The 108,780-nt window shown below is 70.8% G+C and carries 119 protein-coding genes, 2 tRNA genes and 1 pseudogene; 70 read left to right on the top strand and 52 right to left on the bottom strand.

Translation table 11 applies throughout. From position 1 onward, the window contains the following. Positions 1-475: 475 nt before the first annotated feature. The 3 genes from ABZ444_RS21080 to ABZ444_RS21070 form a co-directional block, all read right to left on the bottom strand. Positions 476-1,042 carry a guanylate kinase gene (locus tag ABZ444_RS21080; protein ID WP_357999282.1) on the bottom strand — a complete coding sequence of 189 codons (567 nt, stop codon included), beginning with the start codon at positions 1,040-1,042 and terminating at the stop codon, positions 476-478. Further along, the gene (locus ABZ444_RS21075; RefSeq protein ID WP_357999279.1) at positions 1,039-2,067 is read right to left on the bottom strand and encodes an AAA family ATPase; all 1,029 of its coding nucleotides are present in this window, start codon (positions 2,065-2,067) and stop codon (positions 1,039-1,041) included. The genes ABZ444_RS21080 and ABZ444_RS21075 overlap by 4 nt, the downstream gene beginning before the upstream one ends. Positions 2,068-2,314: 247 nt before the next feature. Continuing rightward, positions 2,315-2,680 carry a winged helix-turn-helix domain-containing protein gene (locus ABZ444_RS21070; protein WP_357999276.1) on the bottom strand — a complete coding sequence of 122 codons (366 nt, stop codon included), beginning with the start codon at positions 2,678-2,680 and terminating at the stop codon, positions 2,315-2,317. Positions 2,681-2,832: 152 nt separating this feature from the next. Here ABZ444_RS21070 and ABZ444_RS21065 point away from each other — a divergent pair, with 152 nt between their 5' ends. The 8 genes from ABZ444_RS21065 (at position 2,833) to ABZ444_RS21030 (ending at position 8,823) form a co-directional block, all read left to right on the top strand. Next, positions 2,833-3,162, top strand: a complete 330-nt coding sequence (locus tag ABZ444_RS21065; RefSeq protein WP_357696286.1) for a hypothetical protein — start codon at positions 2,833-2,835, stop codon at positions 3,160-3,162. After that, entirely contained in the window at positions 3,155-4,489 is a 1,335-nt protein-coding gene (locus ABZ444_RS21060) for an FtsK/SpoIIIE domain-containing protein (protein WP_357999273.1), read from the top strand. Before ABZ444_RS21065 ends, ABZ444_RS21060 begins: the two co-directional genes overlap by 8 nt. Before the next feature lie 22 nt (positions 4,490-4,511). After that, entirely contained in the window at positions 4,512-5,189 is a 678-nt protein-coding gene (locus ABZ444_RS21055; RefSeq protein WP_357999270.1) for a DUF2637 domain-containing protein, read from the top strand. Positions 5,190-5,199: 10 nt separating this feature from the next. Continuing rightward, positions 5,200-5,538: a hypothetical protein gene (locus ABZ444_RS21050; protein WP_357999267.1), complete on the top strand. Its 339-nt coding sequence runs from the start codon at positions 5,200-5,202 to the stop codon at positions 5,536-5,538. Between the two features lie 2 nt (positions 5,539-5,540). Then, entirely contained in the window at positions 5,541-5,702 is a 162-nt protein-coding gene (locus ABZ444_RS21045; protein WP_357696279.1) for a hypothetical protein, read from the top strand. Positions 5,703-5,943: 241 nt separating this feature from the next. Then, positions 5,944-7,278 carry a replication initiator gene (locus tag ABZ444_RS21040; protein WP_357999264.1) on the top strand — a complete coding sequence of 445 codons (1,335 nt, stop codon included), beginning with the start codon at positions 5,944-5,946 and terminating at the stop codon, positions 7,276-7,278. Beyond that, positions 7,271-7,462 (top strand): helix-turn-helix domain-containing protein, encoded by a 192-nt coding sequence (locus ABZ444_RS21035; RefSeq protein WP_357999261.1) that lies wholly within the window; start codon positions 7,271-7,273, stop codon positions 7,460-7,462. Before ABZ444_RS21040 ends, ABZ444_RS21035 begins: the two co-directional genes overlap by 8 nt. Then, positions 7,459-8,823 carry a tyrosine-type recombinase/integrase gene (locus ABZ444_RS21030; RefSeq protein WP_357999258.1) on the top strand — a complete coding sequence of 455 codons (1,365 nt, stop codon included), beginning with the start codon at positions 7,459-7,461 and terminating at the stop codon, positions 8,821-8,823. Before ABZ444_RS21035 ends, ABZ444_RS21030 begins: the two co-directional genes overlap by 4 nt. An 823-nt stretch (positions 8,824-9,646) precedes the next feature. Here the strand turns inward: ABZ444_RS21030 and ABZ444_RS21025 are convergent. From ABZ444_RS21025 to ABZ444_RS21010, 4 genes are all read right to left on the bottom strand, one after another. Beyond that, entirely contained in the window at positions 9,647-10,030 is a 384-nt protein-coding gene (locus ABZ444_RS21025; protein WP_357999255.1) for a hypothetical protein, read from the bottom strand. Positions 10,031-10,214: 184 nt separating this feature from the next. Further along, on the bottom strand, positions 10,215-12,233 hold the full coding sequence (locus ABZ444_RS21020) for a hypothetical protein (protein WP_357999252.1): 2,019 nt from the start codon (positions 12,231-12,233) through the stop codon (positions 10,215-10,217). Further along, on the bottom strand, positions 12,230-12,523 hold the full coding sequence (locus ABZ444_RS21015; protein WP_357999249.1) for a hypothetical protein: 294 nt from the start codon (positions 12,521-12,523) through the stop codon (positions 12,230-12,232). Before ABZ444_RS21015 ends, ABZ444_RS21020 begins: the two co-directional genes overlap by 4 nt. 108 nt (positions 12,524-12,631) lie before the next feature. Further along, positions 12,632-13,291, bottom strand: a complete 660-nt coding sequence (locus ABZ444_RS21010; RefSeq protein ID WP_357999246.1) for an HAD family hydrolase — start codon at positions 13,289-13,291, stop codon at positions 12,632-12,634. A gap of 296 nt (positions 13,292-13,587) precedes the next feature. Here ABZ444_RS21010 and ABZ444_RS21005 point away from each other — a divergent pair, with 296 nt between their 5' ends. Together ABZ444_RS21005 and ABZ444_RS21000 are read left to right on the top strand one after the other, a co-directional pair. Beyond that, positions 13,588-15,471 carry a DUF2075 domain-containing protein gene (locus ABZ444_RS21005; RefSeq protein WP_357999243.1) on the top strand — a complete coding sequence of 628 codons (1,884 nt, stop codon included), beginning with the start codon at positions 13,588-13,590 and terminating at the stop codon, positions 15,469-15,471. A 105-nt stretch (positions 15,472-15,576) separates the two neighbouring features. Continuing rightward, complete coding sequence (locus ABZ444_RS21000) at positions 15,577-16,122, top strand: GIY-YIG nuclease family protein (RefSeq protein ID WP_357999240.1); 546 nt, start codon at positions 15,577-15,579, stop codon at positions 16,120-16,122. A 167-nt stretch (positions 16,123-16,289) separates the two neighbouring features. Here the strand turns inward: ABZ444_RS21000 and ABZ444_RS20995 are convergent, their stop codons facing one another. Next, positions 16,290-16,589 (bottom strand): nucleoside triphosphate pyrophosphohydrolase, encoded by a 300-nt coding sequence (locus ABZ444_RS20995; RefSeq protein WP_357999237.1) that lies wholly within the window; start codon positions 16,587-16,589, stop codon positions 16,290-16,292. Between the two features lie 126 nt (positions 16,590-16,715). Between ABZ444_RS20995 and ABZ444_RS20990 the strand changes: the two genes are divergently transcribed. Next, the gene (locus tag ABZ444_RS20990; protein ID WP_357999234.1) at positions 16,716-17,729 is read left to right on the top strand and encodes a hypothetical protein; all 1,014 of its coding nucleotides are present in this window, start codon (positions 16,716-16,718) and stop codon (positions 17,727-17,729) included. A gap of 278 nt (positions 17,730-18,007) precedes the next feature. On the opposite strand, the gene ABZ444_RS20985 is transcribed toward ABZ444_RS20990, so the two are convergent. Then, positions 18,008-18,080 (bottom strand) — tRNA-Arg (locus ABZ444_RS20985). A gap of 192 nt (positions 18,081-18,272) precedes the next feature. On the opposite strand from ABZ444_RS20985, the gene ABZ444_RS20980 reads away from it, so the two are divergent. Both ABZ444_RS20980 and ABZ444_RS20975 read left to right on the top strand, forming a co-directional pair. Next, the gene (locus ABZ444_RS20980; protein WP_357999232.1) at positions 18,273-18,698 is read left to right on the top strand and encodes a hypothetical protein; all 426 of its coding nucleotides are present in this window, start codon (positions 18,273-18,275) and stop codon (positions 18,696-18,698) included. Positions 18,699-19,671: 973 nt separating this feature from the next. Beyond that, the gene (locus ABZ444_RS20975) at positions 19,672-20,700 is read left to right on the top strand and encodes a D-alanyl-D-alanine carboxypeptidase family protein (protein WP_357999229.1); all 1,029 of its coding nucleotides are present in this window, start codon (positions 19,672-19,674) and stop codon (positions 20,698-20,700) included. Here the strand turns inward: ABZ444_RS20975 and mscL are convergent. The 3 genes from mscL to ABZ444_RS20960 are packed head-to-tail and all read right to left on the bottom strand — an operon-like array spanning position 20,697 to position 22,516. Then, positions 20,697-21,095, bottom strand: coding sequence for a large conductance mechanosensitive channel protein MscL (mscL, locus tag ABZ444_RS20970; protein ID WP_357985585.1), 399 nt, complete (start codon positions 21,093-21,095; stop codon positions 20,697-20,699). The genes ABZ444_RS20975 and mscL overlap by 4 nt on opposite strands. 33 nt (positions 21,096-21,128) lie before the next feature. Beyond that, positions 21,129-21,710: an RcpC/CpaB family pilus assembly protein gene (locus tag ABZ444_RS20965; RefSeq protein WP_357999225.1), complete on the bottom strand. Its 582-nt coding sequence runs from the start codon at positions 21,708-21,710 to the stop codon at positions 21,129-21,131. Next, positions 21,707-22,516 (bottom strand): S-methyl-5'-thioadenosine phosphorylase, encoded by an 810-nt coding sequence (locus ABZ444_RS20960; RefSeq protein ID WP_357999222.1) that lies wholly within the window; start codon positions 22,514-22,516, stop codon positions 21,707-21,709. The genes ABZ444_RS20965 and ABZ444_RS20960 overlap by 4 nt, the downstream gene beginning before the upstream one ends. Before the next feature lie 130 nt (positions 22,517-22,646). Here ABZ444_RS20960 and ABZ444_RS20955 point away from each other — a divergent pair, with 130 nt between their 5' ends. After that, complete coding sequence (locus ABZ444_RS20955; protein ID WP_357999219.1) at positions 22,647-24,614, top strand: MFS transporter; 1,968 nt, start codon at positions 22,647-22,649, stop codon at positions 24,612-24,614. A gap of 31 nt (positions 24,615-24,645) precedes the next feature. Here ABZ444_RS20955 and ABZ444_RS20950 read toward each other — a convergent pair whose 3' ends face one another. The 3 genes from ABZ444_RS20950 to ABZ444_RS20940 all read right to left on the bottom strand — a co-directional run bounded on the left by ABZ444_RS20950 (position 24,646) and on the right by ABZ444_RS20940 (position 27,113). Then, the gene (locus tag ABZ444_RS20950; protein ID WP_357999216.1) at positions 24,646-24,945 is read right to left on the bottom strand and encodes an FmdB family zinc ribbon protein; all 300 of its coding nucleotides are present in this window, start codon (positions 24,943-24,945) and stop codon (positions 24,646-24,648) included. Positions 24,946-25,014: 69 nt separating this feature from the next. After that, positions 25,015-26,520 (bottom strand): potassium/proton antiporter, encoded by a 1,506-nt coding sequence (locus ABZ444_RS20945; protein ID WP_357999213.1) that lies wholly within the window; start codon positions 26,518-26,520, stop codon positions 25,015-25,017. A 23-nt stretch (positions 26,521-26,543) separates the two neighbouring features. Continuing rightward, a complete protein-coding gene (locus tag ABZ444_RS20940) occupies positions 26,544-27,113 on the bottom strand; it encodes a 5-formyltetrahydrofolate cyclo-ligase (protein WP_357999210.1) in 570 nt (189 codons plus the stop codon). Between the two features lie 24 nt (positions 27,114-27,137). On the opposite strand from ABZ444_RS20940, the gene galU reads away from it, so the two are divergent. The 7 genes from galU (at position 27,138) to ABZ444_RS20905 (ending at position 31,686) form a co-directional block, all read left to right on the top strand. After that, the gene (gene galU / locus ABZ444_RS20935) at positions 27,138-28,040 is read left to right on the top strand and encodes a UTP--glucose-1-phosphate uridylyltransferase GalU (RefSeq protein WP_357999207.1); all 903 of its coding nucleotides are present in this window, start codon (positions 27,138-27,140) and stop codon (positions 28,038-28,040) included. Next, positions 28,027-29,202, top strand: coding sequence for a gephyrin-like molybdotransferase Glp (gene glp, locus ABZ444_RS20930; protein WP_357999204.1), 1,176 nt, complete (start codon positions 28,027-28,029; stop codon positions 29,200-29,202). The genes galU and glp overlap by 14 nt, the downstream gene beginning before the upstream one ends. Continuing rightward, the gene (gene moaC, locus ABZ444_RS20925) at positions 29,199-29,675 is read left to right on the top strand and encodes a cyclic pyranopterin monophosphate synthase MoaC (protein WP_357999202.1); all 477 of its coding nucleotides are present in this window, start codon (positions 29,199-29,201) and stop codon (positions 29,673-29,675) included. Before glp ends, moaC begins: the two co-directional genes overlap by 4 nt. Next, entirely contained in the window at positions 29,672-30,151 is a 480-nt protein-coding gene (locus tag ABZ444_RS20920; RefSeq protein WP_357999200.1) for a MogA/MoaB family molybdenum cofactor biosynthesis protein, read from the top strand. The genes moaC and ABZ444_RS20920 overlap by 4 nt, the downstream gene beginning before the upstream one ends. Before the next feature lie 58 nt (positions 30,152-30,209). After that, complete coding sequence (locus tag ABZ444_RS20915; protein ID WP_352366396.1) at positions 30,210-30,863, top strand: GNAT family protein; 654 nt, start codon at positions 30,210-30,212, stop codon at positions 30,861-30,863. Positions 30,864-30,987: 124 nt separating this feature from the next. Then, the gene (locus ABZ444_RS20910) at positions 30,988-31,560 is read left to right on the top strand and encodes a hypothetical protein (RefSeq protein WP_357999197.1); all 573 of its coding nucleotides are present in this window, start codon (positions 30,988-30,990) and stop codon (positions 31,558-31,560) included. A gap of 49 nt (positions 31,561-31,609) precedes the next feature. Further along, positions 31,610-31,686 (top strand) — tRNA-Ala (locus tag ABZ444_RS20905). A gap of 101 nt (positions 31,687-31,787) precedes the next feature. Here the strand turns inward: ABZ444_RS20905 and ABZ444_RS20900 are convergent. The 10 genes from ABZ444_RS20900 to ABZ444_RS20855 all read right to left on the bottom strand — a co-directional run bounded on the left by ABZ444_RS20900 (position 31,788) and on the right by ABZ444_RS20855 (position 37,597). Next, positions 31,788-32,969: a site-specific integrase gene (locus ABZ444_RS20900; RefSeq protein ID WP_357999194.1), complete on the bottom strand. Its 1,182-nt coding sequence runs from the start codon at positions 32,967-32,969 to the stop codon at positions 31,788-31,790. 4 nt (positions 32,970-32,973) lie between these two features. Continuing rightward, positions 32,974-33,126 carry a ribbon-helix-helix domain-containing protein gene (locus ABZ444_RS20895; protein ID WP_347624618.1) on the bottom strand — a complete coding sequence of 51 codons (153 nt, stop codon included), beginning with the start codon at positions 33,124-33,126 and terminating at the stop codon, positions 32,974-32,976. 101 nt (positions 33,127-33,227) lie between these two features. After that, the gene (locus tag ABZ444_RS20890; protein WP_352366550.1) at positions 33,228-33,404 is read right to left on the bottom strand and encodes a helix-turn-helix domain-containing protein; all 177 of its coding nucleotides are present in this window, start codon (positions 33,402-33,404) and stop codon (positions 33,228-33,230) included. Between the two features lie 133 nt (positions 33,405-33,537). Then, positions 33,538-35,364, bottom strand: a complete 1,827-nt coding sequence (locus ABZ444_RS20885; protein ID WP_357999191.1) for a cell division protein FtsK — start codon at positions 35,362-35,364, stop codon at positions 33,538-33,540. Then, complete coding sequence (locus tag ABZ444_RS20880) at positions 35,361-35,690, bottom strand: hypothetical protein (protein ID WP_357999189.1); 330 nt, start codon at positions 35,688-35,690, stop codon at positions 35,361-35,363. Before ABZ444_RS20880 ends, ABZ444_RS20885 begins: the two co-directional genes overlap by 4 nt. Before the next feature lie 31 nt (positions 35,691-35,721). Continuing rightward, positions 35,722-35,910, bottom strand: coding sequence for a hypothetical protein (locus ABZ444_RS20875; RefSeq protein WP_357999186.1), 189 nt, complete (start codon positions 35,908-35,910; stop codon positions 35,722-35,724). A gap of 176 nt (positions 35,911-36,086) precedes the next feature. Next, on the bottom strand, positions 36,087-36,278 hold the full coding sequence (locus ABZ444_RS20870) for a hypothetical protein (protein WP_352366542.1): 192 nt from the start codon (positions 36,276-36,278) through the stop codon (positions 36,087-36,089). Positions 36,279-36,281: 3 nt separating this feature from the next. After that, positions 36,282-36,641, bottom strand: coding sequence for a hypothetical protein (locus ABZ444_RS20865; RefSeq protein ID WP_357999182.1), 360 nt, complete (start codon positions 36,639-36,641; stop codon positions 36,282-36,284). 397 nt (positions 36,642-37,038) lie between these two features. Beyond that, complete coding sequence (locus ABZ444_RS20860) at positions 37,039-37,281, bottom strand: hypothetical protein (protein WP_357999179.1); 243 nt, start codon at positions 37,279-37,281, stop codon at positions 37,039-37,041. Position 37,282: 1 nt separating this feature from the next. Further along, positions 37,283-37,597 (bottom strand): hypothetical protein, encoded by a 315-nt coding sequence (locus tag ABZ444_RS20855; protein ID WP_357999176.1) that lies wholly within the window; start codon positions 37,595-37,597, stop codon positions 37,283-37,285. Positions 37,598-37,830: 233 nt separating this feature from the next. Here ABZ444_RS20855 and ABZ444_RS20850 point away from each other — a divergent pair, with 233 nt between their 5' ends. Next, positions 37,831-39,261, top strand: coding sequence for a helix-turn-helix transcriptional regulator (locus ABZ444_RS20850; RefSeq protein ID WP_357999173.1), 1,431 nt, complete (start codon positions 37,831-37,833; stop codon positions 39,259-39,261). Here the strand turns inward: ABZ444_RS20850 and cutA are convergent. Both cutA and ABZ444_RS20840 read right to left on the bottom strand, forming a co-directional pair. Continuing rightward, on the bottom strand, positions 39,173-39,484 hold the full coding sequence (gene cutA / locus ABZ444_RS20845; RefSeq protein WP_357999414.1) for a divalent-cation tolerance protein CutA: 312 nt from the start codon (positions 39,482-39,484) through the stop codon (positions 39,173-39,175). The genes ABZ444_RS20850 and cutA overlap by 89 nt on opposite strands. A 1,131-nt stretch (positions 39,485-40,615) precedes the next feature. Continuing rightward, positions 40,616-41,299: a tyrosine-type recombinase/integrase gene (locus ABZ444_RS20840; protein WP_357999170.1), complete on the bottom strand. Its 684-nt coding sequence runs from the start codon at positions 41,297-41,299 to the stop codon at positions 40,616-40,618. 458 nt (positions 41,300-41,757) lie between these two features. Here ABZ444_RS20840 and ABZ444_RS20835 point away from each other — a divergent pair, with 458 nt between their 5' ends. From ABZ444_RS20835 to ABZ444_RS20825, 3 genes are all read left to right on the top strand, one after another. After that, positions 41,758-42,273 (top strand): hypothetical protein, encoded by a 516-nt coding sequence (locus ABZ444_RS20835; protein ID WP_357999167.1) that lies wholly within the window; start codon positions 41,758-41,760, stop codon positions 42,271-42,273. 253 nt (positions 42,274-42,526) lie between these two features. Beyond that, positions 42,527-43,186 carry an SDR family NAD(P)-dependent oxidoreductase gene (locus ABZ444_RS20830; protein ID WP_357999164.1) on the top strand — a complete coding sequence of 220 codons (660 nt, stop codon included), beginning with the start codon at positions 42,527-42,529 and terminating at the stop codon, positions 43,184-43,186. Continuing rightward, the gene (locus tag ABZ444_RS20825) at positions 43,183-43,647 is read left to right on the top strand and encodes a nuclear transport factor 2 family protein (RefSeq protein ID WP_357999161.1); all 465 of its coding nucleotides are present in this window, start codon (positions 43,183-43,185) and stop codon (positions 43,645-43,647) included. Before ABZ444_RS20830 ends, ABZ444_RS20825 begins: the two co-directional genes overlap by 4 nt. Here the strand turns inward: ABZ444_RS20825 and ABZ444_RS20820 are convergent. Beyond that, on the bottom strand, positions 43,638-44,192 hold the full coding sequence (locus tag ABZ444_RS20820; protein WP_357999158.1) for a CGNR zinc finger domain-containing protein: 555 nt from the start codon (positions 44,190-44,192) through the stop codon (positions 43,638-43,640). The two genes, ABZ444_RS20825 and ABZ444_RS20820, sit on opposite strands and share 10 nt — an antisense overlap. Positions 44,193-44,218: 26 nt before the next feature. Here ABZ444_RS20820 and ABZ444_RS20815 point away from each other — a divergent pair, with 26 nt between their 5' ends. Both ABZ444_RS20815 and ABZ444_RS20810 read left to right on the top strand, forming a co-directional pair. After that, positions 44,219-44,683 (top strand): GNAT family N-acetyltransferase, encoded by a 465-nt coding sequence (locus ABZ444_RS20815; protein WP_357999154.1) that lies wholly within the window; start codon positions 44,219-44,221, stop codon positions 44,681-44,683. Further along, on the top strand, positions 44,680-45,843 hold the full coding sequence (locus ABZ444_RS20810) for an MFS transporter (RefSeq protein WP_357999151.1): 1,164 nt from the start codon (positions 44,680-44,682) through the stop codon (positions 45,841-45,843). Before ABZ444_RS20815 ends, ABZ444_RS20810 begins: the two co-directional genes overlap by 4 nt. A gap of 113 nt (positions 45,844-45,956) precedes the next feature. Here ABZ444_RS20810 and ABZ444_RS20805 read toward each other — a convergent pair whose 3' ends face one another. Then, positions 45,957-46,721 carry an SDR family oxidoreductase gene (locus ABZ444_RS20805; RefSeq protein ID WP_357999148.1) on the bottom strand — a complete coding sequence of 255 codons (765 nt, stop codon included), beginning with the start codon at positions 46,719-46,721 and terminating at the stop codon, positions 45,957-45,959. Positions 46,722-46,987: 266 nt separating this feature from the next. Here ABZ444_RS20805 and ABZ444_RS20800 point away from each other — a divergent pair, with 266 nt between their 5' ends. Further along, positions 46,988-47,479, top strand: coding sequence for an NUDIX domain-containing protein (locus ABZ444_RS20800; protein ID WP_357999145.1), 492 nt, complete (start codon positions 46,988-46,990; stop codon positions 47,477-47,479). A 35-nt stretch (positions 47,480-47,514) separates the two neighbouring features. On the opposite strand, the gene ABZ444_RS20795 is transcribed toward ABZ444_RS20800, so the two are convergent. Further along, positions 47,515-48,483 carry an NAD(P)-dependent alcohol dehydrogenase gene (locus tag ABZ444_RS20795; RefSeq protein WP_357999142.1) on the bottom strand — a complete coding sequence of 323 codons (969 nt, stop codon included), beginning with the start codon at positions 48,481-48,483 and terminating at the stop codon, positions 47,515-47,517. Between the two features lie 98 nt (positions 48,484-48,581). Here ABZ444_RS20795 and ABZ444_RS20790 point away from each other — a divergent pair, with 98 nt between their 5' ends. Next, a complete protein-coding gene (locus ABZ444_RS20790; RefSeq protein ID WP_357999139.1) occupies positions 48,582-49,247 on the top strand; it encodes a helix-turn-helix domain-containing protein in 666 nt (221 codons plus the stop codon). A 50-nt stretch (positions 49,248-49,297) separates the two neighbouring features. Here the strand turns inward: ABZ444_RS20790 and ABZ444_RS20785 are convergent, their stop codons facing one another. From ABZ444_RS20785 to ABZ444_RS20775, 3 genes are all read right to left on the bottom strand, one after another. Then, complete coding sequence (locus ABZ444_RS20785) at positions 49,298-50,455, bottom strand: FAD-dependent oxidoreductase (protein WP_357999136.1); 1,158 nt, start codon at positions 50,453-50,455, stop codon at positions 49,298-49,300. A 64-nt stretch (positions 50,456-50,519) separates the two neighbouring features. Then, the gene (gene sigJ, locus ABZ444_RS20780; RefSeq protein ID WP_357999133.1) at positions 50,520-51,392 is read right to left on the bottom strand and encodes an RNA polymerase sigma factor SigJ; all 873 of its coding nucleotides are present in this window, start codon (positions 51,390-51,392) and stop codon (positions 50,520-50,522) included. A gap of 97 nt (positions 51,393-51,489) precedes the next feature. After that, on the bottom strand, positions 51,490-52,062 hold the full coding sequence (locus tag ABZ444_RS20775; RefSeq protein WP_357999130.1) for an RICIN domain-containing protein: 573 nt from the start codon (positions 52,060-52,062) through the stop codon (positions 51,490-51,492). A gap of 320 nt (positions 52,063-52,382) precedes the next feature. On the opposite strand from ABZ444_RS20775, the gene ABZ444_RS20770 reads away from it, so the two are divergent. Beyond that, a complete protein-coding gene (locus ABZ444_RS20770; RefSeq protein WP_357999127.1) occupies positions 52,383-52,730 on the top strand; it encodes a hypothetical protein in 348 nt (115 codons plus the stop codon). A 22-nt stretch (positions 52,731-52,752) separates the two neighbouring features. Here the strand turns inward: ABZ444_RS20770 and ABZ444_RS20765 are convergent, their stop codons facing one another. Continuing rightward, positions 52,753-53,322 (bottom strand): helix-turn-helix domain-containing protein, encoded by a 570-nt coding sequence (locus ABZ444_RS20765; RefSeq protein ID WP_357999124.1) that lies wholly within the window; start codon positions 53,320-53,322, stop codon positions 52,753-52,755. A 68-nt stretch (positions 53,323-53,390) separates the two neighbouring features. Between ABZ444_RS20765 and ABZ444_RS20760 the strand changes: the two genes are divergently transcribed. Continuing rightward, positions 53,391-54,560: an FAD-dependent monooxygenase gene (locus ABZ444_RS20760; RefSeq protein ID WP_357999121.1), complete on the top strand. Its 1,170-nt coding sequence runs from the start codon at positions 53,391-53,393 to the stop codon at positions 54,558-54,560. A gap of 25 nt (positions 54,561-54,585) precedes the next feature. Here the strand turns inward: ABZ444_RS20760 and ABZ444_RS20755 are convergent, their stop codons facing one another. Beyond that, entirely contained in the window at positions 54,586-55,575 is a 990-nt protein-coding gene (locus ABZ444_RS20755; protein WP_357999118.1) for a lytic transglycosylase domain-containing protein, read from the bottom strand. 152 nt (positions 55,576-55,727) lie between these two features. On the opposite strand from ABZ444_RS20755, the gene ABZ444_RS20750 reads away from it, so the two are divergent. Then, the gene (locus tag ABZ444_RS20750; RefSeq protein WP_357999115.1) at positions 55,728-56,210 is read left to right on the top strand and encodes an STAS domain-containing protein; all 483 of its coding nucleotides are present in this window, start codon (positions 55,728-55,730) and stop codon (positions 56,208-56,210) included. Between the two features lie 52 nt (positions 56,211-56,262). On the opposite strand, the gene ABZ444_RS20745 is transcribed toward ABZ444_RS20750, so the two are convergent. The 3 genes from ABZ444_RS20745 to ABZ444_RS20735 are packed head-to-tail and all read right to left on the bottom strand — an operon-like array spanning position 56,263 to position 59,326. After that, a complete protein-coding gene (locus ABZ444_RS20745; RefSeq protein ID WP_357999112.1) occupies positions 56,263-56,631 on the bottom strand; it encodes an STAS domain-containing protein in 369 nt (122 codons plus the stop codon). Then, positions 56,628-57,731 (bottom strand): cobalamin B12-binding domain-containing protein, encoded by a 1,104-nt coding sequence (locus tag ABZ444_RS20740; protein ID WP_357999109.1) that lies wholly within the window; start codon positions 57,729-57,731, stop codon positions 56,628-56,630. Before ABZ444_RS20740 ends, ABZ444_RS20745 begins: the two co-directional genes overlap by 4 nt. Further along, entirely contained in the window at positions 57,728-59,326 is a 1,599-nt protein-coding gene (locus ABZ444_RS20735; protein ID WP_357999106.1) for a PP2C family protein-serine/threonine phosphatase, read from the bottom strand. Before ABZ444_RS20735 ends, ABZ444_RS20740 begins: the two co-directional genes overlap by 4 nt. A 294-nt stretch (positions 59,327-59,620) precedes the next feature. Here ABZ444_RS20735 and ABZ444_RS20730 point away from each other — a divergent pair, with 294 nt between their 5' ends. The 3 genes from ABZ444_RS20730 (at position 59,621) to ABZ444_RS20720 (ending at position 62,456) form a co-directional block, all read left to right on the top strand. Then, positions 59,621-60,406, top strand: a complete 786-nt coding sequence (locus ABZ444_RS20730; protein WP_357999103.1) for a hypothetical protein — start codon at positions 59,621-59,623, stop codon at positions 60,404-60,406. Positions 60,407-60,431: 25 nt separating this feature from the next. After that, positions 60,432-61,070, top strand: coding sequence for a hypothetical protein (locus ABZ444_RS20725; protein WP_357999100.1), 639 nt, complete (start codon positions 60,432-60,434; stop codon positions 61,068-61,070). An 87-nt stretch (positions 61,071-61,157) separates the two neighbouring features. After that, positions 61,158-62,456: a hypothetical protein gene (locus ABZ444_RS20720; RefSeq protein ID WP_357999097.1), complete on the top strand. Its 1,299-nt coding sequence runs from the start codon at positions 61,158-61,160 to the stop codon at positions 62,454-62,456. Between the two features lie 40 nt (positions 62,457-62,496). Here ABZ444_RS20720 and ABZ444_RS20715 read toward each other — a convergent pair whose 3' ends face one another. From ABZ444_RS20715 to ABZ444_RS20700, 4 genes are read right to left on the bottom strand one after another with little or no spacing between them, the layout of a single operon-like run. Beyond that, complete coding sequence (locus ABZ444_RS20715) at positions 62,497-63,240, bottom strand: amino acid ABC transporter ATP-binding protein (protein ID WP_357985597.1); 744 nt, start codon at positions 63,238-63,240, stop codon at positions 62,497-62,499. Between the two features lie 29 nt (positions 63,241-63,269). Continuing rightward, positions 63,270-64,178: an amino acid ABC transporter permease gene (locus ABZ444_RS20710; RefSeq protein WP_357999094.1), complete on the bottom strand. Its 909-nt coding sequence runs from the start codon at positions 64,176-64,178 to the stop codon at positions 63,270-63,272. 2 nt (positions 64,179-64,180) lie between these two features. Beyond that, positions 64,181-65,140: an ABC transporter substrate-binding protein gene (locus ABZ444_RS20705; protein WP_357999091.1), complete on the bottom strand. Its 960-nt coding sequence runs from the start codon at positions 65,138-65,140 to the stop codon at positions 64,181-64,183. Positions 65,141-65,154: 14 nt separating this feature from the next. Continuing rightward, a complete protein-coding gene (locus ABZ444_RS20700) occupies positions 65,155-66,717 on the bottom strand; it encodes an amidohydrolase (RefSeq protein WP_357999088.1) in 1,563 nt (520 codons plus the stop codon). 117 nt (positions 66,718-66,834) lie between these two features. Here ABZ444_RS20700 and ABZ444_RS20695 point away from each other — a divergent pair, with 117 nt between their 5' ends. Together ABZ444_RS20695 and ABZ444_RS20690 are read left to right on the top strand one after the other, a co-directional pair. Next, entirely contained in the window at positions 66,835-67,710 is an 876-nt protein-coding gene (locus ABZ444_RS20695) for a LysR family transcriptional regulator (protein ID WP_357999085.1), read from the top strand. 112 nt (positions 67,711-67,822) lie between these two features. After that, positions 67,823-68,998, top strand: a complete 1,176-nt coding sequence (locus ABZ444_RS20690) for an amidase (RefSeq protein WP_357999082.1) — start codon at positions 67,823-67,825, stop codon at positions 68,996-68,998. A gap of 18 nt (positions 68,999-69,016) precedes the next feature. Here the strand turns inward: ABZ444_RS20690 and ABZ444_RS20685 are convergent, their stop codons facing one another. Then, the gene (locus ABZ444_RS20685) at positions 69,017-70,057 is read right to left on the bottom strand and encodes an AsnC family transcriptional regulator (RefSeq protein ID WP_357999079.1); all 1,041 of its coding nucleotides are present in this window, start codon (positions 70,055-70,057) and stop codon (positions 69,017-69,019) included. A gap of 110 nt (positions 70,058-70,167) precedes the next feature. On the opposite strand from ABZ444_RS20685, the gene ABZ444_RS20680 reads away from it, so the two are divergent. From ABZ444_RS20680 to ABZ444_RS20650, 7 genes are all read left to right on the top strand, one after another. After that, positions 70,168-70,887, top strand: a complete 720-nt coding sequence (locus ABZ444_RS20680) for an amino acid racemase (protein WP_357999076.1) — start codon at positions 70,168-70,170, stop codon at positions 70,885-70,887. A 146-nt stretch (positions 70,888-71,033) separates the two neighbouring features. Then, positions 71,034-71,186: a hypothetical protein gene (locus ABZ444_RS20675; RefSeq protein ID WP_357999073.1), complete on the top strand. Its 153-nt coding sequence runs from the start codon at positions 71,034-71,036 to the stop codon at positions 71,184-71,186. Between the two features lie 63 nt (positions 71,187-71,249). Next, positions 71,250-72,227 (top strand): MvdC/MvdD family ATP grasp protein, encoded by a 978-nt coding sequence (locus ABZ444_RS20670; protein ID WP_357999070.1) that lies wholly within the window; start codon positions 71,250-71,252, stop codon positions 72,225-72,227. Continuing rightward, a complete protein-coding gene (locus ABZ444_RS20665; RefSeq protein WP_357999067.1) occupies positions 72,224-73,192 on the top strand; it encodes a TIGR04500 family putative peptide maturation system protein in 969 nt (322 codons plus the stop codon). Before ABZ444_RS20670 ends, ABZ444_RS20665 begins: the two co-directional genes overlap by 4 nt. Before the next feature lie 88 nt (positions 73,193-73,280). After that, on the top strand, positions 73,281-74,462 hold the full coding sequence (locus tag ABZ444_RS20660) for an SMI1/KNR4 family protein (protein WP_357999064.1): 1,182 nt from the start codon (positions 73,281-73,283) through the stop codon (positions 74,460-74,462). 56 nt (positions 74,463-74,518) lie between these two features. Continuing rightward, positions 74,519-75,013, top strand: a complete 495-nt coding sequence (locus ABZ444_RS20655; protein WP_357999061.1) for a hypothetical protein — start codon at positions 74,519-74,521, stop codon at positions 75,011-75,013. A gap of 109 nt (positions 75,014-75,122) precedes the next feature. Then, entirely contained in the window at positions 75,123-75,254 is a 132-nt protein-coding gene (locus tag ABZ444_RS20650; RefSeq protein ID WP_352353089.1) for a bacteriocin, read from the top strand. 58 nt (positions 75,255-75,312) lie between these two features. Here ABZ444_RS20650 and ABZ444_RS20645 read toward each other — a convergent pair whose 3' ends face one another. Together ABZ444_RS20645 and ABZ444_RS20640 are read right to left on the bottom strand one after the other, a co-directional pair. Continuing rightward, the gene (locus ABZ444_RS20645) at positions 75,313-75,756 is read right to left on the bottom strand and encodes a PaaI family thioesterase (protein WP_357999059.1); all 444 of its coding nucleotides are present in this window, start codon (positions 75,754-75,756) and stop codon (positions 75,313-75,315) included. 46 nt (positions 75,757-75,802) lie between these two features. Then, on the bottom strand, positions 75,803-77,746 hold the full coding sequence (locus ABZ444_RS20640) for a BTAD domain-containing putative transcriptional regulator (RefSeq protein WP_357999056.1): 1,944 nt from the start codon (positions 77,744-77,746) through the stop codon (positions 75,803-75,805). A gap of 78 nt (positions 77,747-77,824) precedes the next feature. Here ABZ444_RS20640 and ABZ444_RS20635 point away from each other — a divergent pair, with 78 nt between their 5' ends. The 18 genes from ABZ444_RS20635 to ABZ444_RS20550 all read left to right on the top strand — a co-directional run bounded on the left by ABZ444_RS20635 (position 77,825) and on the right by ABZ444_RS20550 (position 97,394). After that, positions 77,825-78,697 (top strand): alpha/beta hydrolase, encoded by an 873-nt coding sequence (locus ABZ444_RS20635; protein WP_357999053.1) that lies wholly within the window; start codon positions 77,825-77,827, stop codon positions 78,695-78,697. Between the two features lie 157 nt (positions 78,698-78,854). Beyond that, positions 78,855-79,877, top strand: a complete 1,023-nt coding sequence (locus tag ABZ444_RS20630; RefSeq protein ID WP_357999050.1) for an oxidoreductase — start codon at positions 78,855-78,857, stop codon at positions 79,875-79,877. Further along, the gene (locus tag ABZ444_RS20625; RefSeq protein WP_357985436.1) at positions 79,858-80,706 is read left to right on the top strand and encodes a sugar phosphate isomerase/epimerase family protein; all 849 of its coding nucleotides are present in this window, start codon (positions 79,858-79,860) and stop codon (positions 80,704-80,706) included. Before ABZ444_RS20630 ends, ABZ444_RS20625 begins: the two co-directional genes overlap by 20 nt. Further along, entirely contained in the window at positions 80,696-81,982 is a 1,287-nt protein-coding gene (locus ABZ444_RS20620) for a M20/M25/M40 family metallo-hydrolase (RefSeq protein WP_357999047.1), read from the top strand. Before ABZ444_RS20625 ends, ABZ444_RS20620 begins: the two co-directional genes overlap by 11 nt. Beyond that, positions 81,979-83,157 carry an Ldh family oxidoreductase gene (locus ABZ444_RS20615; RefSeq protein ID WP_357999044.1) on the top strand — a complete coding sequence of 393 codons (1,179 nt, stop codon included), beginning with the start codon at positions 81,979-81,981 and terminating at the stop codon, positions 83,155-83,157. Before ABZ444_RS20620 ends, ABZ444_RS20615 begins: the two co-directional genes overlap by 4 nt. Beyond that, complete coding sequence (locus ABZ444_RS20610; RefSeq protein WP_357999041.1) at positions 83,154-84,074, top strand: Gfo/Idh/MocA family oxidoreductase; 921 nt, start codon at positions 83,154-83,156, stop codon at positions 84,072-84,074. The genes ABZ444_RS20615 and ABZ444_RS20610 overlap by 4 nt, the downstream gene beginning before the upstream one ends. After that, positions 84,071-84,529 (top strand): hypothetical protein, encoded by a 459-nt coding sequence (locus ABZ444_RS20605; RefSeq protein ID WP_357999038.1) that lies wholly within the window; start codon positions 84,071-84,073, stop codon positions 84,527-84,529. Before ABZ444_RS20610 ends, ABZ444_RS20605 begins: the two co-directional genes overlap by 4 nt. A 183-nt stretch (positions 84,530-84,712) precedes the next feature. Continuing rightward, entirely contained in the window at positions 84,713-85,240 is a 528-nt protein-coding gene (locus ABZ444_RS20600) for an EF-hand domain-containing protein (protein WP_357999035.1), read from the top strand. A 169-nt stretch (positions 85,241-85,409) separates the two neighbouring features. Next, entirely contained in the window at positions 85,410-86,612 is a 1,203-nt protein-coding gene (locus tag ABZ444_RS20595) for a DegT/DnrJ/EryC1/StrS family aminotransferase (protein ID WP_357999032.1), read from the top strand. Then, positions 86,609-87,748, top strand: a complete 1,140-nt coding sequence (locus ABZ444_RS20590) for a DegT/DnrJ/EryC1/StrS family aminotransferase (RefSeq protein WP_357999028.1) — start codon at positions 86,609-86,611, stop codon at positions 87,746-87,748. The genes ABZ444_RS20595 and ABZ444_RS20590 overlap by 4 nt, the downstream gene beginning before the upstream one ends. After that, positions 87,745-88,671 carry a UbiA family prenyltransferase gene (locus ABZ444_RS20585; protein ID WP_357999025.1) on the top strand — a complete coding sequence of 309 codons (927 nt, stop codon included), beginning with the start codon at positions 87,745-87,747 and terminating at the stop codon, positions 88,669-88,671. Before ABZ444_RS20590 ends, ABZ444_RS20585 begins: the two co-directional genes overlap by 4 nt. Continuing rightward, positions 88,668-89,945: an FAD-dependent oxidoreductase gene (locus tag ABZ444_RS20580; RefSeq protein WP_357999022.1), complete on the top strand. Its 1,278-nt coding sequence runs from the start codon at positions 88,668-88,670 to the stop codon at positions 89,943-89,945. Before ABZ444_RS20585 ends, ABZ444_RS20580 begins: the two co-directional genes overlap by 4 nt. 45 nt (positions 89,946-89,990) lie before the next feature. Then, entirely contained in the window at positions 89,991-91,583 is a 1,593-nt protein-coding gene (locus tag ABZ444_RS20575; RefSeq protein ID WP_357999019.1) for a class I adenylate-forming enzyme family protein, read from the top strand. Beyond that, positions 91,574-93,316: a CoA transferase gene (locus ABZ444_RS20570; RefSeq protein WP_357999016.1), complete on the top strand. Its 1,743-nt coding sequence runs from the start codon at positions 91,574-91,576 to the stop codon at positions 93,314-93,316. Before ABZ444_RS20575 ends, ABZ444_RS20570 begins: the two co-directional genes overlap by 10 nt. After that, positions 93,317-94,978 (top strand): fatty acid--CoA ligase family protein, encoded by a 1,662-nt coding sequence (locus tag ABZ444_RS20565; protein ID WP_357999013.1) that lies wholly within the window; start codon positions 93,317-93,319, stop codon positions 94,976-94,978. Then, positions 94,975-95,772 carry a class I SAM-dependent methyltransferase gene (locus tag ABZ444_RS20560; protein ID WP_357985397.1) on the top strand — a complete coding sequence of 266 codons (798 nt, stop codon included), beginning with the start codon at positions 94,975-94,977 and terminating at the stop codon, positions 95,770-95,772. Before ABZ444_RS20565 ends, ABZ444_RS20560 begins: the two co-directional genes overlap by 4 nt. After that, the gene (locus ABZ444_RS20555; protein ID WP_357999010.1) at positions 95,772-96,200 is read left to right on the top strand and encodes a carboxymuconolactone decarboxylase family protein; all 429 of its coding nucleotides are present in this window, start codon (positions 95,772-95,774) and stop codon (positions 96,198-96,200) included. Before ABZ444_RS20560 ends, ABZ444_RS20555 begins: the two co-directional genes overlap by 1 nt. Positions 96,201-96,224: 24 nt before the next feature. Then, positions 96,225-97,394, top strand: coding sequence for a hypothetical protein (locus ABZ444_RS20550; protein WP_357999007.1), 1,170 nt, complete (start codon positions 96,225-96,227; stop codon positions 97,392-97,394). Between the two features lie 4 nt (positions 97,395-97,398). Here the strand turns inward: ABZ444_RS20550 and ABZ444_RS20545 are convergent, their stop codons facing one another. Then, positions 97,399-98,043, bottom strand: a complete 645-nt coding sequence (locus tag ABZ444_RS20545; protein WP_357999004.1) for an SDR family NAD(P)-dependent oxidoreductase — start codon at positions 98,041-98,043, stop codon at positions 97,399-97,401. Positions 98,044-98,132: 89 nt separating this feature from the next. On the opposite strand from ABZ444_RS20545, the gene ABZ444_RS20540 reads away from it, so the two are divergent. Both ABZ444_RS20540 and ABZ444_RS20535 read left to right on the top strand, forming a co-directional pair. After that, positions 98,133-98,516: a MerR family transcriptional regulator gene (locus ABZ444_RS20540; RefSeq protein ID WP_357999001.1), complete on the top strand. Its 384-nt coding sequence runs from the start codon at positions 98,133-98,135 to the stop codon at positions 98,514-98,516. 37 nt (positions 98,517-98,553) lie between these two features. Beyond that, positions 98,554-98,976 (top strand): pyridoxamine 5'-phosphate oxidase family protein, encoded by a 423-nt coding sequence (locus ABZ444_RS20535; protein ID WP_357998998.1) that lies wholly within the window; start codon positions 98,554-98,556, stop codon positions 98,974-98,976. A gap of 14 nt (positions 98,977-98,990) precedes the next feature. On the opposite strand, the gene ABZ444_RS20530 is transcribed toward ABZ444_RS20535, so the two are convergent. Next, a complete protein-coding gene (locus tag ABZ444_RS20530) occupies positions 98,991-99,782 on the bottom strand; it encodes a maleylpyruvate isomerase family mycothiol-dependent enzyme (protein ID WP_357998995.1) in 792 nt (263 codons plus the stop codon). Between the two features lie 110 nt (positions 99,783-99,892). Between ABZ444_RS20530 and ABZ444_RS20525 the strand changes: the two genes are divergently transcribed. Together ABZ444_RS20525 and ABZ444_RS20520 are read left to right on the top strand one after the other, a co-directional pair. Then, positions 99,893-100,441: a TetR/AcrR family transcriptional regulator gene (locus tag ABZ444_RS20525; protein ID WP_352326247.1), complete on the top strand. Its 549-nt coding sequence runs from the start codon at positions 99,893-99,895 to the stop codon at positions 100,439-100,441. Further along, on the top strand, positions 100,425-100,844 hold the full coding sequence (locus ABZ444_RS20520; RefSeq protein ID WP_357998991.1) for a DUF5360 family protein: 420 nt from the start codon (positions 100,425-100,427) through the stop codon (positions 100,842-100,844). The genes ABZ444_RS20525 and ABZ444_RS20520 overlap by 17 nt, the downstream gene beginning before the upstream one ends. On the opposite strand, the gene ABZ444_RS20515 is transcribed toward ABZ444_RS20520, so the two are convergent. Then, positions 100,795-101,277, bottom strand: coding sequence for a VOC family protein (locus ABZ444_RS20515; RefSeq protein WP_357998988.1), 483 nt, complete (start codon positions 101,275-101,277; stop codon positions 100,795-100,797). The two genes, ABZ444_RS20520 and ABZ444_RS20515, sit on opposite strands and share 50 nt — an antisense overlap. A gap of 87 nt (positions 101,278-101,364) precedes the next feature. Between ABZ444_RS20515 and ABZ444_RS20510 the strand changes: the two genes are divergently transcribed. Continuing rightward, positions 101,365-102,372, top strand: a complete 1,008-nt coding sequence (locus tag ABZ444_RS20510; RefSeq protein WP_357998985.1) for a YafY family protein — start codon at positions 101,365-101,367, stop codon at positions 102,370-102,372. Here ABZ444_RS20510 and ABZ444_RS20505 read toward each other — a convergent pair. Next, the gene (locus tag ABZ444_RS20505) at positions 102,281-103,066 is read right to left on the bottom strand and encodes an alpha/beta fold hydrolase (protein WP_357998982.1); all 786 of its coding nucleotides are present in this window, start codon (positions 103,064-103,066) and stop codon (positions 102,281-102,283) included. The two genes, ABZ444_RS20510 and ABZ444_RS20505, sit on opposite strands and share 92 nt — an antisense overlap. Positions 103,067-103,134: 68 nt before the next feature. Between ABZ444_RS20505 and ABZ444_RS20500 the strand changes: the two genes are divergently transcribed. Next, a complete protein-coding gene (locus ABZ444_RS20500) occupies positions 103,135-103,767 on the top strand; it encodes a TetR/AcrR family transcriptional regulator (RefSeq protein ID WP_357998979.1) in 633 nt (210 codons plus the stop codon). Continuing rightward, a complete protein-coding gene (locus tag ABZ444_RS20495; protein ID WP_357998976.1) occupies positions 103,764-105,182 on the top strand; it encodes an MDR family MFS transporter in 1,419 nt (472 codons plus the stop codon). Before ABZ444_RS20500 ends, ABZ444_RS20495 begins: the two co-directional genes overlap by 4 nt. Before the next feature lie 214 nt (positions 105,183-105,396). Here the strand turns inward: ABZ444_RS20495 and ABZ444_RS20490 are convergent, their stop codons facing one another. Further along, on the bottom strand, positions 105,397-106,338 hold the full coding sequence (locus tag ABZ444_RS20490; RefSeq protein WP_357998973.1) for a DUF5996 family protein: 942 nt from the start codon (positions 106,336-106,338) through the stop codon (positions 105,397-105,399). Between the two features lie 91 nt (positions 106,339-106,429). Here ABZ444_RS20490 and ABZ444_RS20485 point away from each other — a divergent pair, with 91 nt between their 5' ends. After that, positions 106,430-106,828, top strand: a complete 399-nt coding sequence (locus ABZ444_RS20485; protein ID WP_357985352.1) for a MerR family transcriptional regulator — start codon at positions 106,430-106,432, stop codon at positions 106,826-106,828. Here the strand turns inward: ABZ444_RS20485 and ABZ444_RS20480 are convergent. Further along, positions 106,815-108,014, bottom strand: coding sequence for a hypothetical protein (locus ABZ444_RS20480; protein ID WP_357998970.1), 1,200 nt, complete (start codon positions 108,012-108,014; stop codon positions 106,815-106,817). The two genes, ABZ444_RS20485 and ABZ444_RS20480, sit on opposite strands and share 14 nt — an antisense overlap. A gap of 112 nt (positions 108,015-108,126) precedes the next feature. Then, a pseudogene (locus ABZ444_RS20475) lies at positions 108,127-108,780 on the bottom strand (phospholipid carrier-dependent glycosyltransferase); the annotation flags it as partial.

Below are 108,780 nucleotides of genomic sequence, written 5' to 3'. Positions count from 1 at the left end.
CTTGTAGCGCTTCGCGCCTGCTTCCCCGGCTGGTCCTTCTTTCAGAGTGACGCAGGCGCCTTCTATGGGAGCCGGAGCGGTGTACGGCTCAGCGATAAAGAGGTTGACGCTGGGATGCAGCAGACGGTGAGCGCGGATGACCTGGAGACCTTTGTCAGGCTGCTTCTCGCGCAGGCGCAGTTGGGGGCCGAGGTATGAACGTACCGTCGTGGCGCTTCGATCATCACAGCCATCACTTGGCAGTTCCTCAGGAGAATGTGCTTCAGGTGGCATGGCAAGACGTTGTACGGCGATGCGATCGGATCAGGGTCCATGAGCACACGTGCAGCTGCATGCCTCCGATGTACGAGCTGTGCGCGGCCGGCGGGTTGTCGTTCATCCGACGCTTGTCATGGGACGGCCGTCCGCGCGTCGTTCAGACTGAATGGATGTCTGCTCGGGCTGCTCGGCAGCTGTGGATGCAGATCCTCACTGGTTACGCGCGTTGATCCATCGGCGCCACTTCGCGGCCGTGGTAGGCGCTTGCGATTTGCTGCGCTATCTCTTCCGGCGCAATCAGGTCGGTTCGGTGTCGGTGATGGAACGTGATCTCACCATGGGTGTGCAGGTCGGCGAATGCCTCGTCCCATGCTGCCAAGCGGTGTGGGGTGTCTATGTCGAGGCGCTGTCGCGAGCGTTCCTCGCAGACCGCCCGCGGTACCCAGAGCAGGACGACCAGCCAGGCTGTTGCCTCGGTCAGCCGGCGGATGTCGGCGATGGTGCCCAGATGGACGATCGGTACCTGGCCGGACGAGACCAGTTCGTCGATCTGGTGGCGGTCGATGGCGTACGTGTTGCCGTATCGGCGCGTCTCCAGGAGGAGGCGGCCGGCGGCTCGCAGCCTGGCCAGCTCCTCGATGGTGACGAAGTCGTACTCTGTGCCGCGCTGGTTGCCGGCTTTGAGCTTGCGCACCAGGGCGAACCGCGGGTCGAGTCGGCTGAGCGCGCCGGTGATGGTGCTCTTGCCGCTGGCGGGTGGTCCGTACAGGACGATGCCCCTCATATGAGGATCCGCTTCAACGTCTCGCGAGTCTGGTCGGCAAGGCTGATGGCGGCGCCGAGGCGGTTGTCGACGGTGATGTGGGCGGTGGGTGGGCTGGTCTCGGAGTTGAGGCCGCTAACGTACGTCTGCCAGTTGGCGAGCTTCCAGGAGTCTCGGGGCGCACCACGGAACTCGATGTACTCGCGCATGGAGTCGGCGTCGCAGCGCACCCAGACCACGGCCACGTCGATGCCCTTGGCCGCGCATCGGTTGGTGAGGCGGGAGATCCAGTCGGGGGATTGGAGTTCGGCAATGAATGGCGCCGCGAGGATGGCCGAGGTGCCGACTTTGAGGTTGTCGAACGCGGTTTCCATCAGGCACCGGTACTCCAGTGGGCGGACCTCGCTCAGGTACAGCTCGGTGTGCCGGTCGTGGGGGTCGCCGCCGAGGGAGATCAGTAGGCGCTCGACCATGGGGCGGGTCAGGGAGTCCTTGTCCAGGAAGGCCCAGCCGGTGATGTCGGACAGGAAGCGGGAGAACTCTGTCTTCCCGGATCCGGCGTAGCCGCCGACGAGGGTGAGGATGGGCTTGGGGCTGCCCTGGCCGTGGCGGCGTCGCCAGGCGTCCACGACTCGGTTGAGGAGGGCGTTCTGCTCACCGTTGATGGGAGCGCCCGAGACTTTGACGAGGGCCTGTTCGATCACCTCGGCGGCGGCGTTGTCCACGGCGGGGTCGGTGGGCTGGGGCAAATCCGAGATGGAATTTTCCACTTCGGATATTTCGCCAGGAAGCGGCAGCCGGAAACCCAGTGTGGGTTCGTTTGCCTGGTATAGGAGGCAATAGGCTCGTCGGTAGTGAGGCCCGGGATATACCGATCCCTGTTCGTGTGCCCAGAGTGTCTGGAAATTCGCGGCTGGCGCGGTGAGCCCGTGCCGTGCGGCGACCTGGCGTAGCTGGTCACCTGCGGCTTCGAGGGTGAGTCCGTGTGCTTCGCGGTACTGGCGCAGCAGCAGAGGTTGCCATCCAGGGCGGTGAATTGTCTTCATCGCATCCTTTTGCGCGCTTGGAGGGGCGGGCGTGTGTAAGCGCATGTGTAACCGCCGTGCAGGCAGCAATGCAGAAGCTTAGCTAACGCTCCGTGATACTCAACAGCGGCGATACGCGATGAACTAACGGCATCCCAGAGGGGATTACGAACCACCAGAAATGGGGTGCCGGGAGTGACCGCAAACGAGCGAATTCTGACCGAACTTCAGGCCATTCGGTCGGAGATGGAAGAGTTGGCCTGTCGGGTCAGCGAGATCGCTTCCGCTCTTGGAACACGGCCTTCTCCAGGTCGGCGATCCGTTCGCCGAGAGTCGCCAGAGTGCTCCGCATCTGAGAGAGCTGGTCCATGACGTCCGACGAGGCCGGCTCTTGCAGTGACTCCGCCGCGCCCTCCCGTACGAACACGCCCTTGCCCTGCTGGCCGACGATCAGCCCCTCGGTGCGGAGCACGCTGATCGCGGCCTTGACCACGCTGGCGGACACGTCATAGCGCTGACCGAGCTGGGCGGTCGAGGGCAACGCAGCGCCGGGCGCGAGTGAGCCCGTTCTGATCTGCGTACGAAGGTCGTCCGCTATCTGGAGGTAGCCGGGGCGACCGCTCTTCTCGACCATTCCGCGCCTTCCGTGAGGTCGTCTGGCCTCTACTTCAGCACACCCCGCACGACATGCCAACCAAGTCTGCGTGGAATCCCTTGACAACTTAGAACGCCAAGTGTTCCATGAATACTAAGAGTCACAAAGTCACTACGTAAGGAACTCACGCCATGCGCACCGTCCCCATCCCTGTGGACACCAGCAAGCTCGCGATCACCTGCGTGAAGGCGCCGCGCCCGCGGCTGCTCAACAAGGACACCGGCGAGATCAAGACCGACAAGAACGGCAACACCGTCTACGAGGTGACCGTGTCGGTAGAGGACGAGTTCGGCCGGATCGAGCTCGTGAAGATCGGTATCAGCGGAGAACCGCCCATCAAGGCCGGCGACGCCGTCAACGCGGTCGGCCTGCTCGGTTACGTCTGGGAGATCGCCGGCCGTTGGGGGATCGCCTACCGGGCCGCCGCCCTGCTCCCGCAGCAGGAGGCCGCCAGTGTCTGATCATCTCTACACCCTGCTCGGAGTCCTGGCCGCTGTCGCGGCCGGGCTCTGGGCCTGGCGCCGCTGGCACCACCCGTCGTTCTGGCTCGTCGTCGGCTACCCGCTGACCGCGATCAGCATTCGGGCGTCCTGGCGCAAGGTCGCCCTCGGCTGCGGGCTGACCAAGAAGCGGCAGCGGTTCTGGTTCACCACCGTTCCGGGCATGGTGGCCTCGACCGGCGTCGTCCGCGTCCGGCGCAAGTTCCAGCGCGTCGCCGTGGACACCAAGCCGTTCATGTGGCTGCTGCTGCCGACCCGTTACGGCTGGCGGGTCACGCTGCACACCCTTGAAGGTCAGATTCCCGCGGACTACTCCGACGCTGCCGAACGGCTGGCGCACTCCTGGGGCGTGCACGCCGTGCGCGTCTCCTCCGACAAGCCTGGTCGGGTACGGATCTCCGTCACCCTGCGCGATCCGCTGGTCCAGGTCGATGACCTGCCACCCTCGACGGAGCTGCTCAAGGTCACCGTCGGTCGGCTGGAGACCGGTAAGCCGTGGACCGTCGACTTCCGGACGGTCCCGCACTGGCTGAACGCCGGCGCCACCCAGTCCGGCAAGTCCAACCTTGCCAACGCACTCATCGTCGGCCTGGCCCCGCAACCCGTCGCCCTGGTCGGGTTCGACCTCAAGGGCGGAGTCGAGTTCACACCGTACGCGCCGCGGCTGTCCGCCCTGGCCACGAGCCGCGCCGAGTGCGGGGGACTGCTCGATGACCTGGTGGAGCTCATGACTGACCGGATGGGCTTGTGCCGGATGGCCTCGGCCCGCAACATCTGGCAGCTCCCGCCGGGCATGCGCCCGGTCCCGGTCGTGGTCCTGGTCGACGAGTTGGCCGAGCTCTACCTGATGGCAGACAAGTCGGAGAAGGACGAGATCGCCAGAACCTCGACCGCGCTGCTTCGGGTTGCGCAGCTCGGTAGGGCGTTCGGCATCTATCTGTTCTGCTGCGGTCAGCGCATCGGCTCTGACCTCGGTCCCGGTGTCACCGCCCTTCGGGCTCAGTGCTCCGGGCGGATCTGCCACCGGGTGAACGATCCCGAGACCGCGACCATGACCCTCGGCGACCTCGACCCGGCGGCGCTCGACTCGGCTCGCGCCATCGCCGCCGAGACGCCGGGTGTCGCCATCGTCGCGGGTCAGGACGGCCAGTGGTACCGGGCCCGGTCCTTCTACGTCAGCGAGCAAGCCGCCGAACACGCCGCCCGTACTTACGCCGACAGAGCACCGACGTGGGCGGAGGTCATGGCCGCACAACCTCACCAGACACCCGACTCCCAGACCGCGTGACTCGCCGGAGAGGAGGAACAAGATGCGACGCTTCGCCGCCTGGCTGCTCGACACCGGCCCCGTCGTCGTCCTGGCCCTCATCGCCGGAGCAGGATCCTTCACCCACATCCGCGACACCGCCACCGAGAACGGCCAGCACGGCTGGATGGCCTGGGCCATCGCGGTCTGTATCGACCTCACCTGTGTCATGGCCGCCCGGGAACGCCAGCGCGACAAGAAGACAGGCAAAGCTCGGCGCGGTCTCGTCTCCTGGCCCGTCCTCGTCCTGTCCGGCGGCGTCGTCCTGTCCCTGGCCGCGAACCTGCAACAAGCCGCCCCGACCGTGTGGGGCTGGATCACCGCAGCCACTCCGGCCGGCGCCTTCCTCGTCGCGGTCTCCATGCTCGAACGCCGCGCCACCACTGCCCGTACCGAACCGTGCCAGGACGTCCTGCAGTCGTCCTCGTCCTGGGCAGAAGCGTCCCCGTCCGTCCCTGAGACGTCCCAAGGCGTCTCGTACGAGAACCGTCCCGCGCTCGTCCCCGCTGACGACGACGGTCCCGCTCCCGCACCAGCCCTGGTCGACTACGCCCGCCGCGTCGCCGCCGAACACCAGACCAAGCACGGCAAGCCCATCACCCACGACCTACTTCGCGCCCGCCTGGGCGTGTCCAACCAACTCGCCTCAGCCCTACTCCGCACCCTGCGGACCACCTCTTGAGAGGAACGCCATGCGCGACCACCGCCGAGAACTGATCAACGGCCTGCTCAACCTGGCCATCTTCCTGGAAACCCACCCCGACGTACCGGCTCCGCCCGGCGTCACCCTCCACCACTTCCCGGACCACGAAGCCGACGAGGACATGCGCGCCGACATCGACCAGATCGCCGCCCTGATCGGCTCACCCATCGAATTCGAGGACTCCCCGTACGGCCACTACGCGACCTCCGTGCACTTCGGACCGGTCGAATACCGGGCCGTGGCCATCCTCGCCGCCGCCAAAGCCCGCCACGACGCCCTGAACAGCTACCGCGACTGCATCCAGCCCGACGCCCCCCAGGAGCACTGACCATGCGAATCCGCCTCGAAGGAAACCGCGCAGAGATCACCCTCGGACTGATCCATCTGCGTGAGGTCTTCACCGTCACCGCGATGTCCCGGGCCTACCCCGATCGCGCCCACCCGCGTAAGTACCGCGTGTACGTCCGCATCGTTCCTCGGGACAACCGATGACCATCCCATTCCCGCGCTCCTGCTGCTGCACCTGCAACGGCACTGGCATCACCGACGCCCAGACCTGCGCCGACTGCCACGGCAGCGGCATCGACAACCACGGCGCATAGCGCGCAGCGCCCCCCGCCTGGCCACACATCCGCCAAGATCCGCGCCAGGCCGGGGGCCATCCACACCAGCGTCACTGGATAGGACGGAACCCATCTTGCCCCACCTTGCCCGCTCTCACGCGGTAGCCGGGATGATCGACCGACTCCACCAACCCGACTACGACCGCTGGGCCCACCAGATCAAGCGCACCGGCGGCTGCCGACAGCCCATCCACCTGCGTGGCAAGGTCGAACACTACGACCAGGCCACCGGCCAACTGCTCCACCGCTACACCACAAACCGCGAACCGAACGGCGTCCTGCGCGTCCCGTGCAAGACCCGCCGCGCTTCCCGCTGCCCGGCCTGCGCCGAGGTCTACCGCGCCGACACCTACCAACTCGTCCGCGCCGGCCTCGTCGGCGGCAAGGGCGTCCCGGCGACGGTCAGCTCGCACCCGTGCCTGTTCGTCACCCTCACCGCACCCTCCTTCGGGAGTGTCCACACCCGCCGGGAGAAGAACGGCAAGGTCCAGCCCTGCCATGCTCGCCGCGACGCCCAGACCTGCCCGCACGGACAGCTCATGTCCTGCACCGACCGCCACAGCGCCGACGACCCGCGGCTCGGCGAACCGCTGTGCCCCGACTGCTACGACTACGACGGCTCGGTCCTGTTCAACGCCATCAGCCCCGAGCTCTGGCGCCGCTTCACCCTCGCCCTACGCCGCCGCTTCGCCCGCCTCAACGGCCTGACCGTCAAAGCCCTCCGCGATCAGGTCACCATCGCCTTCGCCAAGGTCGCGGAATACCAGCGCCGCGGCGTCGTCCACTTCCACGCCGTCATCCGCCTCGACGGACCCGACGGCCCCAACTCGCCACCACCGGCCTGGGCCACCGCCGACGCCCTGGCCGACGCCGTCCAGCACGCGGCAACCGCTGTGACCGCCGAGATCAAGCCACTGAGCCAGACGTTCCGATGGGGCACCCAGCTCGACGTCCGCCGCATCACCATGCACGGCGACCTCACCGAACAGGCCGTCGCCGCCTACATCGCCAAGTACGCCACCAAGGCCGCTGAATGCGTGGGGACGTTGGACCGGCGTATCCAGCCCCTCGACAATCTCGACGCCCTACCCGTTCGCGACCACGCCCGCCGCCTGATCGCCGCCTGCATGCGATTGGGCAGCGACGAGGACCTGGCCGACCTACGGCTCACCCACTGGGCCCACATGCTCGGCTTCCGCGGCCACTTCTCCACCAAGAGCCGCCACTACTCCACCACCCTCGGCGAACTCCGCGCCGCCCGCGAAGAACACATGCGCACAGAAGAGATCAGCCTCGGGCGGCTGCCGCTCTTCGACGAGGACACCGTCCTCGTCGTCGCTCACTGGGAGTACGCCGGACAAGGACTCTCCCTCGGAGATCAACTCCTTGCGGCTGCACTCACCGGCACACCACTCGCAACGCAGTTGGTGACCGCCGATGAGTAGGCGCGACGAACTGCTGACCGTCCCGCAGGTTCTCGCCGAACTGGGCGGCGTCTCCCGGCGCACCTTCTACCGCTGGCGCGAGCTCGGCCGCGCGCCGGTCTGCGTCCAACTACCCAACCTCGAACTCCGCGTCTGGCGGAGCGACCTCACAGCCTGGCTCGACTCGCGACGGGGGGCCGTATGAACACCACTTACGACGTGAAGCTCGGCGAGATCCAGCACCGTACGGACCGCGAGACTCCTACGTTCATCGCCCGCTGGCGGGTCGCGGGCAAGCCCAAGTCCAAGAGCTTCAGGACCAAGGGGCTGGCCAACGCATTCGTCTCTGACCTGCGCCAGGCTGCCAAGGCGGGGGAGGAGTTCGACATCGCCACCGGCCTGCCGGTGTCGATGCTCGCCGCGGGGTCCTCAGGGCCGTCCTTCCTTGAGTTCGCTCAGGCGTATGTTCTCCGGCGCTGGAACACCTCAGCGGCCCGGACCCGCGAGACGGACGCGTACGCGCTCCTGACTTTGATTCCGGCCCTGGTGTCCGACGCACCTCGCCGCCCCGCCGCAGAAGAACTGCGGGAGGTCCTCAGGATTCACGGACTGCTTCCAGAGGGCAGACGTGCAGCTCTGACGACGGCCCAAGCAGCAGCATTGGCCTGGCTGGAGAGGGCGTCACTCCCGCTCTCGGCACTGGGAGAGGCACACATTCTCCGTACGGCCCTCGACGCCATCTCGGTCACCTTCGCCGGCACTCCAGCGGGGGCGAACACGGTACGGCGCAAGCGCGCCATACTGCATCACCTGCTGGAACACGCAGTAGAGCAGAAGGTGTTCAACACCAACCCGCTGGACGAGATCAAGTGGACAGCCCCGAGGGCCGTCACAGTCATCGACCCTCGCACGGTGGTGAATCCCGCCCAAGCACGGCAACTTCTAAACGCCCTGCCCAAGGTGGGCCGCAAGCGAGGCGCTCGACTACAAGCCCTGTTCGCCTGCATCTATTACGCCGCTCTCCGGCCAGAGGAGGCGGCCGACCTCCGGCTGAAGAACTGCACGCTGCCCGAAACGGGCTGGGGCCTGATCGTCCTGGAGAAGGCCCGTCCCCAAGGCACGAAACGCTGGACCAACTCCGGCGAGACCCACGAGTCCCGCAGCCTGAAGCACCGCGCGGACAAGGAGACACGAGAGATCCCCATTCCGCCCACCCTGGTCACCTTGCTCCGCGACCACGTCGCCGAGTACGGCACGGCCAAGGACGGCAGGATCTTCAGCACGGGCACAGGCGGCACCTACTCCAGTTCAGCGCACTCCTACGTCTGGCAGGAAGCCCGCAAGCTGGCTTTCACCCCAGAACAGGCCGCCTCCTCGCTGGCAGCACGACCGTACGACCTCCGCCACGCCGCGGTCTCCCTCTGGCTGAACGCCGGCGTCCCGGCCCCCGAGGTAGCCAAACGAGCCGGACACAGCGTCGACGTGCTCCTGCGGGTCTACGCCAAATGCATCGACGGCCAACAAGAGCAGATCAACAGCAAAATCAACAACGCCCTCGACACATAACTAACCCTTGTCCCCCTTCGGCCCCGGATCTGCCGGGGCCCTTTCGTTTCACGCTGCTCGCCATGCCGCGTCGTTCCCACAGAAACCCATCACGCTGCGCCACCCTGTCATGCACGCGCAGCGAGAGGAGGACCATGCACCCCGACCCCAACCACCCCGCGCTGCTCCCCGCAGAGCCACCCTCGCCGCGGCAACCGCCATACGGTTGGTCGCTTCGAGACCTTCCTCGGGTCCTCAACACGTCCGACGCCATCGACTGGCGAACGTATTCACCCCCTGCCTCCCCCAAACGATCAGGCATGCGAAGGCGAGGTCGCTTGATCCGGCCGGTGCTCATCGCCGGCCTCTTGGCCTGTGGCAGCTTCAGCCTCTGGTCGAGTGCATGGGGCAATGACAACGCGTCGCCTCGAACGACGGCTACCTCGCTGCAGACAGCTCGCCTAAGTCCTGCCGAACACCCAATCATGCTCACTCCGCCAGCGACGCATACGCCTGCTCCCCATGCGCCGTCGCCCTTGGCGGTCCCGCGGACAGTTCGTAAGCAGTCGAAGGACAAGGCGGAGCGGACGGGGGAGTATCACCCATCACGGGACTCGGCTGTGGCACGTCAGCACCATGAAGTCGTTCCTCGAACGCCGTATGCGACGACTTCGACGCCTCCTCGTCGTCCAGGAAGGGGCAGGCCCGTGGTTCCCGAGCACCGCGACAGGACGAGCTCGGCTCCCTGGATCGCCGCGAAATGCGACGAGCTTTTTCCTCCTTCCCGATCAGAGTTCCTCATCCGTAATCGAGCGTGTCACTTTCTCTACGGGTAGTGAAGTCGTCAGGGTGTCCGAGCAAGGAGGAGGGGCCGGAGTTGCCGAGCGAACTCGATGACGTCCGCTTGGTGATCTCGGCCTGGCGCGCCCCGATAAAGCGTGACGGAGAGTAGTTTGGTGCCATGCGATGCCCATGCTGACACGTAGGCCCCCAACGGCTCGCCGTCTTTACCTTTGATTGCCGCGCTATATCCGGGGCCGACCCCGGCTGGCAGGGTGACACCTTTGTCGGTGACTCTTCGACGTTCGAGGCCTTCCTGTGAAAAGGCTAGGTCGTCGTGCAGTTCGATCTCCAGCCGCTTCGGTGCTTTAGCGTTGACCGATTCGGATACGACGCAGTACTGGAAGTGAGTTGGGGAATTGGTGCCGCTGGCGTAGAAGTCGGTCAAACCTGTTGCTCGAGTAATGGCTTGGCTGGAGAGCAGGCCGCATTCGCCAGGCGATGCGGTAACTGAACCTAGAGGTGTTTTGTCCTGTGTCTGGGGAGATGGTGAACAAGCTGTCGTCCCGGCTACCAAAATGATCAGTAGTAGTGCTGAGGAACGAGCTCTCATTAGTCCGCCTCCGCCTCGGCTAGTTAGAATCCTTTGGACGGAATCCGTCTCCAACAGCCTTGTTGATCTCCATGAACATGCCTGAGGCGGGACCATATTCCAGCCAATTTTCGTACGCTATCCGCTGGGTCACGGTCATGGCGCTTCGAGGCAGTATCTCGCCATCTCTGATAAAATCCCGATCTGATCCCTTTGCGTAACTATCGGACGCGTGTGGGTGTGTTGTGGCCGCTGCTGTGTCGTCTCCGAATAGGCCGTGCCGCATCATCGCATCCGCAGTCATGTCTCTGAACATGGTCTCGCTCGTTTCTAGAGCCGTCTCGGCCTTTGCCCGGGCCTTCTTCCCTTCTTCGAACTCGATCAGTGGGTCTGCGTTATCCGCAATGTACTCGTATCCGGCGACAGCCCAGCCGTAAGGCGTGAGCATCAGCTTCCCTGTGCTCACGGCCACATCCTTTAGGATTTTGTTAGTTTTGTCCTTTGCATCCGCCGCGTTGATCTCGGACATGTTTCCTGCATCAACGATGAAATGAAGCGACTTGCTAAGATTGTGGACTCTAATCTTAAAGTCCTGGACTGTCTGGCCCGCCATGCTGTCCCGAAGAATCTTTTGGCTCTGTTCCTCGACCTCTGCCTTGCTGGCTTCTGGGTGCCTCCTGCGCCAAGCGTCCAAGGTATCCCTGTTGACCTTCGCGATGCGTGTGGCCTCGGCATCCATGACCATCACGCTGTATTTGCCGTGGCCGGCCATGACAGTCCTGAGCGCCTCGGGATCCTTGAATGCCCAGGTCATGGCTTCCTTCGACTCATCGTGGCCGAAGACGGCTCCATACGGTTGCTTGCCTGGAAGCGTTGGGTCTCCATCAGGCATGGGGGAGGTCCCCAGGTATTCGGGCATCTGCGGTGAGATCTGGTTTACATCGCCGATGTAGGCGGCGAAGACGCGGGCGGCGCTCTGCCGCGTGTCAGGGAGGGCGAACTGTGCTTTGGGATCCGCCCAGAAGTGGACGGCCCAAGAGGCGATCAAGGCTGACTTGTATCCACGCGAGGTGCCCGGAGGTTGACCGTTGTCACGGAACGTCGTGGTGGCTGCCTCGATCGCACGGCCGAGTTCCTTGCTTCCATCGCCCCAGTAGGTCTTTCGCATCAGGAATGCCAGCGGCTTACGCTTGGAGTCGGTGAAGAAGTCCTGAGCGACTCTGGGGTTGTTGGCCAGAGCGGCAGCGAGGCCAGGAGTGAAACCGATTATCCCCTGCTGCTCGTCGCGCGGCCTCTGCAGGTTGTCGAACACCTTGTTGGCGGTATCACGGAGGAAGGTGTCATCGAAGGCCCCGTATCGCAGGAGGTTGCTGACGATGGTTCCACTCACACCCATGTCATCGGTTGCGATCAACTCATCGACATAGCCCTTGGGGGGTTTCATGTCGCCGACTCCTCGCGATGCTGTTCCCAAGGTCACGCTGAGAGCCGCCACCAGCTTGTCTACGGCCGAGGTCGGCGGCTCTTTCCATTCCTTGTGGAGGGAGCTGACGTCCGCGAAGTAAAGATCCTTCAGGAGCGTCTTGAGCTCCTTGGGCGGCATCTCCTGGGCGAAGGAAACGGCGAAGTAGGGATCGTTCTTGTGTTTCTCCAGCTGTTCCAGGATTTTGCTCGGCAGCGAATCTTTGCTGGTGAAGGCGCCACGCTTGCGGGCTTCTCGAAGCTGGTCCGCGACGGACTTGGCCGCAGCCGCGCCACTCGCCGGCGAGTGAGACGCCCACAGCGTCTCATCTGCCCAGATGACCCCCTTGTCGAGCCCAATTTTCTGTGTGGAGACGATGAGGTCCAAGCGGCGCTGAAGGTCGGGGACCTGTTGGGCCATCTGGGATGCGACGTCCGACAGCGTGCCCGGTCCGGTCATGCTGGTGCCAATCGAGCTCAAGACTCTGCCGATCTGCGCATCCGCGTCCGGCCATGCCTGCTTGAGGCGCTTGATCTCGCCGATGAGCTGAGTCATCAGCGCGGGGTCGATGCCGATCCGGTTCGAGGGCGGAGTCATAAGCCGGTTCTTCCCGGCAGATTCAGTGGTGGCGTCCCCAGCCCCAAGGGATCGGTCGGCTGGGCAGGATCGGGATGTGCGGACTCGACCAGTGCCAAAGCTCGGTTGAAGGCGCCTCTATAGGCTGCCTCCCATGCCTGGCAGTCCTTGAGCAGCTTGTCGGCGGCCTTGCCCTTCATCGCGCCGTCTTCGAGCAGCCTGACGAGTTTGCGCACGTCGTTAGCGTGCTGGTCGCGTAACTGCTCGATCGTCCGCCGGGCGGCGGCGATCTGTTCCTGGGATGCCATCATCCTGGATCTTTCGGATCTTGAGGACGACTATCTGTGGGATCAATGTGACGATAAAGGGCGGTCGTAGTGCCGTCGAGTCGAATGACTCATACGGCATAATCTCAACGTTTATCTCGGCTGATGCGTATCACGCATAATGGCAATCGCCTCGGCTACGTCCGCCACCACGTGATCGGCCCGATGCTCGTGCCCCGGCCACGTACCTCGATCGACCCAAATCCCGCGCAAACCCGCAGCTTGAGCGCCTGCGATGTCCGCGATGAGGTTGTCACCCACCATCCAACCGCCATCGACGAGGCTGGCTCCGCACCGCCCGGCGGCGATCTGGAACAGGCGAGCATCCGGCTTCCGGACACCCTCAACCCCCGACACGGCGTAGCCATCAACCGCATCGGCCAGGCCGGTTCGGTGGAGCTTGCCGAGCTGATTGTCCGCCATGCCATTCGTGATGATTCCTACTCGCCACCCCGCGCCCCGTAGGTCAGCCAACCCCGCCAGGACGCCGGGGTAGCACTCCACGAGGTACGGCATCCGCTGACGGTAGCTGGCCCACAGCTCTTCGACCGGCTCCGGCAGCGTGAAGTGCTCGCGCACCTTGGTGAAGAAGACGTCTCGGTGAGGGTGTACGCCCTTATCCAGGGAGGTGAGCCAGGAGATGTCTTCCGGCTGCAAGTGATAGTGCTCAGCGAACTCCTCGGCCCAACGCAGGAACGCGGCGCTGAGGTCAATGAGCGTCCTGTCGAGGTCGAAGAGGGCAAGGCGCTGCACGATGACACCCTAGGCGTGAACATCCCACGACAACAGTCCGTCCTGTGGCCCGCTGAGTACCTCGGCCAGTGCCCTCCGATTCATCACGTCGCATCAACTGGCCTGGTGCCTGCGAAATACGGAGAGGTGACGCCGGCTGCTCCGCTCAAGGCTTTCGTCGGCTTATCCGGGGGTGGATCCAGGCAAGATCCCGCTAGTCTTTGACGCATCGGTGATGCGGCCCGACGGGCTTCCGCCCCAGCTGCGGACACGCCCCCATACCGCACGAGTCTTTCGTGCTGCCTGGGGGTACATCCGTGGCCGTTTTCCGGCACTCGGCGGAAAGCCTTGTCCAGTTGGTGTCTGAGTCGGTGCCCGAACGCGTCCTCAGCGAGGTGATCGCCGAGAACATGCGCGCCACCCAAGGCATCAATCCAGGCAAGAGCGAGCGTAGGTCCTGGGACCGGAGCATCCCGATCTTGGCCCGCGATCTGATGGAGGCCGGGCTCGGTGGCGTCGAGATGCTGATTGAGTACCAACTGCCGTTAACCAGCAAGCGGGCGGACGTCATTCTCGCCGGACGCGACCGGCGCACAGGAGCCGACTCCTACCTGATCGTCGAGCTCAAGCAGTGGAGCCAGGCCGAGCTGTACGAAGACGACGCTGAAATGGTCCTGGTGTCCGGCATGGGGCCGCGACCCAAGCTTCACCCGGTCGTGCAGGTACGGGGCTACTGTGAATACCTGGCCGACTTCGTCGGAGCCCTGGACCAGCACCACAACGCTGTGCGGGGAGTGGCCTACCTGCACAACGCCAGCGACCCGGACATCCACGATCTATACGACCATGTCGAGGACGAACGCACCCGGCTCTTCAGCAAGACACGCCGCGGCCAGTTCGTCGACTACCTCAAGGCGCAGTTCGCGCCTGAGCCCGGGGCTGCTGCGGCCGATCGCCTGCTATCCAGTTCCATCCGGCCGTCCAAGCAACTGCTCAAGGTCGCTGCCGGCGAGATCAAGAACCGGGATCAGTTCGTCCTGCTGGCCGAGCAGCGGTTGGCCTACGAGATGGTCCTGCACGCGGTGGAGAAGGCTCGAGCGAACAATTCTAAGCAAGTGGTGATCATCACCGGAGGGCCGGGTTCCGGCAAGAGCGTCATCGCGCTGTCCCTGCTGGGTGAGCTCTCCGGCCGTGGGTACTCGGCTCTGCACGCCACCGGTTCACGCTCCTTCACCGAGACGATGAGGCGCGTCGTCGCCAAGGGGTCGACCCGGCTGAAGGGGATGTTCAAGTATTTCAACAACTTCATGACCGCCAACCCCAATGACGTGGATGTCCTGATCTGCGACGAGGCCCACCGCATTCGCGAGACCTCGGCCAACAGGTTCACCAGATCAGACCAGCGAACAGGCCGGCCGCAGCTGGATGAGCTGATCAACGCAGCGAGAGTGCCGGTCTTCCTGCTGGATGAGCATCAGGTGGTACGGCCCGGCGAGATGGGACGCGTCGCCGACATCACCAGCTACGCCGAATCACTCGGCCTCGCCGTGCACCAGGTCGACCTGGACGCACAATTCCGCTGCGGCGGGAGCCGCAAGTACGAGGAGTGGGTGCTGCGCCTCCTGGGCTTGGACGGCGACTCGCCAGAGGTGTGGAAGGGGGACGACCACTTCGTTGTCTCCCTGACCGAGTCTCCGTACGAGTTGGAGGCCACGCTGCGAGCCAGGCTTCAAGCGGGCTACTCGGCGCGGATGACAGCCGGGTTCTGCTGGCCCTGGAGCGCGCCGAATGGGGATGACAGCCTGGTCGCCGACGTGCGGATCGGTGACTGGGCGCGGCCATGGAACGTCAAGGGTGACAGGGCCGTGGGGAACGCGCCGGCCAGTGCCTTGTGGGCCTCGGCGGCCGGTGGCTTCGAGCAGGTGGGGTGCGTCTACACGGCGCAGGGCTTTGAGTACGACTGGAACGGCGTGATCTTCGGTCCAGACCTCGTCTACCGCGACGGCAGATTGGTCACTGTTCGCAGCGCCAGCAAGGATCCAGCGCTCACGCGTAAGGGAGTCAGCGACGAACAGGCAGACCGGTTGATCCGCAACACCTACAAGGTGCTGCTGACCCGCGGCATGATGGGCACCGCCGTGTACTCAGTCGATCGGGCGACGCAAGAGTTCCTCTCAGGGCTGCTGGAATCGCAAGCATGAACGACCGGGCAGAGATAGAACCTGCCCGGTACCCGTTGCAGCGCCTTCATCCGCATTGTCGGTGGCGTGCCTTAGCCTTCTGCACGGACGAGACCGGAGGCAAGGATGGACACTGCTGGGCTGCTGAATCCGGCCAAGTTGTGGGGGGCAGCAGAAGTCCTCACCCGCCCAAGCCCGGTGCCTAGTGCTGCAGGTATCTATGGCTGGTACTTCACCCAGCCTCCACATCCGAGCCTGCCCGCTGACCGTCTCCTCTACGTCGGGATCGCTCCCCGTCGTATGGCGACGCGAGCCAGCAGGCAGAATCTCCGGAGCAGGGTGCGGTATCACTTCCGCGGCAACGCTGAGGGCTCCACCCTGCGGCTCAGCCTCGGTTGCCTGCTCGGGCTCGAGCTCCGACGGGTAGGCAGCGGGAAGCGGTTGACCTTCGGCCAGGCCGGCGAGAAGGAACTGACGGATTGGATGGCGGAACACGCCCGGGTGTGTTGGGTTCGTCATGAGGAGCCCTGGACGGGGGAGTCCGCGCTGATCGCTCAGCTGGATCTTCCACTAAATCTGGATCAGAATCGCCGTCATGCTTTCCATCCGTACTTGAGTGGTCTCCGTTCCTCGGCGCGCGCCCATGCTCGCGGCCTGCCGATCAGCTCTTGAAGCTTGCGGCCGACGTCACGCGTGTGCTCATCGCTCTTTCAGGATGTTTGGAGATCACGTCACTGACACTTTTGAGGAGTTACAGGACGCTGCGAATCCCCGCGGGGCCATTCATTCTGCTACGAATTACATCTGAGCAGAGATCCTCATGGTTCAGACGGGACCAGTCACGCCAGGTAGAGACGGTGGTGGAACCCTCCGCGCTCCTCGCGTTTGTTGACCGCCACCTTCTCGATCGCACTCCAGTCGTGCCCGTGGACCGTAGCTAGCGCACGCAGAACTTCGTACACATCGGCGATCTCCTCCGCGACTTCGGAGGGCGACGCCTCGCCGAGTTCGGTGGCCTCTTCAAACAGTTTGGTCAGCAGAGCATTGCGGTAGTCGACGCCGTCGAGCACGGTAATGACCGGTTCTTCACCGCCCTGGCGGATGATGTCCGGAATCTTGTCCCGAACCAATTTGCCCATGCTCCACGTCCTTCACTTCGAGCGCCCTACATGCAAGGCCTCTGAGCCTATCGAGCCTCAGTGACATCCGCGTGATCGCGAACTACCCTGAACCGGTCGAAACGCGATCAAGGCTGGTATGTACGGATGACTGTAGAGTTCTTTCGCGAAGAACCGACCGCTCGCTCCTCATGGAGGCTGGCGGTGCTCATGGGCGCCAACTCGCGTACCTACAAGTTCGCCTTGGGGGAGGCGCTGCTGGGCGCCGCTGCCGAGGGGCGCACCGACATCCCTCTCCGGGAGCTGGCCAGGCCGTACGCTATGAGCCTGGTGGAACATCTGGCGCAGGCGCCGCAGACCTCGCAACGGAGCGCTACCAGCGGAGCTGACTTCCTGACCGTGGCTCAGGAGGAGACCGCAGAGTCTGTACGACTTGGTTCGCCCACGGAGAAGTTGCTCGCCGCTGCGATGAAGTCGATGCCAGAGATGGTGATGCAGAAGTTTCACAATCTGCGCGGCAATGGCGGTGCCGAGATACCTCATCGCTTCTACGAGGTGACCGGCAGCGCTCGCGAACGGGTGGTCAAGCTGACAGAGCCTCTGCGTGAGGTCGCTCTGTCGGAGCAGAGGGCAACCCTGCAGGCGGAACTGGCCGCCAGGTGGAGCATCGTTGAGACCTCCTTCGCCGCGGGCGTAGGGCGAAGTCTTGTGGAGGAGGGCGTCGCGGTCGATCTGACGACGCTGCGGATCACCGACAAAGAACGGCGACGCTCAGTTGCCGGGGTTACTGACGCTGTCATCGGGTTTCAGCATGGCCGCTGCATCATCTGCGCCCAACCGCTCATCCCCGGTGTCGACGAGGTCGCGGTCGACCACGTGTTTCCGTACTCCTTCAAGCGGCTCCTGAGTGGTACGAAAGTCGACCTGGACGCGATCTGGAACCTCGCCCCCGCACATCGGCTCTGCAACGGGCAGAAGAGCAACCAGCCGCCCTCACAGGGTGAGCTCACTCGTCTGGCTCTGCGGAACGAGGCGATCATGCAGTCACCGCATCCGCTGAAGCGGACCCTTCAACTGACGCTGAAGGGGCACGGCTATCCAGGTGGACGGGTCGGCGAATGGTGGGACTTCATCAACGAAGTGCGTAGCCGGCTCCAATAGCGGCGCGGGACGGTCAGACGGTGCACTGCCGTGCCTGTCGAGGCTCACCCGAGCTCGCCGTCTGCAGGAGAAAGTGGGCGGCAGGGGGAAGCGTGGCTGAGTATGAACCCAGGCTCAGGTGCCCCGGGGACGTTCCAAGATCATCCCCCACATGTCCCCAGAGCGCTGTCTTACGGCTGCATTCGGGTGCGCTCGGCGGCCTACCAAGGGTCTGGAAAGCAAAAGACCTGCGGTCAAGAAACCGCAGGTCAGAAGGCGAAATGCCTGATCAAGATGAGTGCCCCCGGCAGGATTCGAACCTGCGGCACCCGCTTTAGGAGAGCGGTGCTCTATCCCCTGAGCTACGGAGGCGGACGCTCGTAAGCCTAGCGAAAGTTGGGCAGTGCGTGGGCCGCCGGGCCGGGGTCAGTTTGGTGAGGTTGGTTATGGGTGCTCTGAGCTGCGGTAAAGGCATGGCAAGCGGTCGTATTCCTGCGCTTCGTGCGTGGCTAGCTTCTGCCTGTGACCAGGAGGCGATCCACGCAAGCTCGTAGGCGGCCCGTTGTGTTGTTCGGGGCGTTGCTGGCGCCGGCGATTCTTGCCGGCGGGCTGTTGGCGGGGGAGATGCGGGGGTTCGAGGGAGTTGGTGCGCCGGTGGGGATGGAGGAGCGGAGGGCGGTGCGGTTGGCGTTCGAGCCCGTGTGGGTGCCCGCGCCTGCGCATCCTGATCGGCGGTACGAAGGGGTGATTCCGGCGCCTGTGCTGAAGGTCTCCGAGGTGTCCGAGGCGTTGGAGGTGCGGTCCTCGGTGCCTGCGCCCGCGCCGGAGCCGGATCCTGTGGTCGAGGAGGAGCCGTACGCGCCGGAGGTTTCGCGGTCCTTGCCTGGATGTGCGGGGGAGTGGGAGGACACCTGGTTGTGGGACATGTGCCGGGAGCGTGAGCAGGAAGCGGCACAGAATGCCCGCTATGGCTGGTTGTCGGGCTTGTGAAGTCGACGAACGGGCGCTGGCTGAGGAGGGTGTGCTCATGTGGTGTCGCCCAGGCCGCTGGCGGGTGAGGCCAATGACCGGCTCTTCCCGTGTGCTGTCTCGGCGGCGGAGCGGCTTGAGGGGCTTCGTGTCGGTTGGAGTCGGGGCTTCCTTGCAGGAGGTACTGCGCCGCTGAGATCGGGGCGCTGGCTTCGGTGAGTCTTGGTGGCAGGTCTGCGTGCGATCGCGCGGCAGCTGAGGTGGAGGCTCTTGACCGTAGGGCCGGGATGAGGTCATGAGAGGCCGAGGGCGTTGCGCGTCGCGTGGAGGTACTGCAGGTCGGGTGGCGCGGCTCTGGGGATGACCGCCCGTCGTACCCAACAGGCTGCGGCAGGGAGACGCTGTCGCCGGTGATCTCAGGGGAACCGGCCGAAAAGGGAGTGGTGAGCACCGTTCCTGAAACAGGCCCAGAGTCGTCGAAGCTCAAGTCATGGGTGGTTCCGCGCATCACGGGTCCACATGACAAGGGGACGTCGGAGGCTGCGGAGAAGCGAGAAAGGCTGCTGTGGCGGACATCGGAGAGGAGTGGGCCGACGTAGGAAGAGGCGGAGACGTGCCGCGCTGACTGCAGGTCAGGGCGGGACGAATGCGGCGCAGCGGTGCGGTCGGCTCAGTCCGGTGCGCGCTCCCGCAGCCGTCCCCCGGCTGCGCGGTGACAGCTTCTTCCAGGCCGCCGAAGGGAGAAACCCCGACAGGCAGGTCCAGGACGGCGCCCGGTTCCGCGGGGAGTCGGGCGTAGGGGGCGATGTCGCTGGTGGGGACGGGGAGCCGTACATAGTGCGCTTTTTGTCTCATAGCAGCTCTTCGGAGTTCGGTCCGGACACTCGGGGGGCTGTAGTAACGTGCGTGCCTGACCCGGGTAACGAGTGTGCAAACGGAGGAGTCGAACGTGCCATCCCCTCGATCAGCGGGTCTGATCGCGGTCGTCATGGCGATGGCTTCTCTCTTCGTGCCATCAGGGGTTCAGGCGCAGGCGCGGACCCAGGTGGAGCGGCGGGATCCGAGCAATCTGGCGGAGCTGCGCAAGGAGGCCGAGAAGTCGGCCAAGGAGCTTGAGGACGCCACCAAGGCGCTGGAGAAGCGGCGTGCCACGATCGCGGCGTCCGAGAAGGAGCTCAAGGCCAAGCTGAACGGGCTGCAGGATCTGGAACGCAGGCTCGCGGTGATCCGGCAGCCGGTCTCGCAGCTTGCGGAGCTGCTCTACGAGCAGCCCGTGGGGGCGGACGGCGTGGTGCCGTTCCTGTCGGGGGACGCCGGGGTCGGCACCCTGCGGGCGCTCTCGGACTCGACCGAGATGGTCCGGGTCCGGCAGCAGGCCGTGGAGCAGACCAGCACCCTGTACAAGGAGGCCGAACGGTTGGCCGCCGACGCTCAGGAGCTGAGGGCGGGCAATCTGCTGGCCGAGGCCCAGATGGCGGCCGAGATCGACACGCTCAGGCAGCGTTCGGACAAGATCGTCAAGTCGCTCACCGCGGCGCTGGTGAAGCTGGGCATCAAGATCGACAAGGTCGGACGGGCGGCGCTGGGCTGCAACCCCCTCCAAGCCGCCACGGCCAACAACTACCCCAACGGGCTCATCCCCAAGAGCATGCTCTGTCCGCTGCAGCAGAAGGGGTTCAGTCTGCGGGCGGACGCCACCATCGCCTTCGTCAGCCTCAACGAGGCCTACCGGAGGCGGTTCGGCAAGGCGATCTGCGTGACGGACGCCTATCGGAACCTGGCCGAGCAGCAGTCCGTCTACTACCGGCGGCCGGGGTTCGCGGCCGTGCCGGGGCGGAGCAACCACGGTCTCGGGCTGGCTGTGGACCTGTGCGGCGGGGTGGAGCGGTTCCGGTCCACAGAGTTCGTGTGGATGGAGAAGAACTCCAAGAGGTATGGGTGGTTCCATCCCGCCTGGGCCTACAGCAGCCCGTTCGAGCCGTGGCACTGGGAGTACGACCCGAAGATCGACTCGCAGCTCTAGGCGGGCACGACCTCGGCGCTGCAGAAGGCGCAGCGGGAGGCGGCCTTCGGGATCTCCGACAGGCATTCTGGGCAGTCGCGGGTCTTGGCCTCGACCTGGGCCGCCGCGCGCTCCTTGAAATGCGTGTACGGCTTGACGACTAGGAAGTAGATCACCGCCGCGATCATCAGGAACGAGATCACCGCGTTGAGGAACTTGCCGTACATGAAGTGGGACGCGCCGACGGTGATCTTCAGCGAGGAGAAGTCGGGCAGGCCGCCGAAGGCCGAGATCAGTGGGGTCAGGAGGTCGGCGACGAACGACTGCACGATCGAGTTGAAGGCCGCCCCGATGACCACCGCGACGGCCAGGTCGAGGACGTTGCCCTGCATGAGGAACTTCTTGAATCCGTTCATGGCCGAGAATCGTAGTCGAACGATTACTGTCGGTTAACTCTTGAAGGTGATGGAGAGGCGGCCCGATGTCTGGGCGCCCGCCAGCTGGGCCGCCTGGTAAGGGGTGGCCGCCAGCACCACCAGCGCGCCACCGGTACGGGAATCGGCGGCGGGACGCGGGATGGTGATCACGCGGACGTCGTCGGCGATGAGCTGGGCCGGCTGACCGCCCTCCCAGGCCGCCAGGACGCCGACGGTCGAGCCGGGGGAGATGAGGGCGACGGCGTCGGGGTCGGCGATGCGCACGGGGGCGGCCACCGTGCCCGGCGGCAGCGGCACGGGATGGAGCAGGCGGGCGTCGGTCAGCGGCTCACCCCGGCGCATGGGCCCGGCAAGGTAGCGGCCCGCCGGGTACGACCGGACGGCCCCGTCAGGAGGATGGACGAGCGGCACCGGACGAAGGTCGCCGGGACGCAGGGGGCCGGGGGCGAGGTCGCGGGCGGCGACGAGGACCTCGGGGCCCGCGGCGGGACGGAGGGCGACATAGGCCGACAGGACGCCCACCGCTGCCAGGGCCGCCGCGATCAGCCGACGACGCCGGGCCCACGTCCGGAGCCAGGCGGGCTGCCGGCTCACGGCAGCTCGAAGGGCAGCTTGATGCCGTCGAGGGCCGAGCCGCAGGAGCACGTGCGGTCGGTGGGCAGGGCCTGGACGGTCTCGGCGATCAGCGTGCGCATGCGGGTGACGTTGCGGGCGAAGAACTCCAGCACCTCGTCGTGGGTCACGCCCTGGCCGGCCTCGACCCCGGCGTCATGGTCGGTCACCAGGGAGAGCGAGGTGTAGCACAGGGCCAGCTCGCGGGCCAGCACCGACTCGGGGTAGCCGGTCATGCCCACGACCGACCACCCGTTGGCGGCGAACCACTGGGACTCGGCCCGGCTGGAGAAGCGGGGGCCCTCGATGACCACCAGCGTGCCGCCGTCGACGACGTCGCCCCAGCCGGTGGAGCGGGCCGTGGCCACGGCCGCGGCTCTGCCGGACGGGCAGTAGGGGTCGGCGAAGGAGGCGTGGACGGCCCCCGAGACGTCGTAGTACGTCTGCGGCCGGCCCGAGGTGCGGTCGACGATCTGGTCGGGCACGACGATGGCGCCGGGGCCGTACTCGGCCTTGAGCGAACCGACGGCGCTGGGGGCGAGCACCTGGGTCACGCCGAGCGAGCGCAGCGCCCACAGGTTGGCGCGGTAGGGGATGCGGTGGGGAGGGAAGCGGTGATCCCGGCCGTGCCGGGGGATGAACGCGACCGAACGCGAGCCGATGCGGCCGACGGTGACGACGTCGCTGGGCGGCCCGTAGGGGGTGGAGAGCTCGATCTCCTCCGCGTCGTCGAGGAGGGAGTAGAAGCCCGAGCCGCCGAGGACGCCGATGTCTGCGCGAGTGACCATGGCGCCGAGAGTAGCCGGACGGCCGAGGGCCGCGAGAACGCCGAACGCCGTTCTGTGGATAACCCGCGGGCGGCGCACACCGCCTGAACGCGGAGCGTACGCACACCAGTACGAAGAGTAGGATCGCCGCATGCGGCAAAAAGGGCTGGGCCTCATCATCCTCGCGCTGATGCTCGGCATGCTGCTGGCCTCGCTCGACCAGACCATTGTCTCCACGGCCCTGCCGACGATCGTGAGCGACCTGGGCGGGCTGGAGCAGCTCTCCTGGGTGGTGACGGGCTACATGCTCGCCTCGACCGTCTCCACGCCGTTGTGGGGCAAACTGGGCGACCAGTACGGCCGCAAAAAGCTCTTCATCACCGCGATCATCATCTTCCTCCTCGGATCGGCCCTGTGCGGGCTGAGCCGGAACATGGGGGAACTGATCGGGTTCCGGTCGATCCAGGGGCTGGGCGGCGGCGGGCTCATGGTGCTCGCGCAGGCGATCGTGGGCGACGTGGTCTCGGCCCGCGAACGAGGGCGCTACCAGGGCTTCTTCGGCGCCGTCTTCGCCGTCAGCAGCATCGTGGGCCCGCTGCTCGGCGGGCTGTTCGTCGACCACCTGTCCTGGCACTGGGTGTTCTACGTCAACCTCCCCCTGGGCGCGATCGCCCTGGGCGTGATCGCGGCGGCGCTGCCCGGCGACGACACGCGCACCAGCCATCGCATCGACTACGCCGGGGTGGTGCTGCTCGGCGGCGCGACCTCGTGCCTGGTGCTCATCACGACGTGGGGCGGCACGACCTATCCCTGGGCGAGCCCGGTCATCGCGGGCTTGGCGCTGGGGGCGGCGGCGCTGGTCGCGGCGTGGGTGGCCGTCGAGCGACGGGCCGCCGAGCCGGTGCTGCCGCTGGGGCTGTTCCGGGTGCGGGCGTTCGCGATGTCGTCGGCGGTGGGGTTCGTGGTGGGGTTCGCGATGTTCGGGGCGCTCACGTACCTACCGCTGTTCCTGCAGGTCGTGCATGGGGTGAGTCCCACATTGTCCGGGGTGTACCTGCTGCCGATGATGGCCGGGATGCTCACGTTGTCGATCGTCAGCGGGCTGGTGATCTCGAAGACCGGCAGATACCGCTTCCTGCCCATCGCGGGCACGGCCGTGGCGACGGTGGGGCTGTTCCTGCTGTCCGGGCTGAGCGAGCGCAGCAGCCTGCTGACGATGGGCGGCTACCTGCTGGTGCTCGGCGTCGGGCTCGGGATGACCATGCAGGTGCTGGTGATCGTCGTGCAGAACGCCGTCGACTTCAAGGACCTCGGCGTGGCCACGTCGGGAGCGACGTTCTTCCGGTCGATCGGAGGGTCCTTCGGGGTCGCCACGCTGGGGGCGGTCTTCACCGGCACGCTCAACGGCGACCTGCGGGAGGTGCTGGCCAGAGCCCGGTTGCCGGCGGGTTTCGACCCGTCCGGGATCCAGCGCGACCCGACCGTCATCCAGCGGCTGCCTCCCGCGCTGGCCGGTCAGTTCCTCCATGTTTACGCCGACGCCATCGCCACCGTCTTCCGGGTGGCCGCGCCGGTGATGTTCGGCGCGTTCGCGCTGAGCTGGTTCATCCCGCAGACGCGGCTCAGGGAGACCACCAAGGCGGCGGACCTGGGCGAGGGGCTGGGCGCCACGTCGGCCGAGCGGTCGTCGCTTGCGGAGGTCGAACGCGGGCTCATGCGGCTCGCCGACGCCGACCTGCGCAGGGGTTACTACGAAAGGCTCGGGGCGCTGGCCGGGCTGAGCGGCGTCGCGCCGCAAGGGGTGTGGGTGCTCGCCAGGCTCAACGGCAAGGGCTGGGTCGGGGCGGCCGAGCTGGCCGAGTGCGCCAAGGTCAGCAGGGCACACGGACGGCCCCACGTCGACCGGCTGGTGGACGAGGGGCTGGTGGAGCGTTCTGGGGACGGCGAGCGGCTGCGGCTCACGCCGAAGGGGGACCGGGCGGCCCTGGGGCTCGTGCGCTGCTCACGCGAGGGGCTGAGCAGGCTCGTGACTGACTGGGGGCCCGATCCACAGCTGGCGCGCCTCGTCGATCGCATCGCGCCGGAACTGCTCGGCGCGTACGCCGACCGGCCTCGATGAGGCCCCCGCCCGTGCGGGCGGGGTGACGTGCCTACTTGGAAGCCGCGGCGGGCGCGGGGGTGGACGACGACGCGGACGACGCGGACGACGACTCGCTCGACTTGGTCTCGGCCGGCTTCGACGGGGTGGTCGAAGCGGTGGAGGACGTCGAGGACGAGCGGTTGTCGGTGCGGTAGAAGCCCGAACCCTTGAACACGATGCCGACGGCGGAGAACACCTTCCGCAGGTTGCCCTGACAGTTGGGGCACACCGTCAGCGCATCGTCGGTGAACTTCTGCACGACTTCGAGCTGCTCGCCGCAGTCGTTGCAGGCGTACTGGTAGGTCGGCACGCGCTCCTCCTTATACGTTCTGGCACTCGAGCGATGCGACTGCTAATGCTAACCGATTGGGCCAAACACCTATTCCAACCCCCGTTCCCCGCGCCAACCGGCCAGCTTGCCGCTGCGGCTCACGGCGCGCAGGCGGCGTTCGACCTGGTCACGGCAGGCGGCCGTGGCGACCACCAAGAGCTGGTCGTCGGCCCGGACGCGGGTGCTGTTGTCCGGTACGAACGATTTGCCGTCGCGAACCACCAGCGTCACGGCCGCTCCGGCGGGCAGGCGCAGCTCGAAGATCTCCACGCCGTGCAGGAGCGACCCGACGGGCACCTTGACCTGGAGCAGGTCCGCCTTGAGCTCCTCCAGCGGCGCGGACTCCACCTCCAGCTCGTGCGCCTCGCCCGGCGCGCTCACCCCGAGCAGGCGGGCCGCGTACGGCAGGGTGGGCCCCTGCAGCAGCGTGAACACGATCACGATCACGAAGACCTGGTTGAAGATCTCCTTCGAGCCCTGCACGCCGGACGCCCACGGGATGGTCGCCAGCACGATGGGGATCGCGCCGCGCAGCCCCGCCCACGACAGGAACGCCTGGTCGCGCCAGCTCACCCGATCCAGCCGCAACACCCGCGCCACGGTCGAGCTGACCAGCACCGACAGCGGACGGGCCACCATCACCAGCACGGACCCGGCGATCACGCCCGGCACGATGGCCGACGGCAGCTCCTTGGGCGTGGCCAGCAGCCCGAGCATGACGAACAGCCCGATCTGCGCCAGCCAGGCCGAGCCCTCGGCGAACCCCCTGGTCGCGGCGCGGTGCGGCAGGCGTGAATTGCCCAGGATGAGGGCCGTGAGGTAGACGGCCAGGAAGCCGGAGCCGTGCAGCAGCACCGCGCCGCCGTACGAGACGAAGGTGAGGGCGAGCACGGCGATCGGGTAGAGGCCGGAGGCGGGGAGGGCGACGCGGCGCAGCGCGTACGCGCCCGCCGGTCCGACCGCGAGGCCCACGGCCGCGCCGATGACCAGCTCGATGGCCGTTTCGAGCAGGAACGTCCCGATGGACGCCGGGCGCCGCGACGCCCCGCTGAGCAGTACGACGGCGATGACCGTGGGAGCGTCGTTGAATCCGGACTCCGCCTCCAGAACCCCCGCCAACCGGGTCGGGAGCGGCAGCCTGCGCAGCACCGAGAAGACGGCGGCCGCGTCCGTCGAGGCCAGCACGGCGCCGAGGACCAGCGCCGCGGTCGGATCCATGCCGAGCAGCCCCTGGACGGCCAGCGCCACGACCACGATGCTCACCGTCACGCCGACGGTGGCCAGGATCAGGGCGAGGGGCACCGATTTGCGGACGTGCGACCAGGTCGTGGTCAGACCGCCCTCGGCCAGGATCACCGCCAGCGCGATCAGGCCGATCTGCTGGACGGCCTGCGGGCTCTCCAGCTTGGCGCCGAACCCCGAGGCCCCCAGCACCAGACCGAGGGCCAGGAAGAGGAGAAGGCTGGGCAGACCGCTGCGATGTGTGATGCGTACGGACGCGATGGCCGCGATGACAATTCCGGCGCCGATCAGGAGCCAGACATCAAGCGTCATCCAGCCCCCTCTCGTCCCTTCGGTCACATAAGCCTAGTGAGTCCGCGTGGCGTCATCGCAAAACGGACCCGGTGGTCGTGCGGCTCGGCGGGCACGTCGTCGATCAGCTCGCCGTCGTGCAGCAGGGCCACCGTGGGGACGTTGGGCCCCACCCTGGCCAGCGCGCGGTCGTACGAACCGCCGCCGCGTCCGAGACGCACCCCCGTGCGGCGGTCGACCGCGAGGGCGGGCACGATCACCAGCGCGGCCGTGCGGACGGCGTCGACGCCCCGCCGCGTGTCGACCGGTTCCATGATGCCGAAGCGGCCAGGGGCGAGTGTGTCCGGGCCGTCGTAGACCGCCCAATCCAGGTCATTGTCCTCCTTCAGCACCGGAAGGATCACCGTCGCGCCGTGTTTCCACAGAGCGAACACGAGACCGTGCGTCTCCGGCTCCGACCCCGCCGACCAGTAGCAGGCCACCAGACCGGCCATCTGGACCCACGGCTGTTCGAGCAGCGTCTCGCGGACCTTGGTGGCGTTTGCCCGCAGTTGTTCGTGGGACAGAGCGGTACGCGCCGCGAGCAGTCGGCGACGCAGGTTCAGCTTGTCCACAGGTACCTCCACTAGGGTCTACTCATGGCTGACTTCGACCCTGTGACGAAAGCCGTCGTGCCCGCCGCGGGTCTGGGCACCCGGTTCCTCCCGGCGACCAAGGCGACACCCAAAGAGATGTTGCCCATCGTCGACAAGCCCGCGATCCAGTATGTCGTCGAGGAGGCGGCCTCCGCCGGGCTCCTCGACGTCCTCATGGTCACCGGCAAGAACAAGCGGTCCATCGAAGACCACTTCGACCGCGCGTTCGAGCTGGAAGAGGCCCTGGAGGCCAAGGGCGACGAGCAACGGTTGTCCCAGGTCCGCGAGCCCGCCTCGCTCGCCACGCTGCACTACGTGCGGCAGGGCCAGCCGAAGGGGCTCGGGCACGCGGTGCTGTGCGCCAAGCAGCACGTCGGCGACCACCCGTTCGCCTGCCTGCTCGGTGACGACCTGATCGACTACCGCGACCACCTGCTCAAGCGCATGATCGAGGTGCGCGACACGTTCGGGGGCAGCGTGGTCGCGCTGATGGAGGTGCCGAGGGAGCAGGTCTCGCTCTACGGCGTGGCCACCATCGCCGGCACCGTCGAGGACGACGTCGTGCGGGTGACCGACCTGGTGGAGAAGCCACCGGTGGACGAGGCGCCCTCCACGTGGGCGGTCATCGGGCGATACGTGCTCGATCCCGCCATTTTCGAGGTTCTGGAGAACACCCCGCCGGGGCGCGGCAACGAGATCCAGCTCACCGACGCGCTGCGCACGCTGGCCGGCCGCGGCTCCGAGCAGGGCGGGCCGGTGCACGGCGTGCTGTTCCGCGGGCGGCGGTACGACACCGGCGACAAGCTCGACTATCTGCGGACAGTGGTGAAGTTCGCCGCCGATCGTCCCGATCTGGCGCCGGAGTTCGTGCCGTGGCTGCGGGAGTTCCTCGATGAGATCGGTTGACGCGCATCTGGCCGAGATCCTGGCCACTGTGCGTCCGCTGGCGCCTCTGGAGCTGGAGCTGGAGCGGGCGCTGGGCACGACGCTGGCCGAGGACGTCTCCTCGCCGGTGCCGCTGCCGCCGTTCGACAACTCCGCGATGGACGGCTACGCGGTCAGGGCCGAGGACGTCCCCGGCACGCTGCCGGTGATCGACGACGTCGCCGCCGGGTCCGACGAGCTGCGGGCGGTGGGCCCCGGGCATGCCGTACGCATCATGACCGGGGCGCCCATGCCGGCCGGGGCGGACTCCGTCGTACCGGTGGAGTGGACGGACGGTGGCACGGTCTCCGTCCGGATCAATCGTGATGTCCCGGTTGGCAACGCGATTCGCCGGGCGGGCGAGGACGTCCAGGCGGGCGAGGTGGTGCTCAAGGCCGGCACGGTGATCGGGCCGGCCCAGCTCGGGATCATCGCCGGTGTGGGGCGGCGGCGCGTGTGGGTGCGTCCGCAGCCGCGCGTCGTCGTCATCTCGACCGGCGCCGAGCTGGTCGAGCCGGGGGCGCCGCTGGGCCGCGGGCAGATCTGGGAGTCCAACAGCTTCACCCTGACGGCCGCGGTGCGCCAGGCGGGCGCCGAGGGGTTCCGCGCCGGGTCCGTCGGCGACGATCCCGCCGTGCTGCTCGACCAGCTCGACACCCATCTGGTGCGCGCCGACGCGATCATCACCAGCGGCGGGGTCTCCATGGGGGCCTACGAGCCCGTCAAGGAGGCGCTGTCGCCGCTCGGCACGGTCCGGTTCGAGAAGGTCGCGATGCAGCCCGGCATGCCGCAGGGGTTCGGCGTCCTGGGCGACGACCGGGTGCCGATCTTCGCCCTGCCGGGCAACCCGGTGTCCTCCTTCGTGTCGTTCATGCTGTTCGTACGTCCCGCGCTCGACAAGATGCGCGGCCTGCCCACCGACACGGCCCCGGTGACCGCCTACGTCACCGCGGCGCTGCGCTCGCCGTCGGGCCGGCGCTCGTACCTGCGCGGCGTGCTGTCCTCCGAAGGCACCGTCGCGCCGGTCCACGGGCAGGGCTCCCACCAGCTCGCGGCCCTGGCCTCGGCGAACGCGCTGATCGTGGTGCCGGAGGACGTGACGGAGGTGCCCGGCGGGTCCGAGGTGGAGGTGATCCGGCTGTGAGCGAGTTCACGCACATCGACGAGACGGGCGCGGCCCGCATGGTCGACGTCTCGGCCAAGGACGTCTCCGCCCGTACCGCGACGGCGACCGGGCGGGTGCTGCTGTCGTCCGAGGTCGTGGCGCTGCTGCGGTCGGGCGAGGTGCCCAAGGGCGACGCGCTCGGGGTGGCCCGGATCGCCGGGATCATGGGGGCGAAACGCACGCCCGACCTCGTCCCGCTCTGCCATCCGATCGCGTTGCACGGCGTCAAGGTCGTGCTCGACGTCGAGGACTGGGGCGTGGCGATCACCTCCCGGGTGAGGACGGCCGACCGCACCGGCGTGGAGATGGAGGCGCTGACCGCCGTCACCGTGGCCGCGCTGGCGCTGATCGACATGGTGAAGGCGGTCGATCCGGCCGCCGTGATCACCGATGTCCGGGTGGAGGAGAAGGTGGGCGGCAAGACCGGTCTGTGGACCAGGGAGGCCACGTGATCAGGGCGCTCGTGGTGACCGTGTCGAACCGTGCGTCCGCCGGGATTTATGCCGACAAATCAGGGCCGTTGCTGGCCGAGTTGCTGGCGTCCGACGCCGGCTGCGAGGTCTCGGGGCCCGTGGTCGTCCCCGACGGCGACGCGGTCGAGGCGGCCCTGCGGGACGGTGTCGCGCAGGGTTACGACGTGATCGTCACCACCGGCGGCACCGGGCTCACGCCCCTCGACCTGACGCCGGAGATGACCGCCCGCGTGATCACCAGGGAGATTCCTGGTATTGCGGAGGCCGTTCGCCTGGCGAATCGCGACAAGGTGCCCACGTCGGTCCTGTCCCGGGGGCTGGCCGGTCAGGCGGGGAACACGTTGATCGTGAATCTGCCCGGCTCGTCCGGTGGCGTCCGCGATGGGGTGGCCGTGCTCGCGCCCGTCCTGCGGCACGCCGTCGAGCAGATGCAGGGCGGCGACCACCCCCGCTGACCAGGTTTCGGTCTGCCGATCGATGATCCGTGGCGACATCGTGCCCGATGGGGGGATGATGAGAGGCGTGGATCGACTTCGTGGCTGGCCGGCGATTCTGAACGAAGGCCCGGTAGGCCTGCGGCCGCTGCGGCTGAGCGACGTACGCGTCTGGCGCGAGACCAGGTTGCGCAACGCCGACTGGCTGCGTCCCTGGGAACCGAGCAACCCCGAGACCCCGCTTTTCAGAACGGGGCTCGGCCCGTACATCTCCATGGTCGGCACCCTGCGCCGCGAGGCCAGACAGGGGCTGGCGCTGCCCTGGGTGGTCACCTACGGCGGCCGCTTCGCGGGGCAGCTCACCGTGGGAGCCATCGTGTGGGGATCTGCCCGTTCCGCCCAGGTCGGTTACTGGGTGGACGGCGCGCTGGCCGGGCGGGCCATCATCCCCACCGCCCTGGCCCTGGCCGTCGATCATTGCTTTTTCACCACCGGATTGCATCGGCTAGAGGCGAACATCCGTCCTGAGAACCAGGCCAGCCGTAGGGTGGTGGAGAAGCTCGGGTTCAGGGAAGAAGGCATTCGGCGTCGCCAACTCCACATCGACGGGGCCTGGCGCGACCACATCTGCTACGCGCTGACCGTCGAGGACGTCCCCGGCGGCCTGCTCGTACAGTGGCGGCGCGCCCGTGAGGCGGCCGCTCACGGCGGATCTCCGATCGAAGAGGTTTGACGATCTCGCGACACACCGCACCGAATGCTCGTCAATCAGTGACACACGGTCTTACGGTGCGTGACGTGAGCACAATGAAGGCGCGACGAGCACAGACGCGCTTTCGTGCTGCCCGGAGGTGGTCGTGAGCAGCGCCTTCCTCTATGTCGCCATTGTGGTGATGTGGCTGTGCGTCCTGATCCCGATGTGGTTGCGCCGGGACAAGACGAACCTTCAGGAGCTGGCCGAACTCGAAGAGCACTACACCGGCGAGCACGCCCTGCCCGACCTGGACAACCTCGACGCCACCCTCGGCGACGAGGACGCGCCGGAGGTCGAGAAGGTCGATGTCCGGCAGTTCCGGTTTCGGCGTAGGGCGATCATCGTAGCGCGCCGCCGGCGCTTGTTGTTCTTCACCGCACTGCTCGTCCTGGCCTCGGTGGTCACGGCCGGGGTCGAGATGATCCCGTGGTGGGGTGTGGCGCCGTCCGTGGTCGTCATGCTGTCGTACATGGCCTTTCTGCGGATCGCCGTCCAGGTGGATCGCGAACGCCGCGAGCGGGCGCTCCAGGCGCGCTCTGAGCGGCTGCGACGGGCCCGCGAGCGGCGCCGGGCGGAGGCCGAGGTGGAGGCCGAGGTGATCGACCTGACCGCGCTGCACGTCGACGTCCTGTTCGACCAGTACGCCGAACCGCCCAAACGGGCGGTGGGCGACTGAGAGGATGGCGCGAGGACCCTTGGGAGTTTGCTAATCTGGTCGAGTCCTTGGGGATGTAGCGCAGTCCGGTAGCGCACTTCGTTCGCATCGAAGGGGTCAGGGGTTCGAATCCCCTCATCTCCACCAGGAAGATGCAGGTGAGAAGGGTCTTTGGAGAAATCCAGAGGCCCTTTTCTCATGTCTGGAAGTCGATGGGAGCCAATCGGGGAGCCATCTCACTCGGACTCTCAACCCGTGGGCTTCTCGCCGAAGATGGTGTTCATGGTCTGGGCACCCTTGGTGATCACCGGCCGTAGCTGGTGCCGGTAGACCGCCTCTGTGACGCTGGTGCCGGCGTGGCCGACGAGATCGGCGATGGTCTCGATCGGTACGCCCTGGTCACTCATGATGGAGACGAACGAGTGACGTAGTTCTCGGGGGCTCCAGGTGGTTCCGAGCCCGGCTCGCTTGGTGACCCTGCGGAATGCTCGCCGCACGTTCGATGCGTCGAGTGGGGTTCCGACGCTTGTACAGAAGAGCAGGTTGTGGTCTTGCCACGCCTCGCCGGCCTTGAGCTTCTGGGTGGCTTGGCGGGTGTGGTGCTGCCTTAGTGCTTGAGCTGCGAGGGTGGGCAGTTCCAGCGTTCGGCGTGACTTGCGGGTCTTGGTGTCTCCTCCTACTCGATCGGCTCGCCACACGTAGATGGCGAACTTCTTGTGCTTGAAGCCGGCCTCGGTGACTGGATGCCACTGCTTGAGGCTCGGGATCCAGGCCACGACGTGATCCCACCCCAGGGCGCGGGCTTCTTCGGTACGGATGCCCGTTGTGAGGCTCAGCACCACGTAAGCGTGGAGTTCGGAGAACTCGGCGGCCTTGAGCACGGCCTCTGCTTGCTGTCGGGTGAGTGCCTTACTGGGGCGTCCGTTCGTGCCCTTGGGCGTGGTGACCAGCTCGGCGACGTTCCTGAGCACCATGTCACGGGCTTGAGCTTGTCGGATGGCTCGCTTCAATACGCCGTGGATCTCGCGCAAGGTGGTGGTGGCTAGTTCTTCGGCGAGTTGGTCCAGCCACGCGTCCACGTGATCGGCACGTAGCTGCTTGAGCTTGATCTTCCCTAGTCTCGGGATGACGTGCGTCTCGGCGAGGATACGGAGCTTGCTTACGGTGTTCTCGGATCGGCCCTTCAGGCCTTTGGTGAGCCAGTCGTTGACGGCGTCGCGCACGGTGTAGGTCTCCGATGCGCTGACGCCTGCCTCAAGGTCTTTGACCGCCTTGATCAGCTTGTCCTTGACCGCTGTCTTGGTCTTGGCCTTGCGCTTGAGGCGCTGGCGTCTGCCGTCCGGGCCGAACCCGAGGGAGATGGCTCCCGTGTAGCCGTCCCCCTCGGGATAGATGGTCGCTTCGTACTTGCCGATCAGGATCTTGGCCAAGGGATCACCCCTTCTCGTGACGGTTGAGGTACTCCTCGATCGCCTTCCTGATCACCCACGACACATCTCGCTCCTGCGACTCGGCGTACCTGCGGAGACGGTCTTTCAGTTCCGTGTCCACCCGTACGGGAGGCAGGGTTGTTCGGTCGCTCGTCATAGACGGCTTCCTTTCGTGTCATGCAGTTATCAAGAGGCGCTCTGCCGGTGGTGCGGCGAGTGCCGCACCACCGGCTCTGTAGAACGTTGTAGCACGTTGCTCTACGCCTCGTCTGTGGCTTCGAGGTAAGAGACGAAGTCGCTGAGTTGCCGATCGGTGATCCGGCGAAGCTTTCCGATCTTGATGCTCTTGAGTTGGCCGGTGCGGAGAAGGAAGTAGACCTTGTCGCGCCCGATGCTCAGCATCTCCGCAACTTGTTCGACCGTGTATGCCTGCATGCGGCATCCCCTCCTCTCGCTTGTCGGTGCGGGAGCTACGGATTGTGATCGTCCGCCCGTTCGTCCGTCCGCGTCCGTCGTGCTCTCTACACGCGCAGACGCGCGGACGGACGCGTACGGCGGACGCGGACGATTACGAGCCGTCATCTTCGGCGAGGGCCCGCCAGCGCCCTCGTGAGACCTGTTCGACCTGGTCTGCACGGCTCAACTCCTGGAGGCGTTGGTAGACCCACGTGCGGCGCATGCCCGTTTCGCGCATGAGGTCGCCGATGCTGGCTCCGTTGCTCGACGCCTGTCGCAATGACGCTGTCAACGCCTCTTCGGCTCTTCGTACCGCGTTGTCGCGTGCGTGGCGGGGCGATGGTCGGAAGGCAGATTCAAGCGGTGCAGCGGGTCTTTCAGACGCTTCTTGCAGGGCTTGAGCCGACACCTCATCGAGGGTCGGGCGATGTTGCCCATGCCGTTCGGCAGTGGCTTGTACCCCTTGGTCGTCGAGAAGGTAGGTGCGGGCTCGGCGGGGGATGTCGTGTTCCGGGGAACTGATGAGGAACTTGCCGGGGGCGTCGAGCTTGTGGGCGTGCCAGCCGGCCTTCACCATGCCCTGTCCGAGGATGAGATCTCCGTCGCGGGGTTCCCGGACTCGGAAGCACAGCCGGACATCCATCTGTGAACGGACCGCGCTCTTGCCCATCGCGTCCTTGGAGGGGCGTTGCGTGGCGGCGATCACGTTGACCGCCGGCGCGCGGCCTCGCCTGGCGATCGAATCGGCATGGTCGATGGCCCGCGGCGCCTCGCTGGCCAGCTCGGCGTACTCGTCGATGACGATGAGCAGGGCGGGCCGGTCGGGGCGAGGTTCCCAGACACGTTCGCCGCGTCTGGTGAGGTCATCGGCGCGTCCGTCGAGGATGACCACGGCGTCGGCCAGGAGCGCCTCCGCCTCCTGCGGGGTGGTGGCCAACCGGTCGATGCACGACGCCCAAGGCTGTAGTTCCATGCCGCGCTTGAGGTCGATCGCCCAGAGGATCACGTCCTGGCAGGCGGTCAGCTCGCCGAGCAGGACGTTCACCCCTCCGGACTTGCCTGCCCCCGACATGCCGGCGAACAGTCCGTGTCTCCGCAGGAGGGGAACGCGGACCGGCGTGCCGTCCTCGAAGAGCCCTAGCTTGACTGGCTGAGTGATCGAGGTGATAGACGGGCCTGGCCAGGCGATGGCGTCGGCGTGCGGGTCTGTCTCTATGACTCGTATGTCGGCGCGGTTGGCCTTCTTGCTCGCTACTGGTTGGACGCGGATGCCGCCGCGGGTGGTGCCGAGAGCCGATTCCAGGCGGGGGACGGCGTTGACCGCGTCTTCGACGGTCTGCCCGACGCCCAGCCCGAGACGGAACCGGTAGCCCCACAGGTCGACCATGGCCGATTGGACTCGGGATCCGGCCAGTCCGACGGCCTTGGCGATGTCGGGCCAGGCGGCCAGGGTGCGTTCGACGCGGACGCGGGCACGTCTGCGGCGGTGCGCCCACCAGGGCAGGGCCAGCACGAGTGTGCCGATGCCGAGTGTGGCGGGCAAGGGAGTCGTGAACGGTCCGAAACAGGTCGCCAGGGTCAGCCACGTTCCGGCGAACGCCGTGGCGGTGGCGGCGTAGCCGCGTTCGATGGGACGGGGAAGGTTCACCCATCGTCCCCAGATGGTCAGTGCGGTAGCCGCCGTGATCGTGCAGGCGATCACGGTCGGCCACCACTCCGGGCACCAGCGCCGCAGGATCACACCCGCCAGCAGGACGGCCGCGGCCAGGCTGCACGGCGCGAGTTCGGACCGGTAACGCCAAGCCAGACGGGTGATGCCGGCGATCGCCAGAGGTGCCAGCTCCAGGTCATCGATCATCGCGACGGGCTGGACCCCGTAACGACGCATTCGGCGCGCGTTGCGGCGCATCTCGTGGCGCGTCGCGCGGTGCCTGTTCATCGTCCCTCGCCGGACGTCTGGGCATGCAGCTCGTCGCGCACGTAGTACAGGGGGTCGTCGTCGCCGTCGTGGTGGGCCGCGAGGGTGGCGCGGACGGCGGCCAGCAGGTTGGCCCGCTGATGGCGGATGAGGGCCAGTTCCGCGCGGAGGCCGGTGACCTCGTCGATCAGGGTGTCGATGTCGTTGAGGGCGGCGGTCAGATACGCCCAGACGGGCAGCATGGGCAGCGGGTCTCGGGTGAGCGCCGCCAGGAGTTGAGCGGCGGTGACGTTGCGGTGAGCGACCTCCTGGAGATCAGTGTGCGGGTACGGGTGGCGGTGGGTCATCAGGCATCACATCCTTCGGTCGGGGACAAGGTCAGTGGCTGGAGATCCAGCGCAGAGCGCCGTGGAGAAGGGCGCGGATTTCGGGTGCGAGCGTGGTGGCGGCCAGCAGGAAGCCGAACAGCAGCGTGATCAGCGCGTGCCACAGGCGCAGTCCCAGGTAGCGCCAGGCGATGAAAACCATCGCGCCGAACACGAGCACCAGCGGGACGGTCACGGTCATGGGGCTTCACCTCCTCTCGGGTCGATCGGTGGGTAGGTCAGATGCCGTCGTGGCGGGACTTGCGGCGGAGCCAGCGTCGGCGGGCGCGGCACTTGTGGCACAGACGGCTTCCGGACGTGGCGTCGGCGCCGCACAGGCACCGGAGCGGGACGAGGCGGGTCATGCGCATCTGAGGTTCACCTCCTCCCTGCACAGGCGGCGGGCGGGCAGTGGTGGGCGTAGGTGCCCAGGAGGCGACGGCTCAGGGTTCCCGTGGGGGCGTGGCGACGGTCCTCGGTACGGATCACGGTGACCAGCACCACGAAGAGCGCGAGCGTGACGGCCGACAGCGCCAGGGCCAGGAAGACGACGAAGAGTCCGAAGTCCATGGGTCACGCCCCTTCGATCTCGTCGAGGGCGATCGCGTCGCGGTAGGAGTCGAGCGCTTCGCGCCGGACCATCGCCGCCTGCGTGATCAGGACGGCCTCAAAGCGGACGGTGCCGAAGTCGATACCGGCGACGTGGTGTCCGTTCTCGACGATGGGCGTCGTGCCAAGCAGAGCGGCGATTCGCTGAACTTCGGCGATCGCTTCGGCTTCCGTGGTGGCGTCGGTGTCGTAGCGGGTGTGGACCGACACGCGCACGGTGCCGTACCCGGGAACAGGCACCCGCGGGTGGCTGTCCAGGAAGGTGGCCAGGGCCCGCAGTCCGGTGATCAGTTCGCGGCGGTGGTGGTGCTGAGCTGCGCTCATGGAGATCACATCCCTTCCGTCTCCGGTGACCTACGAGGCGAAGGTAGGTTTCGGGGAAGGGGCGGCCCCATCGCGCGATGTGATCATGCGGTGAGATCAAGAACATCCACCGATGAGATGATCAGATCCTGTGGTGAGATAAGCCCCAGCTCACGACCCATGCCACACAAGAGACCCCCGACAGGGTCCTTTGGGAACTGGCACTCTCGCGAGCGCAGAAGGACCCTGCCGGGGGCGTTGACGCGACGGCGCGGGACGCGGTGGCAAGGTGTGAGCGAGCCCCGGGCCATGCACCGTCGCGGGTCAAGACGGCCAGGGAACAGGCGAGCGTGCCTCTCCGGTCACGTTCGGTCCCGCCGGGGATCCTGGCCAAGGTCAATCGGTGTCGGGTGAGTCATCAGGCGCTTTTCGGGAGCCGTTTGTCAGTCGTGTTCCAGAGCAGGCGCGTTCGCGCACGGGAGGTCAGATACAGGTGGTAGAGCGCTGTGGCGGTGTAGCCCTCACAGCAGTCATCGACGTTCAGGTCGAAGTGGTCGAAGAACGCCGTGCGCGAGAGTGCGCCGTGCGCCGCGTCTCGTTCTCCCAGCAGAGCTGCTCTATGGGCTGTCGGATGTGCCTGACTCCATTTGTCCTGAGTCATGTCATTGCACCTCGCCGGCCGCGGACGCCGAGCGGAGGTCCCGATACCGGGCGACGATTCGGCGCACGGCCCTCGCGGGATCCGTTGTGGAGTGCCAGGCGTAGACGGGGCGGTGGCGGCGGTCGTTCCAGCCGGCTCGCCACCAGAACCGGTCACCGTTCGTCCACACGACGAGATCGCGCCACACCGACACCGCCGCCAGGCCGTAGCCGTCGTTCACGTCGGTCGTGATCCCGTACAGAGCCAGCTCTCGTTGTAGCCGGTCAGCCGCGGCGACAACGGAGCTGAGGCGATATGCCGCTCGCTGTCCGGTCATGCGCTGGCTTCCCTCCCGCAACTCTGATTTCTGAGGCAACAAATTGGCGGAAGTCAGACAAACGCGAATCTTTGACTTGCCTCAGATCAGCTCTGACGTGCTCCGCGAACTGATGCGAGGTTTCCAGCCAAAGCGGTTCCGTAGAATCTCACCGTGATATCTCACGGTGTGATGGACTAGGAGCGCTTCACTTCTTCTCGAACGGCGCGCTACCAGGGGAACGGAACGCCGCCATGACAATGGATCAAGAGCGAGTTCTTCATGTTCTTGAGACTGTTTTCGCACGTCAGGACATGGAAGACGTGTGCAAGCAGCGCGATCTCGGCGGGGTCATCCGCATCCTCACCAAGTACGGAATCACCCAGGGGCAGATAGCCAACCTCACCGGAATCCCGCAGGGGCGCGTCAGCGAGTACAAGAGCGGAAAGCGCCTCCCGACCGCGAAGCATACATTTGAGTCGTTCGCTGATGGTTTGAGCATGCCTGGCCACTTGCGTCGCCATTTGGGGTTAGCGTCCCCAGGTGGCCGAGGTGGCGGTGCACAGGTCATCAGCGATGGGGTTCAGATCCCCACGGACACATTTGACTTGCAGCTCTTCGCTGAAGCGATCGGGAAAAGGGGCGAGCCGTTGAAGCGCCGCGAACTGCTGGCAATGATCGGGCAACTGGGTGCCCAGTCAGCCCTGGCCCAGAACGAGGCATGGGAGAAGGTCGCATACGCCCTGTCGAGGCCGAAGGCGCTCGACGAAGCGGTGGTGCGAGAGATGGAAGCAAGAGCGGCCGGCTTCCATCGTCTGGAAGAGATGCTGCCCGCACAGACCATCTTCAAGGGCCTGGCCGCCCACCTGAACGAGGTCGGCACCCTCCTGAACAGCACAGCCACCGACCCCAAGGACGAGCTCCGTAGACGCTTGATCGTGGTCGCCGGCGAGAGCAGCGTCCTCGCCGGGTGGATCGCAACTGACCTGGGGAACGTGTCGGCGGCTCGCAACTTCTACGACACAGCGGAGAAGGCATCCAAGGAGGCGGACGATCCGGCCATCATCGCGTGCGCGTTCGGCTACAGAAGCTACATCCCCAGCGGCAAGGGCAACCACGGGCGAGCCCGCTCCCTGTTGACCACCGCACTCCAGCACCTTCCCAGGGACGTATCACCTGGCACCACATCCTGGCTTGCGGCCCGGCACGCGGAAGAGAGTGCCGCGCTGGGAGAGCGGGAAGCAGCCATTCGGTCATGGGCCGAGGCAAGCGAAGCATTCAACATCGCAGATCCAGAAGAGGATCGGGTGTGGACCCGATTTCTGGACCGTGACCGCTTCGATTCCTTCCTGATCTCGACCTATGCGCAAATCGGTCGGCTGGACGAAGCTGAAGATGTAGCCCGTGCGGTCATCGCACGACTGCCTGAGGTAGAACGAAAGCGAGCAGGCATCATCCTCGGAGATATTGCCACGGCTCATATCATGCACGGATCGGTGGCGGAAGCGGCCAGAGCGGCGAGAGAAGGTCTCGCGATCATACGCGAGACGGAATCCGGCATTTGGCTGCCGCGGTTCATTGTCCTTGGTGAATCGCTCAGGCGCTGGCAGACCCAGCCGCCGGTCCGCGCATTTCTGGAGGAGCTGGCAGTAACGAAGCGTCAGTTCTCTGCGTCACCGTACTGATCCAGTTAAGATAGGCGCCGCTGCCTTCGAGTATCTCGGTGGCGATTATTTCTGGGATTTCATAACTGTGGATAGCTTTGATGTGCTCCTCAAGCTCTGCGAATAAGGCTCGCGTGGTTTTGATGATTAACTGCCATTCCTGCTCGTCCCGCAGAGAGTCCTTCCACCAGTATAGAGAGCGGATTGGGCCAACGATCTGAACGCCAGCAGCGAGGCGTTTCATGGTGATGCTGCGCGCTAGAGCCGCACCTGCGTCCGCATTCGGGACGGTCGTCAGTACCTGAATGTAACCCGTCACGACCCTGGCACCTCGTTGACTCCAAACAATCAGATGCTGCCTACCTTAGATTCCGGGCAACGGAGGTGCGAGTGTAGGGAGCACCGAACAGGCGGAAGCCCCGCGATCGCGGGGCCGACCCGATCTTCTGCGCGATCGCGTCTATGGCGGGAGCAACATCCCCGCGTCGCGCGGGGCGCACCGGGTGTACTCCGAGAGTCCATGAGCGTGCCGTCGGGAACATCCCCGTGTGCGCGGGGCCGGCAATCGGACGGCACCAGCGTAATCGTCGGCCTCCGGAACATCCCCGCGTCCGCGGGGCCGACTCGGATGCGGACCATTCCAGGGTAGTTAGGCGCGGAACATCCCCGCGTCCGCGGGGCCGACGGCGACCAGAAGCGCCACTCCCCGAGAAGGAGGGAACATCCCCGCGCGGGGATCTTCCCCGGTTCAAGAAGACGCGGTGGCCGAAGATCCCGTCGGCTCCGCACGCGCGGGGATCCTCCCGGCCTCTACGTGTGGAATGGTGCTGCCACGGCGTCGGCCCCGCACCTGCGGGGATCTTCCATTCATAAGCGCGAGCTTGTGGCTGGCGGTGAAGTCGGCCGCGCGGGGATCATTTGTCGTACGCGGCGACGTCGTACGGGCCGAGCGGTCGGCCCTGCACGCGCGGGGATCGCTCTGGCTCAGTATGGGTGCGAGCTGCAGAAGCGGATGTTGGTGCCGAATGCGAGATCGGTCGGCCTCGCAGGCGTCGGGGCGTCGTTCGGCCACTGAGCCTTCGATGCTGGGTGGGAATGAGGACTTCTCCCTCGGCATGGAGGAAGCCACGGGAGCCAATTTGGGGAGCCACCGCCTTGCGACTCCTTCAGTCGTTCTGCTTCCTCCTTGGGGCCTTGCAAGAGGTAAGAGGCGCCCCGATCGACCCATATCGACCTCCCCGGACATGCTTGTCTTCCTTCGCATCGAAGGGGTCAGGGGTTCGAATCCCCTCATCTCCACCCAGGTCAGAGGCCGCTTCCGTGAAATCGGAAGCGGCCTTCTGTATTACTGGGTGACCAACTGAGTGACTATGCCTCACGGGGTGGCCGCGGCCTGCCATCCGTCGTATTGGCCGTGATGGCGAGCTGCCAGGTCGTCGAACAGGTTGCCTGTCTCCCGTACGAAGTCGGGTGAGATCACGGCGTTTGCCTCGCAGGTCACCGGCCAGCTGTCAGGAGACTCCGGGGAAGGCTTCCCGACCTGGGGGCGCAGACCAAAGCCGGCGCCGTTGGCCTCCTGAGCGGCATCGAGGGTCGGGGCGTACAGGTGGAAGATCACATAGTTTTCCGGGAAGATCCGGTCCATGGCCTCTGCTCCTTCCAGGAGCATTGGGCGGAGCTGCTTGCGGTGGCCGACCAGGCGTGAGATGGCCTCGATGGGCATGCCTGAGTCGGAGAGCAGTGAGACGAAGCTGTGCCGCATCTCGCGCGGTGTCCAGTCCTTCGGGGCGGGGCCGGCCTTTTCGAGGACGGCCCGGAACGAGCGGCGGACGTTGTGCGCGTCGAGCTCCGTGCCCACCTTGGACGCGAACACGAGGTCGCTGTCCTGCCAGCGGTCACGCGCTGCCTTCTTGGCCACGTCCTGGCGTTCACGGTGGAGCTTGAGGGCGTCCACGCAGCGCCTCGGCATGGCCAGGGTGCGGCGGGACTTCTTGGTCTTGGTGTCGCATCCTTCCTGGACCGAGCGACAGGCCATGGTGGACGGCGGTGTGCTGTCCATGTCGACGGAGGGCTGAGCGGCCACCTGAGCGGACTGCAAGGGCAGTGCGGCGGCTCCTCCGGCGGCGTCCTTTTCGCCATGACGAGGCATCCTGCTGGGTGACGTATGGAGTGACGATCGTGGCGACCACGCTCGGGCGTTCACGACCTCAAGAACGCTTCCGGCGCAGGTCACGGGGCATGTTCGCCCTGATGCAGATCATGGTCAAGTAGCTTCGCATCGAGGGGTCAGGGTTCGAATCCCCTCATCTCCGGGTGCCCGTCGTCCACGGAAGTGCGGGATGGCGTGTCCGAGTTCTTCGAGGTGGGCTACACCGGGGTGCAGATTGCCGCACGTACGCGCTCCGGCAGTGTGGGCTCAGCAGGGCGGTCCCGGCCGAACCTGCCCAGGTGCCGAGATCGGGTGATGCAAGGAGAGGATCTGCTGCGACTGATCCTGGTGTCGGGCAAGATCGCCCCATGGGCCTGATTCGCAACCCCCGCGCTCTGCTCTTCACCGGGGCGATCGGACTCGCTTCGCTCCTGACGCTTTTTGCGGTGAGCGCTCCCGGCCTGTCCGTCTGGGCGTTGGCATTGGTGCCGTACTGGCTGGCGCTCGCCATTGTCTGGTCGTGGCTGTGGGGTCGGCGGGGGCGGACGCCCTGGATGTTCGTCCCGCTCGCACTGGTGCTGGGCACGGTGCTGCTCGTCATGACCGACGCGCCCCTTCGCGCGCGCTTCGCCCTGTCAGAGCCGAGCCTGGAGCGCTACGCCCGGTCAGTGCGCAGCGACTATGCCAGCGATCGATGGTTGGGCCTGTATCGGGTGGACGAAGTGGAGAAGATCCCCGGTGGGGCCAGGTTCATGGTCACCGAGCTCACGATGAACTGGAAGCGCTACGGCTTCGCCTACATCCCGGATCGGGTACCGGATCCAGAAGAGCGAGGGTATGAGCACTTCGCGGGCCCCTGGTACATCTGGTCCGACGGCCCCTGAGCCTCACGTGATGCGTGACCTCCCGGTTCCCCGCCGATGTGTGCCGCAGGCAGAGCGCTGTCGAAGCGCCGAACAGCTGGGAAACGATCAGTTGTGTTGCGGGAAGCGATCATCACCGTGACCGCCTCTGTTCGCCCCGGTCGCGTGAGGCAGCTCGCCGATCCGCGTTCGGTTCCTTCCCCCTTGACCTTCACATGGATGTGACGCCTTACCGTCCCGAGCATCGCTGGTCCAGAAAGTGAGGAGTAGATCGATGTCGGGTGCTGTGATCATTGGTGCAGGTCCGGGGATCGGGCAGGCGGTGGCTCGGAGATTCGCCGGGGAGGGGTTGCCGATGGCGCTGATCGCCCGGAGTGACCGGACGTTGCGTGCCGCGGCCGAGGCTGTCGCTCGCAGTGGAGTCCCAGTTGTCACGTTGCAGGCCGACAGCACGGATCAGGCCGGGCTGAACGCCGCGCTTGACGAGGTTGTCCGCGAGCACGGCGTGCCGGACGTCGTCGTGTACAACGCCGCGATCATCCAGGCGGACGCGCCGGGCGAGCTGTCGGTACGCGGTCATCTGGAGGCCTGGGCGGTGAACGTGGTCGGCGCGCTCAACGCCGCGGCTCACGTCGCGCCCGCCATGGCGGCACGCGGGCATGGAACGATCCTCATCACGGGCGGCATGCCCGAGCCCAAGCCGCAGTATGTGAGCCTCTCCCTGGGCAAGGCGGGTGTCCGTACCCTGGTCACGCTGCTCGACCAGGAGTACGGCCCGGCCGGGGTGCACGTGGCGAGCATCACTGTGGCGGGCCCGGTCGCCCCGGGTACCGACTTCGACCCTGACGACATCGCCGAGCACTACTGGCGACTGCACACGCAGCCACGACACCGGTGGACGCGGGAAGCTCTGCACGCGGGTTCCCCGCGATGACCGGCACCGGGGCGACAGACGTTCTCACCAGGCTGCTCCACGACTGGCAGCAGGCCTTCAACGCACACCGCCCGGCCGAGATCGCTGCCTTGTTCAGCCGGGACGCGCTCTTCCAGGGCATCAGTCCGCAGCTGGGACGCGGCCCGCAGGACGTCTTCGACTATTACGCCAGGGTCGTCCGCGGCACGACGGCACAGGTCAAGGTGGTGGCCGGTGGCCGGCTGAGCCAGGAGACCGTGCACGGATTCGCGGAGGTGGCCTTCACCGCGCCTACCGGTGACGTCCACCTGATATGCCTGTCCATCGTGGCCGAACGGACGGGCGGCATCTGGCTCATCCACCAGTACCACGCTTCCACACCTCACGTGGGCCGAGGTTCGGCGGACCGGGAAACGATCGACGCCGCGCCGGGAAGCGATCTTCTCAGTCCCTCTTGCGCCCGAGGTCAGACCTATTCGTGAACCCCCATCCAGGGCCGCTCTTGAGACGGCTGGGACTGGCGGGCGCGGTGGCGGCGTACCGCGTCTCTGTTGGCGCACGGCGGGGAGCAGTAACGCTGATGTGCGGTGCGTGAGGTGTCGGCGAAGATCGTGTCACAGCCGGTGGCAGCACACCGTCCGAGCCGGTCCATGCCCCGGCTGACGAGGTGCATCGCCGTGCCGACGGAGATCAGCGCGAACAGCACCGCGCCGAGCGGCTGCAGGTCGTCGCGATAGTGCAGGTGCCAGCCATGGGCGTGGTCGGTCAGCCGGGGGTAGGCGGACGACCGGGCCAGCATCTCGTTGACCAGCTCGGCCTTCTCGCGCTCGCCCGCGGCGTCGACGACGTGCGTCCAGGCGTCGATGACGGCGAGGGTCTGGTCGAGATCCGACGGTTCGACGGGGCGTTCCAGCACCAGACCGGCCGTACGGCAGCGGTGGGCGAGTTCCTCGGCGCTCGCCGGTGGGCGGTTCGCCAGTTCCGCGGCGAAATTCACCACGTCCGCGCCGTAAGGGTTGAGGTGCACAAGCTCATTACATCAGCCTGTACGTCATGACGCGAACAGCGACGGAGCAGGACGTTCCGGAACTCGTCCGCCTTCGGGCACTGCTTTTCGACGACCTCGGCGGCGACTTCTTCAACCCCGCGAACGCCGATGACGACTGGCGCGACGCGCTCGCCCGGGTCTTCAGGCAGAAGCTGGCCGAACCCGACTGTCAGATCCTGGTCGTGGACGGCGACACCGGCCTGGCCGCCTGCGGCATCGGCACGATCGAACAGTGGTTCCCCGGCCCCCACTCCCGCAACGGGAGGATCGGCCACGTCATCGGCATGGTCACCGACCCGTCGTACCGGCGGCGTGGGCACAGCCGGGCGATCATGCTCGGCCTGCTCGACTGGTTCCGCGACCGGGACGCCGTACGGGTCGATCTCACCGCCTCCCGCGAGGCGGAACCGCTCTACCGGCAACTCGACTTCGCCGACCACCCCGACCCCCTGTTGTGCTGGAAGCCGTGAGGACATCGCGATACCGCTGGATCATTTTGGGTGTCGCGACCTTCACCCAGGCCGCGGCCGCGTTCTTCGTGCAGGGCATCGGCGCGATGAGTGTCCACCTGCAACGGGACCTGAAGCTGAGCACGACCCAGCTGGGCCTGCTGCAGTCGGCGGCCCAGTTGCTACCTCTGGCCGGACTGCTCGTGGCGGGACGGCTGCTGGACCGCCACGACGAACGCTGGGTCGTCGGGATCGGCGCTCTTGTGGTCGCCGTCGCGCTGGCCGCCGGCAGCACGGTTTCGGGGTACGTCTCCTTGCTCGTCGTCCTGCTGATCGTCGGTGCGGGGTACAGCGCCGTTCAGCCGGGCGGCGGCAAGTCGGTGGCGTCCTGGTTCGATGCCTCGAAGCGTGGCTTGGCCATGGGTATCCGTCAGGCGGGACTTCCGCTCGGCGGCGTCCTCGCCGCGTTCGTGCTTCCCGTACTGGCGACGACCTTCGGATGGCGGTCGACGCTCGTGGTCGGCGCGCTCGTCGCACTGTCGGGCGCCGTCGTCTTCATGGCCTTCTACCGCCGCCCACCGGGCCGGCGCCCGGTGCCGACCGCGTCCCGCGTGCGGCTGGAGCTGCTCCGCGAACCGTACCTGAAGAAGATCATCCTGTCCGGCACGAGCATGGTGTCGATGCACAGCGGCGTGGGCGTTCTCACCGTGCTGTACCTGCACGAGGTGGCGTCCATGGACGCCGCCTCGGCGGCCCTGGTCTACGTCGCGGTCCAGTGCGCGGGCGCGCTGGGCCGTATCTGCCTGGCGGCCTGGAGCGACCGGCACGGATCCGGCCGCTACGCCTGTGTCGTGACATGTCTGGCTGCCGTGATCATCGGGATGACGGTGCTGGCCACCCCCGTCGGCCGATCATCCGTCGCGGCGTGCCTGCTGTTCATCTGGCTCGGCTTCTTCGGCATCGGCTGGTACGGCCCCTGGGTCGCCTACGCCGCCGAATCGGCGCCGCCGGACCACATCGGATTCGCCCTCGGCCTGGCCATGGCCGTCAACCAGGTGGCGGTCATTCTGGCGCCACCCGTGCTCGGCCTGCTCACGGACCTGACCGGCAGCTTCACGCCCGCCTGGGCCCTGCTCGCCACGCTGACCGCCGTCACCATGGCGACGACCACCCGGCTGTGACCAGTTCGGACGGCCGTCGCCGCAGCTCTCGGACGACGTCCGGCGTCTCCGCGAACGCCGCCACGGCGGGAACCGGCCCGGACCCGTTTCACGGTCGGCCCCATGCCGGATCGTCACCAGGGCAGTGGGCCGTCCTCGCTGAAGAAGCCGCCGGTCGGGCCGTCCTCGCCGAGGGTGGCCAGGCGCACCACCACGGCCGCGCCCTGCGCCGGGGTGAGGAAGCCGCTGTGGCCGTTGATGTCGGTGTCGACGTATCCAGGGGCGGCGGCGTTGACCAGGATGTTCTCCTTACGCAGCTCGTTCGCGTACTGCAGGGTCAGCGCGTTCAGCGCGGTCTTGGACGGCGAGTAGGCCGCCGAGGGCAGCCCCGACAAGGGCCCGTCGACCTCGGCGGTCAGCGCCAGCGAAGCGGCGTGGCTGGAGAGGTTGACGATCCGGGCGGCGGGGGATCGCCGCAGCAGCGGGAGCACCGCGTTGGTCACGTTGATCACTCCGAGGACGTTGGTGTCGAACACCTCGCGGACCACCTCCACGTCGACGGCGCTGGGGATGCGGTCGAGGGCGTCCTGGGGCGCGGCCTGGCCTGATCCGGTGATCCCGGCGTTGTTGACCAGCACGTCCAGACGGCCGAAGCGGTCGTCGATCCAGGAGGCGGCCGCCTGGGCGGTGGAAGGGGTGGTGACGTCCAGTTCGAGCGCGTGCGCGTCGCCTCCCGTGGCGCGAATCGCCGCCGCGGTCTCCTCGCCGCGGCGCGCGTCACGGGCGCCGACCAGGACGGTCACCTGCTGTGCGGCCAGCAGTTCGGCGACCGCGCGGCCGATGCCCTTGTTCGCGCCGGTGATCAGGGCCACCTTCGGCTGTGACGTGTACTCGTTCATGGGTTGGACTTCCTTTCCTTGCCGGGCAGGTGATGTGTCGCGGGCGTCGCCGCGCCGTCCATGGAGACTCCGCTCCCGGGGATCCTGTGACGGTGTGACGATGTGGTGTGCGTCACCGGGCGGAGGCAATGCGGTCGGCGGGCGGGAGGCCGCTGAGAAGGGGGCTTCCGAGTGACCCGAACGCGGTCTTCAATGTCTGTGAGCGATCAGACGTGTCCGGGGAGAGTCGTATGGCATCTTTTGTCCCTGCTCGTGACGGGGAGCGGATGCCCGTGCGTTCGAACGGCCAGGACTGGCAGGTGTCCTGGCACCCGGCCGACGACCCGCCGGAAGGCAGGGCTCACGGAGCCGCCGGCATCTGCGTGACGGCTGCCGATGAGCTGGTCCTCATCAGCCATGACGGTGAGCACTGGGGTTTCCCCGCCGGGCGGCCCGAAGGAACGGAGACCGTCGAGGAGACCCTGCGCCGGGAGATGCTCGAAGAGGCGTGCGTCACGGTCATCGGCAGCCGCCTGCTCGGGTATTCCCGCAGCGAATGCGTGCGCGGGCGCGAGCTCGGCCTGGTCCTCGTCCGCTCCTACTGGCGTGCGGAGGTCCGGCTCGCGAAATGGGCGCCGGAGTTCGAGATACGGCACCGGCGGGTGGTTCCGGAGTCCGAGGCGAAGAAGCACGTCCGCGATCCCGACCTGGCCGCGACCCGGATCTCCTTCCGTGCTCTGGAAGAGGCAGGGGCAGGTGACGGCCATCGACCCTCGTGAGAGCCGTACCCGCCCGCCCGGGGCCGGTACGGCTCTCAGGCGATCCGCACGACGACCTTGCCGCGTACGCCGCCCGCCTCCAACGTCCGGTGCGCCGCGGCGATGTCGTCGAGCGGGAAGACCGTGTCCACGACCGGGCGGATGGCGCTGCTGTCCACGTACCGGGTGAGGTCGGTGAGGAGCCGGGTGGTGGGGTTGCCGCTGAAGAAGCGCACGCGCCGCCGGCCGTGGACGGCCGAGGCGGCGATGTACGCCAGGGACGCCGCCATCCTGCGCGGATCGAAGGCGATCGCCACCATGCGGCCGGACGGTGTCAGCAGGCGGCGGAAAGCGGCGTGCTCGGTGCCGGCGGTGTCCAGGATCACGTCGAACCTGCCCAGATCCGCCGGGGCGACGGTGGCGTAGTCATACGCCTCGTGCGCGCCGAGGTCGCGGACGAGGTCGAGGTTGCGTGCCCCGGCGAGGGCGGTGACGTGGGCGCCGAGCACCCTGCCGAGCTGCACCGCGACAGCGCCCACGCCACCGCTGCCGCCGCGGACGAGCAGCCGGTCGCCCGGCCTGAGCCCGGCCTGGTCGCGCAGCGCCGTGATGGCCGTCGTGCCCGCCGGGAGCGCCGCGGCCGCCACCAGGTCGACGGACGCCGGGGCCGGGGACAGGCGGCGGGGGTGGACCGCCACGTACTCGGCGGCGCTGCCGAACGCGCGGCCCAGCGTGCCCCACACCCGGTCGCCGACCCGGGGGCCGGTGACCCCGGCCCCCAGGGCGACGATCTCGCCGGTGAGGTCGAGCCCGACCCGTTTCGGGAAGCCCCGCTGGACCAGCCCGGTCACCGGCCGCAGCCTGCCCGCCCGGCCGTGCAGCTCGCCGCCGTTCACGCTGACGGCGTGCACCCGCACCAGCACCTGTCCGGGGGCGGGGGCCGGCTTGGGCGCCGTGCCCACGTACAGGACCTCCGGCGGTCCGTACCGGTCGAACAGGGCCGCGCGCATCTCGTTCGTCTCCATGTGGACGACGCTAGCCCGCTAAACGGACGGGGCTCTCCATTTAGGCTAATGTGAGAAAGATGCCCATTCCTCGCTCTCAGTTGGCGCCCGACAGGGAAATGCGGGCCGACGCGCGGCACAATCGGGCGCGCATCCTGGAGGCCGCGCGGGAGACGTTCGCCAGGCGCGGTCTGGACGTGCCGATGGTGGCGATCGCGCGGCGCGCCGGGGTCGGCGTGGCCACCCTCTACCGGCGTTTCCCATCACGCGAGTCCCTGATCACGGAGGTGTTCGCGGACGAACTGGCGGCGTGCGCGTCGGTCGTGGACGAGGCGCTGGCCGACCCGGATCCCTGGCACGGTTTCTGCGGGGCGATCGAGAAGGTGTGCGCGATGCAGGTCGCCGACCGCGGGTTCACCGACGCCTTCCTCACCGCGTTCCCCGACGCGGTCGACTACGAGCGCACCCGGGAGCGGGCCGAGCGAGGCTTCGCGGAGGTGGTGCGGCGGGCCAAGGCCGCCGGGCGGCTGCGGGCCGATTTCGCCTCCGCGGACCTGGTGCTGCTGTTGAGGGCCAACTGCGGCATCGTCGCCGGCGCCGGCGCCGGGGAGGGGGTGGCGGCGGCGTCGCGGCGGCTGGTGGCGTATCTGCTGCAGTCCTTCCGCGCCGACCACGCCGAGCCCCTGCCGCCCCCGCCGCCCCTCACGCTCGGCCACCTGGCCCCGACGTCGTCCAGTACGGCCCACGCGGCGGCGAGGCCGGGGAACGAGCGGAGCGGCCGTTGACGCCGACGCCCGACAGGACGACCCCGGCCGCTCGTGGCGGCGGGCGGGGTTCAGCCGGCGGTCTCCTTGTCGCGGGGGAAGAAGGGCAGCTCGATGTGCACGCGGTCGGCGGCGGCGAGGATCTTCTCCGCGTCGTCGACCGGCGGGTGGATCGCCTGGTTGATCCGTACCTTGATGTCCTTGCCGTCGGCGCCCGAGGCCATCACCCTGCGGTCCCAGCCGCGGGTGAAGATCCCGCCGGCGTCGCCCAGGTCCAGGCAGGTGACGTACGGGCCGGGGGTGAAGTCGCGCGGTGGCACGCCGAGCAGGTCGGCCGCCGCGTTGTACCCGGCGACCTTGCCGAGCGGGGTGGCGTGCTGGCACGCCTGCATGACCGTGTGCTCGGCGTCGAACGCCGCCGCCGCGGTGTCCCCGGCGACGAACACCTCGGGGAGTGCGCGCAGCCGCCGGTCCACCGGTATCCGGCCGAGGTGGTCGAGCTCGGCGGAGATCTGCCGGGTGAGCTCGCTGGCCCGCATCCCCACCGACCAGACCACCGCGTCCGCCTCGACCTCGGTGCCGTCGGACAGGACGGCGTACCCTTCGCCGACCTCGGTCACCGTCGTCCCGAGACGGCGTTCGACGCCCAGCTCGTCCAGTGCCGCCTCGATCTGCGGACGCGGGCCCGGGCCGAGCTGGTGAGCGACCACCGGCGACCGGTCCACCAGCAGCACCCGGCCGCGGACGGCCAGCGCGGTCGCGGCCTCCAGGCCGGTGAACCCGGCGCCGACGACCACGGCCGTGAAGTCCTCCCGGTCGCGCAGGAAGCCGGTGAGCCGCCGGGCCCCGTCGAGGGTGTCGATGTCGAAGAGCCGCTCGGCGCCGGGCAGGTCGTGGGGCCGTACCAGCCGGCTGCCGGCCGCCAGCACCAGGCGGTCGTAGCCGATCTCCGCGCCGTCGGCCACCACCGTGCGGCGGCCGGTGTCGATCGTGCTCACCGAGGCGCGCAGGTGCCTGACGCCGATCGGCCCGAGGATCCTGCGCAGCTCCACCTTGGCCAGGTCCGGCTCCGGCTCGTACAGGCGTGGCCGCAGCACCAGGTGCTCGTTCGGCGCGATCAGCGTGATGCGCAGGTCCGCGGCTCCACCCGCCCGCTCGCGTGCCAGTGCCGCGCCCGCCGCGCTCCACACGCCCGCGAAACCGCCTCCGATGATCACAACGTGTGCCATGGTGTCGTCCTCTCTCAGCCTGCCCCTGGTGACCCGGGGGCGGCAGGGAGACAAGACAGCGGGCTCAGATGTGACCGATGTGGGGGAACTTCGCGGGATTGGCCAGTCTCCGCAACGTCGTGATGCGTCTGTCGGCGATCTCCACGGTGTCGAGCCAGACCAGTTCGCCGCCGCGGTAGGTCGCCAGGGCCGGCTGCCCGTTGACCTCGATGATCTGGAACGCGTCGGGACGCCTGATCTCGATCTGCCTGACCGCCAGCAGGGCGATCGTCCCGGCCCCGTGGACCGGCCTGCGCGCGGCGGTCAGCTCGCCGCCGCCGTCGGCGACGTAGACGGCCTCGGGGTGCAGCAGCTCGACCAGCTCAGCCATGTTCCCCGCGTCGGCGGCCGCCTTGAACGCCCTGAGCAGGCGTTCGGTCTCGGCCCTTGACGCCCTGGGCCGCTCCTTGACCGCGGCGACCCGCGCCCGCGCGCGGGAGGCGAGCTTACGGCCGGCGGCGGGCGTGCTGCCGAGCACCTCGGCGATCCGGGCGAACGGGAAGTCGAAGACGTCGTGCAGCACCAGCGCGACACGCTCGGCCGGGGTGAGCGTCTCCATGACCACCAGCATCGCGGTGCCCACCGAGTCGTCCACGAGCACCTGAGCGGCGGCGTCGGGCACGGTCAGCAGCGGTTCGGGGAGCCAGGGCCCGACGTAGGACTCCCGCCGGACCCGCGCCGACTTGAGCACGCTGTAGGACGTGCGGGCGGCCACGGTCACCAGCCAGGCCCGCAGATCGCGCACGTCGGACAGGTCGGCTGCGGCGGCGCGCAACCAGACCTCCTGCGTCACGTCCTCGGCCTCGGCCACGCTGCCGAGGATCCGGTAGGCCGCCCCGAACACGGCGGAGCGATGCGACTGCCAGTCGGCCCCGGCCGGCGCACCGCTCGGCTCCACGCTGCGCCCCCAGCCCTTCTCGGATCAGTGTTCGACCGCCGATTCTAGGATTCTGCTGTGAGCCGGGCCGCGACCAGGGGCAGGCCGCAGCCCGCTGTCACCTTCGCCGGTACTCCCAGACCTGGTTGACGCGGTTGGCCGCCTTTCGCAGGTCCGTGGGATGGAAGCAGTCCCATATCTGGAGCGGGGCGTCGGGGCGCGGCCAGTTGGGGTAGGCCCCGTTCTCGACGTCGAGGCACTTGCCGCTGCTGACGTTCACCAGAATCCTGAAGCCCTTGTGCGGCCCCTTGTAGAACGCGTTCGTCACCCACTGCTGGTTGGGGCCTCCGTGGCAGCCCCACAGGACCACCGGTGTGCCGTTGCCCCTGCCGTCGTTCGCGACGTCGAGGCATTTCGTGCCGTTCAGGTTGGTCCATTTGATCAGGTCGCCGCTGCCGCCGCCGGGCGGGCTCTCGAAGAAGAAGGAGTGGTAGTTTCCGCCGACCCGGGCGCCCAGCCGGACGCGTGAGCCGAGGACGCACTCAGGGTTCTCGATGTTGTAACGGCAGGTGTTGGGGATGTCGACGAAGAGCTGTCCGCCGGTGATCGGGTTCGTGATCCAGGTGTCGGGGCCTCGGTCGCGACTGCTGTCCGCATGGGCGAGCGCGGGCGGTTGAACGGCGAATGCCAAGAATGCCGCGGTGATTGCGTTCAGGAATGTTCTGGGCTTCGACATTTCGATTCCCCCTCACTGCTCTTATCCGCAGAGATGGTGCTCAAGCCTATCTCGGTCCGGGTCAAGGCGTATTCAATGAATCGCCAATCAGGCGGGCCTGCCGGGCAGGTGGCGGCCTTTTTAGCCTGGGCTAAAAGGCATTGTGGGGCGGGTTCCGGGTGGGGCAGGCTTTGCGTCGTCGGGGCGAACAGGGCCCGGTGAAATCGCTGAACATTCGTGTCGCCGTGGTTCCGCGCGGCCGGAGAGGACGAGAAATGTTCGGAACGGGAAAGCGGATGAGGAAACTGCTCGCCGTGGCGGCCGCCACCGGAGCGGCTCTGGCGATCGTGGCCACCCCCGGCCCGGCCGCCGCGTCGGCGTCGGCCTGGTGCCAGTCGAGCTACCTGGTCTACAAGTACTGGAAGTCGGACGGCAGCATCGGCAGCTGGAGCCAGAACTGCAGCGGTGACCACTCGCTCAATTCCAAGGGTTACAAGCTGGAGCCCGGCGGCTGGTCCGGGTACATCGACTACAGCGATGGCACCTGGGATTACTTCTGCGACTTCCAGAACAAGTGGCTGGGCAAGCGGGTCGTCAACATCACGATGGCCGCCGCGAAGATCGAATACTGCATCAAGAAGTGATGCGGCAGGCGGGCCGAGCGTGTCACCGGGTGGGGCGCAGGCCGTCCAGCAGCACGGTGAGGTAGGCGTCGGCGAGGGCCTGTGAAGGGGGCTGGGCGCGGGCGACGGCCAGGGCGGTCCGGCCGAGGAGGGTCGTGACGACGGCGGGGTCGATGTCGGTGCGGATCGCGCCCTCGCGCCGCGCCCCCTCGATCATCTCCTCGACGGCGGCGACCAGTCCGGCGCGCAGGGCGGTGGTGGCCGGCAGGTCCAGGCCGTCCAGCTGGTCGTTGACGGCGTGGTGGGCGGTCTGGAACGCGATCAGCTCGCCGAGGAAGGTCTGCAGGGCCTGGTAGGCCGTGGTCTCGGCGAGCAGCTCGCGGGCCCGCCGGACGACCGGTTCGAGCAGCCCGGAGACGGCGGCGTCCAGCAGGGCGTCCTTGCCGCCGAAGGCGCGTACGACGGTCGCGGCCCCCAGGCCCGCCTGCTTGGCGATGGCCTCGACGGTGAGCGTCGCACCGGGTTCGGCCAGCAGTGTCATGGCGGCGTCGAGGGCGAGTCGGCGGTTGCGCACGGCGTCGGCACGGCGCTTGGGCTCGGCGGGTGTTGACAACTGAAATGCTCATTCCACATAGTTAACTGGAACGCTTATTTCAGTTACTGTACCGCGAGGAGCCTTCAGTGAACGAGCGGATCCTGATCTCCGGAGCCGGCCTCGCCGGGCTGGCCCTGGCTCACTGGCTGGCCCGGCTGGGCTTCCGGCCCACCGTCGTCGAGCGCGCCCCGCGCCTGCGCGCCGGCGGCAACGGAGTGGACCTGCGTGACCACGCCGTCGAGGTGGCCGCGAGGATGGGCATCATGCCGCAGGTGCGCGCGCTGGCCACCGACGTGCACGGCATGAAGTTCGTGGACGCCGGCGGCCGGCCCGTCGCCCGCGTCGACACCCGCGACCCCGGCTCGGTGGAGATCATGCGCGGCGACCTGGTGGCGCTGCTGCGCGCGGCGACCGACGTGGAGATCCTGTTCGGCGACGCGATCAGCGGCCTGGACCAGGACGAGGAGGGTGTGCGAGTCACCTTCGAGCACGCACCCGCCCGCACCTTCGACCTGGTCGTCGGCGCCGACGGCATGCACTCCCACGTGCGGCGGCTGGCCTTCGGGCCGGAGGAGCAGTTCGTCCGGCACAAGGACCACTACTTCGCCTTCGCCGACGCCGACGCCGCGCTCGGGGAGGACCGCTGGGTCACGATGTTCAACACGCCGGGCCGCATGGCCGGCATCTACCGGTCGGGCAACCACGCGCAGGCCAAGGCGTACTTCATCTTCCGCTCCGCGCCGCTGGACTACGACCACCGGGACGTCGCCGAGCACAAGCGGCTGGTGAGCCGGACGTTCGGGGACGAGACGTCCTGGCGTACCCGGGAGCTGCTCGACTCGGCCCTGACCGACCCCGACTTCTACTTCGACGCGCTGGGCCAGGTGCACATGGACTCCTGGTCCGAGGGCCGCGTCGTGCTCCTCGGCGACGCCGCCTGGTGCGCCTCGCCGGCTTCGGGGGCGGGCGCCGAGCTGGCCCTGGTGGGGGCGTACCGGCTGGCGGGGGAGCTCGCCGCCGCCGGTGGTGATCACCGTGTCGCCTTCGCGCGGTACGAGGCCGTCCATCGCCCGCTGGTGGGCAGGAAGCAGCAGATCGGCCCGAACGTCCGGCTCATGGTGCCGAGAACCGAGGGCGGGCGATGTGTCCGGGACGCCCTGGTCCGGCTCCCGCTGATGAAGGCCGTGGGGGCGGTGGAACGCCGCGTCCGGAGCAGGAACGCCCGCCCCCTGCCGGAGTACAGCCCGGTCCGGTGACGCGACCGGGACCCGGCGGCCGGGGTTACTTCGGGCCGGTCAGGCGGCGTTCGCCCGCTGTGGTGAGCACGAAGACCTGCCAGTTGTAGTACGCGTAGTACGCGCGCGGGTCGCGGCGCATCTGGCGGGCGTGCAGGAGGACGGCGTCCACGTACGCCTGGGACGGGTTGTAGGCGTGCAGGGCCCGCCGGTAGTCGCGGGGCGCGCCGCTGGCGTGGAGGTAGTTGGCCGCGGCCATGACGGCGTCCCGGGGGTTCTGGACGTCGCCGCCCATCCCGTACGCGCGCCAGGTCGCCGGCATGAACTGCATGGGGCCCTGGGCTCCGGCGTGGCTGTCGGCGCGCACCCGTCCGAACTTGGTCTCGACGAACATCACCGACGCCAGCACCTCCCATTCCACCCCGAAGCGGCGCTCGGCCCGCTTGAAGTGGCCGAGCAGTTCGGCGGCCGGGCGGGCCGCCTGGACCTTGAACACGGCGGACGGCTTGATGGGACGGGTCAGGGCGAGCAGTTCCCGCAGGGCGCTGACGTTGTCCTTGGCCTGGGCGGCGAGGGCGGCGGGCAGGCGGGCGAAGGCGCGGTCGGCCAGGGTGCGGTGGCGGGCGGCGTGGCGGTAGAGGCGCTGCTGGTAGAGGGCCAGGAGCTCGACGTCCCGCGGCGGGGTGCCCGTCGAGGGGCGCCAGCGGTCGATGGCCGCGTTCAGGGCGGTGGTCGTGTCGCGGAGGGCCGTCGCCAGGCGGGCGGGGTCGGTGGGGAGCGGCGCGCCGGGGGCGGGGAGCGCCTGGCCGGCGGAGGCGCCGGCGCTCGCCGTCGCCGACGGGGAGGCGTCCGTCGCCTTCGCGGCGGCCGAGGAGGGGACGGAAGGCGCGGAGGGGGCGGTGGTCGTGGCCGTGCCGCCGCATCCGCCCGTCCCGGCGACTGCCGCGCTCACCAGCAGGAGGCAGGCGAGCGTACGGCCACGGCCGGTGCGGGGCTTCGGCGGGCGGGCGCGGAACGGGCGTCGGAGGTCGTCCATGGTCGGCCAACCTACCTGTCCCACAGCTTCATACCGGACATCTCGCCTCGTATCGCTCCGGCGGGCGGCACTCGACACCTGGGATGCGTACGCTTCTCACAATGCGGCGGCGTGGCCGGTGATCGGCCGGGTAGGAGAGGAACCACCGGGAGGTGAGCGGCATCGACGGCGGAGAAGACGAGACGAGCTGGCGAGGGCCCCGGTTGCGGGCGGAGACGAGACAGGCGGACGGGTGCCTGGTCATGGCGTTGAGCGGGGAGCTCGACTTCATGCAGAAACCCGAGTTCCGGCAATGGGCGCTCGGCGTCGTGGCCGGCGGCGACAACGACGGGAACAGCGGCAACGACGGGAACAGCGGGAGCGCGGCGCCGATGGTCGTGCTCGACCTTCGGGGCATCGAGTTCTTCGACTCCACCGGGCTGTCCGTCGTCATCGCGCTGTGGAAGCAGGCGCGTGACGCCGGCGGCGATCTGGCGGTGGCCGGGCCGCCGCCGATCTGCACCAACATGATGCGGCGTACGGGGCTGGCCGACCACATCGCCATGGGCGACACGGTGGCCGCCGCGATGGCCGGGGCGGCGATCCTGCGCCGCACGAGGGCCGCCGACACGGCCGACCAGGCCGCGGCCGGCTGAACCCCACCGGGGCCGCCTCGGGGCCTCCGGAGCCGCGGGCGGACGTCCCCGGTCAGTCGTGGGTGAAGGAGTGCTGGGTGACGCCGGCCGGGGCGCCGGTGAGGTGCTCGTACGTGCCGCTGACGTCCAGCAGCCGCTCCAGCACCCGCGGGCGCTGCTCCAGGTGCAGCCGGGTGCCGGCCGTCACGGCGTGCTGGTGGATCATCAGCAGCGCCGACAGGCCGCTGGAGTCGCAGAAGTGCAGGCCGTCGAAGTCGAGGTGCAGGTCGGTCAGGCCGCCGTCGGCGAGCGCGGCGAGCGCGGTGGTCAGGAGCTCTCGCGCCGTGTTGTAGTCCAGGTCGCCGGTGACGGCGACGTGCAGCACCCCCGGGCGGGGCGTGGCCTGGACGAGGGTCAGCGGGTCGGGGGCGAAGGCGGTCATGCGATCTTTCCGTGGCCGGGGAGCGGGGTGTGTTCGGTCGGGGAGGCGGCGGCGCTTACGGCGTCGCGCCCGTGAGCGATCAGGGCCGAGGCGCGCGGGAAGTCCTCCAGCCGCCTGCCCAGCAGGTCGAGAGCCGGCAGCAGCGTGCCCGCCGGGACGCCGCGAGCGGTCAGGACGCCGGCCGTCCAGGTGAGGAATCGGGTGAACAGCCTGGGGTCGTCCACGTAGAGCGCGGTGGCCAGGAAGTCGACGATGTGCAGGATGTCCTCGGCGGTGTGCCTGCGCTGCTGCGGCGTGTAGTCCGCCATCGCCGGGATGCGTTCCTCCAGGCCGCCCATGACGTCCCTGACCAGGCTCCGGGCCGACCGGCTGACCATGGTGTACTCCTGGTCGTCCAGGTGCGGCAGGTCGTCCACGGCCTGGCGGGGGGCGGCGGGGCGGGGCAGCGGCCCGGCGGCGAGGCGGTCGGCGGCGGTGGCGCCGTCGGCGGCCCAGGCGTCGGCGCCGAGGAGGCGGGCGTAGCGGCCGTCCGGTCCGAACGCGGCGCCGCCGGCCATCACCGGCGTGCCGGTCGCCTGGCAGGCGGTGATGGCGGCGTGGGCGCCGGGCAGCCGGGTGGGGATGGAGCTGGACAGCGCCACCACGTCGCAGGCCGTGCGGTGGAGGTGGGTGATGAGGTGGGGCGTCGGCACCTGCGCGCCGAGGTAGTCGACCTGCCAGCCGCGCAGCCGCAGCACCTCGGCCAGGATGCGGGCGGGCATGGCGTGCCACTCGCCGTCGATGCAGGCGACGGCGATGCGCCCGAGTGCCGGGCCGTTCGCGGCGGTGGCGCGGGCGGCGGGGTGGTGGGCGAGCGCGGCCAGCACCCGCTCGTTGACGGCGGTGGCGGTGTGCTCCTGCGTCACGGTGATCTGGTTGCTCTCCCACTCCAGGCCGACGCGGGCCTGTACGGGGGCGACCACGCCCAGCAGCAGGGCTTCCAGCGAGATGTCCTGGTCGAGCGCGGCGAGCGCGGCGTCCGTGGCGGCGTACTCGTCGCCGGCGACGGCGGCGTTCCAGAGTTTTTCGCGCCAGGCGGAGAGTCCGTCTGCGTGCGTCATGCGGTGAACCTTCCCCGTCCGTGTCCTCCGACCGCGCTCAGATGTGCCCCGCGCGGCGCGGTGATGGCGATGACGGCCATGTCATCGCGGTCGCCACCTCCTACCCACTGGGAGGACAACATCTCCACACGTTCGGTGATCGCCTCGGGCGGCATGCCGCCGCACTGCCGCAACTCCTCCTGCAGCCGCTCGTCGCCGAACATCTCGGCGCCCAGCGGGCCGCCCATGGCCTCGGTGATGCCGTCGGTGTAGAGCAGGCAGGTCTCGCCCGGTTCGAGGACCACGGTGTCGGTGACGCTCGTGACGCGGTCGAGCATGCCGATGAGGGTGCCCTTGGTGCTGGCCACGTCGACGCGCCCGTCGCCGCGTACGACGAGCGGCGGCGCGTGGCCGGCGCTGGTGACGCGGAGCGAGACGCGGTTGCCGGCCCGCTGGATCGAGGCCAGGACGAGCGTGACGAAGCGGGAGCGGTCGCCGCCCTTGATGAGAACGCCGTTGAGCAGTTCGAGCATGCGCTGATGGTCGCCGGCCATCGGCAGCAGGGCCTGCAGGGTGTGCCGGATCTTGCCGGTGAGCACGGCTGCCTCCAGGCCCTTGCCGGCCACGTCGCCGAGCACCACCAGCGACTCCTGGCCGGGCTCGGCGGGCGGGTGGAGGTCGTAGAAGTCGCCGCCGACGCGGGCGGTGTGCTCCGAGGGACGGTAGCGGGCGGCGACCTCGACGCCGTGCAGGCTCCGCACGCGGGGCGGCAGGAGCTCGCGCATGAGGGTCTCGGTGATGTCGGCCTGCTCGGCGTACAGGCGGGCGGCCGACATCGCGGCCCCCGCGCGGGCCGCGAACAGCCGCGCGAAGACCTCCTCGCCGTCGGAGAAGCACGCCTGGCCGCTGCCGCGCAGCAGCACGAGCGCCCCGGCCGGGACGCCGTGGCCGGGCAGTGCGGTCACCACCATCGAGCCGATCTCGCCGAGCCCGTCGCGGGTCAGCCAGCCGGGGGCGGTGGCGGGGTCGATCCAGCGGGAGGGCAGGGGCGGGTAGCCCTGCAGCGCCTCGGCGAGACCGGGCACGGCCTCGGGATCGACGGCCAGCTCCTCCCGGACGACGACGCCGTCCGGCCCGCAGTACGCGATGGGGTGCCTGCGCCGGTAGGGCGGCAGGATGACCAGCGCGGCGTCGGCCAGGTGGCGGGCGGCCAGCCGGGCGGTCACCTCCAGGCAGCGGTCGAGGTTGAGCGAGGACAGCAGCTCGCTGGAGGCCTTGTCGAGGAACGACGTCCGTTCGCGTTCGAGGTGCAGGGCCTGGGTGGCGCGTTCGAGGTCGGTGGCGTCGGCCAGCCACCAGACGATCGCGTCGCCGTCGCGGACCGGACGCGCCTCGAACGTGGCCGCCCCGATGGGACCGCGCACACCGTCGGGAAGAGCAGTGTCCGGAGGAGCGCCGTCGGAGGGAGCGACGTCGAAGGGATGGGTCGCGAAGTCGTGGGCGTGGGAGAGCCAGTCGGGAGCGCTGTCCGCCAGTGCCGCGCCGGGGACCGCCTCGGGCAGCAGCCGCAGCGCCGCGTCGTTGGCCTGGGCGATGACACCTGCGGTGTCCACCACCAGAACCGGGTAGGGGGCGGCGCGCCACACGGCCCCGGTTTCGTCCTGCCCCGGACTGCTCGTCAGACCTCTCAAAACAACGAGCCCGCCGCGACGGGCTCTGCCTCCCTGAATCATGGTTGCTTATGCACCTTCTTCTCTCCACTGTAGCCGAGGCTCGCCCACCGCCCCAGCCGCGGACGGCCCGGCCGAGCGTCCCCGACCGGCCGTCTCCAGTGGTTTCCAGTCGTTTCCAAGGAACTGCGGCCAGGGTCTGACCGGTCAGGCAGAACGCAGTCGGCGGACGGGGAGAAGATGGGCGAGACGAGGACCCGGTCGGTTCTGGGCAGGACGGGGGCGACGCTCGTCCTGAGCGCGGTGCTCGGTTGCGCGGCGGGCCCCGCCGACGCGGCCGACGCGACCGTCGGCGCGGCGGCCTATGTCGTGCGGGGCAAGGTGGTGAACTCGGCCGGTCGGCCGGTCCAGGGCGCCAAGGTCGTGGTGAAGGACCGGCGCTACTACAACAGCGACATCGTGCTGCACAGCGACGGCAACGGCCTCTATCGCACGCAACTGCCCCGCGAGCCGTCGTCCTGGCTGGTCAGCGCCTCGGTGACGCGGCAGTTCCACGGACGGCAGTACACCTTCGACCTTGAGCCCTCCTCGACCGGTTCCGTCCGGGCGAGCGCCGGCGGCGTGCGGAACTTCACCTGGCGCGTCACCGGCAGGCGGCCGGGCGCCGACGGCCGCTTCTACGGCGGCCTGGTCGCCACGAACCTCTGGTTCGACAACCTTCCGGAAGACGTCGACCAGGAGAACGTACGGCTGACGATGACCCCGGTCGGCCCGCTGATCGACGGCAGCGAGGGCAAGGTCGTCTCCGGTCGCCGACCGGTCTACACCGACAGCGGCTGGGCGGTGGTCGACGTGCCCCTGGGGCGGTACCGGATCGCCGCGACTTACCGCTCGGCCACCAGCGGCAAGGTCTACCCGCTTCAGGTGAAGCTGACCGGCTCCGCCTCCTTCGGCCCGCAGGTCACCGCAGACTTCGAGCAGAGCGGGACCAACCAGCGGATCAGGCTGGAGGTCAGGTTCGGCTGAACCGGCCGAGTCGCGGAGAACCTCGATGGAGGCTGAACCGGCCGAGCCGCGGAGAACCTCGATGGACATGGACGACCACCAGGAGCCGGGCGCCGGCCCGAGCTCGCGTTCGCGTGCGCGGGTGGCCGCCGGCCTGCTCGTCCTGGCGGCGGTCGCGGTGGCGGGCGCGCTGGTCGGCGGCCTCGGGCACTACGTGCTGCTCGACCGGCCGCTCCTGCTGGGGACGCTGGCGGCGAGCCTGGTCGTCGTCTCGGGGGCGCTCGCCTTCGGCGGCGGTCCGCGCGGGCCCGTCGTCGCGCTCGTGATGATCTGGGCGGTGGCCGGACCGGCCGGTCTCGTGACCGGCATGCGGGTGCATTCCACCATCCCCGGCCCGGACGGCAGCGGGCTGGAGGTGCGGGTGCTGTCCGACGACTGGATCGTCCCCGACTGGAGGCTCGTGGTCCGCAGGAACGACGGCCTGCTGACACGCGAATGGCCCTTGACGGAGGGCTTCACCGCCGGACCCGACGACGGCCTGCCCAGGGTGACCTGGCTCGACCCCGCCCACGTACGCCTGGACGACCGGCCGGGGGACGACCGGGAGTGGTGGCGCGGGCAGACGGTCACCCTCGACCGCCGCTCCGGACGTCCCCTTCAGCCGGTAGACCCCAAGGGCGGCTGAGACGCGAAGGGCAGACAGGGCGGGCGGCGTACCGGTATAATGATCATGCATCCCGGCGGGCAGGCGCTCCCCGGGATCTTGCGTTTCATGCCTTCCTCACCTCATCGCGCGCTGCTCGCCGCGGCCGTCCCGCTCTTCCTGTCCATGAGCGCCGGGATCGTCGCCCAGCTCATCACCACCTCCCTCCTCGGCCGCCAGGCCACGGCCCAACTGGCGGCCTTCGCGCTGGTCAACGCGGTGCTCACGCCCGTGACGGCCGCGGTGTCGGGTGGTCTGCGGGGGATGGTGCCGTTCGTCGCCGCCTGCCGGGACCGTCCGGCGGAGGCGCTGCTCGTCCTGAAGGACGCGCGGTGGCTCACCGTCGGCCTCGGCACGGCCGGCGCGGGCGTCATGCTCGGCGTCCCGTTGATCGCGCGGCTCGGCGGGGCGCCCGGCGAGGTGGTGGCCGAGTTCGGGGCGTTGCCGCCGCTGCTGGCGCTCCAGGTGTTGCTGTACTCGGCGGGCAGCGGCGCCGGCGGCGTGCTGGTCGCGCTCGGGCGCGGTCGCCTGGTGCTCTGGTCCAGCCTGTCCAGCACGGCCACGGGGGTGGTGCTGCATCTCGTCCTGGTGCCGCGGATGGGCGTCCAGGGCAGCGGGGTGGCGCTGGTGGCGTCCACCGCCATGGCCGTCGCCGTGTCCAACACGCTGCTGCTGCGCCTGCCCGAGCTGGGCGGGCGGTCGTCGTGGCCGGGCCGGCCGCGGTGGCGGGAGATCCTGCGGATGGCGAGGGTGGGCGTCCCGATGTCGGCCACGCTCGTCGTGAAGTTCGCGGTCATGGGCGGCGTGACGTACGCCGCCGCGCGGACCGGGGCACAGGGGGCGGCCGCGCACGCCATCCTGCTGTCGCTGCACGGATTCCTCGGGCTGGCCGGCGTCGCGGTCGCGCAGGCCGCGACGCCGGAGATCGCCAGGGCGGCCCTGCCGGGCGAGGCCCGCAGGCTCAACCGGGCGGCGCTGACGATCGCCGCCGCCGGTGTGCTGGCCGGCGGGCTGGTGCTGGTCATCCTGGGGGAGGCGGTGCTCGGGCTGTTCACCTCGGACGCCGCCGTGCTCGCCGTCGCCGTCGGCCTGGTACCGCTGTCGGTGGTGCACGCCCTGGCCGACCACTGCGCGATCGTGATGTCGGCCGGGCTGACGGCGCTCAGGCGGTCGTCCTGGACGCTGGGGTCGGCCGTTCTCGGGAACGGCCTGGTGGCGTCCGTGGCGGGGCCGGCGGCGGGGGCGTGGGGGCTGCGGGGCCTGTGGCTGGCGTTGATCGCCGGTTCGCTGCTCGTCGTCGTGACGCAGACGGCCGGTTTCCTCCGGTTCAGCGCGCGCGAGCCCGGTCGACGTCGGTGCGACCCCTGAAGAAGGGGAAGGGGGCTCCGGCGGGCGGAGCCCCCTTGTGTCAGGTGCGGTCCTGGGTCAGGACGCTGGACAGGAAGGCCCTGGTCCGCTCGTGCCCCGGGTTGGCCAGCAGCTCGGCCGGCGGGCCGCTCTCGACCACGACGCCGTCGGCGAAGAAGGCCAGCCGGTCGCCGACCTCCCTGGCGAAGGCGATCTCGTGGGTGACCACGACCATCGTCATGCCGTCGGCGGCCAGGCCACGCATGACCTCCAGCACCTCGTCCACCAGCTCGGGGTCGAGCGCGGACGTGGGCTCGTCGAACAGCATCAGCTCCGGGCTCATCGCCAGTGCCCTGGCGATGGCGACCCGCTGCTGCTGGCCGCCGGAGAGCTGGTGGGGCCGCTTGTGCGCGTGCGCGGCCAGGCCGACGCGCTCCAGGTGTTCCATCGCGGTCGCCCGGGCCCGCTCCGCCGGGACGCCGAGGACGTGGACGGGGGCGCAGGCCACGTTCTCCAGGGCGCTCTGGTGGGCGAACAGGTTGAACCGCTGGAACACCATGCCGATCCGGCGGCGGAAGACGGCGAACTCCTTGGGCGTCCACGGCCGGTAGCGGCCCTCGCGCAGGCTGTGCCCGACCTCCTCGCCGAGCACCCGCAGGCTGCCGCCGAGCACCGGCTCCAGCCCGTTGACGCAGCGCAGGAAGGTCGACTTGCCCGATCCGGACGGCCCGATCACGCAGCTCACCTCGCCCGGCGCGACGGTGAAGTCGACGCCGTTGAGCACCTGCGTGTCGCCGAAGCCCATGCGCACGCCCGTGGCGTGCACGACGGGGCTCACGCCGCCGCCTTCGGCAGGATCCGGGCCGCCAGCCCGCCGCCGCGGACCAGCCGTACGGCCTCGGTGCCGAACCGGCGTTCCAGGCGGCCCTGGAGGAAGGTCGCGACGGCGGTCATCAGCATGTACCACAGGCTCGCCACGATGAGCAGCTCCATGATCAGGTTGTTGGCCTTGTAGATCTGGCTGGCGTTGGTCATCAGGTCGTGCCCGGCCACCACGTAGACCAGCGAGGTGGTCTTCAGCATGGAGATGAACTCGTTGCCGGTGGGCGGGATGATGATCCGCAGCGCCTGCGGCAGCACGATCACGCGCATCCGCTTGGCCGGGGTCATGCCCAGCGCGTACGCGGCCTCGGTCTGGCCGTGGTCGACGGCCTGGATCCCGGCCCGTACGGTCTCGGCGAAGTACGCCGCCAGGTTCAGCCCGAGCCCCAGCATGGCCGAGGTGAAACCGGTCATCACCTCGTTGGTGTCCCACTTGACGCCGATCATGGTGAACGGCACCTTGAGCACCAGCTCGGGGAACAGGAAGGCCAGGTTGTACCAGAAGATGAGCTGCACCAGCACCGGCGTGCCGCGGAAGAACCAGATGTAGAGCGTGGCCAGCCCGCTGAGCACCGGGTTGTGCGACAACCGCATGATCGCCACGGCGACGCCGAGCACCAGTCCCAGCACGGTCGCCAGCACCGAGATCTCGATGGTGACCCAGACCCCGGCGAGGATGCGGTCGTTGAACAGGTAGTCGGCGACCTTGCCCCAGTCGAGGCGCGGGTTCACCACGACCAGGTAGACCAGCCAGCCGGCGATCGCCGTCACGACGGCCGCGGCCAGCAGGCGGCCCCAGTGGCGCGTCCTGGCGACCGGGACGTGCTCCCCGGACGGCCCGGTGAAGGGCTCCGTGCGCATGGTCACTTACCGCCGTTGACGACAGCGGACTGGACGGCCAGCTTGTCCAGGTTCCACGCCTTCAGCAGCTTGGCGTACTCGCCACTGGCGATGAGGGAGTCGAGCGCGCCCTTCACCGAATCGACGAGCTCCTTGTCGTCCGGCTTCATGCCGATGCCCCACGGGCTCTCGGTGCCCTCCAGGGCCATCGCCTCGACGTCCAGCTTGGGGTCGGCGGCCTTGCTGGCGGCCACCACGTAGTCGGTGATGGTGGCCTGCGCCCGCCCGCCGGTGACCTGGATCAGGGCCTCCTGGTCGCCGGGGAACTTCAGGATGTTCACGGCCGTCTTGCCGGCCTTCTTGCAGTCGGCGTCGTAACCCTCGGCCAGCTCCATGGACGAGCCGTTGTCGACGACGGAGACCGTCTTGCCGCACAGGTCGGCCGGGCCGCTGATCTTGGCCGGGTTGCCCTTCTTGACCAGCAGGCCGGCGCCGGCCTGCACATAGTCCACGAACGTGACCTGCTTCTGCCGCTCCGGCGTGTCGCTCATCGAGGAGATGACGAAGTCGTAGCGGCCGGTGAGCACGCCGGGGATCTGGGAGTTGAACTCCTCGTCGGAGATGGTCACCTTGGCGCCGAGCTTCCTGGCGATGGCCCTGGCCAGCGCCGGGTCGAAGCCGATCGCCGTCTTGCCGTCGCTGGCGTACAGCTCCATGGGCGGGTAGCCGACGGAGGTGACGACCTTCAGGCCCTGCGTCTTCAGGCGGGCGGGCGCCTTGGCGGCGAGAGCCTGGTCCGGGGTGATGGCGTTGATCACGTCGGCCGCCTTCTCCTCGGTGGGGGCCTGGTCGAGCGTGACCGCCGCCGCGCCGCCGTCCGCGGGGGCGGCGTCGCCGCCGCCGTCCAGGGACTGGGCGCCGCAGGCGGTGGTGGCGGCCAGCAGCGCGCCGGCGGCGAGGGCGGAGAGAGTGCGGATGTTCACGAGGGGGTGCTCCTTCAGGATCGCTGCCAGCGGACTTCGCCGCCGACGACGGTGGTGAGGACCTGGGTGCGCAGCACCGCCTCCGGCGGCTCCAGGTACGGGTCGGTGTCCACGGCGATGAAGTCGGCGAGCATGCCGGGCGCGAGCACGCCCTTGCGGTCCTGCTCGCCGGCCGCGTAAGCGGCGCCGAGGGTGTGCGCGGTGATCGCCTCGGCCATGCTCAGCCGCTGCTCGGGCTGCCAGCCGCCGGCCGGCGTGCCGTCCTGCCGGGTACGGGTGACCGCGGCGTACAGTGCGGCCCACGGGTCGGGGCTCTCCACCGGCGCGTCGGAGCCGAAGGCCAGCGCGACCCCGGCGTTGAGCATGCCTCGCCAGGCGTAGGAGGCCAGGTCGTGGCCGGCGAGCAGCGAGTCCACCAGGGCGATGTCGGTGGTGCAGTGCACCGGCTGCATCGAGGCGACGACGCCCAGCCTGGCCATCCTGGTCAGGTCCTGGGGGCGCAGGTGCTGGGCGTGCTCGATGCGGTGCCGCAGGCCGGCGGTGGTCCCGATCGCCTCGTAGGCGTCGAGGACCAGCCGGTTGGCGCGGTCGCCGATGGCGTGCGTGGCGACCGCGATGCCGGCCGCCGCCGCCTTGCTGAAGATCCGTACGAGGTCTTCGTACGGGGTGACCGCGATGCCGGTGTTGTCGTGCTCACCGGCGAACGCCTCGTGCATGTGGCAGGTGTGCGAGCCGAGCGCGCCGTCGCTGAACACCTTGACCGGCCCGGTGCGGACCCAGTCGTCGCCCTGGCCGGTGCGGCGGCCCTCGGCGATGGCGGCATCCAGAGCGACCGTCGGGATCGCCTTGTGCACGCGGATCTTCAGCTCGCCGGCGTCGCGCAGCTCCAGGTAGGCGGCCCGGCAGTCCTCGCCGTCGATGTCGTGCACGCTGGTCAGCCCGAACGACAGCAGCTCCTCCTGGCCGGCGCGCAGCCGGTCGCGCAGGTCGCCGGAGACCATGAGAGCGCGCAGCGGGTAGGAGGCGGACTCGCGCAGGATGCCGGTGGGCTCTCCGTACGCGTCCCTGACGATCTCGCCGCCGACCGGGTCGGGGGTGGAGGCGTCGATCCCGGCCATCCGCAGGGCGGCGGAGTTGGCCCAGACGGTGTGGCCGTCGACGTTGGGCAGCGCCACCGGCAGGTCGGGGCAGACCGAGTCGAGGGCCTTGCGGTCGGGCTGGACGGGCGGGTTCCAGATGTTGCTGTTCCACCGGCCGCCGAACAGCCAGGCACCCGGCCGCAGGGTCGCCGCGTGCTCGGCCACCTTGGCCAGGGCCTCGTCCAGGGAGCGCACGTCGCGCAGGTCGACCGCGCCGAGGCTCTGGGCGTACTGGGCCGTGTGGATGTGCGCGTCGTACAGGCCGGGCAGGACGGCGGCGCCGTCGAGGTCCACCAGCTCGGCTCCCGGGCCCGCCGCCGCGCGCACGTCGGCCTCGGTTCCGACGGCGACGATCAGCTCGCCGTCCACGGCCATGGCCTGGGCGGCGGGGGCGCCGTTGGTGCCGGTGCGAATGGTGGCGTTGCGGTATACGCGCATGTCATGGATCTCTCAGGGGTTTCGGGTGGGGTGGTGCGGCTCACTGTAGAAGTGGCGGAAAGAAGTAGGAAGCGATATAAACACGACATTTAGCAGCGCTGAGAGCAAGGAACGCTTATGCTCAAGCCAGAACATCTGCGCACACTGCGTGAGGTCGTGCGTCTGGGGTCGTTCGCGGCGGCGGCGAACCGGCTCGGTTACACCTCCTCGGCCGTCTCCCAGCAGATGGCCGCGCTGGAGCGGGAGACCGGCGTGCGGCTGTTCGACCGCTTCGCGCACAGCGTGCTGCCGACCAGCGCGGCGGAGGTGCTGGCCAGGCAGGCCGAGACCGTGCTGGCCGACATCGAGCGCATGGTGGCCACCGTCCAGGCGGTCCACCGCAACAGCGAGCCGCAGATCCGGCTCGGGCTGTTCCCCAGTTTCACCGACGTGCTGGCCGGCGTCATGCGGGAGATGGAACCGGAGGACCGGGCCGGGATCCGGCTGTCGGTCGCCGAGTCCTCGCAGCTCATCGCCCGTCTGGGCAGCGGCGGCGAGATGGACGCCGCGGTGGTCTACCAGGTCGGCAACAGCGGGCTGTCCTGGCCGTCGGTGCTGACCAGGCGGTGGATCGCCGAGGACCGGTACCGGCTCGTCCTGCCCGGGCTCTGGCCGGACCTGTCGCCGTACCGGGCCGAGCAGCTCGTGGACCTGCCATGGATCATGCACCATCCGGCCAGCAGCGACGCCACCCTCTTCGAGGCCCTGTTCGCCCACTGGAGCCTGCACCCGCGGGTGGTCTGCCACTCCGACGACTTCAAGATCACCCTGTCGCTGATCGGTGCGGGCGTGGGCGCGGCCCTCGTCCCCGACCTTGCGCTGCGCGGCCACGGCGAGGACGTCGTGGTGGTCGACGTGCCGTGGCTCAACATCAGCCGGAGCATCTTCACGCTGGTCCACCCCGACCGCGAGACCGCCCGCCTGCAGTGGCTGCTGGACGAGCTGACCGTCTGAACCGCCCCTCGACGCGGCCGGGGCCCATCTGCCAGCATGTGCCGGATCATCCCCCCGGGCCGCGGCCACCTGGCGTCGCCGTGCCCGCGCAAGGCTAAGGAGATCTTCCACCGTGGAACGCGAGGCGGCGATCGCCCAGTCCGCCGAGGCAATCCGCCTCCACAGCGGGCACCACATCCTCATCGAGGCCGGCCCCGAGCCCGTCCTCGACCGCCTCGGGCGCGACGACCGCGGCACACCGGACGGCCCCCTGCGGAACTGGACGTACGTCGTCAAGGACATGATCGACGTGGCCGGCCTGCCCACCACCCGCGGCTCCGCCCTGTACGGCGCCGAACCCGCCCTGGCCGACGCCCGCTGCGTCGAACTGCTGGACGAGGCCGGCGCGCTGCTGGTCGGCAAGGCGAACCAGCACGAGTTCGCCTGGGGCGTGACCAGCGAGAACCCGCACTGGGGCGACGTGGGCAACCCGCGCCACCCGCACCTGACCCCCGGCGGTTCGAGCGGCGGCACCGCCGCGGCGCTCGCGGCCGGGATCGCCCGGTTCGGGCTCGGCACCGACACCGGCGGCTCGGTGCGCATGCCCGCCGCCTGCTGCGGCGTGGTCGGTCTGCGCCCCCGCTCGGGGGCCGTGCCCGCCGCCGGGGTGGCGCCGCTCGCCCCGGCCTTCGACGTGGTCGGCCCGATGACCACGTCGGTCGCCGACTGCGCCCGCGTCTGGCAGGCGCTGACCGGCGGGGCCGTCGAGCCGCCCGACTCGCTGGCCGGGCTGGTCGTGGGCGTCGCGGAAGGCTGCGGCCAGGCCGGCGACTTCGCCGAGCTGGGCGCGCGGCTGCGCGAGGTGGCCCTGCCCGCAGAGGTGCTGGAACCGTACTGGACGATCGTGGGGGCGCAGGCGCGCCGGACGCACGAGGGCACCTTCCCCGAGTGCGCCGCCCGCTACAGCCCCGGGGTGCGGGCCAAGCTGGCCGCGGCCGGCGGCGTCGGCCACGAGGAGTACCGGCGGGCCGTCGAGCGGCTGGCGGCGCTGCGGGCCGCGTTCGTGGCCGCCATCGAGGGGATCGACCTGCTGGTCATGCCGACGCTCGGCGCGCCCGCGCCCCGGGTCGGCTGCGACGAGGCCCGGGTGCGCGGCGAGGTCGGCCGGATCACCGCGACGGTGTCGGCGCTCGGCCTGCCCGCCCTGGCCGTCGGCGACCTGCAGCTCGTCGCCACGAGCGAGGCCGCCGTGCTGCGGGCGGCGATGTGCAGGGAGGCCCGCGGCGGGACGATCCCCGAGCCGCGCTGATCCTCAAGGATCCGCTGGTCAGGACGCCCGGGGCAGGCTCCACGGATCCACCGGCACCACCTCGGCGCACCGGCCGTACGGGTCGAGCAGCCGCCCGTACAGCTTCGACTGGCGCAGCACGATCTGCCGGTCGGCCACGGTCACGTGCGGGAAGCGCTCCTCCAGCCGCACCACCAGCGGATGCAGGTCGGCCACGCCGTGCAGGCCCACCGTCAGCAGCATGTTGCGCGGCCCGGCGAGCGCCGCGCACGTCCGCGTCTCGGGCCAGCCGAGCAACGCCCGGCCGGTCTCCTCCAGCAGCGCGTCGGGCATCCGCAGCCACAGCAGCGCGGCCGAGTGCCAGCCCGCGTGCGAACGTGCCAGGTCGCAGCGGAAGTCGAGGTCGCCGGTGGCCACCAGCCTGGTCAGCCGGCGCTGCACCGTGCGCTCGGACGTGCCCACCGCCCTGGCCAGCTCGGCGTAGGGCGCGCGGCCGTCGGGGAGCAGGGCGGTGAACAGCCGCCGGTCGATCTCGTCCATCTCCCTGGTCGACTCCGGCGCGGCCGGCCGCCTGGCCAGGGCGGCGGCGGTGCGCGGCGGCAGCACCCGCAACCGCCAGCGGCACGACGCCTCGAACACCCGCGTGGCGACGTGCGTGCGGACCTTGGCCACGCCCGGCACCCGGGGCAGCGCGGTGAGCACGTGGTCGGCCAGGGCCGGCATCGACGGGGCCACCGCGATCACGAACAGGTCGTGCCCGGCGGCGACGTGCTGGACGGTGATCAGATGGCGCTCCCGCGCCAGCGCCGCCGCGACCTCGGCCGCCGCGCCCGCCGCGCAGTCGATCTCCAGGAACGCCATGCTCAGCGCGTGCATCTGGCGGGGGCCGAGGGCGACCGTGGTCCACGCCTCGCCGGTGCTCGTGAGCCGCTGCCAGCGCCGCGCCGCCGTCACCGGGTCGGCCCCGACGGCCGCCCCCACCTCCACCCAGCTCGCCCGCGGACTGATCTGCAGGGCGTCGATGAGCTCGAGGTCGGACTCGGCCAGCAGCGACGGCGGCTGCACGCCGGAATCCTGCACGGATCCTCCCTCGATGTCTGATTACTGCGTTCCAGCGGTCGGGACACCCTATACCGGGATCCTGGGCCCGACCGCCGTCAGGCGGAGTCACAGGAAAGGGAGACCCGCGGATGACCTCGCTCGGCCGGGCCAGGATGGTCGGCGTGCTGGGCGGCATGGGCCCGGCCGCCACCGTCGACTTCTACGGCAAGCTCGTGGAGGAGACCTCCGCGACCGGCGCCGCCGGCGACCAGGAGCACGTGCCGGTCGTCATCTGGGGCGACCCCCGCGTCCCCGACCGGTCGACGAGCCTGCTCGGGCAGGGTGCGGACCCGACCCCGCAGTTGCGGCGCGGCGTCGAGGCGCTCGGACGGGCCGGGTGCGAGGTGCTGGCGGTGCCGTGCAACACCGCGCACGCGTTCGTGCCGCGCCTGGCCGAGGAGGCCGGGCTGGAGCTGGTCAGCATCGTCGAGGTCACCGCCGCCGCTCTCGCCGCCGACGGCGTCCCCGCCGCCGGGCTGCTGGCCACCACCGGCACGCTCCGCGCCGACCTGTACGGCCCCGCGCTGCGACGGCACGGCGTGACCCCGGTCGAGCCGGACGAGCCCGGCCAGCGCGAGGTCATGGCCGCCATCGCCGCCGTCAAGGGCGGCCGTGCCGGCCGGGAGCACGCCGACGCGCTGGCGGCCCAGGCCCGCTCGATGGCCGCGCGCGGCGCGCGGCGCGTGGTGGCCGCGTGCACGGAGGTGCTGCTCGCCCTGGACCCCGCCACGGTCCCGGTCCCCGTCGTGGATCCCGCCCGCCTGCTGGCCCGCGAGGTCGTCCGCGTGGCGCTGGCCATTCGCGCCTGAGCCGGCGTCGGTTCACTCCCGCCCCTCAAGTCACATCCAAGCCACTTCCAAACGCCGGATGGTGGGCTTGGCGCATGAGCTGAGGACGTGTCCGCACGTCCGCGAGCCGGGGGGCTCGCAGCTCGATGTGAAGGGAGGTATCGACCATGAGCAAGAAGATCGTGAGTCTGGACGATCTGGGTGACGAACTGGCGGTGATCGACGAGGCCGATCTCGGCCTCGTCGCGGGCGGCATGCGGATGCAGCGCTGCTACGGCACCAACGGCAACCCGCCCACCGACTGGGTCTCCGACTACTGATAGAGACGATTCGCGGTCGCGTGGGAGGGAGCGTGCCTTCCTCCCACGCGGCTGGGGGGACACGTGCTACTGATTCTGAGCGAGCCCGGCGACGCGACCGTGGACCTGGTCCTGCCCAAGCTGAAGGCCCGGGGCGCGGACGTCCTGTGGTGGGATCCGGGCGAGTACCCGTCCGCCGCCCGGCTGACCGCGCGCTTCGGTGCGGACGGTGAGGAACTGGTCCTGACCAGGGACGGGCAGATCTTCGACCTCTCCGGCACGACGGCCGTCTGGACCCGGCGCCCCGGACGCCCGCGCGCCGCGGACGACGTCACCGCGGGCGACCTCCGCGCGCGGGTGGACGAGCTGTCGGAGTGGTTCACGGACGGCTTCTGGGACCTGCTGGACGCGCGCTGGCTGCCGGCCCGCCAACCGGTGCTGCGCAGGGCGCACAACAAACTGGTCCACCTGGCCCTGGCCCGGCGGCTGGGCTTCGCCGTGCCGCGGACCGTGATCACCAACGACCCGTCCGAGCTGGTGCCCGCCTACGAACACGCGGACGGGCGGCTGATCGCCAAGGCGATGGAGCACACCCTGTTCGAGATCGACGGCGGCGCGCACGCCGTCTACACGACCGTGGTCACCCGGCGGTCACTCGGCGGCCGGGGGCGGATCGGCCACGAGCCGGTCATCCTCCAGCCGTACGTGCCCAAGGCGGTGGAGCTGCGGGTCACCGTGGTCGGACGGCAGGTGTTCTCCGCCGAGATCGCCTCCCAGGACTCGCCGCGCACCCGCGACGACTGGCGTCACTACGACTTCGCCCGCGCCCGCCACAGCGTGCACCACCTGCCGGACGACGTCGCCCGCCGCTGCGTCGACCTGGTCGCCGCGCTCGGCGTGTCCTTCGGGGCGATCGACCTCATCCTCACCCCCGACGGAGAGTACGTCTTCCTGGAGATCAACCCCAACGGCCAGTGGGCCTGGATCGAAGACCTGACCGGCCTGCCCATCAGCGACGCCATCGCCGACTGGCTCACCGCCGGAGAAACGGACGCGCAATGACTCAGCTCTCCCTCGGGCCGGCCCTCGAAAGCGGCGTGAACCTGCTGCGCGGGCTGACCCGCCGGCGTTCGGCCGTGGAGGAGGCCCGCCGCACCGCCGCCGCCTGGGCCCAGGCGCACCCGCGGCTCGGCGCCCAGCTCGTGACCAGCCCGCGTCCCGGCTCGCCGGTCGTCGACTACGACCTGCTGCTCGACCACCCGTCGGGCGGCACCATCATGCTCGGCGTGCAGGCCGAGGACGGCACGTCCTGGCTGGTCGACCACTCGACCCACTGGGCCGCCGGTTTCGTGCTGACCGTGGACGGGACGCACGTGTCGGTGTCCGAGGCGATGCTCATGCTGCGTTCGCTGGCGCGTCCCGGGATGTCGCCGCAGGAGGAGCTGGTGCGGTTCTGCGTGCTGCGCAACGCCGCTGAGCGGGAGGAGGTCGGCCTGGCGGACGTCCAGGCCGCCGCGGACGGGTTCCGCAGGCGGCGCGGCCTGCTCGGCCACGACACGATGGCGGCGTGGCTGGACCGGATGGGCATGAGCGCCGAGGCGTTCCACGACCACATGACCATGACCGCCAAGGACCAGCGGTTCCGCGGCCGGAAGCGGGCCGAGCTGGCTCCCGCGTACCTCGACCGCCATCGTGACCGGTTCGCGCGGGTCCGGGCGGCCTGGGTGCTGTCGGACGACCCGGTCGAGGCCGCCGAGCTCGACGGGCCTCTCGCCGGCCGCTGGGACCTGCGGCTGACCAGGGCCCGGACGTGGGCGGGCGAGCTGCCCGTACCGCTGCGGGAGGTGCCGGCCGGTGGCGCCGCCGGCCCGGTCCCCTTCGCGGAGGGCTTCCTGACCGGCCAGGTCGTCGAACGGCAGGAGGCCGTGGCGGACGCGGCCACGCTGAAGGCCGCCGGCGAGGCCGCCTTCGAGGAGTGGCTGACCGGCGCCGCCCGGGAGGCCCGGATCACCTGGCACTGGCTCTGACGCGTCCGGCGCCCTCAGCGCCGGACCATTTGAAGTGATTTATCCGGGCATGTCGGTGCCTTCGGGTACTGTGCCGCACGTGCGGCGGATGATCACCTCTCGGGGCTTGTGGTGGGCGCTCGCGGCGGCGGCCGTGGCGGTGGCGGCGGTCGGGTTCCTCCGCCGCTCGCGAACGCCGTACCCCGCCCCGCCCGGCGAGCGTCCGGCTCTGGAAGGACCGCCTCCCGAGCGGGACGCTCCGCCGCCGTGGCCGCCCGTCCCGATCCTCGGCACGCCGACGAAGGCGGACGTCGAGCGCTACGCCACCAGACCGGCCGGCTTCTTCGACCACCCCGCCGTCGCCGCCTTCCTCGCGGAGCGGCAGCCCCTCGACGGCCCCACCCGGCGGCGGCTGAACCGCTGGGCCGCGGTGGCACTGGCGGTCGTCCTGCTGGCCGGGAGCGCGCAGGTCCTGGAGTGGGCGGTGTTCTCCAAGGGCGGCTACCCGGCCGAGGAACACTTCGGCGGCTGCGCCCCGGCCTACGCGAACGCCGGCGTCCGCTGCGTGGTGGACCCGGACATCGAATGGGGACCGGCCGCGGAGCCGGTTCAGGCCGAGCAGCAGCACGCCGAGTCGCAGGAGCCGCCTGCCGCCCGGCAACCGGCCGCCGACGCCGACTGCACCCCCGGGACGGCCCAGCCGCACGTACGCGCGATCAACCCCGAGGTCACCCGCGCGGTGAACCGGCAGTGGCGGCGGATCGAGACGTGGCTGAAGGCCAACGCCCCCAAGAGCTACCGCACGCTCGGCGCGCCGGGAAGGGCGCGGACCATCGCGGTCGCCGAGGCGCAGACGGGCCTGTCCTTCCCCGACGACCTGCGGGCCTCGCTGCTGCGCCACAACGGTTCCGTCAACACCGAGGGCACCTGGCCCTTCGGCTTCCTGGGCAACGTGAACGCCACCATCCGCCAGATCCGCGACCACTGGCGCACCCTGTGCGAGATCGACGACACCGACGACTCGGACGACCCCCGCACCGAATGGTGGGACGGACGCATGATCCCCGTCGGCTACGACGGCATGGGCAACAGCCTGGTGATCGACTCCGTACGCCGCGACGTCGGCGAGACCGACCACGAGGGCAGCATGAGCTTCACCCCCGGCGGGATCCGCATCCGCTCCTACCACGCGCTGCTGAAGGCGACCGCCGACGCCCTGGAGACCGGCGGGACCGTCGGCTACTGGAAGCCCGAGGCGGTCATCGGCGAACTGGAGCGGACCATCCCCTGACCCACCCGCAGTCACCACCCGTCGACATCGCCGGCCGTGGGTGCCACGATGCGTGGATGATCGCTCCGCAGGCGACCACGCCGTCCGGGCGGCGCGTGGCCATGAGGCTGGTCCTGGCCGCCGTGGTGGGAGCCGCGCTCACCGTCGCTCTCCTCACCTGGGCCATCGTGATGCCGGTCCTCATCCCCTCGTCGCAGGCGCGCTACTGCGGCGAGTACACCGGCTGCGTCGGCTACCTCTTCCTGGTCTGGGAGTACGGCCGGTGGGTGGCGGTGGCCGCCGCCTGGCCGTTGTTGCGCCTCCTGCGGGTGCGACCGGCGTGGCGGGCCGCCCTGATGGCCGCGCTGTTCCTGGTGGCCGTCTGGCAGGTGGCGCTGGTGCTCCTCTCGGACGGCTCCGGCAGCGGCTTCGCCCTCATCATCCTCAGCGGCCTGATCGCCTACCCGGCGGCGGCCTGGACGACCATGCCGCACGTCGCCCGCGCCGTCCCGATCGTCGCCGCGGGCGTCGCCCTCGCGGTCTGCGCCGTCACCTGGCCGCTCGTTCAGTGAGGCGCAAGCGGGCACGCGGCCCGCTCCTAGTGATCGCCAAGACGCCCCCAAGTGCCTCCTGCGACCGTGAGTGCGCGACATTCACCACGACAGAGGGGGACGTTCCCAGATGAACGACTTCGAGACCGGCGCCCGCGAGCTCGACGACAACGAGCTCGCCGCCGTCACCGGCGGCATGTGGGCCAACTACGACTGGATGAACTACGACTGGCGCGACGCCGTCATCGACGCCCTGCCGTAACCACGCGGCACGCCGCCGGGGCCGCCCCACACAGGGGTGGCCCCGGCCTCGCGCCGGATCAGGGCCGGCTCATCGTCCGGATCACGACGGTCGCGGTCGCCGTGGCCACGAGGTCGCCGCCCGGGCCGAGGAGCTCCCCGGCGAGGAAGCACACGTCTCTGCCGCGCCTGACCACGCGCCCCCGCCCGACCAGCCGCCCGGGCCGCGCGGGACGCAGGAACTGCACATGGAGGTCGAGGGTCGGCGCGAACTGGTCCTCCGGCAGCGTCGCCACCAGCGCGGGCCCCAGCGTGTCGTCGAGCATCGCGGCCAGGAAGCCGCCCTGGACCACGCCGACCGGGTTGGCGAACTGCTCGCCCGCCCGGAACGCCACCTCGATCGTGCCCGCCTCCGGATCGACCTCGACGAGCTCCCAGCCGAGCAGTGCCGCCGCCGGCGGTGGCGGCACCCGCCCGGCAACCATGTCCCAGAACATTCCGCGCCTGTCCGCGTGCGTGGTCATGCCCGCCATTGAACAGCCCGCCACCGACAGTCCGGCGGCCATGGGGCTAGTCCCCGAGCTCGGCGAGGAAACCGGCGACCGGGCCCAGCGTGATCAGGCCGCTGCCCGCTCCGGCCAGCTCCGCCGCGGCGGGGGTGAGCGCCTGGCGGGCGCGGGCCGCCGCCCGCCGGTCGCCGACCGCGACGGCGGCTCTCGCCACCAGGCACCACATGGCCTCCATCAGCAGGTCAGGGGGCGGCTCCGGGATCCGGCCGACCGCCTCGGCGGCCTCCGCTCCGCGCCCTTCCGCCAGCAGGACGAGCGGCCGCACCCACGGCTCGTACGGCCCCCACTCCACGGCGCCTCCATCGGCCTCGCCCAGGATCGGCAGGCCGTGCCGCACCCGTACGGACAGCAGCGCGAGCGGCAGCAGCCCTCGCCGCAACCCCGGCATGCCGACGTCGTCCAGCCGGGCCGCGGCCGCCCGGTAGGCCGCCTCCTCCTCGGCCGCCGGCACCCGCCCGCCGGCCGCCTGCCGCAACACCCGGTACCCGTCGGTGAACACGCTGACCAGCGGCAGCTCGTTCCGTTCGGCCAGCCGGTCGGCGGCGGCCGCGTGCCGGTCGGCGGCGCCGAACTCGCCGAGCGCCCCCAGCGCCTGGACGCGCACGAGATGCCCCAGCACCTCGAACGTGACCAGCCCGTGCCGCGCCGACAACGCGACCAGCTCGGCCCCGATCCCGTCCCGGTAGGAGGCCAGCCCCGCCCGCTCGAACGCCTGCATGAACACCCCGTTGAGCGCGAACGCCAGCAGCGCCGGGTCGTCGAGGCGGCGGGCGATGCGCTCGGCCTCGGCGGCGGCCAGCGGGCCCCGGGCCGACCGGGTGCCGCGCGACTCGACGGCGATCGTGGCCAGCAGCCGCGCCCGCGCCGCCTCGGGCGCGCCGGGCGGCAGTCCGGCCAGGGCCCGTTCCGCCGCGGCGACGACCTGGGCCGCCTGCTCGGGGTCGTCCGACCGGGTCCAGATCGCCGGGACGTCGTAGGCGCCGATCACCCGGGCGGTCAGCTCCGGATCGCCCAGCTCCTCGGCCGCCGCGATGGCCGCCGTACGGTGCCCGCGTGCCGCCTCCAGGCCGCCGCCCCCGGTCACCGCGAGGTTGCGCAGCAGGCCGACCGTCGACTCCAGCCGCGCCCGGGCCCCGGCCCCCACCGTGCGGTCGTACGCCTCGGCCGCCTGCGCCCACACCCGGGCCGTGGCGTCGGCGGGGGCGGCGAGGCCGCGGTCCTGGTGCAGGATGTCCGACTCCAGGCGGCGCAGCCGGGGCCCGGGGTCCACGCCGAGGTGCTCGGCCAGGAGCGTCCGCGCCCGGCGCAGCACCGCCAGGGCGTCCCCCTGGCGTCCGGTGCGGTAGAGGGCGAGGGCGAGCAGCCGCCAGGCGTCCTCCCGCCAGGGGTGCTCGGCGACGTGCGAGTCCAGGTCGGGGACGGCCTCGGCGGCCCGGCCGAGCGCCAGTTGCGCCTCGGCCCGAAGCTCGACGGCGTGCAGCCGCAGCTCGGTCAGGCGGGCACGTTCGGCGCGCGCCCAGTGCTCGTCGGCGAACTCGGCGTAGGCCGGGCCGCGCCACCAGCCGAGCGCCTCCGCCAGCCGGGCCGGTTCCGGCGGGCCGGCGGTCACGGCCCGTTCGAAGCGCCAGGCGTCGACGGCGTCGGGATCGGCGCGCAGGGCGTACCCGGGGCCCTCGGTGACCAGCAGCCGGGCGGGGGCGCGCGGCGGGCGTGCGGGCTCCAGCGCCCGGCGCAGGGCGGCCACGAACGTGCGCACCGCGCCCACCGCGTCCGGCGGCGGATCGTCCCACAGGTCCGCCACCAGGCGCGTCACCGGGACGACGCGGCGCCGGGCGACGATCAGCCGGGCCAGCACGGCGCGGTGCCGCGGCCCCTTCAGCGGGATCGGCTCGCCCTCGTCGTCCCAGGCCGCCACCGGCCCCAGCACCCCGAACACGCCCCCCATCCTTCCTGCTCACCGGATGCTCATCCGCCCCCGGCACGCTGGGAACCGACCCGGTCACCCATCGAAGGAGGGCACCTCATGACCATCCCCGGATTCGACCACCGCCGCGTTCCCGTCGCCGACGGCGTCATGCTGCACGCGGCCGTCGGGGGCTCGGGCAGCCCGATCGTGCTGCTGCACGGCTTCCCGCAGACCCACCTGATGTGGCGGCACGTCGCCGCCGACCTGGCCGCCGACCACACCGTCATCTGCCCCGACCTGCGCGGTTACGGCGCCAGCGACAAACCGGCCGAGACCGGCCGAGACGTCTACTCCAAGCGGACCATGGCCGCCGACGTGGTGGCCCTGGCCGCGGCTCTCGGCCACGAGCGCTTCGCCCTGGCCGGGCACGACCGCGGCGCGCTGGTCGCCTTCCGCGCCGGCCTCGACCACCCGGCGGCGATCAGCCACCTGGCCTGCCTCGACGTGCTGCCGACCCTCGACATGTGGGACGTCATGCGTGGCGTCACCGCCGCCGTCGGCTTCCACCTCTACCTCATGGCCCAGCCGCCCGGCCTGCCCGAGCAGCTCATCGGCGCGAGCCCGGACGCCTTCTTCGGCCACTTCCTCGACCTGTGGACCAACGACCCGGCGGCGATCCCGGCCGAGGTACGGGCCGCGTACCTGGACGCCTGCCGGGCCGCCGTGCCGTCGATCGTGGCGGACTACCGCGCCTCGGCCGGGATCGACGTCGAGCACGACCGCGCCGACCTGGCCGCGGGCAACCGGCTGGGCATGCCGGTGACCGTGCTGCAGCAGGACTGGGGCGCCGCCCTCGGCTACGACGCCGCGGCGCTGTGGCGGGCCTGGGCGCCCGACCTGCGGCACGACACGGTCACATGCGGACATTTCATGGCCGAGGAGTCTCCCGCCGAGATCGCCCGGGCGCTCCGCGAGCTCATGGCCCGGTAGCCAGCTCTCCTGGTCAGGGGCAGTCTCGTAACTTAAAGTAATTGACATGTCACGGTAAGTTATTCGACAATGACAGCGCCAAATGAGGTCGTCCTTCCGGCGGGAAAAGTACGGGCCGGAAAGCCGAGTACGCGACGGAGTAGAGGCGCTCGCCAGCATGTTGCACGCATTCATCGTCGGGATGGGCAGGTCCGGCGCAGGGCTGCATCTGCCGTCCCTGGCCAAGGTGCGCGAGGCGGCCCCCGGGCTGCTGGCGCCCGACCCGGTCGTCGTCCTCGACCCCCTCCTGCCGCCCGGCGGTGTGCGGGGAGCGGTGACGGCCGGGTCGCCCGAGGAGGCCGCCGCGCTGGCGCCGCCCGACCGGACCGTCGTACACCTGTGCACCCCGCCGCACGTCAGGGCAGGGATGCTGGCCCGGCTGGCGCCGCTCGGCTACCGCAAGTTCATCGTGGAGAAGCCGCTCGCGCTCGACCTGGTCGGGCTGGCCGCCGTGGCCCGGGTGCGCCGGCGCTGGGGCCTCGACCTCACGGTCGCCACCCACTGGCTCGACAGCACGCTCACCGGCCGGTTGCGGGCGGCGATGCGGGCCGAGGAGTTCGGCCCCCTGCGGCAGATCCGGGTCGTGCAGAACAAGCCCAGGTTCACCCGCAGCGCGGCGCGTCCCGACGCCACCACGGCCTTCGACATCGAGATGCCGCACGCGCTCGCCGTGGTGCTCAGCCTGGCCGGCGGCGCCCGGATCTCGGCGGCGTCCTGGGAGGACATGGTCACCGAACGCCTCCGGCTGCCCCGGCTCGGCCGGGCCAGGCTGCGGCTCGACCACTACTCGGGGGTGCGCACGGAGATCGACTCCGACCTGACCTCGCCCGTCCGGGAGCGGCGCATCACCCTGCACTTCGAGCACGGCACGCTCACCGGCCACTACCCGTGCAGCGACGCCGACCACACCGCCCAGCTCAGGGTGGCCACGGCCGAGGGCGAACGGCGTACGGTGTTCACCGACGACGCCCTGCCCGCCTTCCTGCTGGCCGCCTACCGCCGCTACGCCCGCGCCCGCCGCTCGCCCGGCGCGCTGCCCGTCCAGGTCGACGCCGTGCGACTGCTCACCGAGGCCAAGCACCTGTGCGCGGCGCACGAGCCGGGGCGTGAGGAGGCGCCGCGTGCAGGCACCACCTCCTGAGCTGGCCGGCATCGGCGACGAGGCCGCCCCCGACCTCGACGGCCAGCTCGCCGCCGTGGGGGAGCTGGGCTGGAACCGGCTGGAGCTGCGCACGGTCGACGGCGTGCCGGTCGCCGCGCTCGGCGAGCAGGCGTTCCGGCGCGCGGCGCGGCGGCTGCGCGAGGCGCGGGCCGAGGTCGTCGCGGTCGCCTCGAAGATCGGCGACTGGTCGCGGCCGGTGACCGGCGACTTCGCGCTCGACCTCGCCGAGCTCGACGTGCTGGCGCGCCGCTGCCCCGTGCTGGGGACGCGGCTGGTGCGGATCATGTCCTTCCCCTCGGGCGGCCTGCCCGAGCCCGAGTGGGGGCGAAGGGTCCGCGACCGGCTGCGCGAGCTGGCCCGCCGGGCCGAGGACGCCGGCCTGCTGCTGGTCCACGAGAACTGCGCCGGCTGGGCGGGCGACCGCGCCGACCGCATGCTGGACCTGGTCACCGGGATCGGCAGCCCGGCGTTGCGGCTGCTGTTCGACATCGGCAACGGCGTCGCCCACGGCTACCCGGCGGCCCCGATGCTGCGCGAGGTCGTCCCGTACGTCGCGCACGTCCACGTTAAGGACGCCGTCACCGGGCCCGGCGGCGAGGTCGTCTACGTGCTGCCCGGCGAGGGGCGGGCGGGCGTCGCCGAGTGCCTGCGCCTGCTGTCCGCCCACGGCTACGCCGGCGCCCTGTCCATCGAGCCGCACCTGCGGCTGCGCCCCCACCTCGACGACCCGGGCGCCGGCGACCGGGCCGCGTTCGTCCGGTACGGGCGGGCGCTGGAACGGCTGGTGGGGCAGGTCGATGGACGTTGACGCCGTGCCTCTCGACGCGGTGGAGCGCGACCTGCTGCTGAGGCTGCTGCGGCTGCCCACGGCGGGCCCGCTGGAGACCGGACCGGCCGGACCGCCGCCGCGGCTGCGCGAGGCCCAGGAGCAGTACGCGCGGGCCGCCGCGCCGCTCGGCTTCCGCACCGTGCGGCACACCTCGGTGCGCCCGGCCGAGCTGGACCGCGCCGACGTCCCCGCGCCCGTGCGCGAGGCCCTTGACCTGCCCGGCTTCCTGGACGGCCAGCCCAGCCTGGTGCTGCGGCTGGGCCCCGGCCTCCCGGCGTCCCGCACGGTGATGTTCAACGTGCATCTCGACACGGTCGCCGGCGGCGGACCGGCCGGCTTCGACGGCGAACGGTTCCACGGCCGCGGCGCGATCGACGCCAAGGGCCCGGCCGTCGCGTTGCTGGCCGGGCTGCGGGCGGCGCGCGCGTGCCGTCCGGCCATCGGGCGCGAGGTCGGGGTGCTGATCCAGGCCGTGGCGGGCGAGGAGGGCGGGGCCATGGGCGTGCTCGGCACCCGCCCGCTCGTCGAACGCGGCTACGTCGGGCGGCTCAACGTCTTCTGCGAGCCCACCGGCGTACGGTTCCTGCCGCGCAGCACGGCCGCCGCGACCGCGCGGATCGTGGTGGACGGCGACCACGCCGTGGACGACCGCCCGGCCGCCGGGCACAACGCCACGGTCCTGCTCGGCTTCCTGGCCCAGCACCTGGCCAGGGCGCTCGACCCGGACACCGTGTGCGTGGCGGGCCTGCACACCGGCACCCGCCACAACCAGGTGTACGGCCGCGGCTCCCTCCTGCTCAACCTGCCCTACGCCACCCCCGCCACCGGACGGCGCCTGGAAGGGGACCTCGCACGGGCCCTGGACGACGGGCTCGCGGCCTTCGCGGCGGCCTTCGGCGGCACCGCCCTGTTCGCCAGGACCGCCCGCGACGCCAGGGCCGTCACCCGGTTGGAGTGGCGCAAGCGCCGCCTGCCCGTGCTCGACGACCGCGACGCGTGGGGGCACGCGCTCCTGCGCGACCGGGCCGGGATCCCGCCCTGGCCCGCCGGAGAGCCGGCGTTCACCTGCGACGCCATCTGGATGGCGGGCGTCGAGGGCGCCTGCACGGTCGTCCTGGGGCCGGGCGACCTGGCCGGCAACAACGCCCATGCCGAAGGGGAGTTCGCGCGGGCCGCCGAACTCGCCGGGTTCGCCGCCGCCGTGGCCCGGCTGATGATCGCCTTCACCGACGACAGGATTGGACGAGGAGCATGAACCCCACCGCCTCACCCGCGACGGACGCACCGCCCGCGCAGCCGTACCCGCCGGTCCCGAGGGTCGCCCGGCAGCCGGCGCGGGCCGCCGTACGGGTGCGCCACGACGACCTGCTGGACTTCGTCGCCGCCGTGTTCACCACCCGCGGCCTGGCCCCGGAACGAGCCCGCGAGGCCGCCGCCGCGCTGTGCTACGGCGACCTCGTCGGCATGACCTCGCACGGCCTGGCCAACCTGACCCGGCTCTACCTGCCGCTGTTCGACGAGGGGCGGGTCGATCCGCTGGCCGAGCCGTCCGTGCTGGCCGACCGGGGCGCGGCCGTGCTGCTCGACGCCGATCGCGCGCTGGGCCTGTGGGCCGCCGGCCTGGCCATGGAGATCGCCGCGGGCCGCGCCTCGACGTACGGCGTCGGCCTGGTCTCCGTACGCGGGGGCACCCATCTCGGCTGCGCCGGACACCACGCGCTGCGCGCGGTCGAGTACGGCATGGTCGGCGTCATCGCGAGCAACTGCGGCCGGCAGCGCATCGCCAGACCGCCCGGCGGCGCGGTGGCGATGCTGGGCACCAACCCGATCAGCGTCGCGGCCCCCGCGGGCGGGCATCCGCCGTTCGTGCTGGACATGAGCACGACGGCCATGCCCACCGGGCGGGTCAGGCAGGCCGCGCGGCACGGTGACGAGCTGCCCGAAGGGGTGCTGGCCGGCGACGACGGCGCTCCCGTGACCGACGCGGCGGCGTTCGACGAGGGGCGGGCGCACCTGCTCTGGCTGGGCGGCCAGGCGGGGCAGTACAAGGGCTTCGGGCTGGGGGTGGCGGTCGAGGTGCTGGCCGCGCTGGTGTCCGGCGCGGGTCTCGGCGCCCACCCCGACGCCCACGCCGGCGACGGCGGCCCGACCGGGCGTGACGACGACGTCGGCTTCCTCGCCCTGGCCGTCGCGCCGGGGGCGTTGCGCGAGGGCATGGAGGGCGACGCGGCCACGATGTTCGGCGCGCTGCTCGGCTGCCCGCCCGCAGACCCCGGCTCGCCGGTGAGCTATCCCGGCTGGCACGAGCACCGCCGGGCCGAGGAACACCGGCGCTCGGGCGTCCCGCTCGCCACGGACCTGTACGACGAGCTGGCCGCCCTGGCCGCCGTCACCGGACTCGACGCCCCCGCCCTGGTGGTGGAGCGGTGAGCGCCCGGCTGCGCGTCGCGGTCATCGGGCTCGGCGTGATCTCGCGGTTCTACCTGGCGGCCCTGCACAGCTCGTCCGGGCTGCGGCTGGCCGCGGTGTGCGACACCGATCCGCGCGCCCTGGAGGGGCACCGCGTCCCCGGCTACCGCGACCACGTCCGGCTGCTGGAGGAGGAACGGCCCGACGCCGTCGTGGTCACCGTCCCCAACGACCTGCACGCCCGGGTCTGCGCCGACGCGCTGGAGCGGCGCATCCCGGTCTGCGTGGAGAAGCCGCTCGCCCTCGACGCCGCGCAGGGCAGGCGGCTCACGGAGCTGGCCGCGAGCTCGGGCGTGCCGCTGTTCACCGCCTTCCACCGGCGCTACAACTCCGCCGTCGGACGGCTGCGCGCGGCGTGCGCGGGCGCCCGCGTCGAGGAGCTGACCGTGCGCTACCTGGAACGCATCGAGGACCACGCGGGCGACGACTCCTGGTACCTGGACGTACGGCGCTGCGGCGGCGGCTGCGTCGCCGACAACGGGCCCAACGCCTACGACCTGGTGGACCTGCTGCTCGGCCCGGCGCACGTCGTCTCCGCGCACGTCGACCGGGACGCCGCGGGAGCCGACCGGCAGGCGGACGTCGAGCTGCGCGCCGGCGCGGCCCGCGCGCGGATCCTGCTCGACTGGTCCTACCCGGGCGAACGCAAGGACCTGCAGGTGCGCCTGGCCGACGGCCGCACCCTGTACGCCGACATGCTGGCCGGCCACTCCGGCTTCAAGAACTCCCTGTGGCACGAGTACGAGGGCGTGCTGGCCGCGTTCGAACGCTCGGTGCGCTACGGCACCCCCGACGGCGAGGGCGGCCTGCCCGCCCTGCGCTTCGTCGAGGACGTCTACCGCCTGGAGAAGGCCGGCGCGGGACGGGGGGCCGCGTGAACCCCGACGAGGACGGCCCCAAGACCGCGGTCACCGGGACGCTGCTCAAGGTGCTGGTGCACCGCAGGCAGGACCGCGGCATGCGGCTCGAACCGCACGCCAGCCGGTGCGTGCGCGCCGGCGAGGTGCACGAGCTGGTCGCCACCGACCACACCGAGACCGACGCGGGCGCCAGGATCGACCGGGTCGCCTTCCTGGGCTTCGCCGAGATCGTCGCGGCCGGCGTGCTGGACCGGGGCGACGAGGTCTGGATCGGCGGGCGCCGGGTCGGGGTGCTGCTCGGCTTCGACGCCTGCCACCTGCCCAACCACTACAACGTGCTGATCCACAGTGATCCCGCCGTCACCGGCCGGGAGCTGGGGCTGATGCCGGGCGAGCCGCTGGTGTTCAGCCAGGCACTCCCGGAGGACCCCGACGAGGGCGGCGCCCGGGTCTTCCGCTGGCCCCTGCTGTAGAGCCGTTCTAGGGACTTCCGATTACTTTCCGTTACCTCTGGTTTACCTTCAGTCACTCAGGGTAATCTATTGATTGCGCACAGTAGTGGGAACCGCTTGTTTTCGAGCCCCACTAGAGGTCGCGTCCTTCCCCCCGATGATCCCCACGACGGCGGGCGGGCGCGTGTCACGAAAGGACGGACAATGGCTGCGGGCACCAAGACGACCAGCCGGCTGGAAGAGCGCTTCCGCCTCTGGGACAACGACGGCTCCGGCGCGATCGAGCGCTCCGACTTCGAGAACGAGGCCGACGGCATCATCGAGGGCCTGGGCGTGCAGGGGACGCCGCAGGCGCAGCAGCTGAAGCAGGCGTACCTGGCGATGTTCGACCACCTCGCGCGGGCCGCGGGCGCGTCGCGGCTCGACCAGGACCAGTTCCTCCAGGCCGCCGAGCAGGAGATCATCAGCAAGGGCGACGCCGGGTTCGCCCAGGTTGTCGGCCCGACCATCCAGGCCATCGTCAACGTCCTCGACCGTGACAACGACGGCGAGGTCGACTCCTCCGAGATGGCCAAGTGGTTCGCGGCCATCGGGCTCGACGGCGAGGTCGCCGCCAATGCCTTCCAGGAGATGGACACCGACGGCACCGGCAGACTCTCCGTCTCCGAGCTGGTCAACGCCGTGCGCGACTACCACCTCGGCAAGAACGACATCCCTCTGCTCGGCAGGTGACCTAGGCCCGAGCAGGCCGAAGGGTCGCCCAGAGCCGCTGTCTCCGGGGCGGCTCTGCCGAGGGAGCCGTCCGGGGGCTTTGTCCCCGGGCGGCTCCGCCCGAAGAAGGGGCCGTCCGGGCCGCATCCCCGGGCGGCCCCGCCGCCACCATCGCACCAGGACGGGAACCTTGGAGAAAACACTCTCTCCGCCCGGAGGATCGCCGCCCCGCGCCGCCGCTCCCATCCCCTTCTTCTCCCAGGCGGCGACGTTCGACCGGCTGTGGAAGGAGATCCGCGCCGGGTGCGTCGACGTGCTGGACCGCGGCAAGTTCTCCCACGGCGCGAAGGTCGCCGAGCTCGAACGCCGGCTCGCCCTGTGGACCGGCGCCGCGCACGTCGTCGGCGTCAACTCCGGCACCGACGCGCTGGTGCTGCTGCTGCGCGCGGCCGGCCTGCGACCCGGCGACCAGGTCGTGGTGCCCGCCTACAGCTTCATCGCGACGGCCAGCTCCGTCGTGCTGGCCGGCGGCGTGCCGGTCTTCGCCGACATCGAGGAGCACGGCCACGGCATCGACCCGGCCTCCGTCGACTCCGTGGCCGGGCCGCGCACCACGATGGTCATGCCGGCGCACCTGTTCGACCGCCTGGCCGACCTGCGGGGCGTGTGCGAGGTCGCCCGGCGGCGCGACCTGACCGTGCTGGAGGACAGCGCCGAGGCCATCGGCATGCGCCTCGACGGCACCCACGCCGGGCTCGTCGGCGCGGGCGGCGTGTTGTCGTTCTTCCCGTCCAAGACCCTCGGGGCCATCGGCGACGCCGGAGCGCTGCTCACCGACGACGACGGCATCGCCGAGACCGCGCGGGCGCTGCGCCACCACGGCCGCGGCGGCCGCACCCTCGACCACTTCCCCGGCATCGCCAACCCCACGATCCTGCCCGGCTGCAACAGCAAGATGGACGACCTCCAGGCCGCCGTCCTGCTGGCCAAGCTCGCCCGGCTCGACGCCGACATCGCCCGCAGGTCCGAGCTGGCCACCCGCTACGACGCGCGGCTGCGCGACGTGCCCGGCGTGCTGGCTGTGCCGGGCGCGGCGCCGCCGCACCCGGGCGGCAACCGGGTCTGCTACGTCTACCTCGTCGAGGTCGAGTCCCGCGACGCACTGGCGGCGCACCTGGCCGCGGCGGGCATCGGCACCGAGGTCTACTACCCGGTCCCGCTGCACCTCCAGCCCTGCTTCGCCCACCTCGGCCACGTCCGGGGCGACTTCCCGAGGGCGGAGGCGGCCTGCGAGCGGGCGCTCGCCCTGCCGCTCTACCCCGATCTGTCCGACGCCGCGGCCGACCGGGTGTGCGACGAGATCGAGGGCTTCTACCGAGGGCGGCGCGCATGAGCCGGGTGCCGTTCTTCGCCGCCGACCTGTTCGAGGCCGACCGGGCGACGCTGCTGCGCACGGTCTACGCCGTCGGCACCGGCGAGGCCCAGAAGTTCATCCTGGGCGAGCACACCGCCCGGTTCGAACGCGAGCTGCGCCACCGGCTCGGCGCGGCCGACGTCGTGGCCTGCTCCAGCGGCACGTCCGCGCTCACCCTGGTGCTGGCCGCCATGGGCGTGGGCCCCGGCGACGAGGTCGTGGTGCCCGCCTTCGGTTGCGCCCCGCTGGCCGCCACCGTCGCCGGCGCCGGGGCGCGGCCGGTCTTCGCCGACGTCGACCCCGTGCGGCTCACCGCCGACCCCGCCGCCGCCGAGTCGCTGGTCACCGCGCGGACCAAGGCGGTGATGCCCGCCCACATGTTCTCCGTGATGGCCGACATGCCGCGCTTCCGCGAGCTGGCCGACCGGCACGGCCTGCGGCTGGTCGAGGACTCCGCTCTGGCCCAGGGCGGCACGCTGGGCGGGCGGCCCGCCGGTCGGTGGGGCGACGCGGGTGTCTACTCGTTCGTGCAGGTCAAGACGTTCGGCATGCCGGGGGAGGGCGGTGTGGTGATCACCGACGACCCGGCCCTGGCGGCGCGCGTACGGGTGCTGCGCAACCACGGCCAGGACGGCGCCCGGCGCTTCCACCACCACCGCGTCGGCCACAACAGCCGCTTCGACGAGGTGATGGCGGCCTTCCAGCTCCACCGGCTGGCCGGCCTCGACGACCGACTGTCGCGCCGGGCCGAGATCGCCTCCTACTACTCCCGGCGTTTCGAGCCCCTCGCGGAACGCGGGATCGTGGCACCGCCCGTCGGAGGGGACGGCCGGTTCCCCTACGTCTACACCGTGCTCACCGAGCACCGGGACGCGCTGGCGGCCCACCTGGCCGCCCGCGACATCGCCAGCCACGTCTACTACCCGCGCACGCTGCCCGCCCAGCCGGCCTTCGCCTCCTTCGCGCCGCCCGGCTCGTCCTGGCCGGTGGCCGAGTCGGCCGCCCGGCGCAACCTGTCGCTGCCGCTGCACCCGCGGCTCGCCGACGCCGAGGTCGAACGGATCGCCGACGCGGTCTGCGCGTTCGCCCACGGCTCCCCGCAGGAGAACCCATGACCGACCAGGTGGTCACCCGCGGCCTCGGCCCCTACGCGCGGCTGGCCAAGCTCGACATCTACGACTACTACCTGGGCCTGCCGCTGGTGTGGTCGCTGCTGCCGCCGGCCGGGCGCTGGCAGCCGTACGCGGTCGGCCTGCTCCTGTCCGTGCTCGTCGCCGAGGCGGCCGTGGTGGCCGCGATGGTCGGGTTCGACGACATCACCGGCCACCGCGACGGCAGCGACGCCGCCAACTACTCCTCCGACGCCGCCCGGCGCAGACTGGCCCGCAAACCGCTGGTCGCCGGCACGCTCACCGAACGGCAGGCGCTGCGCTTCGCCTGGACGGCCACCGCGATCAGCGCCGTGCTCTGGGCCGCGGTGGTGGCCGCCGCCCCCCACCGGCCCGCGTGGGTGGTCGTGACGGCGGCGGCGTGCGTGGTCGCGGCCGTGCAGTACTCGTGGGGGCTCAAGCTCAGCTACCGGGGGTTCCAGGAGCTGTTCCTCGTCGGGCTCGGCGTGGGGTGGGTGCTGGTGCCGTACGGGCTGCTGACCGGGCAGGCGAGCGGGTTCGTGGCGGTGCAGGCGGTGCTCTTCGGGCTCGGGCCGATGATCTTCGGTCTGTACTCCAACACCAACGACGCGCGCGGTGACCGGGAGGCCGGGCGGTTCACCGTCGCGGCGCGGACGTCCCCGCGGGTCAACGCCGCCTTCGTCACCGCGGTGAGCGCGGCCGAGAGCCTGGTCGTCGCGTGGGCCGTGGCCGCCGGGGTCGCGCCCTGGTGGTTCCTGGGCGTGCTCGTGCCGCTGGTCTCCCTCCGCGTCGCCCAGCTCGTGATCGGGTTCGTACGGGCAGACGTGCTGCGGGCCCGGCGGGTGGCGATCCGCACCCACCGCGTCACCGTCGGCGTGCTGATCCTGGCCAACCTGGTCCTGGCATGAACGTGGACGTCGCGGTGGTGGGGGCCGGGCCGGCGGGCCTGGCGGCCGCGTACGCGCTGGACCGGGCCGGGCTCGCGGTCCGCGTCCTGGAGGCGGCCGAGGCGGTGGGCGGGCGGATGCGCACCCTGCGGGCGCGGGGCTGCCTGATCGACACCGGCGCCGAGATGTTGCCCTCCGCGGACGGCTACCCGGCCACCTGGCGGCTGATCGGGGCGGTCGGCCTCGACGCGGCGGCCGTGCCGAGGGTGCCCGACGCCGTCGGCGTGTGGCGCGACGGGCGGGTCCATCCGCACGTCGGCCGCCCGCTCGGGCTGCTCACCGGCGCGGGCCTGCCGCCGCGCGCCCGGTTCGACCTGGTACGCCTCCGCCTCCGGCTGGCCCGCAGCCGTCCAGGCCCGGAGGCCACCGTCGCCGACCTGGTCGGGAAGTACCATCCCGACCTGCGCGCGTTTCTGGTCGAGCCGCTGGTCGCCGGGTTCTTCGGCTGGGACGCCGGGCGTTCGTCCGCCGCGGTGTTCGCCGAGCACCTGACCAGCACCGGGAGCACGAACACCTGGCACACCTACCGAGACGGCATGGACACCCTGGCCAGGGTGCTCGCCGCCGGGCTCGACGTGGTCACCGGGCACGAAGTGACAGGGGTGGTCCCGTGCCCGGGAGGGGTGCGGCTGGAGTCGCCGCGGGGGAGTGTGAGCGCGCGGGCTGCGGTCCTGGCCGTGCCCGCGCCCGTGGCGGCCCGGCTGCACCCCGGCGCCCCGCCGGAGGAGCGGGCGTACCTGGAGGCGTGCACGTACGCGCCCATGCTGCGGCTCAGCCTCGTCCTCTCCCGGCCGGCGACGCCCGGCTGGCGCGGGTTCGCCACGCTCGTGCCCGCGGCCGAGGACCCCGTGCTCAACGTGATCACCGTCGACCACCACAAGCACCCGGGCCGAGCCCCCGCCGGTACCGGGCTCATCTCGCTCATCACCTCGCCGCAGGGCACGGCCGCGCTCATGGGGGAGAGCGACGAGAAGGTCGCCGACCAGCTCGTCGGGCGCGCCGAGCGGTTCGTGCCCGGCCTGGCCGGCCGGGTGGCCCGCTTCCACGTGCACCGGTTCCCGCACGGGCTGCCGGAGGCGACGCCGCGGGCGCTGGCGCTGCGGGCGGCGTTCGAGGGGCGTCCCGGGGCGGCGGTCGACTACGCGGGCGACTGGGTCGCCCTGCGGCCGTGCAGCGAAGGCGCGGTCGTGGCGGGGGAACAGGCCGCCGCGCGGGTGCTCGCCCGCCTGTCGTAGCCGCCCGCCCGCCTGTCAATGACGTACGCGCATGGAGAGAAGCAGATGGCCTTCTTCACCCGGCCCATGGAGTTGGGCACCCTTTTCGACGACCTCGCCGAACGCGGCCGCAGGACCGGCGTGCACGTGAGCCGCCCCCTGGACATCGCCCCCCACCTCGGCACCGACCTCGACCTGCCGGACCTGGCCGAACTGGTCAGGGAGGCGGCCGGCTGGCTGGCCGCCGCCGGCGCGCGCCGCGGTGACCGGGTCGCCGTCGTCAAGCGCAACCACTGGGACTACGTGCTGCTGTCCTGCGCCGCCGCGCGCATCGGGGCGGTGCCCGCCACACTGTCCGCCGACCTGCCGCCCGACGTGCTGGAGATCCTGCTCAAACGGCTGGAGCCGGCGCTCCTCGTCACCGACTCCGCCCTCGCCGTCCGGCCCGGCCTGGCCTTCCAGGTGCCGCGCACCCTGGTCGTCGACGGCACGGCCGAGGGGCTGCTGTCGCTGGACGACGTGCGCGGCTGGGCCGTGCCGCCGGTGCACCGGCCCGCGCCGGACGACCCGCTGGCCGTCATGCACACCTCGGGGACGACCGGGGTGCCCAAACTCGTCGTGCACTCCACCCGTACGCTGCTGCGCCGCCTGGCCGGGTTCGAGGCCCACCGGTGGCCGGTGCTGGGCAGCCGTCCCGACGACGTCGTGGCGAGCGCCATCTCCTTCGCCCACGGGCGGGCCCTGGCCTGGACCGCGAGCGTGTTGTGGCTCGGCCCGGCCAAGGTGCTGGCCGTCTCCGCACCCGGCTGGGAGGAGGCCGGCCCGTTCCTGGCCCGGCACCGGCCCACGACGCTGGAGGCGCTGCCGGCCACGTACGTGCGGTGGCAGCGGCGCACGCTCGGCGAGGCCGGCCCGTTCGCGCGGGTGCGCCTGTACATCAGCACGTTCGACGCCGTGCACCCGCCCACCGTGCGCGCCTTCCTGAACGCCACCCGGCGCCGGCGGCCGGTGTGGATGCAGGGCTGGGGGCAGAGCGAGACCGGGCCGCTGACCTTCCGCCTGCTCACCCGCCGGTCCATGGCGGACGGCGACGTCCGGCACCCGACCACGCGCGACCTCGGGCGTCCGGTGCCCATGCGGACCCGGCTGCGGGTGGTGGACCGTGAGACGTTGCGTCCGCTGCCGCGCGGCGCGAGCGGGCTCGTGGTCTGCCGCACCAAGGCCCTGTGCCTCGGGTACGTCGGCGAACAGGAACGGTGGCTGGGCAAACGGCTCGGAGGGTGGTGGCACACCGGGGACGTCGGGACGCTCAGCCGTACCGGCCGGGTGCGGTTCGTGGACCGGGAGACCGACACGATCCCGGGCGCGAGCTGCGTGGAGCTGGAGGACGTGATCGACGACCGGCTGCCCGGCGTGCTGGAGTGCGTGATCCTGGGCGTTCCCGGACGGCCTTCCGTACCGGTCGTGGTCACCGAGGACGGCGGCCTCGACCGCGACGCGTGGCGGCGGGCCGTCGCGGACCTGCCCGAACTGGCCGACCCCGTGGTGATCACCTGGGACCAGGTCCCCCGCACCGGCACGGGCAAGGTCCGCAGAACGGCGCTGCGCGAGCTGCTGGGCGAGACCCCGGACACGTACGGCACCGGACGGTGGACGTGACGCCGGGATCGCGGGCCGCCGGCCGGTCCGTCGCCGAACGGGAGGTGGTCGCCTGGCCGCTGGCGGGCGTGGTGGTGCGGGCGCGCGGCGAGTCGGTCGCGCTGCGGGTGGCCGTCCAGCGGTTGTGCGCGCTGGGCTGCGAGGTCCGGTTCGACGGCGTGCCGCCGCCGGACGGGGCGCCCGCCGGGTGGCTGGGGGTCGCGTCCGCGCCGTTCGGCAGGCCGGGGGAGGCGCTGCCGGAGTGCGGGATCGGCTGGTCGGGGCCGGTCGGGGTGCCGATGGCGGACGAGCGCGACGTGCAGGCGGCCTGCGGGATCGCCCACGTGCACGGGCGGGCCACCGGCGGGCCGAGGGCGCTGCGCCTGGACTACGCGTCGGTGTGCGCGGGGGTGCTCACCGCCCAGGCGCTCACGGCGGTCCTGCTCGCGCTGCTGCGGGGCGGGCCAGCGCTGGCGGCGCGCACGTCCGTCGCGCAGGCGGCGCTGCTCGCGCTCACCCAGTACATCGCGGTCGCCACCGGTGAACGCTCCGACCCGTCACTCTCCGCGGGAGGCATGCCGTCCCGGGAAGAGGGGCGGGTGCCGCCGTTCCGGTCGGCGGACGGCGTGCGGTTCGAGATCGAGACGTTCGACGCGGAGTGCTGGCGGCGGTTCTGGGACCTGCTCGGCGCCGAGCCGAGGGCCGCGGCGGCGGGCTGGCCGCCGTTCCAGCAGCGGTTCGCGACGGCGACCTGCACGCTGCCGGCCGGGCTGGGCAGGACGGCCGCCGTCGCCGGTTACCGGGACGTCGTGGCGGCCGCCGCGGACGCCGGTGTCAGCGTGCTCCCCGTACGGGACGCGGACGCGCCGCTGGCGCCCCCGCCCGCCTCGCCGTGGCGGCTGCGCGCGCTGACCGAGGCCCCCGCCAGGGAGCCGGCCGACCTGCCGCCGCTCGCCCGGGACGCCCTGAGCCCGCTGGCCGGGCTGCTCGTCGTGGAGTCCACCAACCGGGTGCAGGGGCCGCTGGCCGGGCACGTGCTCGGCCTGCTCGGCGCGGACGTCATACGGCTGGAGCCGCCCGGCGGGGACCCGCTGCGCGGCGTGCCGCCGATGGCGGGGCCGACCTCGGCCCGGTTCCTCGCGCTCAACCGGGGCAAGCGCGCTCTCGAAGCCGACCTCAAGTCCGGCGCCGGACGCCGGGCCGCCCTGCGCCTGATCGCCTGCGCCCACGTGTTCCTGCACAACTGGCCGCCCGGCCGGGCCTGCTCGTACGGGCTGGACCACGACGACCTCGCGCCCGTCCGGCCGTCCCTGGTGTACGCGCAGGCCGGGGGATGGGCCGAGGCGCTGCCCCCGCCTCAGCCCATGGGCACCGACTACCTGGTGCAGGCCTACAGCGGGGTGGCGGCGCGGCTGGCCGGACCCGGCGAGCAGCCCGCGCCGTCCCTGATGACGCTCACCGACGTGCTGGGCGCGCTGATCAGCGCCGAAGCCGTCGTCGCGGCCCTGGTGGCCCGCGCCCGCAGCGGCGCCGGCGTACGTGCCGGGACGGCGCTCATGGACGCGGCCCGCCTGCTGCGCGCCACCCCACCGGGGACGGCACCGGCGAGCCGGGAGGCCGCCCCCGTGACGGATCTGGCCGCCATGGCCGACGACCCCGCCTTCGACCGGGTGCTCGACCGTACCCCGCAAGCCGCCTACAGCCGTGCCCCCTGGACGTTCGTGCCAGCCCCCCACCACGAGGAGGCCCTCTGAATGCGTACCGACCCCCTGCCCTGGACGTCGGCCAACGGGATCGTCCTGGCCGACCGCGTGCCCGCAGGCGTGCGCGCGGCATGGACCGCCCGCGGCCTGTGCCCCGACCTGGACCTGTACAGCCTGTTCAGCCGGCACGTGCGGCGCACGCCGGAGCGCGAGGCGGTCGCCGACGAGACCGGCTCGCACGACTTCGCCACGCTGGACGCCCGCGTGCGCCGGGCCGCCGCAGCGCTGGCCGCCGCCGGACGGGGACCGGCCGACATCGTCGCCGTCCTGCTGCCCAACGGGCGCGACGCGGTGGTGGCCGAGCTGGCGGTGGCCGCCGTCGGCGCGGTGGCCCTGCCCATCCCGCACACGCGGGGGCGGCGCGACATCGCGGGCCTGCTGAACCGGTCCCGGGCGGCCGCGCTCATCACCGTGCCCGAACTGGCCCTGGGGCTGCGGGCCGGGCTGCCGTACCTGGAGCAGACGTGGACGTTCGGCCCGCCCATGCCGGGCACCCGTTCGCTCGACGAGGTGGCCGAGCGGGACGTCCGCGGGTGGCGGCCCGCGTGCCCGGCCGCCGAGTGGCCCGCCCGGATCCTGCTCTCCTCCGGCACCGAGTCCGAGCCGAAGATGGTCGCCTACTCCCACAACGCCATGGCCGGCGGCCGGGGCGCCTACCTGCGGGCCGTGTTGGGCGAGGACGGGCCCACGCGTAACCTGCTGCTGGTCTCGCTGGCCTCCTCGTACGGCTCCTGCGGCACCTCCGTCCTGCTGGCCCGGCACGGCGGCACGCTGATCCTGCGCGCCCGCTTCGACGCCGCCGAGGCGTTGCGCGCCGTCGAGCGGCACCGCCCCACCCACCTGTACGGCGTCCCGACGATGTTGCGCCGCATGGCCGATTCGGCGGCCGAGGCCGACCTGTCGTCGCTGCGCCGCGTCGTCAGCAGCGCCCAGCCCCTGCACGGCGAGGCCAGGCAGGCGTGCGCCCGCCGCTTCGGCGTGCCGCTCGTCAACGTGTACGGCTCCACCGACGGCGTCAACTGCCACACCGGCCGCACCCCGGACCGGTGGGCCCCCGGCCTGGCCGGAACCCCGGACCCGGCCGTCGCCGAGATCACGATCCGGGACGCCGAGGGCGAGCCGGTGCCGCCGGGCGAGCCGGGCGAGATCTGGGCCCTCGGCCCGATGACCCCCTTGTGCTACGTCGCCGCCCCCGACCTGGACGACCGCTACCGCGCCCCCGGCGGCTGGGTCCGCACCGGCGACCTGGGCCGCCTCGACCCCGACGGCACGCTGTGGGTCCTCGACCGGATCAAGCGCGTCGTGATGCGCGGCGGCCTCAGCATCTCCCCGGCCGAGGTGGAACGCGAGCTCAGCGCCCATCCCGACGTCGCCGACGCCTTCTGCGTCCCGGTGCCGGACGACGACCTGGGGGAGCGCATGTGCGCCTGCGTGTCGCCGCGGCCCGGCGCCAGACCGCCGTCCCCGGCCGAGCTGATCGTCTACCTGCGCGAGGAACGCGGCCTGGACCGGCGCAAACTCCCCGAACGGTTCCTCTGGCTGCCCGAACTGCCGCTCGGCCCGACCGGCAAGGTCTGCGCCGCCACCCTCACCCGGCTGGCCGCGCGGTCGGCGGTGCCCGTCCCGCGCAGCCCGATGAGGAGCGGCCGATGAGCCGGGCCGCCTACGTGTTCGGCGAGCGCCGCGACCACGTCGCCGAGCAGCACCGCTGCCTGGAGCTGGCCTACGACCCGATGACCATCGAACGCCTGGCCGAGGCGGGTGTCGGGCCCGGCATGCGGTGCCTGGAGGTGGGCGCGGGCGGCGGCAGCGTGGCGGAGTGGCTGGCCCGCCGCGTCGGATCGGCCGGGAGCGTGCTGGCCACCGACATCGAACCCGCCTTCGAGCCCGTGGCCCCCCGGCTGGAGGTGGTCAGGCACGACATCGTCCGCGACCCGCTGCCGGAGGCCGCGTTCGACGTGGTGCACGCGCGGCTGGTGCTGCTGCTCCTGCCGGAGCGGCTGGCCGTGCTGGACCGGCTCGTCCGGGCGCTGCGGCCGGGCGGTGTGCTGCAGCTCGACGAGTTCGACATCACCTACGGCCCCGGGCTGCTGATGCCCGACCCGGCTTCGGCCGAGCTCTACGAGACGTTCATGCGGGCCAAGATCCGCGTGATGACGCGCGCCGGGGTGGACGTGGCCTGGGGACGTCACGCGGCGGCGGCGATGCGGCGGGCCGGGCTGACCGGCGTCGACCCCAGACCCCGGGTGGAGTTGTGGGACGCGCGCTCGCCGGGGGCGCGGCTGGTCGCCCACCACACCAGGCACCTGCGCGACCGGTTCGCCGAGGAGGGCCTGACCGACCGGCAGCTCGCCGGCGTGCGCGCGCTGCTGGCCCATCCGGACTTCCGCGCCACCTCGTGCGTGACCTACTCCGTGCAGGGTCGCCGTCCCCTGGAGGTGGCGTGATGCGCATCGACCTGCACGGCGCCGCGCCCGGCGTGCACTCCGCGATGGCCCGCTTCGACGCCGCCGCGAGCCGGGAGCTCGATCCCGCGCTCGCCGAGCTCGTCCGGGTGCGGGCCTCGCAGCTCAACGGCTGCGCGGTCTGCCTCGGCATGCACACCCGCGCCGCCCTGGAGGCGGGCGAGGACGAGGAACGCCTGCGCACCCTCGCACTCTGGCGCGACAGCACCCTGTTCACCGGGCCCGAACGCGCGGCGCTGGCGCTCACCGAGTCGATGACCAGGATCGCCGAGGCCGGGGTGCCGGAGGAGGTGTTCGACGCGGCCCGCGAGCACTTCGACGAGACCGGCCTGGCCCACCTGCTGTGGACGATCGCCGCCATCAACGTCTGGAACCGGGTGGCGATCGCCGCCGGTCCGCCCGCCGGGTAGCGGTGGTTGTGGCACGATCGAGGCATGCGTTCCCGTACGGAGGTGGCCTTAGCGGGCCTGATCGTGCTCACGCTGACCGGCGGTTGCGCCGACCCGGCGACCCAGCGGGTGTCCCTGATGAACGACCCGTCCGCGCCGCCGTCGTCCAGCCTGGCGCCGGCCATGCCCCACGTCGCCACGGACTCCCCGGCGATGCCGGGCGGCACTCCTTCGCCGTCGTACTTCCGGCCGCCGCCGTTGGTTCCGGCGACCTCCCTGGCCGAGCCCATGGCGACGGGCAAGCCTCTGACGGCGACCGGCCCGCCGCGCTTCTTCGTCACCGCCCGGACGCCGATCTTCTCCTTCGCGGACTCGTCCAAGGCGGCGGACGCCACTCCGGTGCCGCCCGCCGTGAACGACGCCGTGACGGGCGCCCTCGTGGCGGCCGTGCCGCTGCCGCCCGGGGTGCGCTCCTCCTGGCACCTCGTCGCCGCCGCCCCAGACAACCGCACGTTCGTGCTGGCCGGATGGACGGGGCCGGGCACGCCCCTCCTGCTCTTCCGCATCCGTCTCGACGAGAAGGGACGGCCCGGCGAGCCGGAGCTGGTGCCCGACCCGGAACCCGAGCCCGACCAGGCGACCGCGATGGCACTCAGCCAGGACGCCGCCAGGCTCGCCTACACCGTCACGCTCGTCGGCGGCGGGACCAAGGTGGCGGTCCTCGATCTGGCCACCGGGCGGCGGCGGGACTGGGTCACCCGGGAGAGCACCGCCGTCATGGGCCTGGCCTGGGCCCCCGACGGGCGGCGGGTGGCCACGGTGACCGGCCGAGGGGGCCTCAGCGTGCTCGACCTGGGGAACGCCGGCTCCGATCTGATGAGCGCGTCGCGGCCGGTCAGGCCGGACAGGGCGGTGTGGATCCCCGAGTCGGTGGCCTTCACCCCCAAGGGGGACGCCCTGCTCTACTCCACCGGCCACAACGTCGAGCGGGTGCCGGTCGCGGGCGGGCGGCCGCAGGTGGTGGCTCGGCTGAACCTGCCCCAGGGAGCCTCGCTGGGCCTCGACTTCAGCATCGACGGGACTGGCGGGCATCTGCTGTACACGTACGGATGGCGGGCGCACCGGGTCGACCTCGCCGACGGGTCCACCACGTCGGTGCGGATCGACGCGGGTGAGCGCTCGGGTGAGGGCGAGTCACCGGTCGCCGCCTGGTGAGGGGTCAGGTGCCGAGGTGCTGGGCCTCGTGTTCCCACTGGTCGCGGGGCTGGGTGTGCAGGCGCCAGTAGTGCTCGGCGATGTCGTCGGGCTCGAAGGCGGTGCCGGGGGCGACCACGCCGGCCACCGTGACGCTGGCCACGTGCACGCCGTCCGCGCCGTACTCCTGGTCGAGCAGCGTCACCAGGGTCCGGACGCCGGCCTTGCCCAGTGACAGGCTCACGTAGTCCGGCTTGGGGTACGGCATGCCGCCCGTGACGATGAACGTGCCGCCGCCGCGCCCGGCCATCCCCGGCGCCACGTGGGCGGCGGCGGTGAGCGCCCCGACGACGTTGACCGCGTACGCGTCGAGCTGGGCCCGCGCCGGCAGCTCCCCGGGCCGGTCGGCCTGGACGATCGCGGCGTTGTAGACCACGACGTCGGGCGGGCCCAGCTCGGCGGCCGTCTTGTCGAGCGCGGCGCGCAACGCGTCCTCGTCGGTGCTGTCGGCGACCGCCGTGGCGACCGGCACCCCGTACGCGGCGAGGGACGCCGCCGCCGCCGACTCCACGGTCCGCGTGCTGCGCGCGATCAGGCCGACCGGCAGCCCCTCGGCGGCGAACCGGCGCGCCACCGCCTGCCCGATCCCCGGCCCCGCTGCGATGATCACTGCTCCGGACACCTTCATCTCCCATCTGCATTGGCGACAATGGGCACGATAAAGGGTCACATCCATGTGAAGGTCAACCCGGAGGTTCCATGCGAATCGGCGATCTCGCCCGGCAGACCGGAGTGAGCCGCAGGCTGCTGCGCTACTACGAGGACCAGGGCCTGCTCAAACCGCTGCGCCTGCCGAACGGCTACCGCGAGTACGCCGAGACCGACGTCGCGGAGGTGCGCCACATCCGCGCGCTGCTCGACGCCGGCCTGCCCACGTCGGTCATCACCAGGGTGCTGCACTGCGTCCATGACGACGGCGCCGACATGGTGCCCTCCTCCTGCCCCGAGATGATGGACAACCTCAACCGCGAGCGCGCCCGCATCAGCGGCGAGATCAGCCGCCTGGCGGCCTCGCGGAAGGCGCTCGACTCCATGCTCGCCACCGCCCGCGAGCCTGCCGAAGGGGAGCGTCCGCCCAGGTGAGAGGATGGACGGCATGGATCTGGGTGGCATCCGGACGATGAGTCGCGAGGAGTGCCTGACGCTGCTGTCCACGGTCCCCGTGGGCCGGGTGGCGTGGGCGCGGCCGGGCGGCACGATCATCGTGCTGCCGGTGAACTTCACGCTCGACGCCGACACCGTCGTGTTCCGGATCCCGCCCGGCCGCATCCTGGAGGCGATCGAGCACCGTGTGCCGATGGCGTTCGAGATCGACGACATGGAGCCGGCCATGCGCACCGGCTGGAGCGTGCTGGTGACCGGCGTCGCGGAGGTCGTCCGGGATCGGGAGGAGGCCGGGCGGCTGGAACGGCTGACCGGCGCGCCCTGGCCGGAGCTGGCCGATCCGGTGCTCGTCCGGCTGCCGTTGCACCGCATGTCCGGGCGCCGCCTGCCGCTGCATCCGGGTGGGGTGGTGGTCGAGCGCCTCGGCGGGGAGGCGTGAGGCCGAGAGCAGGCTCACACGGGTGGGACGAGCGTGAAGTAGCGGTCGAGCAGGGCCCGGTCGCCGCGTACGTCGAGCCGGTCGGCGGGCAGCCGGTGCCACAGGTGCAGCAGCAGGTCGGAGGCTGTTCCGGCGACTTCGACCGGGCCCTTTGAGTCGCCGGTGAGCCGGACGTCGTCGCCGTCGAAGCACACCGCCCACATCCCTGGCCCGTCGCTCTGGCGGAACAGGTAGCGCTCGCCCGCGCCGGGCGGGGCCTGCGTCCAGGAGCGGCGGGCGGGGGCCATCACCTCGAAGACCTGGGTGACGGCGTCGGCGGCGAACGCGGCGTCGATCGGGGCGGCCGTGCCGAGCGCGTTCTCGGCGTCCCAGCGGTGGACGGCCGCCTCGATGGCCTGCATGCGCTGCCAGAACCCGACGGTCTGCGCCGCGGACCACGTCCAGGCGGGGTCGTCGGGGGAGGCGGCGGAGAAGCACGTTCCGAGACGCGCGGCGCCCTCGGCGAACCAGTCGAGCACGGCCGGGGGCACCGGCCCGGTGTTGGGCGCGCGGTCGGGGTGGGGCCAGTCGCCGAAGTCCGCCGGCAGGCCGAGGACGGTGACGTCGGCCGGGTCGGGCAGCCCGGGAAGACGGTCGTCGATGACCGCGTGCACGTGCCGGTGCACCGCGCCCAGGTGGATGACCAGGTCGGCGACCGACCACCCGGGACAGGACGGCACGAGGGGCGCGCCGCCCGCCGCGGTCGCCCGCCGCGCGGCCGCCTCGAACGCCCGCACCTCCCGGTGGAAGTGCGCGACATGATCCATGAGCTCGCTCCGATCGGCCGGGTGCGGATGTCGGATTTCGGGGTCGGATGAAGTTATGCGCGGGACGGAACAGCTCGAAACTGTACCGGTCAGCCGGTACAGTAACGGGCATGCCACGACCCAGTTCCAAGGACCGGCTGCTCGACGCCGCCGCCGACGTGCTGCTGACGGAAGGCGCGGAGTCGCTGACGCTGGAGGCGGTCGCCCGGCGGGCGGGCGTCTCCAAGGGCGGCCTGTTCTACCACTTCCCGACCAAGCAGGCCCTGGTCGCCGCCATGGTCGCGCGGCTGACCGACGCCTTCGACCAGGCGCTGGCGGCGGCCGGCGGCCGGCCGGGCGACTTCCTGCGGGCGTACGTGCGGGCCACGATCCCCGAGCGGCACACCGCCTCCGTCCCGGCCGACCGGGTCACCGTCGCGCTCCTGGCGGGCGTGCTGGTCGACCCGGCCGGGCTGGAGCCGCTGCGCGAGCGGTTCGCGGCCTGGCAGGCCCGGCTGGCCGACGACGGCATCGACCCGGCCGCCGCGACGGCCGTCCGGCTGGCGGTGGACGGCTGGTGGGCCGCCCGCCTGCTCGGCCTCGGCGAGCCCGGCCCCGGCCTGCACGAACCCACTCGCCGCTACCTGATGGAGGCCATCGACCGTGCTGCGCGCGACTAAGGCGTTGATGGTGCTGACGGATCTCGGCTTCGTGGCCTACTTCACGGTCACCGGTCTGGGCCTGATCCCGCCCGAGTGGGCCTTCGCCGACTATGCCGATCCGCTGATGGCCGACTGGAACTGGTCGTTCCTCTGGATCGACCTCCTGGCCAGCGCCACCGGCCTGACCAGCCTGTGGCTGCTGCGCCGCCGCTCGCCCGCGGGCGAGCCGCTGATGCTGGTCTCGCTGGTGCTGACGGCGGCCTCGGGGCTGATGGCGATCGCGTTCTGGACGCTGCGCGGCGACTTCTCGCCCGCCTGGTGGATCCCCAACCTCTACCTGCTGCTCTTCCCGCTGCCGGCGATCGCCGCGCTCACCGCCCGGGGAAGAAGTCCGCGCCCTGGACGTATTCCATCGCCTTGACGAACCCGGGGTCGGCCAGGCGGCGCTCCACCTCCTCGGCGGAGACGTCCTCGACGTGGGTCTGGATCCACCACAGGTTGCCCCAAGGGTCGCGCACCCGGCCGACGAGATCGCCGAAGAACAGGTGCGTGACGTCGGTGACGGACGTGCCGCCCGCCTCGACAGCGCGGCGGTGGACGGCCTCGGCGTCGGGCACGTACAGGCGGAGCAGACCGGGTGTCGAGGGCCATTCGGGCCGGGCGTCGAACAGCATCACCACGGCGTTCCCGATCCGCACCTCGGCGTGCTGGACCTCGCCGTCCGGGCCGGTCATCCGGCCCAGCTCGACGGCGTCGAAGGCGGCCTTGAGCCAGTCGATCAGCCCGGCCGTGTCCCGCGAGATGATCCACGGCGTCACGCTGGTGTAGCCCTCGGGGATGGGGTTGACGGTCATGATGTGCCTCCTCGATCGGTGCGTCGAGACGACGTTAGGAGGCAAGTAGGTCAACTCCGGTCCTACATGGACGGCATTCTTGGACGCATGACGTCCTTGCGGTTGCTGAGCCTGCTGTCCCTGCTCCAGACCCCGCGCGAATGGCCGGGCGGCGAGCTGGCCGAGCGGCTCGGGGTCAGCCGCCGCACGGTCCGGCGCGACGTCGAGCGGCTGCGCGACCTCGGCTACCCGGTGGTGGCCACCATGGGCGCGGACGGCGGCTACCGGCTGGTCGCGGGCGCGGCCATGCCGCCGCTGCTGCTGGACGACGAGGAGGCCGTCGCCATCGCCGTGGGCCTGGTCACCGCGGCCCGGCATCCCGTGCAGGGCATCGAGGAGGCGTCGGTGCGCGCGCTGGCCAAGCTGGAGCAGGTGCTGCCGTCCCGGCTGCGCCACCGGGTGGCCTCGCTCGGCGCCGCGACCGTCCCGCTGCCCGGCGCCGAGGGCTTCGACGTCGATCCTGGCCGGCTCACGACGCTGGCCATGGCCGTCGCCAACCGTGAACAAGTGCGGTTCCGGTACCTGGCGGCCGACGGCGCGCGGAGTGCCCGGCTGGTGGACCCGTACCGGCTGGTGGCCGCCGGGCGGCGCTGGTACCTGCTGGCCCACGACCACGACCGGGACGACCGGCGGCTCTTCCGCGTCGACCGCATCGACGACGTACGGGCCACGGGCGCCCGGATCACCACGACCGAGCCGGCGGACCCCGCCGCGTACGTCGCCGCCAAGCTCTACTCGGGCGCGCCCACGTACGAGGCGGTCGTGACCCTGCACGCGCCCGCCGAGGCCGTGGCCCGCGTGATCCCCGGCGAGGTCACCCCGCTGGACGCGAACACCTGCCTCCTGAGCGCCTCCGCCGACACCCTGGACTGGCTGGCCTTCCGGCTGATCACGCTCGGCTGCGAGTTCGAGGCGCACGAGCCGCCCGAGCTCGTCGCCCACCTGCAGAGGCTGGCCGCCCGCCTCACCCGCGCGAGCGCGCCAGGAACTCCAGCACCAGCGGGCTCGCCACCTCCCGGAACTCCTCGAAGTAGGCGTGCCGCGCCCCCTCGATGAGCCGCAGCTCCGCCCCCGGGACCCGCCCGGCCAGCAGCGGGGCGTTGGCGGCCGGGTTGAACACGTCGTCGGTGCCGTGCACGACCAGCGTCGGCGCGGTGATGCCGGGCAGCACGGCCCAGGCGTCGTGCCCGGCGCTGGCGGCCAGGTGGCGGCGGCGGGCGTGGGCGGGCATGCCCGGATCGCCCACCGTCCGGTACGGCCCCGGATGCGTGGCCAGCCAGCCCGGCGTGTACATCAGCTCCAGCAGCGCCCGCCCGGCGGCGGCCCGGTCGGGTTGCGCGAGCGCCCTGCGCACGTCGGCGCCGCGTTCGAGGCCGTGGACGCCGCCGGGTGAGGTGCAGCCGAGCACGAGCGCCCCCACCCGGCCGGGATGGTCGGCGGCCAGCCACTGGGCCACCCGCCCGCCCATCGACGTGCCGTAGACGTCGGCGCGGGCGACGCCCAGCTCGTCGAGCACGGCCAGCACGTCTTCGGCGAACCCGCGGGTGGTGCAGGGCTCGTCGGGCTTGTCGCTGTCGCCGGTGCCGCGGTAGTCGAAGGTGATCGTGCGGTGGGCGCGGTCGAAGTCGTCGCGGACCGGGTCCCACCAGCGGTGGTCGTTGGCCTGGCCCTGGAGCAGCACGAGCGCGGGGCCGCTGCCGCGGACCTGGTAGGACAGCTTGACGCCGCCCGTCGTCATGGCGAAAGGCACGCCTTCGATGGTGCCACGGCGACGTCCATGCCTTGACGGAGTGAGTACTCACTCCGTACTGTTGAAGCATGACGAACGAGACGAGCCGGCGGAGAGCGCCGGCGATGAGCCCGGAACGACGCCGCGAGATGATCGTGAAGGCCGCCCTCCCCCTGGTGGTGGAGTACGGCACCTCCGTGACCACCGCCCAGGTCGCCCGCGCGGCCGGCATCGGCGAGGGCACGATCTTCCGCGCCTTCGGCGACAAGGAGGCGCTGCTCGCCGCCTGCATGGCCGAGGCGCTGCGCCCCGACGACACCCTCGCCCACGTGTCCGCGATCTCCCTCGACCTGCCGCTGAGCGACCGGCTGGTGGAGGCCGCCGAGGCGCTGCGCGGCTACCTGGCCAGGATGGGCGCGGTCGCGGGCGCCCTCGCCGCCACCGGCGGCCTGCACCGTCCCGCCCCCGGAGGCGAGGCCCGAGCCGCCGAGGGCGGCGGGCGGCCCGTGTCCGGACGGGAGCAGTCGATGGCGGCCTCCCGCGAGGCCCTGGCCGGGCTGTTCGAGCCCGAGCGCGACCGGCTCAGGCTGGCCCCCGAGCGCCTGGCCGAGGCGTTCCAGTTCATGGTGATGGCGGCCGGCCGCGGCCCGTCCCCGCTGGGCTCGGAAGAGCTGGTGGACCTGTTCCTGAACGGCGCGCTCGGGGCGGGCGAACGCCCTTGACCGACCTCTACGAGGACCTCGCGCCCCGCCGCCGCACGGCGGTCACCTTCGCCTTGCTCGGCTGCGCCTTCCTGGGCATGCTCGACGGCACCGTCGTCGGCACCGCGCTCCCGCGCATCGTCGCGCAGGTCGGCGGCACCACCTCCTGGTACGTCTGGCTGATCACCGCCTACCTGCTCACCTCGTCGGTGAGCGTCCCCATCTACGGCCGCTTCTCCGACCTGTACGGCCGCCGCCGCCTCCTCCTCTCCGGCATCGCGATCTTCCTGACCGGCTCCCTGGCCTGCGGGCTCGCCGGCTCGATGGAAATCCTGATCGTCAGCCGGGCCGTCCAGGGGGTCGGCGCGGGCGCGCTGCTCACCCTGGGCATGGCCCTGATCCGCGACCTCCATCCGCCGCACCGGACCGAGGGCCTGATCCGCATGCAGACCCTGCTGGCCGCCATGATGATCGTCGGCATGGTCGGCGGGCCGCTGGTCGGGGGCCTGCTCGCCGACCACGCGGGCTGGCGCTGGGCGTTCCTGGTCAACCTGCCCGCCGGGGCGCTCGCGGCCACGCTGATCGCGCTGCTCCTGCCCGACCGGCGTCCGCCGCGCAGCTCGGGCAGGCTGGACGCGGCCGGGATCGCGCTGCTCACCGCGGGCCTGTCGCTGGTGCTGGTCGGCCTGAGCCTCAAGGGCAACACCGGCCGCGGCTGGAGCGATCCGGCCGTGCTCGGCTCGCTGCTCGGCGGGGTGGCGCTGCTGGTCGCGCTCGTCCCCGTCGAGCGGCGGGCGGACACGCCGGTGCTGCCGCCGCGGCTGATGCGCCGCCGCACGTACGCGGCGCTGCTCGCGGGCGGGTTCTTCTTCCAGGTGGCGGGGCTGCCCGCGGGCGTGCTGCTGCCGCTGTACCTGCAGCACGTACGCGCCTACTCGGCCACGGTCTCCGGCCTGCTGCTGCTCCCGATGCTGGTGGGCATGATCGCGGGGAACCGGCTGACGGCCGTCCTGGTGCTGCGTTCCGGCCGTACCAGGCCGGTGTTGCTGACCGGGGCCGCGCTGGTCACCGCCGGCACGCTCGCCTTCGCCGCGCTCGGCCCGCGCACCTCGCCGTACCTGGTCGGGGTCTGGCTGCTGCTCGTGGGTCTCGGCACGGGCCCGGCCATGGGCGGGCTCACCATCGCCACGCAGAGCAGCGTCCCGCACGCCGACATGGGCACGGCCACGGCGGGGTCGGCGTTGTCGAAGCAGCTGGGCGGCTCCTTCGGCCTGGCCTGCGCCCAGTCGCTCATCGGCGCGCAGGTCGGTGCGGCGGCCGTGGGCTCCACCGTCGCCTGGACCGGCGGCGTCGCGGGCCTGCTGGCCTTCGCCGTCCTGCTGCTGGTCCGCGAGAACGGGCTTCCGTCCCGGCAGCCGGCCGCCGTCCGGGCCTGAGCGGAATCGGGGGAAACGCGGGGAATGTTCCTGGGGGAGCCCCCGTTACATACACCGTGGCCGGTGTGTCCAGTGTCCCCGGGCCTCACCTATTGCCTTCGCGGACTACCGTTCGGCTGGAGCCGCGTTGTGCCTTTCGCCGAGAGGCGACCTGCACACCGGTACACGCACACGTGGAAGCCCGCCCTCTCCGGAGGGCGGGCTTTCGCGTCGTTCACGCCGGGCGGTTCTTCACGTAGTACGGGTCGGTGATGCCGCCGGGGCAGGCCAGCTCCTCGGCGTCCAGGTGGGTCAGCTTGGCCCCGGCCTGGTAGGCGCTCTGCAGGAACTCCAGGACGCCCGCCACGGGATCGCCCATGGCCCGCACGTCGTCGTAGCGCAGCACGGCCAGATGGCTGCCGCGCGCGGGCAGCCACTCGGCCTGCTCGGGCAGCAGCGGCTCCAGCTCCAGCCCCTTCGGCTCCGGCGCGGTGTAGGAGTAGAACGCCGGCCAGGGCCGCTCCTTGTCGCCGAACCAGAACCCCGCGCTGATCACCTCCCGGCTGTACGCCTCGCGCGTGACCGGGTCGGCCTCCTCCGGCACCTCGGCCGGGCGTCCGGTGAAGAGGGTGACCGCGATGTCGAACGTGTGCCAGAAGTGGTGCACCGGGCTGACCTTGCCGCCGAAGTCCGCGGCGAACCGGTCGAGCAGCTGCGCCACCTGCGACAGGATCCGCCAGTAGCGGTTGATCAGGATCGGGTCGTAGTGCGCGTGGCGGGTGTCCTCGGCGAACGGCGTCTCGTCGTCCAGGTCGTACGGCACCGCCCAGATCTCCGGCCGGATCCCCAGGTCGGCCAGCGTCTGGAAGAGCCGGGACTGGAAGGTGGCCACCGACAGCCCGATCATGCTGAACTCCGCGCTGCGGCCGTCCAGCACGTCGATCACCAGGCGGTGGCGGACGAGGTCGAAGTCCACGCAGAACAGCGGCTGCTCGGCGAGACCGCCCATGGGACGTGTCGTCAGGCCGCGCCCGGTCAGATGGAACGGCACCTGCCACCAATGGTTACGCCGGTTACTCACCGTCAGCCGGATTTTCCCGACGATCTGCGCGAAGCGGTGGAAGGTCTCCTTGGTGTCGGCCCACTCTTCGAGTGGCATGGCCGGAAAGAGCTCCATGTGTCCATCGTAACTACGCTGCGTAACCATTCTTCGGGGGGTCTCCGCTAATATCCGGCTTGAAGGGTGGTTCAAGTCGAGGAGCCGGGGCATGCGGGACACGTTGATCGACATTGGCGAGGTGGCCAGGCGTACCGGGCTGGCCGCGTCCGCGCTGCGCTTCTACGAGCGCAAGGGGCTCATCGAGGCCGAGGGCCGCAATGGCCTGCGCCGCGTCTACCTGCCCGAGACGCTTGACCGGCTGGCGCTGATCACCTGCGCCCGCGACGCCGGGTTCACGCTGTCGGAGATCGCCGAGTTCCTGCGCGCCCGGCCGGCGGACACGCGGTTGCGCGAGCGCATGGCCGCCAAGGAACGCGAGGTCGACCAGCGGGTGCGGCAGCTCACCCGGCTGCGCGACAGCCTGCGCCACGCGGCCGTGTGCGAGCACGACCCGCTGGTCGAGTGCCCCGAGTTCAAGCGCGCCGTGAAGGCCGTCAGCCAGAGCTGACGTACTTGCGCGGGCGCAGGGCGTGGGCGCGCAGCGCGGCCAGGGCCGCGTACTGGCCGGGCCGGTCCATCCGGACGACCAGGTCGTCGCTGTAGGCCAGGCCCAGCGCGGTGAGCTGGGAGACCAGGTCGGCGACCGGCGCGGTGACGTCGTCGAGGCTCGTGGCCGGGTGCCAGCCCTCGCCGCCCACCACCTCGGCCACCCGTTCGCGCAGCTCGGCGGGGGACATCAGGACGCCGTCGGCCAGCAGCATGAGCGTGGCCTCGCGGGCCGAGACCTCGAACTCGTGCTCGCCCCTGGCCAGCAGCAGCCGGGTGACCGCCGCCCACATGGCCTCCGGCGAGCCCAGCAGGTGCCGGCCGTAATCGGTGATGGCCAGCCGGGTGCCGTCGCGGCTGATCGCGCCGAGCTCGCGCTCGGCCAGCTCGCGCAGCCGCAGCGCCGCGGGCGAGGGGGCCAGCCGGAGCGGCAGGCTGCCCTCGGAGGCGGCCAGGGACAACAACTTGCGCAGGGCGGGCAGGGGCTGCGGCGTGACCGGCGCGTGCAGGCGCACCTCGAACGGCTGCGCCAGCTCCCGCCTGGCCGGGCCGCGACCGAGCACCCAGCGGTTGAGCCGTTCGCCGTGCACGCGGTTGAGCCAGCTGTCGCCGCCCAGCTCGGCGCGGGGCTCGGTGAGCCAGCGGCGGGTGAGCGCGGTGCGGTCGATGTCGTCGCCGGCGACGATCGCCAGTTCGAGCGCCGCCGAGCAGGCCACGTGCGCGCCCAGCTCCTCCGGGCCCATGATCATGCTCCACTGCAGCTCGGGCACGTCGGGCGGGAGCACGCCCGTGGCCTCCAGGGCCTTCTGGTAGGCGCTGGTGCCGGCGTCCTCGCCCTCCTGGGCGTAGGTGCGCAGGATCTGCGCGGTGGTGGGGGACACGCACAGGGCGGCGTAACGTTCCATGCCGCCGAGTTGCAGCAGCCGTGCGAGCGAGCGGGACAGGCGTTCGTGGTCGCCTCCGGGCCGGAGCGGGCCAACCTTGATCGGAAGCGTGTACCAGAGGAACTCGCAGACGTCGAGCTGGGTCACCGTCTCCAGCGGTTCCCCACCCGTCAACCATTCGACGGCGGTCCTGGCCTCCTCGGCCAGGTCCGGCTGAGATCGCTCCAACTCGGCGAGAAGGGCGGTGACATCCGGTGCACTCATGCCTCGAAGTTTGCCGTATCGAACCCAGCTATGACGATGACCGAATGCGGTGCGTATTGGGTCTTGCACAGCGACTACCCTACGAAACCGATGTTTACCTACAGTGAGCGGGTCAGATCCATCGTTTGTCGAACAGCATCCGGGCCTTCCACTCGGTGTACGGGATCACCTCGGCGGACAAAATCGGGTGCAACCACCAGAAATTGATCAGTGCCAGCAGCGCGTACGCGCCGACCACCGCGGCCCCCAGCGTGCGGCGCATCGGCATGGCCCCGCTCTCCGTCGGCGTGGCGGGCCCGATGAGCAACCCGGCGCACAACGTCAGCGCCAGGATCATGAACGGCACCATGGGGATCGCGTAGAACAGGAACATCGTGCGGTTCTCGGAGATGGCGAAGTAGAACCAGGGCAGCCAGCCCATCGCGTACGCCAGCAGCACCGCCCCCGCCCGCCAGTCGCGCGAGGAGACGTACCAGGCGATCAGGGCCACCAGCGCGGCCAGCGCGCCGAACCAGATCACCGGCGTGCCCACGCCGAGCACCGCCTCCGAGCAGTCCTTGACCCCGCACACGTTCTGCTTGCCCTCGTAGAAGAAGGCCACCGGACGCAGCAGCAGCGGCCACTGCCACGGCTCCGACATGTACGGATGGGACGTCTCCAGCCCGTTGTGGAAGGTGAAGACCTGCCACTGGTACTGGATCCATGAGCGCATGGAGTCGAACAGGAAGAAGAAGGGGCCGGAGGAGGTGGCCTGGTCCCAGTTGCG

The organism is Nonomuraea sp. NPDC005730, from assembly GCF_040630865.1.
Classification (GTDB): Bacteria; Actinomycetota; Actinomycetes; order Streptosporangiales; family Streptosporangiaceae; genus Nonomuraea.
This window is presented reverse-complemented; position numbering and strand designations above follow the sequence as displayed.

Bases quoted from the DNA above. Each gene is read 5' to 3' on its own strand.
- ABZ444_RS21080 (WP_357999282.1), bottom strand. From the start codon at position 1,042: ATGAGGGGCATCGTCCTGTACGGACCACCCGCCAGCGGCAAGAGCACC.
- ABZ444_RS21075 (WP_357999279.1), bottom strand. From the start codon at position 2,067: ATGAAGACAATTCACCGCCCTGGATGGCAACCTCTGCTGCTGCGCCAG.
- ABZ444_RS21070 (WP_357999276.1), bottom strand. From the start codon at position 2,680: ATGGTCGAGAAGAGCGGTCGCCCCGGCTACCTCCAGATAGCGGACGAC.
- ABZ444_RS21065 (WP_357696286.1), top strand. From the start codon at position 2,833: ATGCGCACCGTCCCCATCCCTGTGGACACCAGCAAGCTCGCGATCACC.
- ABZ444_RS21055 (WP_357999270.1), top strand. From the start codon at position 4,512: ATGCGACGCTTCGCCGCCTGGCTGCTCGACACCGGCCCCGTCGTCGTC.
- ABZ444_RS21050 (WP_357999267.1), top strand. From the start codon at position 5,200: ATGCGCGACCACCGCCGAGAACTGATCAACGGCCTGCTCAACCTGGCC.
- ABZ444_RS21045 (WP_357696279.1), top strand. From the start codon at position 5,541: ATGCGAATCCGCCTCGAAGGAAACCGCGCAGAGATCACCCTCGGACTG.
- ABZ444_RS21040 (WP_357999264.1), top strand. From the start codon at position 5,944: ATGATCGACCGACTCCACCAACCCGACTACGACCGCTGGGCCCACCAG.
- ABZ444_RS21035 (WP_357999261.1), top strand. From the start codon at position 7,271: ATGAGTAGGCGCGACGAACTGCTGACCGTCCCGCAGGTTCTCGCCGAA.
- ABZ444_RS21030 (WP_357999258.1), top strand. From the start codon at position 7,459: ATGAACACCACTTACGACGTGAAGCTCGGCGAGATCCAGCACCGTACG.
- ABZ444_RS21020 (WP_357999252.1), bottom strand. From the start codon at position 12,233: ATGACTCCGCCCTCGAACCGGATCGGCATCGACCCCGCGCTGATGACT.
- ABZ444_RS21015 (WP_357999249.1), bottom strand. From the start codon at position 12,523: ATGATGGCATCCCAGGAACAGATCGCCGCCGCCCGGCGGACGATCGAG.
- ABZ444_RS21000 (WP_357999240.1), top strand. From the start codon at position 15,577: ATGGACACTGCTGGGCTGCTGAATCCGGCCAAGTTGTGGGGGGCAGCA.
- ABZ444_RS20995 (WP_357999237.1), bottom strand. From the start codon at position 16,589: ATGGGCAAATTGGTTCGGGACAAGATTCCGGACATCATCCGCCAGGGC.
- ABZ444_RS20990 (WP_357999234.1), top strand. From the start codon at position 16,716: ATGACTGTAGAGTTCTTTCGCGAAGAACCGACCGCTCGCTCCTCATGG.
- ABZ444_RS20975 (WP_357999229.1), top strand. From the start codon at position 19,672: ATGGCTTCTCTCTTCGTGCCATCAGGGGTTCAGGCGCAGGCGCGGACC.
- mscL (WP_357985585.1), bottom strand. From the start codon at position 21,095: ATGAACGGATTCAAGAAGTTCCTCATGCAGGGCAACGTCCTCGACCTG.
- ABZ444_RS20960 (WP_357999222.1), bottom strand. From the start codon at position 22,516: ATGGTCACTCGCGCAGACATCGGCGTCCTCGGCGGCTCGGGCTTCTAC.
- ABZ444_RS20955 (WP_357999219.1), top strand. From the start codon at position 22,647: ATGCGGCAAAAAGGGCTGGGCCTCATCATCCTCGCGCTGATGCTCGGC.
- ABZ444_RS20945 (WP_357999213.1), bottom strand. From the start codon at position 26,520: ATGACGCTTGATGTCTGGCTCCTGATCGGCGCCGGAATTGTCATCGCG.
- galU (WP_357999207.1), top strand. From the start codon at position 27,138: ATGGCTGACTTCGACCCTGTGACGAAAGCCGTCGTGCCCGCCGCGGGT.
- glp (WP_357999204.1), top strand. From the start codon at position 28,027: ATGAGATCGGTTGACGCGCATCTGGCCGAGATCCTGGCCACTGTGCGT.
- ABZ444_RS20915 (WP_352366396.1), top strand. From the start codon at position 30,210: ATGAGAGGCGTGGATCGACTTCGTGGCTGGCCGGCGATTCTGAACGAA.
- ABZ444_RS20895 (WP_347624618.1), bottom strand. From the start codon at position 33,126: ATGACGAGCGACCGAACAACCCTGCCTCCCGTACGGGTGGACACGGAA.
- ABZ444_RS20890 (WP_352366550.1), bottom strand. From the start codon at position 33,404: ATGCAGGCATACACGGTCGAACAAGTTGCGGAGATGCTGAGCATCGGG.
- ABZ444_RS20885 (WP_357999191.1), bottom strand. From the start codon at position 35,364: ATGAACAGGCACCGCGCGACGCGCCACGAGATGCGCCGCAACGCGCGC.
- ABZ444_RS20880 (WP_357999189.1), bottom strand. From the start codon at position 35,690: ATGACCCACCGCCACCCGTACCCGCACACTGATCTCCAGGAGGTCGCT.
- ABZ444_RS20875 (WP_357999186.1), bottom strand. From the start codon at position 35,910: ATGACCGTGACCGTCCCGCTGGTGCTCGTGTTCGGCGCGATGGTTTTC.
- ABZ444_RS20870 (WP_352366542.1), bottom strand. From the start codon at position 36,278: ATGGACTTCGGACTCTTCGTCGTCTTCCTGGCCCTGGCGCTGTCGGCC.
- ABZ444_RS20865 (WP_357999182.1), bottom strand. From the start codon at position 36,641: ATGAGCGCAGCTCAGCACCACCACCGCCGCGAACTGATCACCGGACTG.
- ABZ444_RS20860 (WP_357999179.1), bottom strand. From the start codon at position 37,281: ATGACTCAGGACAAATGGAGTCAGGCACATCCGACAGCCCATAGAGCA.
- ABZ444_RS20855 (WP_357999176.1), bottom strand. From the start codon at position 37,597: ATGACCGGACAGCGAGCGGCATATCGCCTCAGCTCCGTTGTCGCCGCG.
- ABZ444_RS20850 (WP_357999173.1), top strand. From the start codon at position 37,831: ATGACAATGGATCAAGAGCGAGTTCTTCATGTTCTTGAGACTGTTTTC.
- cutA (WP_357999414.1), bottom strand. From the start codon at position 39,484: ATGAAACGCCTCGCTGCTGGCGTTCAGATCGTTGGCCCAATCCGCTCT.
- ABZ444_RS20840 (WP_357999170.1), bottom strand. From the start codon at position 41,299: ATGGACAGCACACCGCCGTCCACCATGGCCTGTCGCTCGGTCCAGGAA.
- ABZ444_RS20835 (WP_357999167.1), top strand. From the start codon at position 41,758: ATGGGCCTGATTCGCAACCCCCGCGCTCTGCTCTTCACCGGGGCGATC.
- ABZ444_RS20830 (WP_357999164.1), top strand. From the start codon at position 42,527: ATGTCGGGTGCTGTGATCATTGGTGCAGGTCCGGGGATCGGGCAGGCG.
- ABZ444_RS20825 (WP_357999161.1), top strand. From the start codon at position 43,183: ATGACCGGCACCGGGGCGACAGACGTTCTCACCAGGCTGCTCCACGAC.
- ABZ444_RS20815 (WP_357999154.1), top strand. From the start codon at position 44,219: ATGACGCGAACAGCGACGGAGCAGGACGTTCCGGAACTCGTCCGCCTT.
- ABZ444_RS20805 (WP_357999148.1), bottom strand. From the start codon at position 46,721: ATGAACGAGTACACGTCACAGCCGAAGGTGGCCCTGATCACCGGCGCG.
- ABZ444_RS20800 (WP_357999145.1), top strand. From the start codon at position 46,988: ATGCCCGTGCGTTCGAACGGCCAGGACTGGCAGGTGTCCTGGCACCCG.
- ABZ444_RS20795 (WP_357999142.1), bottom strand. From the start codon at position 48,483: ATGGAGACGAACGAGATGCGCGCGGCCCTGTTCGACCGGTACGGACCG.
- ABZ444_RS20790 (WP_357999139.1), top strand. From the start codon at position 48,582: ATGCGGGCCGACGCGCGGCACAATCGGGCGCGCATCCTGGAGGCCGCG.
- ABZ444_RS20785 (WP_357999136.1), bottom strand. From the start codon at position 50,455: ATGGCACACGTTGTGATCATCGGAGGCGGTTTCGCGGGCGTGTGGAGC.
- ABZ444_RS20770 (WP_357999127.1), top strand. From the start codon at position 52,383: ATGAGGAAACTGCTCGCCGTGGCGGCCGCCACCGGAGCGGCTCTGGCG.
- ABZ444_RS20755 (WP_357999118.1), bottom strand. From the start codon at position 55,575: ATGGACGACCTCCGACGCCCGTTCCGCGCCCGCCCGCCGAAGCCCCGC.
- ABZ444_RS20745 (WP_357999112.1), bottom strand. From the start codon at position 56,631: ATGACCGCCTTCGCCCCCGACCCGCTGACCCTCGTCCAGGCCACGCCC.
- ABZ444_RS20740 (WP_357999109.1), bottom strand. From the start codon at position 57,731: ATGACGCACGCAGACGGACTCTCCGCCTGGCGCGAAAAACTCTGGAAC.
- ABZ444_RS20730 (WP_357999103.1), top strand. From the start codon at position 59,621: ATGGGCGAGACGAGGACCCGGTCGGTTCTGGGCAGGACGGGGGCGACG.
- ABZ444_RS20725 (WP_357999100.1), top strand. From the start codon at position 60,432: ATGGAGGCTGAACCGGCCGAGCCGCGGAGAACCTCGATGGACATGGAC.
- ABZ444_RS20720 (WP_357999097.1), top strand. From the start codon at position 61,158: ATGCCTTCCTCACCTCATCGCGCGCTGCTCGCCGCGGCCGTCCCGCTC.
- ABZ444_RS20715 (WP_357985597.1), bottom strand. From the start codon at position 63,240: ATGGGCTTCGGCGACACGCAGGTGCTCAACGGCGTCGACTTCACCGTC.
- ABZ444_RS20710 (WP_357999094.1), bottom strand. From the start codon at position 64,178: ATGCGCACGGAGCCCTTCACCGGGCCGTCCGGGGAGCACGTCCCGGTC.
- ABZ444_RS20700 (WP_357999088.1), bottom strand. From the start codon at position 66,717: ATGCGCGTATACCGCAACGCCACCATTCGCACCGGCACCAACGGCGCC.
- ABZ444_RS20695 (WP_357999085.1), top strand. From the start codon at position 66,835: ATGCTCAAGCCAGAACATCTGCGCACACTGCGTGAGGTCGTGCGTCTG.
- ABZ444_RS20680 (WP_357999076.1), top strand. From the start codon at position 70,168: ATGACCTCGCTCGGCCGGGCCAGGATGGTCGGCGTGCTGGGCGGCATG.
- ABZ444_RS20675 (WP_357999073.1), top strand. From the start codon at position 71,034: ATGAGCAAGAAGATCGTGAGTCTGGACGATCTGGGTGACGAACTGGCG.
- ABZ444_RS20665 (WP_357999067.1), top strand. From the start codon at position 72,224: ATGACTCAGCTCTCCCTCGGGCCGGCCCTCGAAAGCGGCGTGAACCTG.
- ABZ444_RS20660 (WP_357999064.1), top strand. From the start codon at position 73,281: ATGATCACCTCTCGGGGCTTGTGGTGGGCGCTCGCGGCGGCGGCCGTG.
- ABZ444_RS20655 (WP_357999061.1), top strand. From the start codon at position 74,519: ATGATCGCTCCGCAGGCGACCACGCCGTCCGGGCGGCGCGTGGCCATG.
- ABZ444_RS20650 (WP_352353089.1), top strand. From the start codon at position 75,123: ATGAACGACTTCGAGACCGGCGCCCGCGAGCTCGACGACAACGAGCTC.
- ABZ444_RS20645 (WP_357999059.1), bottom strand. From the start codon at position 75,756: ATGACCACGCACGCGGACAGGCGCGGAATGTTCTGGGACATGGTTGCC.
- ABZ444_RS20640 (WP_357999056.1), bottom strand. From the start codon at position 77,746: ATGGGGGGCGTGTTCGGGGTGCTGGGGCCGGTGGCGGCCTGGGACGAC.
- ABZ444_RS20635 (WP_357999053.1), top strand. From the start codon at position 77,825: ATGACCATCCCCGGATTCGACCACCGCCGCGTTCCCGTCGCCGACGGC.
- ABZ444_RS20630 (WP_357999050.1), top strand. From the start codon at position 78,855: ATGTTGCACGCATTCATCGTCGGGATGGGCAGGTCCGGCGCAGGGCTG.
- ABZ444_RS20620 (WP_357999047.1), top strand. From the start codon at position 80,696: ATGGACGTTGACGCCGTGCCTCTCGACGCGGTGGAGCGCGACCTGCTG.
- ABZ444_RS20615 (WP_357999044.1), top strand. From the start codon at position 81,979: ATGAACCCCACCGCCTCACCCGCGACGGACGCACCGCCCGCGCAGCCG.
- ABZ444_RS20600 (WP_357999035.1), top strand. From the start codon at position 84,713: ATGGCTGCGGGCACCAAGACGACCAGCCGGCTGGAAGAGCGCTTCCGC.
- ABZ444_RS20590 (WP_357999028.1), top strand. From the start codon at position 86,609: ATGAGCCGGGTGCCGTTCTTCGCCGCCGACCTGTTCGAGGCCGACCGG.
- ABZ444_RS20585 (WP_357999025.1), top strand. From the start codon at position 87,745: ATGACCGACCAGGTGGTCACCCGCGGCCTCGGCCCCTACGCGCGGCTG.
- ABZ444_RS20580 (WP_357999022.1), top strand. From the start codon at position 88,668: ATGAACGTGGACGTCGCGGTGGTGGGGGCCGGGCCGGCGGGCCTGGCG.
- ABZ444_RS20575 (WP_357999019.1), top strand. From the start codon at position 89,991: ATGGCCTTCTTCACCCGGCCCATGGAGTTGGGCACCCTTTTCGACGAC.
- ABZ444_RS20565 (WP_357999013.1), top strand. From the start codon at position 93,317: ATGCGTACCGACCCCCTGCCCTGGACGTCGGCCAACGGGATCGTCCTG.
- ABZ444_RS20560 (WP_357985397.1), top strand. From the start codon at position 94,975: ATGAGCCGGGCCGCCTACGTGTTCGGCGAGCGCCGCGACCACGTCGCC.
- ABZ444_RS20555 (WP_357999010.1), top strand. From the start codon at position 95,772: ATGCGCATCGACCTGCACGGCGCCGCGCCCGGCGTGCACTCCGCGATG.
- ABZ444_RS20550 (WP_357999007.1), top strand. From the start codon at position 96,225: ATGCGTTCCCGTACGGAGGTGGCCTTAGCGGGCCTGATCGTGCTCACG.
- ABZ444_RS20540 (WP_357999001.1), top strand. From the start codon at position 98,133: ATGCGAATCGGCGATCTCGCCCGGCAGACCGGAGTGAGCCGCAGGCTG.
- ABZ444_RS20535 (WP_357998998.1), top strand. From the start codon at position 98,554: ATGAGTCGCGAGGAGTGCCTGACGCTGCTGTCCACGGTCCCCGTGGGC.
- ABZ444_RS20530 (WP_357998995.1), bottom strand. From the start codon at position 99,782: ATGGATCATGTCGCGCACTTCCACCGGGAGGTGCGGGCGTTCGAGGCG.
- ABZ444_RS20525 (WP_352326247.1), top strand. From the start codon at position 99,893: ATGCCACGACCCAGTTCCAAGGACCGGCTGCTCGACGCCGCCGCCGAC.
- ABZ444_RS20515 (WP_357998988.1), bottom strand. From the start codon at position 101,277: ATGACCGTCAACCCCATCCCCGAGGGCTACACCAGCGTGACGCCGTGG.
- ABZ444_RS20510 (WP_357998985.1), top strand. From the start codon at position 101,365: ATGACGTCCTTGCGGTTGCTGAGCCTGCTGTCCCTGCTCCAGACCCCG.
- ABZ444_RS20500 (WP_357998979.1), top strand. From the start codon at position 103,135: ATGACGAACGAGACGAGCCGGCGGAGAGCGCCGGCGATGAGCCCGGAA.
- ABZ444_RS20490 (WP_357998973.1), bottom strand. From the start codon at position 106,338: ATGGAGCTCTTTCCGGCCATGCCACTCGAAGAGTGGGCCGACACCAAG.
- ABZ444_RS20485 (WP_357985352.1), top strand. From the start codon at position 106,430: ATGCGGGACACGTTGATCGACATTGGCGAGGTGGCCAGGCGTACCGGG.
- ABZ444_RS20480 (WP_357998970.1), bottom strand. From the start codon at position 108,014: ATGAGTGCACCGGATGTCACCGCCCTTCTCGCCGAGTTGGAGCGATCT.